This window comes from Clostridium luticellarii (assembly GCF_002995845.1).
Lineage (GTDB): Bacteria > Bacillota > Clostridia > Clostridiales > Clostridiaceae > Clostridium_B > Clostridium_B luticellarii.
The window spans coordinates 1-81,776 of sequence record NZ_PVXP01000009.1 but is presented as its reverse complement, the minus strand read 5'-3'; the positions used below and the strand labels follow the sequence as shown (position 1 = coordinate 81,776).

Sequence of the window (81,776 nt, the reverse complement as noted above, 5' to 3'; positions counted from 1 at the left end):
CAATATAATAATAAGCGTAAGTGATTTTTTCAGGTGCTTATATTGGAAGTGAGATGAGAAAATTTATGCTTTATAAGAATAAAATAATAATGTGTATTTTATCTTTAATATTAGTAGTTAACTTATTGTCCTGCGGCAGTAATAACCAAGTTGATGACAATAAAAAAATAAATATATATATAGGAGTAAAAGATAATAAATCTTTAAATGCAATAAAATATATGATAGATGAATATAAGAGAGAGAATCCAAAGGTTGAATTAGATGTAAATAATGCTATAGGGGAAAATATAGATAAAGACATAAATGACAATAGCAATATGGATGTTATATTTACTTCCAGAACAGATATGCTCACCCTGGCTAGGAAAGGTTTTCTATCGGATATAAGAAATATTTATAGGGAAAATAACATAAGTGATAGGTATTACAGTGTATCAAAATCCTATGGAAGATTTAATGACAGATATTACGGTATTGCTCTGTGTCCCTATACTATGGAGATATTATGTAATGAGGAAGCTTTTGCTAGATTGAACCTTAAAACTCCCGGTTCCATGGATGAATTTCTGGACAGCTTAAAATCTCTCAATTCTCTGCAGAAGAGAGTCCCTGTAGTTATAAACGAAGATATTGATATAAATACAGCTTTGTTTTCTATTTTATCCAATAATCTAGTTCCAATGAGAAAACTGGAAGGCATATATGACAGTGGTCCTTCAGCTTACAAATCACTGGGAGAAATACAGGGCTGCTTCAGCAGATTTAATGATATGATCAAAAATGGGTATATAAATAAGAATACTTTTGAGATGGGCAGTGAAAGTACTATTGAAAAATTTGACAGAAATAGTATACCTGTTGTAATAGCAGCGTCCTATTATGTAAATGATCTTAAAAATTCAAAAATAAAATGTCTGGAATACCATAGTCCAGGATCCAGCAATCTGAAGATTCCGGTTATGGCAGATGCCATAATGAGTATACCTACAAGCAGCAAAAATGCAGATGAGACCGATGAATTTGTAAAATTTGTACTGAGTGATGGTACTCAAAAAAAATTGTATAAAGAAGGTTTTACAACAGGAAATAAAAAGGCCAATGTGCCTAAAGGGAACATAAACAAAAGTGTGATTAACCATTTAAAATATGTTACGGAAGATAACATAGCCCTTATATATAATTTGCCTAAAAATTTCAGGTATAATATATCTGACAAAATAGATGATATATTTTCAGGAAAATATACGGGGAATGAGTGGAATGAAATAGTTGAAGAATCCTATTGACATGGAGAAAAATTGACAGCTGTTATAGATTATTGACAGCTGTCATCATTTTATTTAGTCTGTTAAATTTTTTTGACAGTCTTCACATATTCCATAAAAGTAGACCTGATTGCTTATCACTTTATAGTTCACAAAATCTTTAACTTTATCGTTTAAATCTTTGAAACAAATTCCCTCTATGTCATCCACTTTTCCGCAATTTAAACATTGAATATGAGAGTGTGGTTCAACGTTTCCATCATATCTGAAATTACCTTCTCCAACATTGATTTCCTGTATCAGGTTGACTTCAACCAGGGTTTTTAGAGCCTTGTATACGGTTGCTAAACTCATAGTGGGATAATCTGCCTGCAGGGTCTTGTATATTGTTTCGGCTGATGGATGTTCTTTAGTAGACTGTAGATATTTATATACTGCAATACGTTGTGGGGTAAGTTTTAATTTTTTATTTCTGAAAATACTAGCTAAGTTATCCATAGACACCATCCTTATCATATAATCAGTTATATTATATAATAAAAATTATTACTTGTCAAAAGTAATTTTATAGTAATTGTTCTGCTATATGGATAATAATCTGCATGGAGTACTCATTTTGATTTGTATATTTCATTTTAATGATATATAATAAAAACATTAATTGAGTAAAGGAATAATATAGTATGAATATTTATTTTGTAAGACATGGACAAACTAATGAAAATAATAAAGGGTATTATTATGGAAAAATGGATGTGTATTTAAATGAAAAGGGTTTAAGTCAGGCTAGAAAAGCGGCTGCTTTTTTGAGCCCTATAAAATTCGATGAGGTCTATGTAAGTGAAAGGAAGAGGACTACTGAAACTGCCCGTATAATTTTGCAGGATCATTCACAAAGAGTTAAACTCAATGTAGACAAGAGAATAAATGAAATGGATTTTGGCAGCTTTGAGGGTAAAAATTACAGGGATATAAAAAAGTTATATCCAAAGGAATGGGAAGTATGGTGCAGTGACTGGAAGAATCAGTCACCTCCCGGTGGAGAGAGTTATATACAATTTTATTCAAGAATACATGGATTTATGGATGACATTTTGAAATTGGATAGGGAAAATATCCTCATAGTTACCCATGGAGGGGTTGTAAGATCTGTATACTGCTATATATTGAATGGCAACCTGGATTTTTTCTGGAAATTTGCATCAAAAAATGGTGATGTAACTCTGATAAAATATGAATACAACAATTTGTATATAGACAGCATAACCCATGTTGACATTTAACGGATAAGTGTAAATTTAAAATTCTTAGGAGGGATTTATTTGGGGGAATTTTTTAATAATTTTTTGTTGATGATTCAATTTTTAACCAGGATTCCAGTAAACAAAAGTTTACCTTGCGGAAAAGAAAATTTTAGAAAAGCATCTATTTTCATGCCCGTCATAGGGCTTATAGTGGGAGGAATACAATGGGCCATATATAAATTGGCTGTATTTGTGTTGCCGGTGAATGTTTCTGTAGTCATTGCAATGCTGTTTGGGATAATACTGACTGGTGCACTGCATGTGGATGGATTGGGAGACATGTGTGATGGTTTTTTTGCGTTTAAGGGCAATGATAGAATAATAGAGATAATGAAGGACAGCAGAATAGGAAGTTATGCTTGTGTTACCGTAGTAATGGATTTACTTTTGAAATACAGTCTTCTTTGTTTTATATTACCTAAATTTTCACTTGCAATAGTAGCAGCACCTGTTGTAGGGAGATTTTCAATAGTTTTTATAGCTTTTATAGGCAAAACGGCTAAGAGTACGGGCTCGGGAAATCTGTTCATAGGCAATATAGGAAAGCTTCAGATGTTCATCACTGTCTGTGTAACTGCAGTTATTTTATTTTTCATAGCTAACATGAATGTTGTATACATGGCTATAGTTATGCTGGCTGCCTTTATAACAGCATCTGCATTTAATATGTATTGTAATAAAAAAATAGGAGGGCTTACAGGGGATTTATTTGGGGCAGATAATGAGATGGTTGAAATAATTACAATGCTCATAGCAGCTGTCCTGATTATGCATTGAATTGATAATTTATGATATATGTTTGGAGGTTTGGAGTATGGGTAAAATAGTTTTGATAACAGGAGGCAGCAGAAGCGGGAAAAGTACTTTTGCTGAAAAGCTTTTAAAAGATAAAGAAGAAGTCCTCTATATAGCTACGGCTGTAGCTACAGACGATGAGATGAAAAATAGAATAAAAAAACATAAATCCAGAAGAAATCCTAATTGGAAGACTTATGAAGGATACAGAGGATTGGGCGATGTAATAAAAAATGCTACATGTCAGTATGTAATGCTGGAATGCATAGGTACTATGATAACGAATATGATTTTTGAAAAAAAAATTGATATTGATAATATTACCGCTGATGAAATAAAAATACTGGAGGACAGCATCATGAAGGAGATAGAACATATAATTTCCTCGGTAAATTCAGGTGATAAGAATATCTTAATTGTTACTAATGAGGTTGGATTGAGTGTAATACCGGAGTATAAGCTGGGCAGGATATTTGTGGATATTTTAGGAAGAGCAAATCAATTTATAGCTCAGTCGAGTGATGAAGTTTATCTGGTAGTATGCGGTCTTTCATTAAAATTGAAGTAGTATTTGTTGACAACCTATACATATTAATTTAATATGATATCAAAATCCAGATTTTCACCAAAAGGAGTTAAGTGAAATGAAGTGCAGGGAAAAAAACACAGCTATCTTTTTAATTATAATTATGACAATGTGTATGGTTTTACTATCTTCATGTATGAATATAAGTGATGATTCGGAACCTATATCAAAAACAGAGTATATGCTGGGAACCATTTGCACAATTACTGTATATGACAGTGAGTCCGAAACAGCTATAGACAAAGCTTTCTCCAGAATTAAAGAAATTGAAAACAAAATGAGTGTTAACAAATCTGGAACAGAAGTGGATAAGGTGGCGGATGCTTCAGGTAAGGATTTTGTAAAGGTATCAGATGATACCTTTTACGTGATCAAAAAGGGAAAGTATTATTCCGGTAAATCAGGTGGTGTTTTTGATATAACTATTGGTCCGCTGGTAAAACTCTGGGGGATAGGTACAGATCGTGCCAGAGTTCCCTCCCAGCAGGAAATTGATGAGAAGAAATCGCTGATTAATTATAAGGATATTATACTGGATGAAAAAGATAAAAAGGTAATGCTCGCGAGATCTGGAATGTCTTTGGATCTGGGAGGCATTGCAAAAGGGTACTCGGCGGATGAGGCGGTAAAAATACTGAAAAATAACGGAGTTAAGCATGCTATTGTGAATCTGGGCGGGAATATTCTCACTATAAATGGAAATTTGGATGGGAAGCCATGGAACATAGGAATACAGAATCCTTTCAAAGCTAGAGGGAGTTCAGTTGGAACTGTAGGTGTGACCAATAAGACAGTTGTCACATCAGGCATATATGAAAGATATTTTGAAAAAGATGGTAAAAGATACCATCATATATTGAACCCCTTTACCGGATATCCTATGGACAGTGATTTGGCCAGTGTAACTTTGGTCACGGATATTTCTATAGATGCAGACGCCATGACAAAGAATATATTTTATCTTGGGCTGAATAAAGGTGCGGAATATGTAAAAAATATACCTGGATTAAATGCTATATTTATTACTAAAAATAAAGAGATTTATGTTACAGAAGGATTGAAAAATGATTTTCAAATCACTGATTCAGAATTCAAGCTGCTTCATGATATTAAATAAGTTTTTTGTAAATATTTTATATGTATAAAGCTTGATGTAAAATGATTTTAGTATTAAAATTATTTTATATTAGGATAATAATATATATAGGCATGCTGATTCAGCATGTGAATAAGGTGTAAAGTGAGGGATTGAATATGTCTAAAATAACCAAGGATATGACCATAGGCGAAATAATAAGATTAAATCCAAAGCATGCTGAAACACTTATGACATTTGGAATGGGATGCGTAGGTTGTGGTGCATCTCAAGGTGAAACTTTGGAAGAAGCGGCTGCAGTACATGGAATGAATATCGACAATCTTTTAAGAGCGTTAAACGCACTGTCGTAATTCAATTTTATTTTTATTAAAATTACTGCAGAGATATGGACTATATAATTCAAAAAAATGTAAGGAGAGGTTAATTTATGGCTAAGATTAGTAAGGATATGACTATAGGCGACGTATTGAAGGTAAACCCATCTTATGCTGAAATACTTATGGATTTTGGAATGGGATGCATAGGTTGTCCTGCATCATTGGCTGAAACGGTGGAAGAAGCAGCCATGGTACATGGAGTAAATGTAAAAAACTTGATTAAAGCATTAAATGAAGTAGAATAGAGATAATTGTTTTTAAATAGATAGGAATTTTTTATATTCCTATCTATTTCTGCATTTTGACTTGTTTGAAAGTCCGCAGTTTGAACAATTGTTGTCACAGGATTCCAGATGAATCATCACTTCTGTATTTTCAAGAGATTTGTTCATTTCATTTTCTATATTGTCACATATGTCATGGGCATTTTTCATGTGCATGTTTCCGGGAAATACAAGATGAAGATCCACGTATCTTTTGTCTCCAGATTTTCTTGTCCTCAATTTATGAAAACCGCAGTATCCAGAACTATATTTGGATATAGTGCTGGTTATGATTGAAATTTCACTATCGGATAATTTTACATCCACAAGTGGCTCAAAAGCTGTCTTTAAAAGATTAAGAGCTTCTTTTAAAATAAAAACAGCTATGAATATAGCTACCAGGGGATCCAAAAAATGAAGATTGGTAATCCATATCAAAAATAATCCCAGAGCAACTCCCAGAGAGGAATAGACATCGGTTCTGAGATGAAGGGCATCTGCCCTTAAAGCCATAGAATCATTTTTTTCCGCTACCTTGTACAATTTTCTGGATATAAAAAAATTTATAAATGCCGACAAAAACATAATTGAAAATCCCAAGACAGAGGAACCCAGTTCTTTTCCACTGATTAATCTTTTTGAAGCTTCTATTATTATAAATATAGAAGCTATGAAAATCAGCACTGCCTCTAGAACTCCAGATACATCTTCAAATTTTCCATGGCCATAGGGATGCTCTTTATCCGCAGGCTTGGATGATATTCTGACAGAAAAAAATGTTATTGTGGAGGCAATTAAATCCATTGTTGAATGTATAGCTTCAGATAGGATACTCACTGAACCGGTGAATATCCCAACCAGTAATTTCATGATTGTTAAACTGCTGTTGGAAATTATAGAAAGTCTGGCAGTTTTTACTCTTTCATCCATTTTTGAAACATCTCCTAAAATTCAATAATTATCAAATGATAAATAATTATATCTCTTATGATAGGCTAAAATATTAAATAAGTCAATAGAAATACGGGCTAATATATATTATCAATTGATAAAGAAAATCAATTTTAAAATTTCACATAAAAATTTATCCGCCCATTTAGTATATATGAAAATAATTAAATGTGATTGCGAAAAAATATAATATTTTTGAAATTTGTATGTATGAGAATCTTTATATTCCAAATAATAAATTGAAGAGGGTATACTTTCTGCCTTAAAATTTTAAAATGATTTGTTTTCTAAAATAAAGGTGGAGAGAATTTATAGAGCTGATCAGCTCTATGAATATTATACATATCTATCTATAAATAATAAAGGAGGATGACAAGTTTTATGGTTAAAAATATGAAGACTATGGATGGTAATCAGGCTGCGGCATATGCTTCTTATGCATTTACTGAGGTAGCGGCCATATATCCCATCACTCCATCTACTCCCATGGCTGAAGGTGTGGATGAATGGTCTGCTCATGGGAAAAAAAATATTTTCGGTCAGACTGTAAAAGTGGCTGAAATGCAGTCGGAGGCGGGGGCAGCAGGAGCTGTACATGGTTCTCTGGCAGCAGGAGCATTGACTACTACCTATACTGCGTCCCAGGGCCTTCTACTCATGATACCCAATATGTACAAAATAGCCGGAGAGCATTTACCGGGAGTATTTCATGTGAGCGCCAGGGCAGTTGCCGCCCATGCACTTTCCATTTTTGGAGATCACCAGGATGTAATGGCCTGCAGACAGACGGGTTTTGCCCTTCTCGCATCTTCCAATGTTCAGGAAGCAATGGATTTGGGATTTGTTGCTCATTTAAGTGCTATAGAATCCAAAGTACCATTTTTACATTTTTTTGATGGATTTAGGACCTCTCATGAATATCAAAAAATAGAGGTAATGGACTACGAAAATATAAAACCTCTGGTAAATTATAAGGCAATACAGGAATTCAGAGACAGGGCATTAAATCCAGAACACCCCTCAATTAAGGGAACAGCACAAAATCCGGATATATATTTTCAGAGCAGAGAGGTTTCAAATAAGTTTTACGAAAGAGTTCCTGATATTGTGGAAAAGTATATGGGAGAAATAAATAAGATAACCGGAAGAAAATATAAACCTTTTGATTATTACGGACATGAGAATGCCAAGTGTGTGATTGTAGCCATGGGTTCCGTATGTGACACCATTGATGAAACGGTGGATTATCTCATGGATAAGGGTAAGGAGGTGGGGTGTATAAAAGTTCATCTTTACAGGCCTTTTTCAAAGGAACATTTTCTAAATGTACTGCCTTCTACTGTTAAAAAAATTTCGGTTTTGGACCGAACTAAAGAGCCTGGTTCTGTTGGAGAACCGCTGTATCTGGATATATGCAAGGTGTTCTATGGAAGGCAGAATGCGCCTTTGATATTGGGGGGAAGGTATGGACTTGGCTCTAAAGACACTACCCCTTCACAGATATTATCTGTATTTGAAAATATGAGAGAAGCTGAACCGAAGGAAAGATTCACTATTGGTATAATAGATGACGTCACCAATACTTCATTGAAAGATTACGGCACAATAGAAACCACTCCCCCGGGAACTATCAGCTGTAAATTTTGGGGACTTGGTTCCGATGGCACTGTAGGGGCCAACAAATCTGCTGTAAAGATAATAGGTGATAATACAGAGCTTTATGCTCAGGCGTATTTTTCCTATGACAGCAAGAAATCCGGAGGAACCACGGTGTCCCATTTAAGATTTGGGAAAAAACTGATTAAATCGCCGTACCTTGTAAACAGTGCAGACTATATAGCCTGTCATAACAGATCTTTTATAAATAACTATGACATACTCAAAGGACTCAAGAAAGGTGGGACTTTTGTATTAAACTGTCCCTGGGATATGGAGGAACTGGATGAAAAACTCCCTGCATCCATGAAAAGATATATTTCACAAAATAATATAGAATTTTATATTGTGGATGCAGTTAAAATTGCCAGAGAAATCGGGCTGGGCGGAAGAATAAACATGGTTATGCAGTCAGTATTTTTTAAGCTGGCCAATGTTATACCGATTGAAAGTGCCATTTCATATTTAAAGGAATCTATAGAAAAAACCTATGGCCGCAAGGGGAAAAATATAGTTGAAATGAATTACAGAGCTGTAGATATGGGATTGGAATCGGTTCAAAAGGTGAATGTGCCTGAAAAGTGGAATGAGGCTGTGGAGGAAAAGGAGGTAATAAGAGATGAACCGGATTTTGTCAGAAACATTCAAAGACCAATGGCAAAAAATGAAGGAGATGATTTACCTGTAAGTGCTTTTTTGAATATGCCAGATGGAACTTACCCTGTTGGGACTACAGCCTATGAGAAGAGAGGCATAGCTGTTACCATACCGGAATGGCAGATTGACAAATGTATACAGTGTAATCAATGTGCTTTTGTATGTCCGCATGCTACCATAAGAGCTTTTCTCCTAAATAAAGATGAAATGGAAAATTCACCTGAAAGCTTTGAGAGCAAAAAAGCTGTGGGTAGAGGATTGGAGGGAATGAATTTTCGCATACAGGTAAGTCCCATGGATTGTACCGGTTGTGGAAATTGTGCGGATATATGTCCTGCACCGGGAAAAGCTCTTGTGATGAAACCTCTGGAAGAAAAGATTGAAGCTGAATCAAAAAATTGGGATTATGCTATGAGTGTAATTCCAAAGGAAGATATAATGAACAGGAATACCTTAAAAGGGAGTCAGTTTGTAAAACCGCTTCTAGAATTTAACGGAGCTTGTCCTGGGTGTGGTGAAACTCCTTATATAAGACTTCTGACACAGCTTTTTGGAGAGAGAATGATGATTGCAAATGCCACAGGCTGCTCGTCCATATGGGGTGCAAGTGCACCATCTATGGCCTATACTAAAAATTCAAATGGAAAAGGACCATCTTGGGGAAATTCACTTTTTGAGGATAATGCAGAATACGGTTATGGTATGTTTCTAGCAGTGAAGCAGATGAGAGAAAGACTTAAGAGCCTTATGACCTCCTATTTAAAGGACTGCAGGCATGATGATATTAAAGAGGCATTCAGTGAGTGGCTAAATACCATGGAAGATGGAAGCTTATCTAAGGTTTCCTCCGAAAAGGTGATAAAGTCAATTGAATCCTATGATTATACAAAAGAACCTGTATTAAAAGAAATAATGGATAAAAAGGATTATCTGGTAAAGAAGTCCCAATGGATGATAGGCGGTGATGGATGGGCATATGATATAGGCTTTGGAGGTGTAGATCATGTGCTGGCTTCCGGAGAAGATATAAATATGTTTGTAATGGATACAGAAGTGTATTCAAATACAGGGGGACAGTCCTCGAAGGCAACTCAAACTGGCGCTGTGGCAAAATTTGCAGCTTCGGGTAAGGTACTTAAAAAGAAAGATCTAGGACTGATGGCAATGAGCTATGGCTATGTGTATGTGGCACAGATTGCCATGGGCGCAAACATGAATCATGCTCTGAAAGTTATAACAGAGGCCGAAAATTACAGAGGTCCTTCTCTTATAATAGCTTATGCCCCATGTATAAATCACGGTATAAAAACTGGTATGGGAACCAGTATGGCTGAAGAAAAAAAGGCAGTGGAATCCGGCTATTGGCATTTATATAGATTTAATCCTCTATTGAAATTGGAGAATAAAAACCCATTTATTTTAGATTCTAAACCTCCTAAATTACCTTTCAGGGATTATATAGAAGGAGAAATAAGATTCTCATCTCTCAAAAACACATTTCCGGAAAGGGTGGATGAACTGTTTAAGTTGTCAGAAAAAAATGCCATGGACAGATATGACATATACAGTAAATTATCTAAAATACAGTATTAGATTAAAAAATTGTGGACTCCTCTTTTATGGAGATCCACAATTTTTTAATACTTGATAGAACTATTTATTTTTCATTGCTGTCTACCCATTCCTTGGAATTATCAATTTCATTTTGATTTGGAATAGGTACCCTGGAATCGGATTTGGTTTTGGTAATATTTGCCCAAGCTGCAGTTTTATGATTTTCTATGATTTTTTTAGCACCGTTTTTTTTATTCTTTGACATGGTTTAATATCACCTCATCTTTAGTATTTTCATAAAATCACGATATATAAGTGAGAAATTTTTCAATTAATAGTATTAATTGATTTTTTGAAAAAATCATCAGCCGCCCAGGGTTATATCCTGGTGATTATACCACTCCAGTGCCTGCATGAGGTGTTCATTTTTAAAATCTGGCCAATAATCGTCTATTATGTAAAAATCCGAATATACGGACTGAACGGGTAAAAAGCCGCTTAGCCTTCTCCTTCCGCCCCACCTTATTATCAGATCCACTCTGGATATGTCATGGGAGTTTAAGTTTGAAATAATGGAGGATCTGTTTGTGAAATGACAATCCACACTTTTTCCCAGATCCCACTCCCAACCGTAGTTTACTAAGAAATTAAGCTTCATTCCACCATTTCCCAATCTTTTTCTAACTGTATAGGGAAGGAGTTCTTTTGGAAACATGGGAGAGTTGGTGTTTCCAACTACTAAAAGAGAAGCATTTTCTTTAAAAAGCATTTTTACTGCCTTTACACAAGCTTTTGTAAAAGCTTTTCTCTGAATTGATGGCCTTTTGGTGTTGTCTGTAGTGAAACCATAATAAGTCAGTTCCTTTATTCCTAGTTTTTCACAGCATTTAAATAATTTTATACCTGAAATCAGGCCGAATTCATATCCTTTTTCTTTTTCCATGTTGTTTTTGCAGGCCCATCGTCTGTTTCCATCAGGAATTATACCTATATGATTTGGCAATTTCATGTTTATTCCCCCTTGTTGATACTAATTTAAATTATTGACAATAATCTGAATTAGTATTCTGAAATATGCAAAATAAATTAGGTTTCCCTTTTGGTTGACTATATTATGCTGTTAAATCCCTCTCCCAGAACTTCATTTATATCATTTACGGTTATGAAGGTTTTCTGGTTTAGACTTCTTATATAATCCTTCAATTTTAAAAATTGTTTTCTTTCCAGAATCGTGGTTATAACTTCTTTTTTGTCATTTTTATAGGCACCTTTGGCGTAGTAAATTGTGGCACTTCTGTCCAGTTCATTTACAATGTAATCCCTTATACTTTTACCATCGGCACTTATTATGGCCACTTGCTTGTAAGAATTCAGGCTGACTATAAATTTATCTATTATTGTAGAATTCATTATTACTCCCAGAATTGCATACATACCCTCGCTTACCCCCAGCACTATGGAAGCGGCAATGGTTACTATGATATCAGCTACCAATATGGATTTGCCTATGCTTATTTTTGTGTATTTGTTTATTATCTTTGCTATTATATCTGTACCTCCGGTAGAGGCATTTAAATTAAATACTATGGCCATTCCTATCCCACATATCAAAATACCAAGTATAAGTTGTACCAGCACATCACTGCTCAGGGGCTTTATGTTCGGCCATATTTTTTCAAGCAGCAGTATCTGTGCAGAGATAGAAAAGCTGCACAGTATGGTTTTGCCTCCAAATACAGGGCCAATTACTATGATTCCAATGGTAAATAATATGATTTCCATGCCTATCATCAGCAGGCCGATGGGAAGACTGGGGAATATGGTATTTATGATTATGGCAATACCACTTATTCCGCCAGCTGCTATATGATTTGGAGCCAAAAAGAAATAGGTCCCGAAAGCCACAAGAAATGTACCTGCAAACAACAGAAAGCCATTTTTTACATTTATCTTCATACAATCCCCTCCTTGACACCGGTTTATACATTCAAAAAAGCATATAAAATCCAAGGGCAGCTGTTCTCAGATTCTTATATGCTATCATACATACAAAATTGTAAATATTGTGTGTATGTCTTTTAAAACATCACCATGATATCATTATATGATTGCAAATATTCTCCTGTCAATATATTTTCAACTTCACTTCAATTCATAATATAAAAAAATTTTAATAGGCTATGGCAAAATATTAAATTTAAAAGTAGAATTATAAATATATCAGTTTGATTCTGAAATTTAAATTGGGGGGTAGGTAGTCAGTGTCCTTACAAAATTGTTTAAGTAAAAGACCGTATAATATATTTCAAATGTTTTTATCTTTGATATTTGCTCTATTTATTATTTTAATATCAATAAAATTCACACTTATGTTCAAGCCTCTGTATTATTTTGATGTTCAATATTTAAAAATTGAAAAAATCTCAGGCTTTAGTAGAACTGAGATAATAAATAATTATAACTATATAATAAATTATATATTGAACCCAGCACATGTAGAATTTGATCTTCCGTCAATGCACTATTCAAGGTATGGGCAAATTCATTTTGAAGAAGTAAAAAGGATATTTAATTATATAGATATTCTATTGATTCTAACAGGTATTATAAATGCTGTAGGTCTATATTTCAATATAAGAAATAGAAGCTTTAATTTTTTTAAAAGAACCTATCTAGTACTTTTGGCATTTATAACAATTCCTCTAATAGCTTTTATCATAAATTTTAACATCTCTTTTGTAGTATTTCACAAGATATTTTTTAAAAACAACTATTGGCTGTTTGATCCTAAATTAGATCCTATTATAAACATACTTCCTCAAGAGTTTTTTTATCATTCTGCATTATTGATATTGATATTTATAAGTATAAGTATATTAACTTTAAGAGTTATTTACAAAAAGTTGGCTTGAATTTTGCTGTACTTGCCCGGAACTTGGGTTGTATTATTCAATTAGTAATATTATAATAAAATAGTAATGAATTTTATGACTACACTATAGAAAATTTAGAATAGTAGGTGAATCATTTATGCAGGATGTAATTTTGACGGAAGCAGGAAAGAAAAAACTTGAACAGGAATTGGAATATTTAAAAACTGTAAAGAGGGTGGAGATAAAAGCCGCTTTAAAATCTGCCCGTGCCCAGGGAGATCTTAGTGAGAATGCTGATTATAGTGCGGCTAAAGACGATCAATCCATGACTGAAACTAGAATACAGGAACTGGAAAATCAACTTAAAAATGCTGTAATAATAGAGAGTTCAAAGGATGAAGATGTATTCGATATAAATAAAACGGCAGAAGTAAAATTTTGTGATGTGGATGAAGTTGAAAAGATTACTCTTGTGAGTTCCGTGGAATCAGATGTGAAGAATATGAAGATAAGTATAGAGTCACCCCTCGGGAAAACTTTGTTTAAAATGAAAGTAGGGGAGAAGGCAACGGTTGTATCGCCAGATGGCAACTATGATGTTGAGGTAGAAAAACTCTTGTAAGTATTTCGCTGGATAATTTTATCTGGCGGAATATTTTTATTTATAAAGATATGAGTTGACAAATAATCAATGTTTTGGTATCCTTTATTTAATTAAATATTAAAATTCTTATCGCGAGAGACTGAGGGACTGGCCCCATGATGTCCGGCAACCTAAAATTAGATTTTAAGGTGCTAATTCCAGCAGGTAATACCTGGAAGATAAGACATATGAGTATACAATCTTCTTATAGCTTATCTATGGGGAGATTTTTTTATATGAATGCTGCCAAATTTAATTTAAAGTACCACATCATGCTTGAACTTAAGAATTACTTAATTAAAAAATTGGAGGAATTGAAGATGAGTGTAGAAAGTGTAGTTAACTATTTTTTAGATAGGGGTATGGAGAATCCGGTGTTCAAACTTCAAGACAGCGGTGCCACCGTTCAACAGGCTGCAGAGACTATACATACGGAGCCTAAATATATAGCAAAGACCCTGGCATTTAAGCTTAAAGATGAAGATATAGTGATAGTCATGAGAGGTGATTTGAGAGTAAGTAATAAAAAGTTCAAAAAATTTTTTAAAACAAAGGCAAGGATGTTGGATCATGACGAGGTACTGGAGGTTACAGGGCATCCTGTAGGAGGATTGTGCCCTTTTGGATTGAAAAACCCCATTAAGGTATATCTGGATAAATCTATAAAGGATTTTCAGTATGTATATCCTGCTGCCGGTTCAAAGGAGTTTGCACTTAAAATAAAGCCGGAGATAATCAGCAACCTGGTCAATGGAGAGTGGATAGATGTTTGTGAAGATTGATTGCCTCATAATATACAATTGATGATGATTTTCGGTTAAAACCGAAAATTCATCAAAATTGAACTTTGAATAAGTCCCTATCTGGGGACTTTGTTTTTCTTTCTGATTGAATAGCCAAAATGACCAAGAGACTTTGAATTTAAGCCATAATACTCTCCATGGCTGTAACAGATAAGATTTGCTCTGTCAAAATGTATTTTATTATTGGAATCCAGCAGTTTTTTATCCACTTTTACATTTAAAACCTCAAGTAAAAATAGATCATGGGTTCCAAGAGGTACAATGGAGTTTACCTTACACTCCAGGGCTATGGGAGATTTTTCGAGAGAAGGAGTGGAAATGGACACACCTTTGTTGAGCTTCAGATTGAAATGCTTTAGCTTGTTCTCCTTTTTCCCGGAAACCACACCGCAGTAATCCACAATTCGAACCATATCTTTTGTAGGAAGATTTATGGCACATTCACCGCTTTCCCTTATATAGCTGTAAGAAAGTCTTTCAGGCCTTATTCCCATGGCCACAATTGGTTTCTTGGTACAAACGGTGCTGGTCCATCCAACTGTAAAAATATTTAATTTGTTCAGCTTATTTCTTGAAGTGACAAGAACTACTGGAGTTGGGTTTAACATTGCGCTTCCTTTAAAATTCAACTTATCCATATATGCCTCCTAATTGATTTGTCCTAAATAAAAAAGCCCCAGGAAACCATTTAGACGTATTTAATGGCAATAGGGCTTAAAACTCTGGTATCTATGCGATTTATCAATTTAATGGTGGGATTTTTTGCTTTTTGCCAGTTCTACAGAAACTCTTCTTCCCTGGAGCCTTTTGCCATTTGATTTCTTCAGTATGACATTTCCAACCCTTTCAGGAACACTTATAAAAGTAAATTTATTGAGTATATCTATATCACCTATTTCATAAGCCTCTATTGAAGAGGTTTCAGTTATGAATTTCAACAATTTTCTTGGAGTTATACTATCCATTCTTCCTATGGAAAAGAATAATCTCATGTTTTCTTCTTCCACATTTATGGAGTTTTCCTTGTAATTAAAGCTTAATTCCTTATCGAAAATTATCTTCATGAGAGCGGCAGCTACATCCACCAGATTATATTCCTCGTCCAGCTCTGTTGCCACTGGAACAAAGTTTTTGTAATTATCTTCAGATAGTACATCTTTTATCTTTTTTTCTATATTTTTATATTTAGCTTCAAATATATCATCTACTGTAGGAATTTCTTTTCTCTTTATTTTGCTCTTGGTGAATTTTTCTATTTGCTTCAGCAGTATATATTCTTTGGGAGTCACCAGAGAATATGCAATTCCCTCTTTATTGGCTCTTCCTGTTCTTCCAATTCTGTGTACATAGGATTCTGTATCCTGTGGAAGATCATAATTTATGACATGAGAAACATTTTCAACATCTATTCCCCTGGCAGCTACATCTGTGGCAACTAGGAAATCGAGGGAAGCATCTTTGAATTTCCTAAGTGTATTTAATCTCTGATTTTGTCCCATGTCTCCGTGCATGCCTTCTACATTGTATCCTCTGGACTGAAGTCCTTCCACAAGTTCATCAACGCCTCGCTTGGTTCTACAAAATATAATTGCACTGGAAGGTTCATCTACATCCAGAATTCTGCATAGGGATTCAAATCTGTCTTTGTTTTTTATTTCATAGTAATATTGCTTGGTCTTTTCAACAGTCAAAGTATTTTTTGCTATTTCTATATATGCTGCATCATTTTTCATATATTTTGAAGCTAATCTTTTTATCTGACTTGGCATGGTAGCGGAGAAGAGCAGTGTCTGTCTGTCTGAATTACAGGATTTTATTATATTTTCTATATCCTCTATGAAGCCCATGTCTAACATTTCATCTGCTTCATCTATTATCAAAAATTCTATGCCGCTTAAATCCAGAGTTCTTCTATGTAGGTGATCCAATATTCGTCCTGGTGTGCCCACTACCACATCTACGCCTCTTCTTAAAGATTTAATCTGTCTTTCTATGGGCTGGCCGCCGTATATTGGAAGCAGCGCTATTTTTCTAAATTTTGCAATTCGGGATAACTCATCATTTACCTGAATGGCAAGTTCACGGGTAGGTGTCACTATTATAGAAGAAATGTTTTTGCATCTCGGCTCAATCTTACTGAGCATTGGTGCTCCAAAAGCTAAAGTTTTTCCTGTACCTGTCTGTGCCTGACCTATCACATCTTTACCCTCTAGTATTACAGGAATTGATTCCGCCTGGATTTGTGATGGTTCTTCAAACCCCATGTTATCTATAGCCTGGAGGATTTTAGAGTGTAAACCTAAATCATTAAAACTAATATTTTTCATTAAAATTCCTCTTTCTTTTTTATATTACAAAACAAAACTTATCATATCATAGTATATACAGATTATCAAATTTTAATTTGATAATCTCTTTTTATTTATATTGATATAAACTATAATAGAATGTACTGATATATTTAAAGGAGAATTTTATATGTTTGATGCTAAGGAAAGTATCCTGCCTAATGGCATAAAACTTGTCTCTATAAAAAGAGACACCCAGATAGCAGCACTGCATGCAGGTGTTAAAGTTGGTGCCATATATGAAGATATACATGAAAAGGGTATATCTCATTTTATCGAGCATATGCTTTTTAAGGGCACACAGTTTAGAAATAATAAAAGACTTAATATGGATTTGGAAGCTTTAGGCGGGGAATACAATGCTTATACTGATAATGACGCTACGGTGTATAGTATTACATCATTATGGATAGAATTAGAAAGGTCTATGGATATTATTTCAGATATGCTCATGAATTCTGTATTTCCCGGTGAGGAAGTTGAGAAGGAAAGACAAGTGATAATTTCGGAAATAAGGAGCAATAGAGATGACATTGAGGAATACAGCTTCAGAAAAATAAATGAAGCGGCATTTAGAAAAGGACCTTTGAGATATGATATAACGGGAAATGAAGACAGGGTGGGCAAATTTCAGAGAGATGATTTGATTGAATTTTACAACAGGTATTATGTACCTAATAATTGTTTTATATCTGTGGTTTCCTCCTGTGAACATGAAGATATCTACAATCTGGTATTAAAATATTTTGGAAAATGGAAATTCAGGAAATTTGACAGGAACAAAGTGATAGTTGAAAAAAATCATCCCTGTAAAAAATTTTCCTATAAAAAAGATATAGAACAGAGTACAATAATATATTTGTTTACCTTCTATGGACTGGGTAAAAAAGAGGAATTGGCACTTAGAATATTAAATCATAAATTTGGAGAGAGCAGCAATTCTATTTTATTCAGAAAATTGAGAGAAGAAAAAGGACTTGCTTATGACGTGTACAGCGATTTGGATTTGTCGGATTGGGTGAAAACTTTGTATATATATACTTCTGTGAAAGAAGAAAACATAGAAGATGCCATCCGTGTTATTGAAGATTGTATAGACAGGTTAAAAAATAAAGAAATAGATTTTGATGATGATACAATGAGTTTGATGAAAAAAGTCTTGAGGACCGGAGTGATATTTACTCTGGAGGATCCTACGGATATAGGAAATTATGTGCTGCATCAATGTATAAAGGGAGACAGTATATATAAATTCATCTATGACATAGAAGAAATTGAGAGTATAAGGAAGGAAGACATATATAGAGTAGCTCAAGTTGTTTTTAAAGATCCTACCATTCATATATTGAAGAATAGATCCTGAGTTGTATGTCCATTCTCATGAATTATTTATGAGAAGACTCCACATGAACCGTGGAATTGCTTAAGGAAAAATTTAGGGAGGCAATTGTGGATAAACATCTGGTTACTAAAATAGAAATTCAAAAAAGAAATAAAGAAAGGGTCAATGTATATATAGACGGAGAATTTGGATTTGCCTGCAGCTTGGAACTTATATATACGTTTAATATATTTAAAGGGAAGGCTGTAGATGTAGAGTATCTAAAGAGTATAATAGATGAGAATAATTATATGAAATGCAAGAATTCTGCTCTTAAAATATTGGAGAGAAACTACAAGACGGAAAAGCAGATGAGGGATAAATTGTTTCAAAAGCAATATGATGGAAATACTGTAGCAAAGGTTATTGATTTCCTGAAAAAATATAAATTTGTAGATGATGATAAATTTGTGGAGATGTATATAAAAGAAAAGATCAATTCGCAGGGTAAAAACAAGATTAAATATGATCTTATAAAAAAGGGAATAGATAAAGAGCTTCTGGATGAAAAGCTGAGTTTGGTAGATAGTTCCTTTCAAGAGAATACTGCTTTTAATATTGCGCGAAAAAAATATGAAACAATAATAAAGTCGGAAAAAGACAGGAATAAAGTATATAGAAAATTAGGATCATATCTGCTTAGAAAAGGATACTCATGGGAGGATGTTAAAAAAGTTTTGAATAGGATTATGGAGAATTCATTTATTTGATTTAGAATATGTTACCTTTTGACTGTATTGAAAATATAACTTAAAATTTATTATATACAACTAATTTGTAATTAAAATTTCAGGGCTTTGCCGTTTAGAGGTGAATATGATTATGAATATAAATCCTATAACATTGATGATAGGATTGATATTTTTATATCCCCTTGTAAAGGGGTTTTTATTTAAATTTTCTTCCAATGCCTTAAAGTTAGATATAAATGACGTAGGCAGGAGTATTTCATTTATAATATCTTTAATAGCAGGTATATACCTAGGTAAAAAAATATTCATACAGCATGATGGGGGAATATACAGAAGAATATACGATTTACTGCCTGTGAATTTTTCACAATATTTTGAGAGCAACAGTTTTATAGTATATGCGGTTATAATTCCACTTTTTGTATTTATATGCTATAAAATTATGAAGCTACTTTTTGATTTGTTCAACTATTTTACTTTTTATCCTGTACTTGACGGCATAGACAGAGCTTTAAGGGCCAGAAGCAATACCTTTAAGAGAATACTTGGAATGGTGTTTCAGATTCCCAAGGCGATATGTTATGTGCTTTTGGTTACATTTATATTAAATATAATGTCCATGTTTAATATAAATTCAAAATTGAATAAATATATGGAGGTTTCAAAACCCTATAATTATATTTGCAAGGAGATAATAATACCTGTTACCAATTCAACTATTGCGAAACAATTACCCAATGTAATAGATAATTCCTTTAAGATAGTTATAAGGCAGCCCAATTCAAATGAAGTAAAGGATGTAAGTGAACTAAACAGGGTGAAGAACAACGGAAATACCATAGTATATTATAATGGAGTCACCCTGGATGAAGGAGTTAAATCAAATTCGGAAATTGACGGCTTTGCAAGGGACCTTGCTTCAGAAGGGAGCAATACCACGGAGAAGGCGGAGATGCTCTATAACTGGATAGGAACTAGTATAAACTATGATAATCAAAAGGCCAACAGGGTATTGAACAATGATTTTAATGTACAGTCAGGAGCTATTCCTACATTTTATTCTAAAAAAGGAATTTGTTTTGATTATTCCTGCTTGTACGTGGCCATGGCCAGGGCCAATAATATGAAGGTGAGACTGATAACCGGAGAGGGATTCAATGGAATAAGCTGGGTAAGTCATGCCTGGAATCAGGTCTATATTCCAGAGCAGAATAAATGGATAAATGTAGATACAACCTTTTACAAGGGAGGAAATTATTTTAACAGCAGAAGATTTCAGGTGGATCATAAAAATGCCCAGATAGTAGGGGAATGGTAGAAAAATCATAAATACCACTCTGATTTAAAGAGTGGTATTTATTTATTTTGATTTTGCTATGTAATTTTTAAGTATGGTATTTATGGCTTTTTCACAATCTGAGTCTTTATTATTTAAGCACCATGCGTTATTAAAGTAGATTAGGGCTTTCTTATTATCCTTCAACATGGTATAACAATATCCAAGATTAAAAAAATATTTACTTTCTCTCTTTAATTTAAGTGCTGAATTTAACAAATCGATTGCTTTTCTGTATTCTTTAAGTTTTATAAAACATACAGCTGAATTGTACAGTGAAGATGATTCATTATCTTTTATTTTAATTGCTTTTTCATACATATCAATAGCTCTTCTATAATTCCTGGAATTATAATACTCATTGGCTTTTTGAAAGTAATTCATTTTACTCCTCCTCAGATCATATGTTATTTGGTGTCTCATTAATAAATTTATATCCATTTTTTTAGAAAATATTCCAAAGTATTTCGTGACAATTTATTTTTATGGAAAAAGTTAAAATGCCATGACGGCATTTTAACAGGACTTTTAGTGAAACATAATTTTTCTCAGTTTCTTTTCAGCTATTGATACAGCTTCATACATTCCGTAAGCTAAAATAGAAAGAATTATTATGCTCAGCATGACTGTGTCAAGCTGGGATATCTGTCCACCATATATTATCAGGAATCCCAGACCTTCTTTTGCCACCAGGAACTCTCCCATTATGACTCCTACCCAGGAAAGTCCGACGTTTATCTTAAGGGAGGATACTAGAGTTGGTATGGAGGCCGGAATTATAAGATAGGTTAAAATTTGAAATTTTGATGCACCAAAAGTCTGGAGAAGCTTAATTTTATCATTATCCACTTCCTTGAATCCGCTTAATACAGTCAGTATGGTTACAATCACTGAAATCAATACAGTTACCAAAATGATAGCAGGCATTCCATTGCCTACCCAAAATATTATTATAGGTGCCAGGGCAACTTTTGGAAGAGCGTTCAATACCACCACATAGGGATCCAGTACATCTGAAATAAAGTCAGACCACCAGAGAAGTACAGCCACAAAGGTGCCTATAAGTGTACTGAGTAAAAAACCCAGTATTGTTTCAACACAAGTTATTCCGATATGTTTAAATAAATTTCCTTCCACATATAGTTTTATAAGGTTTTTCAGCATTCTGGAGGGGGTACTGGTGAGAAAAGGATCTATCCATCCCCAATCCCCGGCAATCTCCCATAGTGCAAAAAAAGCTATTAAAATCGTCACTCTGCTTATTATGACTTTTTTCTTCCTTACTATAACATTTTTTAAATATGATTCTCGTTCTTTTATATAATCCATAATTAATGATTCAACTCCTTCCAAATACTGTTGAAGTAAATTCTGAACTTGGGATCCTCCCTGGATTTTAGGGGTGAATCATGATGCTTTTCAAAATCTATGTTGTATATCTTTTTTAATTTTGCAGGCCTTTTTGAAAGAACTACCACTCTGTTTGACATTGATATGGCTTCTGAAATATCATGGGTCACCATTATGGCAGTTTTGCCCTCTTTTTTTATTATCCTAAATATTTCATCACTTATATTTAATCTGGTTTGATAATCCAGTGATGAAAAAGGCTCATCCAGTAATAGAAATTCTGGCTCCAGTGCCAGAGTTCTTATTAAAGCTACTTTTTGTCTCATACCTCCGGATAATTCTTCCGGGTAATGATGAATGAAATCCCATAGACCGTAATTTTTTAACATGGAAGTTATTTTATCTTTATATTTACCTACAGGCTTATGCTGTATTTTAATGCTGAGGAATACATTATCCCATACATTGAGCCACTGAAACAATTGATCTTTTTGGAACATATACCCCATTTTTGAAGAAAAAGAAGTTAATTTTTCATTGTCTATATATATTTCACCGGAAGAAGGTTTTACGATGCCTGATATTATATTTAGAAGAGTGGTTTTACCACATCCAGAGGGACCTACTATACTTAAAAATTCACCTTTATCTACAGTAAAACTTATGTTTTCCAATGCTTTAGTAGAGCTTTTAGGTGAATGATAATTCATGTAAATGTTATTTACCACTAATTTATTCAATATATCATCTCCCAACAACTGTGTTTTATTTGCATGGAGGAACTCCATTTAATCTAGATTCTACTTATTGAATAGGTATAAAAAATTTAATTATAATTTAGTATATGAATCAGTACAATATGGTGTTAAAAATCCATATTATTCACAACCTTGTTATAAGATCAAAAAGTGGAGAATATATTAGAATTGCAGATACATGTACATATGTTATAATATAGGTACATGTATCTGCAATCAAAGAGATATTATGTCATTTTAAAGTCTATGAATTTGGTCTAAATTATTAATTTTAAAAGGTGATCAATTATGAAAAATTTATTTCACGTAGGTCTTGATATAGGTTCAACTACAGTAAAAATAGTGATATCAGATATAAAAGACAGTATAATATATCAAAAGTATCAGAGGCATTTTTCTGATATAAAAAGTACTATAGCTAAAGTTATTAAAGATGCCTATGTAAAGCTAAAGGATTCAGATATCACTATAATGGTTACAGGGTCAGGAGGAATGTCCGTATCTAAATGGCTTGACATACCTTTTATACAGGAAGTTGTAGCCTGCACCAATACTATAGAGAGGTTTATTCCGGACACTGATGTTGCAATAGAATTAGGCGGTGAAGATGCCAAAATAACATTTTTTGACGGTGGAATTGATCAGAGAATGAACGGAACCTGCGCGGGAGGAACTGGAGCATTTATAGATCAGATGGCTTCTCTCCTTCAGACGGATGCCAGTGGATTAAATGAACTGGCTAAAAATTATAAGGTAATTTATCCCATAGCGGCTAGATGCGGTGTGTTTGCCAAAACTGATGTGCAGCCACTTCTAAATGAAGGGGCTGATAAGGCAGATATTGCGGTATCTGTATTTCAGTCAGTAGTAAATCAGACTATAAGTGGGCTTGCTTGTGGAAAATCTATAAAAGGAAATGTGGCGTTTTTAGGAGGACCATTGTATTTTTTATCTGAGCTCAGGAAGAGATTTATAGAGACTTTAAAGCTTACAGATGAGCAGGTGATTTTTCCGGAGAACTCTCAACTGTTTGTGGCGCTTGGTGCTGCTATTTCATCTAAGGATAAAGAGCCTATCTCTTTTAAAACTTTAATAGACAGGCTTCCTAATTTAAATAGGTCCTGCGGTGATGAGGTGGGAATACTGAGACCTCTTTTTAAAGATGAAAATGAATTGAGAGAATTTGAAAAAAGGCACAGTAAGAATTCAGTTAAAAAAGGGAATCTGGATGGTTTTAATGGAAACTGTTATTTGGGAATAGATGTAGGTTCTACTACTACTAAGGCAGCTTTGACTGATGAATATGGAAATTTATTGTACTCTTTTTATGGAAGCAACAAAGGGAATCCCTTAAAATCCACAGTGGAGATATTAAAAGATCTGTATAAGAAACTGCCTGAAGGTGTGAAAATATTAAATTCAACAGTTACAGGATATGGTGAAGGACTTGTAAAAGCAGCTTTGGGTGTAGATGTAGGTGAGGTTGAGACCATTGCTCACTATAAAGCAGCAGAATTCTTTCAACCAGGAGTAGATTTCATATTGGATATTGGCGGGCAGGATATGAAATGCCTTAAAATAAAAGATGGAGTAATTGACAGTATAATGCTTAATGAAGCTTGTTCATCCGGATGTGGGTCTTTTATAGAAACTTTTGCCAAATCCTTAAATATGAATGTAAAAGATTTTGCGAAGTCCGCGGAAACTTCTAAAAGACCTGTGGATTTGGGGTCCAGATGTACTGTATTTATGAATTCAAGGGTTAAGCAGGCTCAAAAAGAAGGGGCTTCTGTAGGGGATATTTCAGCGGGACTTTCCTATTCGGTCATAAAAAATGCACTATTTAAAGTAATAAAGATAAGGGATCCTGAGAAACTTGGCAAAAAAATAATAGTTCAGGGAGGTACATTTTACAACAATGCCATATTAAGAGCATTTGAACTCATATCCGGACGGGAAGTTGTAAGACCGGATATAGCAGGACTTATGGGAGCTTTTGGTGCTGCCATTATTTCCAGGGAAAGATTTGAACCACAGCATAAGACAACATTGCTTACGCTGGCTGAACTAGATAAATTTTCAACAGAGGTAACTAGGCGAAGATGTGGAAAATGTGCAAATAATTGTCTCATTACTATAAACAAATTTTCTGATGGAAAGGAATTTATATCGGGAAATAGGTGTGAAAGGGGAGCTGGACTGGAAAACAAGGTTTCAGATATTCCCAATCTCTTTGACTATAAATATAAAACAATATTTGATTATATACCTCTTAAAAAAGCCGAGGCAAAGAGAGGACAAGTAGGTATACCCAGGGTTTTAAATATATACGAAAATTATCCATTCTGGTTTACTTTCTTTACCAGACTGGGGTTTAGAGTGGAATTGTCGGCTCGATCTTCAAAACATATTTATGAGCTTGGCATAGAAACTATACCTTCTGAATCAGCTTGCTATCCGGCAAAAATAGTACATGGACATATAATGAATCTGATACAGAGGGGAATAAATTTTATATTTTATCCTTGTATACCTTATGAGCAGAAGGAGCAGGAAAAAGCAAACAATAATTACAACTGCCCAATGGTGACCTCTTATCCAGAAGTCATAAAAAATAATATGGATATAATAAGGGAAAAACATATCAATTTTAAAAATCCATTTTTGCCGCTTGATAATAAAGAGAGGCTTAAAAAACGGCTTGTAGAAGAATTAAAGGAATTTAACATACCTGAAAAAGAGATATTCAGTGCTGTAGACATGGCCTATGAAGAAGATAAAAAAGTGAAAAGGAAAATAAGGGCAAAAGGGGAGGAAGTATTAAAATATATTAAAGATACCGGGAAGAAAGGTATAGTATTGGCAGGAAGACCATATCACATTGATCCTGAGATAAATCATGGGATACCCAATATAATCACTTCCTATGGTATGGCAGTACTTACTGAAGATTCAGTAGCTCATTTGGGAGTGGTGGAAAGGCCGCTTCGTGTAGTGGACCAATGGGTATATCATTCCAGGCTGTATGCTGCGGCAAGTTTTGTGACTACCCAGGATAATCTAGAACTTATACAGTTGAATTCTTTTGGATGCGGACTGGATGCAGTTACTACGGATCAAGCCCAGGAAATACTCAACAAGTATGAAAAGATATATACAGTATTGAAAATTGATGAGGGAAGTAACCTGGGAGCGGTTAAGATAAGGATACGTTCCTTAAAAGCAGCCATTGAGGAGAGAGAAAAGGCAGGATTTAAAGCTCATAGAGTTAAGGATGAATATAAGAAGATAGTATTTACCAAAGAGATGAAAAAAAATCATACCATATTGTGTCCTCAAATGTCACCTATACATTTTCAATTTTTGCAGGAGGCATTTAGAAATTCAGGTTATAATTTGCAGGTGCTGCCTTCAGTAGATAAAAGAGCTGTTGACGAGGGTCTGAAATATGTGAACAACGATGCATGTTATCCTTCCATAATGGTGGTGGGACAGCTTATAGAAGCTCTTAAGTCCGGGAAATACGATTTGAACAATACCTCTGTAATAATGTCCCAGACCGGTGGGGGATGCAGGGCAACCAATTATATAGGTTTTTTGAGAAAGGCATTAAAAGAAGCAGGCATGAAAAATATACCGGTCATATCACTTAATGTGGTGGGGATGGAAAAAAATCCGGGATTTAAAATTACTGCAAAACTCATAAATAAATCCATGATGGCGCTTTTATATGGAGATTTATTTATGAGAGTGCTGTATAGAGTGCGACCTTATGAAAAGACAGCCGGCTCTGCAGATTTGCTCTATAAAAAATGGGTTGAAAAGTGTAAGAAAAATGTTGCCAATGGAATTCACAGAGAGTTTAAGGAAAATATCTACAACATAGTGAAGGATTTTGATAACCTGGAAATAACCGATGTACGAAAACCTAGAGTAGGGGTAGTTGGAGAGATACTGGTTAAATTTCATCCAACTGCCAACAACAATATTGTGGATACTCTGGAAAAAGAAGGAGTTGAGGCAGTAGTTCCTGATCTAACGGATTTCTTGCTTTATTGTGCTTATGATGCCAAATTTAAGTACAGATATTTATCCGGAAGTTATCTGGATACCATTATAAAAGGCGGGGCAATAAAATTTATTGAATATTTCAGACGCCACATGAAAAATGCTCTGAAAAACAGCAAGAGATTTTTGCCGCCATCTGGTATTGACGAATTGGCAGGAGATGCTTCCAAGGTACTGTCTATTGGAAATGAAACAGGAGAAGGCTGGCTTCTGACTGCTGAAATGATAGAGCTGATAAAAAATGGAGCCAAGAATATTGTATGCATGCAGCCTTTCGCGTGTCTGCCAAACCATGTGACAGGTAAAGGAATGATAAAAGAGTTAAAGAGAAGGTATCCAGGAAGCAATATTGCCACTATAGATTATGATCCAGGTGCAAGTGAAGTGAATCAGTTAAACAGGCTTAAACTTATGTTGTCCGTGGCGTTTAAATCCATGGAGGACGAAGTAACAGTAGAGAGCCGCAAAAATAAACTGATTCCCCAGGCAGTACTTGTGGAGGACGGAAACAAGTAATTGACAATTGACAGGTAATGAAGGTCTTCGGCATTCAACCGAGAACCTTCATTACTATATACTTTTTACTATTAATTTTTAATTGCAATGTATTGTGCTTAAAAAAAGCTTTAACATAATGTTAGTGTCAGTCATATTATGAATGGATATCAAAATTGGTTTTCGGAGGGTATATGATAAGAAAAAAATTTGGTGTCTATTCTATTTTACTGTGTTTTATATTTGTGATTACTATTTTTACAGCCTGTGGAAATGGTAAAAAAGATACTAGTTCTGTAGTTAATATAAAATTGAATGAGGTAGCAAGATCTGCATTTTATGCACCTATGTATGTGGCAATAAACAAGGGTATGTTCAAAGAACAGGGCATAAATATAGATCTTACTACAGGTCAGGGAGCGGATACAACCACTACAAAAACACAAACAAGAATAGCATTAATTACTACGCCTTTTTACAGTACCTTGAGGCAGTGGTTTATTGTTTGTTATTGGGTTTATCTCTATGGTTTCAGTGTTGCCATGCCACACAATATTTTTTACTAATGATTTTATCAAAACTCTTTTAGCTTCTATATCTACCAGTTTATAGAACTTTTTAAAGTTTGATAAAGCCTCTTTTACAATACCTACAAATTCCTCTCTTATTTCAAAAGATTCCATTGAAGTTGTCAATTCAGATATTTTGTTTTTTATTTCATCATTTTCTATATTCGTATTATCTATCTCAGTTTTCACTATTTGAATTAATTTGGTGTCTTCTCCTATTAAGGCAAATTTTCTCACCAGGCCTTTAATTATTTTATTATTCTTGTCAAGTTGCTTTTTCAATTTGGACAATTGATTCTTTACGGCGTTTTTGTTCAAGGCTCTTTTTTTATTACTTTTGTACATATGCAATAAAGTACTCATATCTAAATCTAATAAATAATTTTCCACGTATTCCTCTGCCTTATATGCGTTGAGCATTTTGTTCCTGCATCTATTGCTGGCTCTGTTTCTTAGATTACATCTATAATATCTCTCCATAAAATCTTTATTTTTATTGTAGTGTGACCAGGAAGACATGCCGGAACCGCATTCACCACACACTACCATTCCGGATAAAAGAAATTTATTTCCCGTTCCGGATCTAGGAGAAGACTTTGCTCTGTTTTCTCTTAATATATTCTGGCATTTTAGCCATGTGCTAGATGAAATGACTCCCTCGTGCTTACCAACTGCTACAATCCATTGATCTATAGGATTTGGCTTCTTACCGCCTTGATTTCTCTTGTTATATACCATAAGCCCATGCACTCCATCAGGGTTGCCACACGTCAAGGCACCTTCATCCTTAAACCAATTAAATATATTCTCATCACTTATGCAGTATACTGGGTTAATTATAATTTGCTCTACTGTAGCCCTTGAAAATTCTCCACCATTTTTACCTTTATATTTATTTTTGCATAAATAGGTTGCTACGGAAGCAAAGCCTCTTTTTTCTAAATAAAGTTTATAGATCAGCTTCACAGTTTCTATTTCTTCGGTAATTTGTGTCAGTTTGAACATCTTTTTGTCTTTGCCGTCCTGGTTAAAGTATTTTACTGCTTCGGATTTGTATCCAATTGGGGCAGTACCGCCAAGCCATCTTCCTGTTTTAGCAAGCTCTAACATATTGTCTCTTACACGTTCTGCAATGGTTTCACGCTCAAGCTGGGCAAATACCGCAGCTATATTCATCATGGCACGTCCCATGGGGGAACTTGTATCAAATTGCTCCTTTATACTTATAAAGTCTATACTGTGCCTCTGCAGCTCTTCTATTGTATTTGAGAAGTCAGCAACATTACGGGAAATTCTATCAAGCCTATAACATATAAGGACATTAAATTTATTCTTTTTAGCATCAGTAAGGAGCTTTTTAAATTCAGGCCTATTGATGTTCCCACCACTGAAACCTTCATCTTCATATACTTTTATTTCTTCGATATTTGTGTAATTTCTGTTCAAGTATTCTTTACACATCTCTATTTGATTTTCCACTGATTCTCCTTTTTCAGAGAACTTTGATTTTCTTGAATATATGGCTGCTTTCATGTGAATATTTCCCTCCTTATTACAAACTAATATTTCTTGATAAAGCAAAAATATATTATGATATTAAAATTTTTTCATTACTCCTAAATTTGGCTTAAAATACACTATATATGTATCTATTTCAAAGTAGAGCCCATATTTGATTTTATAATAATTAATAGCGTTTCTTAGAAATGTTTCTGATACATGTAAGTATTTTGCTAAGTCATATGTAGTTTTAATACCTAAGTTAAAGGCATTTATAATTTTTATTATTCCAGCATATTTTTCATACTGTAAATCTTTTAATTGTACAATATTTTTATAAGTCGCTATCACTTTATCCCCTCCGGTACAGAACACTAGTTCTATGTACGCCAAAAATATATAGGAGAATTAACTCCTATTAATAGTATTTTAAACTGGTTTACGTCTTAAAGTTCTTATCTCAGCTTCATGGGCACCGTACATTTCAAGCAGAGACTTATTTGTTTCATTCAAATCGAAGAAATTTTTATCCATTTTATCAGATAGATTTTTAACTGTACCTTGAATCTCTGCAACTTGATTATTCAGTTTGTCAACTTCGGCTTTATGTACTTCGGAACTATATTTAAGAGCTTTAAGTATTTGGGTGTTTTCTGATGTCTGAGACTCAAGAGTATCAAGTTTGGACTTAATTGGAGATAATTCCTCCTTTAATAGTTGTTTGATAGCAGATAAAGATTCTTTATCCATGAATATCATTCCTTCCTATAATTTAGTATAATCTGAATTTGGTGGATTTATACTATGGTTATTTTTTATAATCAGATAAAAATTCAAGCATTTTGGTTCCAAATTCAGATAGGATATATTCAGTTTCTACTTCTTTTTCTGAATTTAATTCTTCCCATTTAGATTTTTTAATGTAATTTTCATTTATAAGAAGTCCCATAGCTACAAGTTTATTTTTAGCAATTAATGTGCTACTCTTTAATTGTATATCTATGGGCTGAGGATTATCGCTATAACTTTGTAAGACTATGTATTCGAGATAGCTCATATTATTAAGCGTTTTTAGAAATACCTCATTTGTGTAGATATTGTTAGACAAATTTTTACAGGCATTTACCCATAATTTTATCTTTTTCACAGTTAGTTCTTTATTTACATTATCTGTGATATAATATAATTGTAATTTAAGTTCATCATTAGACTCAATCTTGTCTAATAGTTCTTTTATATCTTTTTCAGAAAAGTTTTTTTGAAAAAAATTCTTGATATTATTAGCAAAAGCTGTTAGCTCTTTAAAAGCAGAAGCTAGCTTGATTATAGAATTAAGATCGATTGAATTTGGATCTATAAAACTCATTTAAATACCTCCAAGGTGGTGATAATTTTGGTTATTCTTCTTATTATACTAATAATAATTGCATTAATTTCGTTATACGTAGGTTGGCGTGATCTTCAGTCCATTGTAATAATAAGACATCACGTCATTAATCTTATGAAAATGATGTATACCGAAGAAGAATTAATGAAACAAAGTAAACTCACATATGAAGAAATACTAAAAATTGATTCCAAACAAAACAGCTAGGAATACCTCCAAAGGTGGTGAAAATTTTGTATACACATATTTATACTTTTTTTATTATTCCTATTTTAATTATTCTTATATTTTTACTTCAAAGACGTTTAGAAAAACTTGAATTAATGGTTTTGTATTTAACATCTAAAGTTATTCCTAAAAATCAAATAGAAAAAGCCTTAAATGAAATGAGCATTAAGGATTTAAAAGGGCTTATAAAATAGGCTCTTTTATTTATTAAATTTATACTCAATTAGTTTCTTAGGAACTCCATAATAACAAGCTAATTGATCAACGCATATATTATCTAACAATAAAAATTCATCTAGCTCTTTTTCATCAATCAACAGTTCAGCAGCAAACTTATTGGCTTCATTTTCAGTTCTGCCTCTTGGGAATAATGTATATTCTCTTAGATAGCAAGTAGACTTGTGATAATGGAGCATAGCATGTCCTAGCTCATGCGCTAAAATAATTCTTATTTCGTCTTCATCTAGGTTGGAATTTACTACTATATATTTATTTGTGATTAAATTAATGTAAAACCCCTTAGTTTCCTCTCCTAAATCTTCATATAGTAAATTGATTCCCAAATAAGCAATGATTTTTGCTGGATTTCTTGTCCCATATTTTTGAATAAGGTGTTTTACTCTTGCATGAATATTTATCATAATAAAACACCTCTTATTATTTTTTCTTTTTTCTCCCAAATTTTTCTTTGTTTTTTGCTTTAGAATCCCAATATATTTTATTTATTACTGCAACTAATTTTTCCTTATCTTTTTCTCCAACCTTATCATCCATCATAAAAGCCTGTGCATGTTTTATTACTTCATCATGCTGTTTTATATCTCTTTTGGTCACTTTATATTTATCTGTATATTCCTGGGGAACATCTATGGGCTCTTTGATGTCGGTGTTGCCTAGTAAGTAATCTGCAGATACATTAAAATATTTGGCTAATTTTAATAACATTTCCGGATCAGGCATACTTCTTCCTTGCTCATAATATCCATAGCCGCTTTTAGATATCCCTATAGCCTTTGCAACATCTTCTTGTTTTACGTCTTTTTCATATCTTAATTCCTTTAAAATAGTGGAAATTTTTATATCCATATTTTTCACTCCTTATAGTTAATATACAATTAAAAGTTGTTTACAAAAAGACTAAACAACAAATTCAATACCGGTTTTTGAAAAAGTATTGACAAACAATCAATAGTTGTTTATACTATAAATATAGTTTGACAACTAAACGTTGTCTAAATAAAGAGAGGTGAACAGTTTGATAAAAAATAACTTAAAGAAATTAAGAGGCGATTTGAGCCAAAAAACAATTGCAGATTATGTAGGGATAACTCAACAGCAATATTCCAATATAGAACGTGGCGATAGGATTCCAAGTTTTGGAGTAGCCTTAAAGTTGTCCCACTTTTTTAAAAAACCCATAGAAGAAATTTTTTTTACCATCATAGACAACAAACAATTGTCTAGAACTAAGCGAAGGGAGGCAATATAATTCCATAATTTAATTCTACCAGTAAAGGAGGTCGTGTGATGGATGTAGAGGAACAGATTATAAAAGTATCTCGCTGTATGTCTTTTGAAGAAGCATTTGAAATTAAAAATAGCATACTAAAAGAAATTCAAAATGATGCAGAAGATAAAGAGCCTTATGAGGAAGCTTGTCACGAATTTTTTAAAATCTGTGATAAGTACAACATCAATAACATGATGTTGTTAAAATATTTGAATTTCTTTTATGTATCACATATAGCAAGAAACCTTGAATTTATAAAAGATAAATAATTAACATTGATTCCAATAATTTATAAAACTTTTAGCAGATACAGAAAGTACAATCTTTTGATCATTTTTATCAAATTCAGGTATTACTAATTGACCCTTGGACACATTTAAAAAACACATTGATACATTTTTGTTTTTATAGAAATCAGATAAAGTTGTCCACATTAAGTATGCAATTTCTTCAGCTCTTGTTTTATTGAGTATAATTTCTGCAGATGTCGTAGCTTCTTTAAAATATAGTTTTATTAAATAAAGTTTTTTGTCAATTACAAATCCTAGTTCAGGATTAACGTTTATTGATAATGTGTCATAATTCCAAAGATCTTTCTTAGGAGCAAAAAATGTAAAATCATCTTTCAAGTATTTTTTAAAAAATTTAATATATCCGTTTATAGCTTTAATATAATTAGATCTTTTTTTAGGATCTATCGTATTTGAAAGATTTTTTAAATGTTCTAAGCTGAGCTTATTTTTATTTATGTTTACAATTTCTTCTCGAAGTTGTTTCCAGTAGTCAGTAGCAGGAGTATAAGTGGATCTTGCACGATTTTTAATTTCTCTAACTTTATTTAATTTTCTACTATCGGTTGTTAGTGAAAAATCAGTGAAAGATGTCATAGATATTTTAATTTCAGAACTCATTAAAATCACCACCTAGTTAAATATCAATATCAATATTTTGAAAAACAGGTGATTTAAAAAATTCATATAGAGGAATTTCAATACCATAGCATATTTTCAATATTGTTTTAAGTTGAGGGTTCTTACTACCACCATTGACTATGCTGTTTACTGTTGATTGAGTAATTCCAGATAATGAAGCAAGCTTGTTTATACTTATATGTTTATCATTGCATAATTCAATAATTCTTTTAGCTGTAGCTTCAGATATATTCAATAATAACACCACCTGTTAACGAATTGCCGGTAAAAGTATAGCAAACATAGAGCAAGTGATAAAGATATCTCAGGCCCTAGAAGTACCAATAAACAAGTTAATTGAGCCAGAAGAAACAAATCAACAGGAAGTCGTGTAGCAATACAGCTTCAATCTGAATATTATAGTAAAAAAGTAAAAAGGGGTATGGGTATGGCAATAAAAGTTATAGCTAATTGGCCATGGGACGATCCAAAAGCAATGCAGCAATTAAGGGAAAGCCAGGCAAGAGCAACTCTCATAGTTCTTAAAAAAATGTTTGATGATGAAGGTTCAGGAGCTAGAGGGTTGGATGCCTTAATGCAAAAAATCGAAAACGAAAGATAACAGGCTGAAAAGCCTATTTAAAATTTCGTTTTCACCTAAAAAGCAAACACATTCTCAATATATGCTATGAACTTTTAATATTCTTGTTACTAAAATTCTACCATGAAATAAGAATTAATAGTTGGCAACTTAGCTCTACATTCAATACCAAAACACATAATTTAACTGAGAAAAGAGGTGGATTAAATGAGTAGAACACTGAGAAGTAATGGCAATATCTATATGAAAGCAAGACTGAAAGCAGCAAATTTTAATGACAAGCTTAAGAGTCGGGAAGGTGCCAGTGAAATATTGGGAGTAAGCCCAAGCTCACTTTTAAACTATGAGAAAGATGTATGCAAGCAAATACCGACAGATGTAGTTGTCAAAATGGCTGAGATTTATAACGCCCCGGAACTTATGAATTATTACTGCTGCAATGAGTGTCCAATAGGTAAAAATACTGTGCCACATCTTGAATTAACGGATATAGGCTATCTTGCAATTCAGATATCAGTTTCATTAAAAAATCCTGAATCTATGATAGATAGGTTAATGGAAATTGTACAGGATGGAATAATATCTAAAAATGAAAAACCAGAACTCAAAAGTATAGTTGGGAAATTAGATGGATTTTCTGAAAAGGTACAGTCATTGAAACTTTGGGCACAGAAGAACTTGAGATAGATAGGGAGGGATGAAGTTGAGTAACTTGATAAAAGTAAATTTTGAGAGGCAAACAACAAGTGCAAGACAATTATGGGAGTTTTTAGACAAACCACATGGAGAATTCATGAAATGGTTCCATAGATATTGCGGATATGGATTTACTGAAAATGCTGACTACGGAGTTATCGACAAATCCGTCGAAAACCCTCAAGGTGGTCGCCCGGCAACTGATTATGAAATAACAATTGATATGGCGAAAGAATTATGTATGCTGCAGAAAACCGAGAAAGGGAAAATAGCCAGAAAATATTTCCTTGACCTTGAGAAGAAATGGAACAGTCCAGAGGCGGTTATGGCCAGAGCTTTAAAGATGGCCGATATGAAAATACTTGAATATAAGAATACAGTTCTAAATCTTAACAATAAGCTGGAGCAGCAGGAACCAAAGGTATTATTTGCTGATAGTGTCCAGGCATCCACTACAACAATTCTGGTTGGGCAGCTTGCCAAAATACTTAAACAAAATGGGATAGATATAGGGCAAAACAGACTGTTTGAATGGCTTAGGGAAAACGGGTACTTAATCAATAGGAAAGGCACTGATTACAATATGCCAACACAAAAAATCCATGAATTTGGGACTGTTTAAGGTGAAGGAAACTTCAATTGGCCATAGTGACGGTCATGTAACTATATCTTCTACAGCAAAAGTAACAGGGAAAGGGCAAGTATATTTTATAAATAAATTCAAGAAATTATTTAGTAGGGAGGCGGCAATATGACTGAATATACACTAGCACAGGTAATTGACAAGATGGGAAGAAACCTAGGGTTGAAATTTCAATATATAGGGGAGGGAATTTTTGAAGCAGAATCCGGCAGTATTATTCACGTTGACACTACAGGAAGAGTTAGGAATGATGTGGGAGAATTGATGCTATCGAGTTTCACACTGAACAGCAAGTTCAGGCTGGTAAATGAACCCGTTAACTTTATGGAGGCTATCAAGGCTTTCGCTGAAGAAAAGATAATCTATTGTGAATTTGAAGGAGATAAGAGTAGGTATATACCTCTGGAAGATGATATTTCCCACCCGTTGTGGGATAAAAATCAGAACACGATTACGGCTGAAGAAATCCTACACGGCAAGTGGTTTATAGAGGGGGATGATTAAATGTTTGATACTGCCAAGATAAAAGGCTACAGTAAGCTAGCTGATACAGAGAAACAAGTCTTTGATAGTTTTTGCAAGAACTTCTACAGCATGTGGGAAGAACCAGAAAAGCATGCACCTATAAAAGTGCAAAGAGCTGATGGATATCTAAAAGTTGTACTGAATGACGGTGACTGGCTGCATGTGCTGGGGAATGGAGATTGGTACTAGGAGGGAGAAGCATGGAAGAGAATTGGTATGCGCTTTTTATAGCAACACAGGTTCCAGTTACAGTCGAGCAGGCATTTGTGGCATTACACAAAAGCAAGAGAACAAAGAAAAAGCGATATGTTCCAAATGATACTGAATTATTTGAAATGCAGGAATTAAGAGACGAAGGAATGTCATATGAAAAAATCGGTAGTATGTATGGAGTTTCAGCAGAAGCTATTCGTATGAGGCTTAGAAAATTCAGGAAGAAAAGGGAGATGAGAGTAGGAGCTTAATATGGAGGAATTAAAGAAAAAATTGAATGAGTGTGTTGCTTTATACGGTCTGCGGGATGAAAGAACACTAGAAATCAGCCAGAAACTTGATAAGCTGATAGTTCAGAAAATGAAGGAGGGAAACCATGACACATCTAGGAGCTGAGGTTTTAGGAGTTTATAGTTTATTAGCAATAATTGTATTAGCTATATACAACACAGTTAGATATAAAAGAGAAAATGATGTGGAAAATGAACTGACTATAGTTATTTTGATACCAGTTATTATATTTCTGGCAAATGTGATTTGAAAGGATGCAACAAAATGGAAATATTGTGTCAGGCATTGCAGGGGAAAAGAAAAAAGCTGTGTAATGTCCATAGATTTTATAAAGGGGCTATAGCGTTAATAAGCTATCCAGGAGATAGAAGCAATTATTATGCACCTCTTATTGTGAAAGAAAATGGAAAATACAAAAATGCTGAAAGTTTTCAAATTTTAAAGGAAGGTGAGTAAATGGAATCCATAAGAAAGAAGGCAGATAAGGTTGTTGAGCTTGTCCAGAGTGGAAATTTAGGAATCAAGGAGGCTATAGATAGGGTTAAGTATGATCTTGATGGTGATGAACTGTACGATGTGAAAACTGGGAAGACCATATGTGATATAGATACTGCTACTGATGAACAGGTAAGAATTTTATTACAGACAAAAAAAGACCCTTTGCAGAGGGCCTAAAAGCAAATTACATTAATTCCATTCTACTAAAGAATGGGAGAAAAATCAAATAGGGAGGTTAAGCCATGGAATTAAGACTTGATTTTAATAAGCCTTTTACGATACTTGCTAAAACTAAAGATATATCCGAGCTTGGCTGGCTTAAGAGCCGTCAAGCCGGCATTGGAGGCTCTGATGCAGGAGCAATTTTGGGAATAAACAGAAACAAGACACCATTTCAAGTATATATAGATAAAACACAGGAAATAACTGAGATAGGCGAACAGAGCGAAGCTGCTTACTGGGGAACTGAACTTGAGGATATGGTGGCAAAGGAATTCACTAAAAGAACAGGTAAAAGGGTTAGAAGGAGAAATGCAATACTTCAAAGCATTGAGCATCCATTTATGACTGCAAATCTGGACAGGAAAATAGTGGGCGAAAAAGCACTGCTTGAATGTAAGACAGCAAATACTTTCCTGTCGAGCAGTTGGGAGAGTGAAGAAATACCAGCAAGTTATCTTGCGCAGGTTATGCACTATCTGGCTGTTACAGGTGATAAAAAGGCATATATAGCCGTGCTCATAGGTGGACAGAAGTTTATATATAAAGAAATTGAGAGGGACCAGGAACTTATAAATATAATCGTAGCCAAAGAAAAAGACTTCTGGGAGAACAACGTACTTAAAAGAGTGCCGCCCAAGTTGGATGGATCTGATGCTGCAGAGAGGTATTTAAAGGAAAGATTCAAGGACTCAACTCCAGGGACGGTTGTAAATCTAAAATCTGAATACAAAGACAAAATTAAAGATTACTTCGAAATTAAAAACACTATAAAATCCTTGGAGCTTCAGGCCAAGGAAATTGAGAACAATATAAAGTTTGAAATGGGTGAGGCTGAAATAGGATATGCTCCTGATTACGAGATTAATTGGAAGAGCATAACCTCCAATAGGTTTGACAGCAAAAGGTTCAAGGCGGAGTATCCTGAGCTATTTAAACAGTATTTAAATGCAAGCTCATACAGAAAATTTAATATCAAGGAGGTAAAAGCGTAATGGCAAATCCGGCATTTACAGCACTTATAAATAGTTTTAATGCCCAGCTGGCAGCTATGAATAAAAATGACTTTAAAATGTATGATCCAGGTGACTGCGGGTATTTTATAGATTCAATTTATTATGACAATGATAAAGACAAAATAATGTGTAAATTTAAAGAAGATTTTGAAGGGGAGGATGAGTAATATGGCTACAAGTCAGAGCTTAAAAAAGGAACTTACAAAAAAGGAGCCAGGGAAACTACCCAAGGATCCATTCAAGGCACTTGTTTATTCTGCAAGTATAAAGAAAAGATTTGAGGACATGCTCGACAAACAGGCCAATGGATTTATAACCAGCTTACTTAACTTGAAACAGGAGAAATTAAAGGGTTGTGACAATATGACAGTTTTGGGGAGTGCCTTAAAGGCCGCCTCCTTGAAACTTCCCATAGATCCTAACTTGGGATTTGCATGGATAATACCATTTAAAAATCATGGAAAGCTGGAAGCACAGTTTCAAGTTGGATACAGGGGATTTATTCAGATGGCTCAGAGGTCAGCACAATATAAAAAGCTCAATGTAACAGAGATATATGAAGGACAGCTTAAAAGCTTCAACCCTCTCACAGAAGAATTGGAATTAGACTTGGATAATAAACAATCGGATGCAGTAATAGGATATGCAGCATACTTCAGGCTCTTAAATGGTTTTGAAAAGATGGTGTACTGGAGTAAAGAAAAAGTAACAGCGCATGCCAAGAGGTTCAGCAAGAGTTTTGGTAACGGACCATGGAAAACAGACTTTGATGCAATGGCAAGGAAAACAGTACTTAAAAATATGCTTTCAACCTGGGGAATTTTAAGTATTGACATGCAAGAAGCAATTACAAGTGACAGTAAAATAATTAAAACTAATGAGGACAACTATGAAGTATTTGACGAAGAAGCAGCGGATGAACCAGAAGTAAATGCGACAGACGTAGAATATATGGAAGCAGAGGATGAAGAAGAAAAAGGCAAGGATAGGGATCCGTATGAAGGCACACCGTTCGCTGAAAGTATGGATGATAAATAAGGTTAAGGAGTATTGTGCTATGGGAGAAGGAGATAGGAAATATGTATGTTATGACAGGCAAAATATTTTTTAAATGGGGGATGAGATCATGAAAGAGACATATTACTTCTCCCATGATTATAATGCCAGGAATGACCCAAAGATACTTGCCATGAGAAGTGAATATGGGGCAGAGGGTTACGGGTGGTATTGGATGATAATTGAAATATTGAGAGAACAGCCGGAATATAAGCTTGAAAACAATAAATACTTATGCATTACGTTAGCAATGCAACTGCAATGCGACAAAGATGCATTGCATGGGTATGTAGAAAAATGCATAAATGAGTATAAATTATTTGAGACTGACGGGACCTATATTTGGTCAAATAGTTTGATAAAAAGGATGTCCAAAAGGGATGCTAAATCTGAGAAAGCGAAAAGGGCTGCCAACGCCCGCTGGCACAAGGATTCAGACACGTCAAAAACTGATGAAACTAATACTAAAAAACATGCTAGTGATGCACAGGCAATGCGTAAGCAATGCGCTAGCAATGCCATAAAAGAAAAGAAAGGAAAAGAAAATAATAATATTACTACTACTGAAAAAGAAAATAAAGAAAAAGAGAATTGGGTAATAGCGCTAGAATATTTTTGCCAGAAATCAGGGAAAGCAGATGTGCAGCTAAGGCCTCGTGAACTGGAGGCTGCCCAGAAGATATGTGCAGAGGTGCCGTCCCTCGACATAGTCCTGAAGGGTATAGATAAAGCGTTTAGTGATTTTAAGCCAGATGCCGATTCGGATAAAATCAACAGCTTTAGGTACTGCACAGGCATTATAAGAGATCTTTGGAAGTGCGAGAATATCAAGAAAAAAGGGGGTAAAGGCAATGTTAAAAACTCAAAACAGACTACAGAATACGGAATCGATAGCTCCGGCATTGGTTTCCACTTCTAGGCCAACACTTGAAAACTGCCATGTTTGCGGTGAACCTACAGGAAAAATAATCAGGATGCTTGGGAAAAACTATATAGTTCCAAGAATGTGCAAATGCAAGAGAAAAGCTCTTGAACAAAGCGAGAGAATATCCAAGGCCAGAGAAAAGCAGACCAGGCTTAAGCAGATATTTAATAACAGCCTTATGACCAGGGAATTTAAGGAGTTTACCTTTGAAAATTGGGACCATACCTTGGGCAATGAGAAGATGTATGACCTAGGTATAAAATACGTAAGATCTTTCAAGAAAAAGGCTTTAAAAGAGAATTTAGGACTGCTTGTCTATGGTAATCCGGGAAATGGAAAGACGTTTTTATCAGGCTGTATTGCCAATGCACTTATAAAACAGTTTATCCCCGTGGTATGTGTTTCAGCTATCGGGATTTTAGAGAGAATAAAAAACAGTTTTGGAAGCTATGGTGATGAAGGAGTTCAGAGTATACTAAATTGCTTGGATAACGCAGACCTGGTGATCATTGACGATATGGGAGTTGAAAATAATACAGACTGGTCCAGAGCTACCATGTATCAGATATTGGATTCAAGATGCAGAAAAAAGAAGCCTCTCATGATTACCTCAAATCTGACAATGAGCCAGCTCAAGAGAAGATATGACAAAGACTGCGGTACAGATGTAGGCAGAACCGCAGATAGATTGATACATGAGATGTGCCAGCCAATTGAAAACACATTTTCAAGTATACGAATAAAAAAGGGCTTAGAGAAAACCAAAATGTTGAGAGAAATATTGAATGGTTGGACAACATGATGAAATATCAAAAATTAAGTCCAAAACAGGGTAAATTTTAATTTAAATAGCACAAGAGTATAAATACTTGTCCAGTAAATTAAAATTCGTTTAAGGGCATTGTATGAGTAATTTAGTGAATTAAGAAAGTAGGTGGATCAAAATGGGCGAAATTAGCAATAAAGAAAAATGCTTTGAGTATTTCAGTAAGTATGATGATAAAAGCAAAGATGATCTTGTATTTGGAGTAATGAAAGAGTTTGGAACAACTAAAAATACAGCTCAGATGTATTATTACAACTGGAAAAAAGAGTATTTAAAAGGTGACATAAAAGTGGTTAATCATAATCCAAGTGCCGGGTGCAAGCATGAAAATAAAAAGCCACTAACTGATGAAATGATAATTGATGAATTGAAAAGGCAAAAATTTAGCAGTCAGATAGGGATGGTGATGGATGAATTGGACAGAGGAAGAGTACGAAGCGTATCTCAAAAAGAGGGGTCAGAAAGTAGAGAAGTCAAAGGCAAAAAGAAGCAAGTATAATTCTAAAAAAACATGGGAATATGGAATATGTTGGGATAGCTTGAAAGAATTAAATTACTATAGAGATTTAAAAATGTTGCAAAGTAAAGGCTTAATATTAGGGTTTGCTAGACAATGCCAATTTATATTAAGTGAAGGAACAGATAGGAATAATAGATGCATATCATATCTTGCTGATTTTATTATATTTTATCCAGATAAAACTTTTAAAATAGTTGATGTTAAAGGCATGGAGACAGAGATATTTAAGCAAAAGTGCAAATTATTTAAAAATAAATATCCCAAATTGAAATTAGAAATTGAAAAATAGAAAAGGTGGTTTTATGGTTATTCACAAATGTGAATATTGTGGAAAAGAACGACAATACAAATATCCCAGTTTGGTTAGAAAATATTGTAGCTTATCATGTGCAAAAGCTGCATTAAGAGGGACAAAACCAGGGAAACGAATAAAACTTAAATGCCCTGTATGTGGAAAAGCATTTGAAGAATTAGAAAGCAAGATAAAATATAGAGAAATACATCAACACATTTTTAACCATTATTGCTCAGTAAAATGTGCTAAATTAGCACAAAGAAAGAGAATTGTGAAACATTGTGAAATGTGTGGAAAATCTTTTGAAGTTCAACGGAATAGCAAACAAAGATTTTGCTCTGTAAATTGTGTAAATAAGTACAAGAAAAAATCAGGAAAGTATAAGAAAAATGGATATTGGTATGAAAATGGATATAAGGTGTTATATGTTGAAGGAAATAAATGTATAAAAGAGCATATAAAAGTTATGGAAGAGCATATGGGAAGAAAATTAAAAAAGAATGAAGTTGTACATCATATCAATGGTAATAAATCAGATAATAGGTTGCAAAATTTAAAATTAATGACAAGGGAAGAACATTCTTCTTATCACAGAAAATTAGAATTAAAAAATGGTAAGAAATTATTTAAGCGTGTAGGGTAGACCATTGAAGGAGGTATGAAGATGCTTATGACTGAGTTCTATCGGCAGAGAATTGCAAAAGTGGAAAATGAAATTAGAATGGCGGAGCTGGAGAGGGATTTTAAAAAGGTTGCCAAGCTTCAGGCGGAAAAGGTTGATTGGGAGGAAAGGGCTAGGAGGGAAAGCATTGGAAGATTATAAATATTCCTTAGATATCATAAAGCAGGAATTAAATAGTAAATGGATTTGTTCAGAGATTAAATATGCTTTTAAGGTAAGTGTGGAAGCTTTGGAAAAACAGATACCTCAAAAGCCAACTCATTTGACAGCCGAAAATGATATTAAAATTGGAAGCTTTGTATTTCATAAAGGTGCCAAGATTTATAGCTGTAAATGTAAGGAATGGGTAGGATATAAGGATCTATTTTGTAAGCATTGTGGTCAAAAATTAAAGTGGGATTAGTTAGCAAAATTCCTACAAAAAGAAAACCAGGGAGAAAGCTCCCTGGCAAAAAATAATATAGAAACTGAATATAGGTATTTATAGTATGTGCGGATTTTAAGTTATTATACTAAAATCTAAATATTTTACAAAGAAAAAGACCAGGGAGGTTAAATCCCTGGTACAAGAGGTTTAATGCAACATAAGTTTAAAAACTAAGGCATCAATGCACCAAGAGACAAAACATCCCAATCCACATAAACTTCTTTCAAACTTCACATAAACTCTAACATTCTAAAATCTTGAGTACATTGATATCCTTATGTGAATAGGATGCGGAGAAATCAAATAATTATTCTGGTAATTTTAGGAGTGGTGTATATGGAGAAATTGACAGCAAAACAAAAAGCTGAAATGACATACAATATGCTGCAGAAACGTAAAATTAAAAAAGCCAAAGAGAAAGAAAATATGGTATTTGAAGTTGTGGGTGAGAGTGTTAAAAGATGCAATAAACGTCGTCGTATAAGGTGCAGGTGGTGAAATGAATAAGAGTACTAAAATCAGGGCAATGGGAATACCTTACTGGAATTTCAAGGAGAAAATCAGGATTACGAAAGAGTTCGAAAAATATTACCGCATTGAAGATTTTGGGCGGGATGGGTTGACCGGAATTTTGTATATGGAGAGAAAGAAGGGTGTAATAGTATGAAGGTTTTAACTATCAGGCAGCCTTGGGCTTCACTCATAGCTTTGGGAGAGAAACATATAGAGACTAGGTCATGGAGGACCAATTATCGGGGACCATTGTTGATACATGCAGGGAAAAATATAGATAAACAGGCTTTAAAAAATCCAATAATTAGAGAATCACTTAAAAGTATAAATATAAATGAAATGCCAATAGGAATGATTATTGCCAAGTGTAATTTAGTAGATTGCACTAAAGTTAAGTCATCAAAGAGTGATGTTATATATACTGATGTTCCCAGAGTTATAGTGGAAGGTAAAGAGTTAATTTTTGGAGATTATTCACCAGGGAGATATGCATGGATTTTAGATAATATTGAACCTTTAAGGAAACCAGTGCCAACTAAAGGACAGTTGAGTCTATGGGAATACAGGGAGTGATGCAGTGAGGGAATTAATGTGTTTTGTGGTTTTGTACCTTTTGTGCATAGGTATATTTGTTGGTGTGATGACAGCAGTGGTGTTGATATTTAGACATAAGCAATAAATAAGTAGGAGGGATAGCTGTTGGACAAGGAGACATTTAAAAAGACAGAAGGGAAGTTATATGGCTATTTTAGAGATCTTAAGGAAATGGAGCTGCTGGAGATTGACTGCAGGGAGCTTCAGGAGCAGGAGGAAAGTATCCAGTGGGATACAAAGCACTCAGAAGATACAAAGGAAATTAAGCAGCTTGAGGATGAATTGAAATGTGTAGATAAAAAGCTCCGTAAGAATATGGCCAGGATAAGACAGTTAAAAAGAAACATAGCTCCATTGAAAAAAGTGCTGACAGTCCCTCCGCTTTCACAGGAAATTATGAAGTTTATTACTTACAAGTATAAGTTAAACAAGAGTGTTGGATGGATTGCCAATGAAATGTATGGAGGGGTAAGAAGTACTGCTTACAGATGGCGGGAAGATATACTTGAGGATATCGTTAGATGGGGAAGAATGTATGGCAATAGTTGAAAAATGCTGTTGCCTTTTAAATAGCAAAAAATCGTGGGACAAATTTGGGACAAAAATAGGACAAAAGTGGGACAAAGTTGGGAAAAATCTTCGGAAGAATGATATATAATATAAATGAAATTTGAAGAATTCAATTTGGTAAAAGTAAAATATGTCCCTTTTTATGGTTTGGGTGAACTATATTCTTTTTTAGGAGAGTGATGTTTTGAAACCCGTTATAGATAAACAGCAGGTTAAAAATTTGTATAATGCAGGATTTACGGATTCTGAGATTGCCAGGAAATTAAATTGCAAAAAGGATACAGTTAAGAAATGTATCCAGAGAAATTTTGGATGTCTGAAAAGACAACATCAAACTGCCCTAACTCAAAGGCGTGAGATAATAAAAGCAGTAAATTATCAAGCCAATCGATATATGGGAGATAGCACGTTTGTAAAAAAGAACAGATCAATATATAAGACAAAGCCTAATGGAGATATAGTATTGAACAAGGAAGTTGCTCCGGTTGTTACCTGGGATACCCCAAGAAGATTGGCAAATGAATATAAAGATAGATTTTAATACCATCTTTAAATAAACCCGCAGCTCCAGGGTTAAATGGGGCTGCCAATGTGTTTATTCATAAATAGTTAATTAATACGACGCTAAGTTGCCACAAATACTATATATACTTATAAGTATTCTAAGGAATAACCTTTAGAAATAGATTTTTTATAAAATTTAATCTCCCTTAATTATATTTTATTAGATCTATAAAATAAGCATCCGTCATTTGGGGTGCTTATTTTGCATGACTCAAACTTTTTATTATATTTATTGATTTTTGTGTTGACTTAATCCAGAAGCTATTTTTTCGCATTCTACAAGACAATTAGTAATCTGAGTTAATTGATTGTTTATTTGCTTTTTAATATTAGAATTTTCAACCTCATTTGCAGCCATCTGGAGACAGTGCTGAGTACTTTTTAATGATTCCTTTACTTTATGAATGTTATCTCTTGCTTGTGAATTCATTAATTGAATCCTCCTTTACTACCGTGTTTAATTAATATTATTTACAATATGGTAAATATGATACTAGGATTTTTATGAATTGATTTATGAATCTCATTTTATAAATTAAATGAAAGTGAATCGGAAATAATGAATTGTTGGGAGGAAGTAGGCAATAGGTATGGAAAAAGAAAAGTCCAAGAAGAAAAAATTAAATAAGGATAAACTAAGGAGAGGCGAACACCTCTCCTTTTATGATATAGAAAAATTGATGCAGCATGACTCTTATAGGAGGGTTAAGGGTGCTATTAGGAGGGTGAGGTGAGAATAAATGAAATATTTTACCGTTGAAGAGTTAAAAAAAGCATGCTCGCTTTTTCATGTTAGATTAATAAAAATAAGCGAGCATTTCTCTAAAAGAAAGATTGACATTCATATAGCTGGAGACTATATAGAGTGCAATAAAATCAGAAAAATTATTGAGAATAATAAACCTATACATTTAAATGTAAATACTATTTTTTAAATACTTTTAAACCAGCAGTTACAGAAACTAATTCTTTCCCCAATTGTTGAATCTCATCAAGTTCTTTTTCACTTAGGTCAGAAGAAGTTTCGATACCTACAACACCAGGCGATAAAGGTGCATGTATTTTGAAATCTCCAAGTTGGGGGAAGGCTGTTTTGAATTTAAAACGTACTCCGGCAACAGTATTATCTGGATTTAGAGCTAATTCTTTTATATTGTCAGGAATTTCAGGTTTAGAAGGAATTTCATCAACTTCTAAATCTGAATAAGGTTTAAAATTAAATTCAGTACCAATTTCTTTTACACTTTCTAATTTAGGGATAACTTGTTTAGTAATATAATCACTGAATTTTCCTTCACGATCTCCAATATAAAAATTAGCAACCCATGGTTTAGATTTATCTTGCCATACTCTGACTTTAATATCTGGGAAATTGGTTTTAGAAAAGTTTTCATAAAATGTTCTTGTACCCATAGTAATCACCTCCTTTTAATCCAATATTCAACATAAAATATTAAATTCCTCTAAAATTTAGAAATAATATGAACAAAATGTGAAGGATATTGGGATCTTTTGTTGAAATATAAGGCGAGAGGTGGTAATATTGGACATTAAATGGATTTATAAATATTCTTTAAAACCTACTGAATTTAAGAATACAATAAAAAATATGTCAATCGAGTACGTAAAAATAAACATTGAACAGAGAAAAATTTTTAAGATTGCATTAAAGGACGCAGCTATTGATCTTGAAAAATTAGCATTGTTATCATTAATATTTGTTGTTTTACCAATAATCATCAATGGAATAGCTAACAAGATTAATAAAAAATTCCAAGAATATTCAAATTTTATTGATGGATATGATTTTCAAATTATAGTTGGATTTGTTGTGTATATAATAATGGCTAGATTTGTTATAAATAGTATTCGCCAATATAGAAAAATTAAATTATTTTTAGAAGTTATTGAACATGTAAATGATGGGAAAATTATAGTTTATAAAGATGGTAAAAAGCTTAAATAGAAGCTAAAGATATTTACATATCCAAAACAAAACGAACAGGCAGGTGGTGACAGTGTAGACATGCCGAGACAGAGAAGTCCGAACAGGGACAAAGCTAAACAGATGTATTTGAAATCCAATGGAAAAGTCAAATTGAAGGACATTGCAGCAGATTTAAATATATCTGATAGTCAAATAAGAAAATGGAAAAATCAAGATAAATGGGATGAGGCTTTAAAAGTAACGTTACCAAATAAAAATGATTTGAATAGTAACGTTACTAAACGAAAAAAGGGTGCCCAGCCTAAAAATAAGAATTCAAAAGGTCATGCGAGCAGTGTGCCGAAAGGTAACAAAAATGCTGAAACGCATGGCTTTTTTTCTAAAATTTTTCCGCCTGAAACAATAGATATAGTGGAGGATATTATGGTTAAAGATCCATTGGATATGCTGTGGGAGAACATAATAATTCAATACACGGCCATAGCAAGAGCGCAGAGAATAATGAATGTGAAGAGCCAGGATGATATGACTAAAGTACTAAAGCAAGAGAAGGAGTCCTCTGGAGAAACTTCTGACAGTTGGGAGAAAGAATATGAGCTGCAGTTTGCATGGGATAAGCAGGCTACATTTCTGCAGGCTCAAAGTAGAGCCATGAAAACCCTTGAGAGTATGATTAAACAGTATGATGAACTGTTGAAGAGTAATCTTGCTACTGAAGAGCAGAAACTTAGAATTGAAAAATTGAAGGTTGAAGTGGATAAGGTTAAGAATCATGATGAGGATAAATCCAATGATGGAGTACTAAAAGAGATGCTGGAAGGTTTAAAAAATGAGTTATGAATATTCTCCTAAACAAAAGGATATTATAAGAAAATTATTAAATAATCAAATGGGTTTTATTAATATTCTTGAAGGAAGTGTAAGAAGTGGCAAGACATTTATAACAAATTTAGCGTGGGTTTTATTTGTATTGAATTCTCCGTATGATAAGTTTCTTATGTCTGGTGAAAGCACAGATTCTCTCTATAGGAATGTTATAGGAGATATGATATACATTCTTGGCAGCGATAGGGCATCATATCAGGATAGTTCCAAAGGTGGAGCTCAACTTATAATTCATTATGATGGCAGGACTAAAGTATGTTACTGTAGAGGCGGATCCAAAGCAAATGATGAAGGGAAGATAAGAGGTATTACTATTGGAGGATGGATGGCTGATGAAATAACTCTTCATCATGAAAGTTTTGTTAAACAAGCGCTGTCAAGAATGAGTTTGGAAGGTGCAAAGGCTTTTTGGACAACAAACCCAGACAGCCCATATCATTATATAAAAACCGAATATATTGACAAATGCAAAGAAAATGGATATTGCCACTGGCATTTTGATTTAGATGATAATTTAACTCTAAGTGAAGAATATAAAGAAAATATAAAAAAGGCATATTCAGGGCTGTTTTATGACAGATTTATAAAAGGCTTATGGGTTATGGCTGATGGTGTTATATATCCTGGGTTTGATGAAAAGAAGCACTGTATATCAATAGATGATGTGCCTAAAGATAATTTAGTATTTTATATTCCGTGTGACTATGGGATAACAAATCCTCATGTATATTTAAAGGCTGCAATTAGATTGTATGAGCATGTGCCACATATATTTATTGTTGATGAATATTACAATAAAGGTGATAATGGCAGCCCTAAAACAGATAATTTATTTTTATATGATTATAAGAAATTTATCAGTGATATAAAACCGAGGAATGTAATAATAGACCCTTCAGCTACATCATTAATTAATTTGTTCAGGCAGAATGGCATATCAGTACTTGAAGCTGATAACACAGTAATAGATGGGATAAGCAATGTAACAACATGGCTTAATGACGGAAGAATTCATATAGTTAAGAATAGATGTCCAAACCTTATAAAAGAATTTGAATCTTATATATGGGATGATAAAGCACAAAAACGTGGAGAAGACAAGCCATTGAAAGAGAATGACCATGCCATGGATGCACTTAGATATTTAATTCAGACGTTATATCCATTGGAAAATGTAAATTTATCCTTACTGAAAGGAGGGAATGTATGGGGTTAAAATCTTTTATTAAGAACATGAAATTAAAACTGCTGAATCCAAAAGGAGAGCAGATGCGTATATCCGGAGGAACTGCAACAACTACCTATCAGCTGGACAGCTCTCAGGTGGATTATGAACTTGCTAGGCAGCTATATCAGAATAGCAATGACGATTATAAACTAGGCGCTCCATTTGTACGGCCTATAATAAATTCAACCGTAGGCTTCATGGGAGTACCTCATTTTGATTGTGAAGACGAATCAGCGCAGGAGATACTTGATGATTTTGCACTGGACAATACATCACAGATGCTCAAAACTCACACAGATGCCCTGAAGCTTGGTGACAGCTATGTGTGGATTACACGTGAGGAAATTCTAAATCCATTGTATCCGGATAAGCCCAACAGGCTGGTATATAATTTCATCCCTCCGGAGCAAATAAAGGACATACTGCTGGACCCGACAACGGGAGAACCAACAGCATATATTCTAAAAAGCCATCAGGAATGGCAGGACATAGACGGTAATAAGTACAAATGCGATATTACCCAGGCTATAACAGCCACCGAAAGGACAATACAGATAAATGGAGATATGCCAGAAGGGATACAAGCAGGTACAACACCAAATCCATGGGGATTTATACCTATAGTGCATTTTAAGAATGAACCTGATGAAACATTGAAGTATGGCCAATCAGATATTGAACCTATAGAGCCACTATTAAAAGCATATCATGATGTTATGCTTCATGCTCTCAAGGGAAGCAAGATGCACAGTACCCCAAAGCTGAAAATGAAGCTCAAGGATGTAGCTGGTTTTCTAAGAAATAATTTTGGAATAGAAGATCCAACTAAATTTGCTAAAGATGGTGGAACAATAAACTTAAATGGACACGAAGTTTTATTTATGGCGCCTGATGAGGATGCAGGATTTGTAGAGGTTAATAGTGCTACGGGAGATGCGCAGCCACTGTTGAACCTCTTATTTTATTGTATTGTTGATGTATCCGAGGTACCAGAGTTTGTATTTGGTGTACATACTCCAAGTGCATTAGCTTCAGTAAAAGAACAAATGCCTATCATGGCAAATAAGATAAGACGTAAGAGAGAACAATTTACTGAGCAGTGGCGTATGCTTGCCAGAATGGTTTTAATTATGTCAGCACAATCAGCAGGTGGCAATTTTAGTTCATATGACGTGACTCTTGGTTGGGATGAAGTAACTCCAAAGGATGACAAGGAGAGTGCTGAAACACTTAATTATGTTACAACAGCTCTTGAAACTGCAATTACTGGAGGATTTATTTCGATTGAATCTGCTTCAAACTTCCTGGCTGAATATGTGGATACCATGAATGACTATATATCCAGTGATGAAGGTGTTGCCGGTGAAAGAGAAAAGATAATCAAAGACAAGATGCTAAATTTCAGGATGGGAGACTCTGCAGGCCTCGATGATGAAAAAAAGAAACTTGATGATGAGATAAATAGTTCAACAAGTGGCCAAGATGGTGATGTAGATGAGTAAGGAAATAGATGATTTAAAGAAAAGTGCTGGTGATTATAAAACCTGGGCACTTCAGGCCAGAAAAAAGTATATAGATTTAAGGCTCAATAACGAAACTGAAATAAGAGCATTTTATATAAGACTTGTCAAGGACATATCCAATGAACTTAAAAAAGGTGGTACTTCTAAGATAAGAAAAGCACAGCTTCTAGTATTGATTGAAATGTTGAAGAAACAGCAGAATAAACTTGAGGGGCAGCTTACTGCGATATTTAAAGAGTATATAAAGGCAAATGCAGAAGCGGCTACAGAATATGCTAAATCTATAGACATTAAAGCAATTAAAGAAGCTGGGATTGCTAAGGTATCTACGTCTAAGGTTAAAACATTATATTTTAATGTAAACCAACGAGCAATTGAAACTTGCTGGGCAAGGGCTAACGAAGGATTGTATCTTTCCGATAGGATATGGACAAAATCCAAACGGTATAGAGAAAATATGACTGAGATAATCCAGGATGCAGTTGCAGAAGGCCAGGACTGTGTTAAAACTTCTAGGATGCTTGACAAATACGTTAAAACAGGCAGAAAAACGCTGGCTAAGCAATATCCAAATATGATGAAAAGAATGGGAAACAGGGTACCTGAAGATCTATGTTATGAATCTTTGAGGCTTGCCAGAACTGAAATGACTGCTGCATATGGTGAAGCTACCATTCAAAGTGCTATGGTAAGTCCTTCATGCAGTGGAGTCAAATTTATACTTTCTGGTTCTCATCCAAGACTTGATATATGCGACCACATATGTGGCGTTGATGACTATGGACTTGGGATTGGAGTATACCCGATTGACAAGGCTCCTGCATATCCCTTCCACCCGAACTGCTTGTGCATAACTCTTACAGTTAATGAGAATCCCAGTGATTTTGTTGACAGGCTTAAGAGATGGGATAGGAATCCAGGGAGTGAACCGGGACTTGAAGATTGGTATCAAAATGTTTATAAGAAATCGTCCATGTATATAAAAAATAATGGCAATAAAGTTAAACCCGATAAAGATTCGGATATAAAAACAGTAGAAGATGCAAAGAAAGCACTCACAAATGAAATAGGCTTTACAGAGGTTGAAGATAGTTTCATGGAAAATGTCGACCCAAAATTAATAATAAACAATACAAGACAATTAGAAAAATTAGAGAGTAAATATGGTGTAATTCATGATTCTGTAAATACTACTATATGCTCATCAAGCAGAGGTGGCAATGCAATTGCTTATGTAGCAAACGAAGCAACAAATCCGACCAGACAAAATCTATCTTTGTGTCCAGATGATTACAGTAATTTTAATAAATTAATAAAATATGAGAAAACAGCGACAGAGAAGGGTTATTTTATGCCAAGGGCACTAACTAATGAAGAATTATCTATAAGTACCGTTACACATGAATATGGGCATATGCTTCAAAATAAATTAATAGAGGATGAAATGAGGGCTAAAGGCTGGATACCTGACAAGCCTATGCAATTTATAAACACAAAGAGAAAGACTTCAAAAGCAGTGCTTAAATGGTATACCGATATTGAAATGAAAGTTAAGAAGCGTTGTTATGACGAGATAATTGATATTGCAAAGAAAAATAACCCTAAATTTGATTTTAATAGTAACATATCGAGATACGGCAAAGAAAGTTATGGAGAATTTTTTGCAGAAGTATTTATGAATGCAGAACTCTCAAAGCCTAATGAGCTAGGTTTAGCTATGAGAAAATGGCTAAAATCATTTAAAGGCATGAGAAATAAAACTATAGCAAAAGACAAAGGAGCAATAAGAGGGGCATTGACGGGTAAAAATGATCCTGATAATAAGTTAAGAGAAAAACACGCTGAACAATATTATAAATCAGTGAGAAATAGAGATAAAAATTTGGAAGTAGAAACAATATCTAAAAACACTGGAATTAGTGCCAAATCAATAGGAAAAGTTTATAATCATGTGTTTATAAATAAATATGATTTATACGGAGGATACAGAAATTTTGACGCTGATTATGATATGTCACAGTCATGGCAAAGGCTCAGGGAAGGCAAAAATATTCAAGAACATGACATAATAATGTTAAAACATGAAAGGCTTGAATATGAGCTGATGAACAGATATAATAAAAATTATAAGGAAGCCCATAAATTAGCTGAAAGCAAATATAACTACAGCAAGGCGCTAATTAAATACTTAAAGAAAAACAACTTAGATTAAGGAGGGGTGATATTTGGTAACTATAAGATTAATAGAATTGACAGATGATAGAGTGATATATGAGTATTTTCCGGAGGATAACCAAAAACATCCTGGGAAGGTAGCGTTAGATTTAAAAACCAAAGAAAGATTATTTCTAAAGGATTCAACAGAAGATTTTGGGAAAAGATATGCTGCACATGCTATTAAAAGAATTGAGGAATATGCTTCAAAAAAGGATTTTAAAGACAATGATCTTGTAGCGTGGTATTAAAAGGCACTTACTAAGTGAAAAAGGTAGGTGCTTTTATTATGCTCAAATTTAAGGAGGAATAAGGGTGAAAGATTATACAATCTGGCTTAAAGGCGGGAATAGCATAGGCGGTACTGCAAAGGAAGATGATTTAATAGGGCTCAAAGAATGTTTTAAAAAGGTTAAACATAGATCCTATTCAGGTTATGAATTTGAGGATACAGAAGGGATTGTTTGTGTATGTTTATCTGACGTTCAGGCAATAGCAATTACCGAGTGTACTGAAAATAAAGATATTGGATTTAATACTGATTCTCAAATTTCACCTGATGATGTAAAGAAATGTGCGAGAGAATTTTCAAAACGATTGAAGGACTCACTTCAAGAAATGAAAAGGTAGGTGATTAAAATGTTCCTATACAAACCTATAGGAGAAATGGCAGATGAAGTCTATGGAGAAATGGATTCATTAAGTGCAAGTATTTCACAGGTTAAACCCAGTGATATTCCATTAGCTCAGGGCGTAGATCTTGATTTAATGAAATCCATGGACAAGGACCCCCTGGAGGTCGCAGTTGAAATACCGGCCACCAAATCTAAGAGAGGGTGGAACTATAAGCCTGAAAGCCTGAAAAATATTGTGGACTATGTAAATACCAATACTCTAAATGGATTTTTAGGGCACCAGAAGGCTGAAGATGTAAGTACTCAATTTGTTCCTCCAGTAACTTCCTGGATTGGTGCAAAGATGCAGGGGAATAAGGCATATTTTAGGGGTTTGATCGATGCTGATGCCGCACAATTAAAAAGATGGGTTAGAACTGGAAGAATTAAAGAGGTTTCTATTTTTGGATATCCAAAACTCAAAAAGAATTCTGGTACCGGAGAAATGGATGTTACAGGATACAACCCATTAAGTATTGACTGGACACCACTTCACAGACCAGGTATGCCTACATCTATAGTAGGCATGGAAATGGATTCGACAATAAAAAATGATGATAACAAGGGAGGCAAAACAATGGATTTTAAGGAATTAATGCAGAATTTGAAAGGATTATTGCAGACAGGTTCAGTTACTTACAAGCAGGTGTTTGGTGAACTTGGCATAACCAAGGAACTTATAGCAGGTGAAATGGAGGATGTCAAGCAGGCAGTAGATGCCAAGGGTACTCTGGACAAGGTCAAAGAAGCACTTGCAGTTACCGGAGAAATGGATATAGTGGATGTGGCAAAAAAAGCTCATGAAGCTGTTGAAAATGCTGAAAAAGCAGGGTTTCAAAAGGTTGTAGATGATGTTGTCAAAGAGAAGGTTACTGGCGAGATGGCACAGAATCTTATTAAAAAGATGCTGAAGGTTGAAGATGGAGCTGCAAAGGAAGTTATTTCAGGTGAAATTGACAACATCCTGAAGGATGAGTTTGTCAAGAACCTAATATCACAAGAACATTTAGATATGCCGACAGGTACGGAAGTGCCAGGCACCCCTGCAGGTGGTAATATCGGCAGTGGTGTAAGTGTTAGAAAATCAAGAATATAAGGAGAGTGAGAAAACATGTCATATGCAGGACAACCAGTACCAAGTGAAGAACAGCAGGTTACAAGAGCAAAAATAAGTGATGGCAAAAGCGTCAAGGTTGTGGTGCCTGAAAATACCACTATAGAAGCACAACAGTTTTATCTTCTAGGAGGCTTCTTTGGGGTGGCAGCACAAGCAGTGACTACAGGAGAAGGACAGACTGATGAGGTTACCTTAACTATAGAACAGGCAGAATATGAAACTGACAATATTGTTACTACTGAAGCCTTTAATCAAGGGGATAAGATCTACTGGGATGATACAGCAAAGAAATTTACCATAACAGAAGGAACAAACAGACTTGTAGGCAGAGTTACACAGCCAAAGGACAGCAATAATGTAATTTGGTTTATACTGCTGCCACAATACGCATAGAAGGAGGAATTGAAGCATGGTTAAAATTATAAGCCAGGACACAATGCTAGATAAAAAAAGATCCATGACTATAGAAGAGGATGTACCTTTTGAGGTATATGGCAAAACTGATTATGCCAAGAAAAAGCTCGTAAATGGTGAGATGGAAACACTGATGCTTACGAAGCCACTCGGTGAAATGATGACCTTTGGTTCTACTGCGAACCTTAAGGAACTTTTGAGGAAAGTTACTCTGGATGTGGAACTTGGGAGGGAAGAAGTTCAGCTTTTATACAGCCCTATATACGATACAATTTCAGATCCTAATTTACCTCAGACACTGGATGCCAAATGGGCTCTCTATGGAAATTGTGTATTCTTGGAGCATATAGAAGGAGAAGAGGTTAAATTCGGTTCGCTGAGCGCTGAACATGGCCCTGTAGCAAGAATACAGACATATGCAACAGGCTTTGAATATACAAAGGAAATGGTGGACTTCAACCAGACTTTCAATGTCGAAATATTAAATAAGTCTATGGGGCAGGCATACAATGCACTTCTGAACCACATGCATTTGTATCCTATAATTGGTGCTCCTTATAAAGCTGGCAATAAAACAGCATTTCAGGGCAAGGCTGATGATCCTCTGTGGCTCGGAATATGGAGGACGTTGAACCAGGCTATAAAGGATACTGTAATTGCCAAAAGACCAGGCACAATACTTCTTGCTTCAAAGGCTGACCAGACAGACATAGAAATGGCAATAAGAGGAGGACATCAGCTTGAGGGTTCAATATATCCTTCTGTAGCTGGTATATCAACGATAATTTACTATGATGGTTGGAGCGTTAATGTTGGTAAAAAGAGCTATGAATATAAAGGAGTTACTCCGGGAACTGCATACCTAATAAGACCACAGAGAGGATTCAAGGAACTTGTCAAAAAGGATTTGACAACTGAAACTGGTAATCCTGATTTAAGCAGACTTGTGGAGGCACAGATAGTTGGATATTGTTACAGGGGTGTGTTCGCGGCCATTGATGAAAATGTGCAGCAGATAGCGTTGAAATAGCATTTACAGATGTAGGTGCTATTTTTTATGGAGGTGATATTGTGACACCAACTGAGAGTTTAAGAACAAAATTGAGAATGTTATTGAATGATAGAGACAGTAAGACTTTTGATGATGCTGAACTTGATTCTTTAATGTCTGATGCAGATTGTATTTATTGTGCTGCAAGTGAAGGGTGGATGATGAAAGCTACCATGCAGGAGGATCACACTGACGATCCTAATATATATCAGGTAGGACAAGAGAGATATCAATATTCTACTCTTACTGATATTGCCAACTTATGCTATAAAAATGCAGAGAAGTACAAAAATATGTGCACTGGAAGATCAAGCTTTATGATTGGCTCTGATACGGAGATAAGCCTATGATTACAGCAGAGAGAAGAAAAAAGGACATCAAGTGGAGCATAGATCAAAATCCTATAGAGATATCTTTTACTAAAACCATTAAAAAGCTTGTAAATGGACATCTTGAGGAAATAAAAGATGATGTAACTTTAACAGTCAGGATATTTCCACAAAAAACTTATGACAGCAGTATTAATGTATCTACCAGCACTATAGGGACTTCATATCAAAACACAGCTTATGGAATGTTAGCTGACAGTGAAGCAGATTTAAGCATTGATAGCAAGAGTTCCATAGAATTTGATTGCTCCTATGGTCATATGAAGATAAAAAATGTATATCCACAGATAGTAAATGGTGAGATATGTGGTTATGATTGTGGACTTGAGAAGGTGATGTAATGAGTTTTAGTGATAAAGCACTTGACCTTATAAATAGAAAAAATGCTAGATTATATGCACTGGCTGATAACTGGGCAAAAAGCTTAGAAAATGAAGCTAAAGCAGATGCACCATGGAAGGATAGAACTGCCCATGCAAGGCAGGGGATTCATTGTGATGCAACCATGAATAATAATCAAATTACTATTTCCCTAAGCCATGGAGTTGAGTATGGTGGAATCTTAGAAGATGGGTCAAAGCCACACATAATAAGACCCAAAGATAAGAAAGCTTTATACTGGAAAGGTGCAGATCACCCGGTTAAGCTTGTACATCATCCAGGTACCAAGAAATATTCAACTGTAGGACCAACAATGGAAAGAAATAAATATAAAATCAGGGATGATGTAATTAAATTATGGGAGGATTGATTATATATGGGAAAGTTGCCTAATGTTGAAGTATACTACGACTTTGATAATAAAGTTGCTAAAATATTAATAAACGGAGTTGATTATGTAGATAAGCTACCAATAATTACTGCTGGTTTAGATTTAGAATGTGGTAAAAATCCAAGAGTTAGGTTGGAATTTGAAGCTGAAAATGTAAAAATTATAGGAAAGGCTAGAAAAGAGGTTAAAAACAATGCGTGAGGGAATAAGGAACAAACTATTAGATAGTATTCCAGAGCTTACAGATTGCTATGAACCTACAGTACCTGACAAATCTACTCCTAAACCATATGCGGTAATTCTCCAGGGATCTGACGACAAACAGAACAATCCTACATCCTACAGCAGGGGTATTCAGATATGGCTTTATGACAAAAGGCTGACCTTTAATACCCTGGATTTTCTTATGGAGAAAGTTATATCGGCATTGGATTTGCAGACCATAGCTGAAGATACAGGAGAAAGCTATACATGTGTCTTTAATGGAACCGTTGGTGATGATGTTGTAGACGAGGAATGGGATGCCATAGCAAGGGGCTTAAAATTCAATGTCATAGCTTTACACGGGGATGATGAATCTCCAGTAGATCTATGGATTGAAGCTGTATCAAGCTATATAAACGGCCTTACGAATTTACCTGTATATCCAGACTACTGGAGAAAGAATTTTGCTGTACCTTCTGTACTTTGTAGAATACTAAAGGTTGAACCTGCCCCTGCAACGTTTGGCGCAAATAAAATATTAAAGACTATACGGTGTCACTTTGTAAGCAGAAACAAAGGCGAAACCAACAACTATATTTCTACTGTTGAAAATGAACTGATCCAGGATACAAAGATACCTCTGGATATTCAATATAGAAGATATCTGACTATAAGCAGCATAAGGGAGGATAGAGAAGCAGATCCACTTACTGTAGGACAACTCAGTGTGGATTTTTTTAGATTGGAAAGTATTAAAAAGAATGATGTTCCTGTTATGAATAAAATCTCTGGCAGAGGAACGATAAAGGAGTGATAAATTATGGCGGATGCAAATAAAACTGATCCAGAAGTTAAGAAGAACGATACATCCATCAAGAATACACCAGATTCGACTACAAAAAGCACGGATGCTAAAGCCAATACTACAATGGCATCAAGCAGCACAAAAACAAGTACGCCGATAGCACCGACGCCTGTGGTCAAAATGACCATACCTCAGGAAGTAAAATATCCTATAGGGGATTTAATTGAAAACAGCAAGGCACTTACTGGCCACAGCAAAGAGGCGGCAGTTGGTGCTTTATTTGGTTACAAAGAAAAGGAATTGACAAAAGCCGATTTTAAGAAGGTAATAGATGATTTTCTAAAAAGGAAGGTGAAGTAATATGGGTACAGGAACATGGAGCGAAACACAAAAACCAACCATACCTGGAATGTACAACAGGTTTATGTGGGCGGCAGAAAATACTCTGGCACAGGGCACTAACGGTATTGTTGCCATGCCGGTTAAAGCAGATTGGGGGCCTGTAAAAGAAGTCGTATCCGTTACAACCCTAACTGAACTTAAAAATAAATTTGGTTCCAATACAGATCTGACAGCGTACAGGCTTGGAAGATTGGCTTTATTGGGAAACCCAAAAGAACTATTATTGTACAGGCTGGCAGATAGCAATGCCAAGACTGCAAGCATAACTCTCAAGGACACTACTGCCGATACTCCGGTGGATGTTATAGAGCTTGAAACAATATACCCTACAACCAGGGATTTCAATGTTTCCATAAAAGCCGATATAATTTCCGAAACCGTAACTGACATAACTCTATATGAGGGAGCTGAACAGCTATACGTGTTTAAGGTATCCGGCACCATAGATGATATCGTAAATGCAATAAACTCAAATGAGGAGAATGTATGGCTCAAAGCTTCCAAGGTAGCTGACGGCACAGGTCTTGCAAGCATAGTAAATCAGCCACTTACAGGCGGGAACAATGGTACTGACAGCATAACCAATGAAGAGTATATGGATGCCATGTCTACTTTTGAAGGTTACAAGATAGACGGTTTTACCCTAGATGGTGTGAGTGATGCAGCACTTCAGGCAGCAGTACAGGCTTGGGTGGACAAGAATAAAACCAATGGTGCAAATATATTGTGCTTTATGGGAGCTGCAAAAGATACTGATATAGATATTGTAAATACCCAGTCCAAAGCATTTAATGATGAAGCAATAACTAATATAGGTGTAAGTGGTATCTATGAAGGAGTTGAATATTCTCCCGCAGAGGTAGCTTGTTATATAACAGGTCTTGCTGTAGGAAAGGGAATAAAGGATAGTATTGTAAATCAAGCTACTATATTTGAAGATGTAAGCCCTAAACTGACCAGGACACAGGTTGAAACGGCACTTGCTGCAGGAACGCTGGTGCTTGTAAATGAACAGCAAAGCGTAATAGTTGTAGATGATGTAAATACTCTTAAGAAATTTGCAGATGGGCAGAGTGAAGCATTGGGATATATAAGAGCTGTTAAGTTTTTGTATACTGTAGATGCAGATACAAGCGCAAAGAGAAGTGATTTTATAGGGCAGACCAACAATGATGATATAGGCCAGAAGGTTGTTATATCCGCACTTAAGAAGTACTTTGAGACACTTCAGGGCGCCGGCGTAATAAAAGATGATTTTACTGTTGAGATAGACAAAGAACTTCAGGCAAATGCCAAAAGTGATGAGTTCTATTGGAAATGGAGTGCCACTTATGTTAATGTTATGAAGAAAATATTCGGAACAGGATATGTTCAATAGGAGGGATAGATTATGAATGATGTTTTAGAACCAGGAAGGATAATACATGGCCGTTTTGGAGAAGTACTGGTTGATGGAGTTAAACAGACAAACCTCCAGGAGTGCACTGCAGATGTTGAAGCCGATATGAAGGACCTTAATCTTTTGGGGCAGGATTGGACTCAGTATAAAGCTGGCACGCTCAAAGGTTCAGGTACAATGAAGGGTTATAAAGTGACTTCTGATCTTATAAAGAGAGGATTCAAGAGGTTTGAAATAATAGTAAAACTTGACGATCCTGAAGCCTATGGGTATGAGTCTATAAGGTTAAAGAATTGCATGGCCACAAAGCTTAATTTGATAAACCTGAAAGCAAATGATTTAGTTGAAGAGGAAACACCTTTCAACTTTGTCGGCTATGAGCCCCTGGATTATATAGAAGCAGACTGATGTAATATAATTCCCCTTTTTAACAAAATATGCTATAATTTTATTAATAAAGTGTTAACAAGGGGGATGTTTGTGTTGAAAAAGGTAATTTTGGTTTTAGGAATAATGGTTACAATGATATTTGCTGTTGGACTTATGGGCTGCGCTCCTAAAGGAGATCCTTCGCAAGTATTGAATGATTATTATGATAATATAAAAAGTGGAGATGCTGAAGCTGCATATAATACTCTAGCTGATGCAAGCAAAAAGAACTTCAAAAAGGATGATTTTGTTAAATGGGTGAAAGCACAGGCTGAGTATGAAACGTTAAAAAGCGTAAAAATTCAAAAAAATGATGAATACAAAAACAAAGAGTTAGATGGCATTACTTATAAAAATGCTGTTAAATTTAATGTAACCGAGAATGAACATAGTAACTATGAGAATAAAGATACTCCAATAAAATATAAAAGATATGTTGTAAATGATAATGGTCAATGGAAAGTCTATAGAGAAAAGGAAAATGGTAAGGATATGCTTTCAGATGCAATAATTGATTTAGCTTCAATGTATGCAGAGGGTAAAGGGAAGGATAAAGACCTAAACCAGGCTGCGTCTATATTAAATGAATCAGTCAAAGCAAATTCTAGTTATGCACCGACTTATTATGCCCTAGCGTCTGTGTATTACAATTTAGAAAGATATGATGAATCAATTAGTGCTGCAAATAAATATTTAAGTAATACTAAAGATGAAAAAAATAGATCAGATGAGTATAATGTTTTAGGATTAGATTATAAAGGTAAAAAGGATTATACAAATGCCAAAAAATACTTTAACCAAGCTATACAACTAAATCCCAATAATCAATATGCTAAAACTAACTTGCAACAGTTAATTCAAGAAGAACAACTTGATAGTTTATTTCAAGACTAATTTTGTAATAAGGAAGAATCACTTAGGTGGTTCTTTTTTAGTGAAAAATATTCCAAATCCTCTTGACAGGTTAGCTGTTTAACTTTATAATAAGTTTAACAGCTTGAAAGGAGGGAATATTTTGACCGACGAGAAAAGAAAGACGTTCTCAACAACTATTTACCCAAGTATTTCACAAAATTTCAAAGTGGCTTGTGTAAAAAGAAATCAAGCTATGAATGAGATATTGGAAAAATTAATGATTCTATACACTAAGGGTGAAATTAATTTAGAAGAAAAATAAGAGAAAGCTACTACCCGCAAAAGTAAACTAGCTTTCTCTATCACCCCAACTAATGTTGGTAAATACATTATACCATCTTTGGTTGGGCAAATCAAAAGGAGGATGATGTATGAATAATTTAGTAAAATTAAAACCATTTGAGAAATCAGGAATAGGCAAAATAAGAATTGCATTATTAAATGATGAACCAATATTTAATCTATATGATGCTTGTTTGAATCTAGGATATGTAAGGATGAGAGAATCAAAAGGTAAAGAGTATGAGCAGATACGAAAAGATTTTATAACTAAATTATGCGAAAGCCTTGATATATCAGGGTTGACCACCAACGGGACAACTTTCAACATCACATATAAAAATAGATCTAAAATTGATTTTAAAAACACATGGATTGACGAACAAAGTTTTTATGACTTATGTTTAGAAAGCCATGCTAAAAATGCAAGACCTTTTAGAAGATGGGTGACAGGAGAAGTTCTCCCCTCCATAAGGAAAACAGGATTTTATTCAACAGAGAAGGCGGAACAACTTAAAGTTCAGGAGCCATATAAATTAGTCAAGAAATTCTACAATGGCAATCCAGTAATGGTGTTGAAGGACTTGGAATTTCTTATAGGAACTTCAGTGCATACCATTGGCTATATTCTTAAAAGCAATAATAATTTTGCTATTGGAACAGATTACTTTCTTTTAGAAGGTAGAGAACTTAAAAAGTTTAAGAAAGACAATAAGCTTTCTCCATGGATAGGTTCCTTAATTGTTATTCCCAAGCAGGGGGTTGATAAATTGCTGAATTTGCTATTACTTGAACCTTCAGGGAAATTAAAAGAGACATTTGAAGGATACTTTGAATTGGAGAGTCAAGTATCACAAAGTAAGGCACCAGTTTTGGAACAACTTCAGGCTTGCAAGTTTATTGCTGATGATTTGAAAGTTGGGGAGGCAATAAAAATGTCCATATATAAGATGATTTGTGAGAAGAATGGTATTGATACTGATATTGTGGGTAAAATGGAATATAACAGAAAGCTTGATAAGGAAATTATAAAAATAACTTTAAGGTTTGCCAAGATGCTTTTGGAAGATTATACAACTCAAGGAATAATAGCTTTGAAAGAGGAAATTATTGCTGAGGAGCCGATTATAGCTCAATCAAAAGTTGTTAAAAAGTATATGGTTGGTTTCTTTGACATTATGATTAAAATTTCAAAGGGAAATGAAAAAGCAGTTGTATAATTTATGATATAATAGTAAATATATGAGATATAAGGGAGTGGAGCTTGGTGGATAGAGAAGTGTTAGAATTATTGAAGTCAATGCAAAATGATATTAGAAGCATTAATGGCAAAATTAATAATTTATCTGAGGGGCAGAATAGCCTTAAAGGTGATGTTGGTGGTCTCAATGATAAAATAAATGTCTTATCGAAGGGGCAAGATGATCTTAAAAATAAAGTTGGCAGTTTAGAAAATGAAGTTCAAAAAAATTCAATTAAACTCGAGAGTGTTGAAAAGAAGATTGATACAATAGCAGAGGTTCAAAAGAATCATATGGACCAGAATGAGAAGGCGCATAAAGAAATCATTAAACCTCTGAACGAAAAAGTTGATGTAATAGGGTTAGCAGTTAAAAATACATCAAAAGATATGAAAGAATTGAAAGATAAATTTGATAAGGTTGAGAAAGTCACTATTCAAAACACATATGATGTAGCATATTTAAAATCAGCTAAATAAATTCAATATATAAATTAGCACTTACTTTTATAGTAGGTGCTTTTGTTATATCAAAAATAATGAGAAGGAGAGATAAAAATGGATATAGAAAAAATCAAGAAAATGGGTGAAGAAGATGTTATAGAGGCGCTTTTAGGTCAAATAGAGGTACCGACAAAAACTGTTGTCATACCGAGGTTAGGCATACCTATTAAACTTAAAGCTCTTACTGGGAAGCAGATAAGCAAAATAAGGAAAGACAATACTCATTCAGAGAAAATAAAGGGATCTAAACTTGAAAAAGATGTATTTGATGATGAAAATTTCAATGCTGAAATAATTGAGAGAGCTACTGTATCTCCTAATTGGAATAATCCAAAGTTAAAAGATGCTTTAAAAGTAAGCAATGGGAAAGAAGTTATAAAAAGAAGACTGCTGGCTGGGGAAATGGACAATTTGATAGAGCAGATTTTTGATTTGAGTGGATATAATGATGAAGCTGAAGAGATAGATGAAATAAAAAACTCATAAAGGCCAGATATAAGCTCAACCTTATGAATTTTCTGTGGGTAAGGCATAACTTAAGATTTAGAGAATTTCGTGATATGCCTGAATATGAACAGAAACTGTATCTGGCCAGTGCTGAACTTGAAATAGAGGCAGAGGAAAAATTAAAGAAAAAATGATAGTAATGATAACAGGGGAGGAGGCGATATAATTGGCTGAAAAAGAAATATATCACTTGGACTTGGTCATTGGCATTAAAGGTGATTCTGAAACAAAATCAAAACTTAGTGCTATGGACAGGTACTTTGAGCAGACTCATAAGAAAGCGAATATATTAAATAAAATGTCAGTATCACCCACTGCTAGAATAATTGACAAGGCCACAAGCAGAATTGAAAAGATAAATTCATCCTTGAATAAAATAAATAAAATGGTGGCTTCTCCTACTATTAAAATCAAGGATAAGATATCTGGTGGATTAAATATAATAAGAGGCAGTATAAGCAAGACAATAGCTGCAGCTACATCCCTTCAAGGTGTGCTTTTGGGAGTGGGTGGTACATGGGCAGGAATAGTTAAACCAATGCAGATAGCCGGAGATTTTGAGCAAACTCAGATGGCATTTACTACAATGCTGAAAAGTGCACAAAAGGCAAATTCGTTCTTATCGCAAGCTCAAAATATGGCCAATGCAACGCCTTTTGAATTTCCGCAACTTGCTGATGCAAGTAAAAAAATGCTTGCTTTTGGATGGAACGTTAAAAGTATACTCCCTGATCTAACAACAATAGGAGATGCTGCTTCTGGATTGGGATTGGGTGCTGAAGGAATAAATGAGATCACACTGGCTCTTGGACAAATGAAAGCAAAAGGAGTAGTCCAAGGAGATGAAATACTCCAATTGACTGAGGCAGGAATTCCTGCATCTAAAATACTTCAAGAGCAGCTTGGGTTGACTGCTGAACAAGTTGGAAATATAGGCAAGCAAGGACTTAGTGCAGATAAAGCTGTAAGGGCACTGCTTACTGGAATGGATAAAAGATTTGGTGGTATGATGCAGGATCAAGCTAAAACTGCACTTGGTCTGATGTCCACATTGAAAGATACATTTGAAAATAAATTGATGAATCCTTGGGGACAAGGATTATGGAGTGGAATAAAGCCTGGACTTACAAAAGTTACTGATTGGTTAGATAAAAATGATAAAAAGGTTAATGAATTAGGTAACTTGTTTAAGAAAGCGGGACAGACTGTAAGCACATCTATTGGTGGTGCTCTTGAAAAATCTCAGCAGAGGCTTGATAAACTTATGGACAGCAGCCAATGGAAAAGTGCTGATCTTGGAGGAAAAATTACGCTTGCATGGGACAAGGTAATTGCCGAACCATTTTCAAGTTGGTGGAATGGATCCGGCAGACCGAAGATAAACAAAGTTGCAGGAGAAATAGGATCTGCTATTGGCGGTACCATAGGTGGAGGAATTACCTCGTTTTTAGATGCCCTGGGTGGCAAAGATAGTAATAAGACCGGTGGTGCAGGCACTACAGCAGGTACGGCCTTTACCAATGGTTTTCTGCAGGCTTTCGATACCGGAAAAATAATTGATAAACTATTGAATACTTTCAAAAATGCCAACTTGAATTTTTTAAAAAATCCGACTGGTGATAATTTTGCCAAGGCCGGAATAATGGACTATATACTGTTTAGCTCATTAGGTGGTGCGGCATTGTTGAAAGGTGGATTTAAGCTTGGTAAAGGTGCATTTAAATTTGGAAAGTGGGCTTTTGGAAAGGAAGGGACTAAAACTGCTGAAGGAGCTGCCGAAAAAATGGCAGGAGCTGCAGGGAGTACTTCAGCAAAAGCATCAAGTGCTTCAAGTAAGGCGTCTAAAACTGCGAATGATTTAAGCGAAGCAGCGAAGAATTTCCGAAACGCCGCCAATGAAGCAAAGACAGCTGAAAAATTGAAGAAGTCCACCCAGAATGAATTAAATAAAGCTATAAAAGATTACAAAAATATTATGGATAAAATTGAAGGTATAAAAAGCAGCGGAGGTTCTGTTCCAAAGTCAGTATCAAAAAAAGCAGGTGAAGCTCAAACTCGGGTAAACAATGCCCGAGAAAGGGCTAAAAGTGCCGGACAAGATGCAAAGGCTAAGGGAACTAAAAGTGAAGCATATACCACTGCTAGAAATACATTTAAAGAAGCAAGACAAGTTAGTACTGAAAGCAGGGCATCAAGGTTTTTTAAGTTTGCAGGCAAAGGGATAAAAGGCATTCCTATTGTTGGAGGAGCGCTTACTCTTGCAGGAGCGGGGCTTGATATATTAACGTCTTCCGATAAGAAGAAAGGTGCTTTTGGCGCTGCTGGCAATATTGCTGGTGGATTGGCAGGAGCGAAGGCTGGAGCTACTATTGGATCTGCATTTGGTCCTGCAGGGATTGGAATCGGAGGAATAGCTGGAGGTATAGCAGGCTCAATTGGTGGAGAAAAGGCTCTTGACTGGATCTATGATAAAACGGGACCTGCTACTAAATATTTGCAAGACAAATTTGGTAATGCCAAGAAATCTATTGAGAGTAAATGGTCAGATACAAAATCATGGTTTGGTACTAAAGTTGGCACTCCTTTTAAAAATGGTGCCATAAATACAATGAACTTTGCTGTTGGAGCTTTTTCTTTGGGTAAAGATGCAGCCAAAAGAGCATGGGCTCCATACGGGCAATGGCTTGGTGCTAATGTTTTTCAACCTATAAAAAACAAAGCTTCTGATGTTGGCTCCTGGATTGGTCAGAAATTTGGTTCAGCTAAATCCTGGGCACAAACTCACTGGTCTAGCTTTTCAGGCTGGTGGGGTGCAAATGTGTCAACACCGGTCAAAGGGTTTGCTTCAGATGCTGGTTCGTGGATTGGTGAAAAGTTTAGTTCTGCTAAATCTACAGCCCATACTGCATGGGTAGGATTTTCTGGTTGGTGGAGTAAGAATATTGGAGAACCGACAAAGAGTGTTGCCACTGATGTGGGAAGTTGGATAGGAGATAAACTCAGTGGAGCAAGAACAACTGTAGAAAGTGCATGGGCTGATTTTTCGACTTGGTTTAAGGAACATATAGGTGGCCCTGCGTATGCACTTTTAGAAAAAATCATGGGGAAGGGGCAAGAAGAAACAGGATTGACACCTTCTAATGGTAGGAAAGGGAATGTGAGGGCTAATGGAGGCATTGTAACAGGACCAGAATTTAGCCTTATCGGCGAAGCGGGCACAGAGGCTGTAATTCCATTATCAAGTGCTAGAAGAAATAGAGGATTAAGCCTATGGCAGCAGGCAGGAAAAATGCTTGGTGTAAGAATGTTTGCCAATGGTGGCATTGTTAGAAATGGTTCTGCTGGTGGGGCTAAAGTTGCAAAGGCTACAGCAAATATATCGACATCCATTGCTCTTGGAGATGATGCATTATCTCAGTTTAAGCAATATGGCAACAAAGTAAACACCAACTTAAGCAGTGGAATATTGGAGAACAAAAAAGTATCGACCGATTCAGTAAACAAAGTTACAAATGAATCAGGTTCGGTACTTAATTTATTCTCAAAAACAGGTCATGTATATGGAATTGGAATGAACAACGATATTGCCGCAGGTATACAATCCACTATACCAAATGTTACAAGTATGGTAAAGACTTTAACTGACAAGGTAATAACTGAGTTCAAGAACGGATTTGGAATACATTCCCCTTCAAGAGTATTTTACAAATTGGCACAATTCATTCCACAGGGCTTTGTAAATGGATTGACTTCCAAGGACATGGGAGGATTCATAAAACATTGGATTGGAGATATTTCATCCATGGCAGGCGGTGCCATGAGTGGAAATGTATCCGGATGGTTAAGTGCTGCACTGGCAGTAACAGGCACCCCAGCAAGTTGGCTGCCTGGACTTTTGAGATTGGTTCAAGCTGAATCCGGAGGAAATCCTATAGCAGTAAATCCACAGGCTGTAGGAGGAGAACATGCCACTGGTTTATTGCAGACTTTGGGATCTACATTTAGGCAGTATGCAGTAAAAGGATTGGATAATATACTAAACCCTATTGCCAATGCTGCAGCAGCCATAAACTATATAAAAGCACGATATGGAAGTGTATTCAATACACCACTGTTTAAGGGTGGCTCCTATGTAGGCTATGCTTCAGGTACAGACAATGCAAAGCCTGGTCTTGCCAGAATAAATGAAAGAGGCTGGGAGTTTGTGGACTTTACAGGTGGAGAAAAGGTGTTGAATCATAATAAGTCCATTAATTTAATGGAGAGGGCTGCAAATTCCTTAAGCAGGGTAAGAAGTGTTGTATCCAATTTAGGTATAGGAAATATGGAAAGCAGAGATATCCCTGAAAGCTCAAATAATCCGGTATATTATACTTCACAGCCTCAAATGGCTACGGCCGGAGGTTATCAAGGTGACATAAATGTAGATGTGGAAAATAATTTTAATGGCAGTACTGATATTGATGATATAGTGATGCAAGCAACCAAGAAGTTTGCTACAGAGTTAAAGAAAACATTACAAAATATTAAGAGGTGATGGTAATGAGTAATGAAAATTCAAGAGATGAAATCAAAGCTTTAAATAAACGAATAGCAGAGCTTGAAGGGCGAGTCCAAGCTCTGCAGGATTCTAAAAAAAGAGAACAAGAGTTAAGCGTTGAAAAATCATGGTATTGCACAGCTAAACACTTTAAAAGTTTACTGGAAGATGCAAAGCATTGTCGTATTGCTGATTTTGGAAAGCCATGTCAAGATTGCAAATATAATTTTGGCCTTAATGGTAAATTAAGATGTGACATGGATTATGCATATGAAAGATTTCGTGTTCTGACAATAGCAACAGGTATACATTTTAGCCCTTGGCGTGAGAAAGAGGAATAAATTATTCCGGGTTTTCAGGTGCATCTTTTACGATAGGGCATACTTTTTCACTACAAGAATTTCGTGCTTTATAGCCACAATGATTAATTCCTTTTTTGTAGCCGTCTAGTCCTGTAGTGACAATATGATGATAAGTAACGTCTACTGAGTATTCACAATCTTGCTCAGGACAATATCCATAAACAGATACTATATATTCCATAGAATTATCACCTCCTCATAAGTGATAATTCTATGGCTATAATAAAAATTCCTTGAAAAGGGGTGATTTTTTGGATCTTAGTAATATAGCTGGTGTCACCAGCAAAATCATACAAGGTGTATCTGAATCTGTATTAACTGCACTCGACAGAGTGGCCAACACCAACTTTGATGTATACCTGACAAATACCAAGGATAATGATACTTTTCATTTTCCGGTAAATCCCCTAAGTCTTACGGTGAACCGTGAGAAGAAATACAACACTGTGGAGATAATCGACATTGGAGAAATAGATATAAATGATAAAGGCACCAAAATACATGAAATAAGCATAGAAACATTGATTCCAGATGTATATGAACCTTACTGCAGGTATACGGATATAGCAAGTTCCAAAGATACTATTGAGAAGCTTGAGAAGTGGCAGAACCAAGTGGAACCATTGAGGCTGATTATAACAGGTATAGGCTTTAATGATCTGGTCAATATAGGCACCATGAATGAGGAAGTAAGGCCGGAGGGATTGTATAATGGCAAGTACTTTACTTTTACATTTAGGACATACAAGGAATTAAAAATATCCCAGGTTGATTCCACTCTTCAGGACAACAGACAATCTTCCGCCGAAAGTGGTGGAGCGAAGTACTCACACCATGAGGGGGAGTGGATAATAATTACTGCGGATGTTCTAAATGTCAGAGATGGTCCTGCCACCAGTTATGGAATAAGGGGTACAGTTAAAAAAGATGAGTGTTATAAAATTGGAAGTGTCCAGGGTAATTGGGCAGATATCTATTGGAGCAACCACGGTGGTTGGATATGTACCGATTATGTAAAGTAAGCAGGTGATACTATGACAAGCATAATTGCAAAGGATGATTATAAGATTGAAAATTTAAACGAAGGTGTTTCTCTTCAAGAAACCATAGACTCCGTAGCTTATACAGCCACGGTCAAGCTCCTTGAAACTGAACAGCTTCAGAGCATACAGCTTGTTAAAGGCAATGCAATAGAAGTATGGGATACAGCTTTTAACAGCAGCAATGATGTAAGGGTGTTCAAAGGTATTGTCTGGGAAAAAGATAAGACTAGAAAGGATAAAACATTAAATCTTACCTGCAAAGAAAGGACGGTTTATCTGGAACAGTCTGAGGACGAATATCTGGTAGCTGAGGGGCAGACAGCTACCCAGAGGATAACGAGATACGCCAATGACTGGAATATACCTATAGGGACTTTTGCAGATACAGGCGTGGGACTTGCCAAGAATATCTACAGAGGAGGAGATAAAATTCTTGATATGATATTCAAGGATCTGAAAGAGACTGCCCAAAAGGGCGGCAAGCTCTACAAGGTTAGAATGTCAGAGGATAAACTGGATCTGTTTGAGATAGGCACAAACTCTACTGTATGGAAATTAGAATCCATGGCAACTGATATAGAGGAATTCAGCTCTCTTGAGGGCGCTGTTACCCAGGTAAAAGTTTTGGGAACACAGCCAGATGAAGGCCTAAGTCCTATTATTGGCATCTATGAAAAAGAAACTAAGGGTTATGGGACATTAAGAAAAATATTGCAGGATGATAAAGTAACGAATGCGGATGAAGCGAAGAAAAAAGCCGATTCCATTTTTAGCATCGGTGAGGATTATATAAATATTAGCTGTGCTAGGGATATAAATACCATAAGAGCCGGTGACAAAGTTTCTTTAGATGGTGTAGATATGTATGTGACAAGTGTAACCCACAACCTTGGAAGTATTGGAACCATGGATCTTACTATAGGAACCATGGATTATATAAGGAGGAAGTTTTATGCGGGAGATGGAGGATCTAGTTAGAACAATTAATGATACTACTAATAAAACTATAAATAATACTGTTTCAGGACTTGGAGTTGAGTTTGGGACTATAACGGAAACAGGATTGCAATTAGATAATTTTAAACATGAAATAACAGATTACAAGGTACTTGATTATCTTACAATGAATGAGGATTATTGCACTCAAACTGATACTGCTGGTGAAGATGGTCATTCACATAAGGTTATGACTCCGGATGGATTGAAACCACTAAAAGCTGGTGACAGAGTTCTGGCAGCACAAGTGGGAGCTGAATTTATAATATTGGGAAGGATGAGTTAAATGCCTAATCTATTTCCTGAAAATGATTATACAGATGATAGTACATCATTAAATATTAATAATAAAAATAATGAAGGGTATAAAGGTTCCTATAAGTTTGATTTTAATAAAGGTGAGTTTGTAAAGAATCCAGATGGGACCATAAAGAAATGTAATGATCTAGAGGCCTATGCCCAATGGTGTCAGATGGCGCTTTTAACAGATAGAGGGAAATATGTTTACAGCAATTTATTCGGCCAGGAGTTTTATAAGTTAACAGGTTCTGAATACTCCAAAGAGGCAGTTGAACTTGAAGTAAAAAGAATGACTCAAGAAGCACTTATGGTGCATCCAAGAACTAAAGATGTTACAAATTTTACTTTTACATGGCAGGACAGTGGAGAACTCTATTATGAATATACAGTAATTACTATGGATGGTGAGAGTGTTGGATTAAATAATTCCGTGAATGTGGGGTGATAATATGGCAGATGCAACGATACCTGAAATACCTGATTTTTTGAATGAAGATGTAGATACAATACACAAAAGAATGCTTGACAGAGCTCCTTCAGATATAAATATTATTGAAGGAGATCTTTTCTGGAGCCTTACAAGACCTGTAGCAGAGGAAGAATACAGGCACAGGCAGCTTATGGCCGCTTTTATAAAGCTTGTATATCTTCAGAGCAGTTACAGTGGGTATTTGGATCTTATAGGTGCTCAAATAGGAGTTATAAGGAAAGATGCTATAAAATCCAAGGATACAATAAAAATAAAAGGTAAGCAGGGAACTGTACTTGAAAGTGGGAAAATGGCTGCTACGGTTTCAAGTGAGAGCAACCAAAGCGTTGAATTCCAGTTCCTTGAGACAAAAACTATAGATGATACTGGGATAGCTGAAATCCAAGTGGAATGTACCCAATCTGGCACTATAGGAAATGTAAAGGCAAATACCATAACTATACTTACAACGCCCATAAATGGAGTACAGAGTGTAACCAATGATCATGATTTTACAAATGGCACTGACGTTGAAAGTGATGATGACTACAAGACCAGAATTCTGGAAAAATTGCAGACACCAGCAACAAGTGGAAATAAATATCAGTACAGAAACTGGGCAAAGGAGGTAACCGGGGTAGGAGATGCAAAACCATTTCCGCTTTGGGATGGCCCCGGTACTGTAAAAGTAGTAATAATAAATAGTAACAAAAGAGCTGCGGACGCCGAACTTGTGCAAAAAGTCAAAGACTATATAGATCCTCAACCAGAAGGACATGGAGAAGGACAGGCGCCAATTGGTGCAACTTTGACAGTCGTATCTGCTGTAGAAAAAGCTATAGATATAACTGCCAAAGTAGTACTTGCGAATGGTTATACAATACAACAAGTGCAGGATAATTTTAATACAAACATGCAAAAATATTTGAGTGATCAGGCCTTTAATTCCACCTATATAAGTTATGCCAAAGTTGGAGGTATTCTATTAAGCACAGATGGAGTTGTGGATTATAATAGTTTAACTTTAAATGGTGGAACTGTAAATGTGGCACTGGCGGATGAAGAAATACCAGTTGCCGGCACTATAAGTTTAGGGGTGTGATAAATGGCATATCCAGATAGTATTGATAAATTCATAGATAAACTGAATAAACTTGATAACAATACCTATGTAATTGAGGAAAAGGTCGAGGTTACAAATGGTGTATATGAAGGTGAGCTGGAACATGACAATATCAGCTTGCCTTCTATTAATGTATACACAGGTTCTAAGCTTACAGGAACTAAGATAGAAAATGTTATAGTGTCTACACCAAGCCTTACGCCATGGAAGAATACAATCAAGATATTTTCCACCGTATCTCCTGTTTATATATCTTACCAGACCCAGGGGGATACAGTAGAAGCTGAAGATATAAATAAAGTCCAGGACAGCGTTGTGAATACCCAGACTGAGGTTGACAGGTATAAAGATTCTAATGACAACAGGGTTACTGATGCCGAAAATAGGATTTCAACTGTGGAGAATAACAAAGCTGAAAAAACTTATGTGGATACCGAACTTAACAAGAGATACCTGAAATCTGAAACCTATACCAAGACTGAGACAGACCAGAGAATACAGCTGGTGGTTGATGCCGCACCTGAAGCGCTTGATACCTTGAAGGAAATTGCAGATTCTCTGAATAACGATCCTGATTTTGCTGCCACAATTACAACTGCACTTTCTAAAAAAGTAGACAAGGTAGATGGAAAACAGCTTTCTACAGAGGATTACACAAGCGAAGAAAAGGATAAGCTTGCAGGTATTGAGGACAATGCAAATAAATATGTTCATCCCACTACTCACCCGGGAAGCATGATAACCGAGGATAGTACTCACAGATGGACAACCGATACTGAAAAATCCAACTGGAATGATGCGAACAGCAAGAAACATACTCACAATAATCTTTCTATATTGCAGAGCATAACTCAAGCTTTAATAGATGCATGGAACAGTGCAGTAGATCATATAAGTGACACGGTAAAGCATATAACTTCTGCTGAGAGAACTTTGTGGAATACAGTTTCTAATAAGGTTAATAAATCAGGTGATACTATAACAGGCCAGTTAAAAATACAAGGTGCTGCCGCCGATAGACCATTAGTAATAAGAGGTATTTCTGGTGCAACCTCAGGTACAGATGATACTCCGGGTGAATTATATTTAAACTATGATTCTGATAAAGCAATCCATATTGGAACGACTATAAATATAGATCCTATAAATAAATCTATAAACGCTAAATCGGATGACAGTGGCAAATTAAATGGTCAGGATGCCTCTTATTATGCGCAAAAATCTCATACTCATGATGATAGATATTATACCGAATCCGAAAGCGACAACAAGTTTGCTACCAAAGATGAATTAGAAGGTGCTGGCTATGGTGATATGCTTAAATCTGTTTATGACAAAGATAATGACGGTGTAGTGGATAAAGCAGAAGATAGTAACACTGTTGGAGGGAAAAGTCCAGATGATTATTATGCAAGGCGTGGAGAACTTAGTCCATCAACGGATTTTAATACAATTTTGAAGCCTGGATGTTATAAAGTTCAGATGTCAAATTGGGATTCAGCAGTAAATTCTCCTAATTCAGCTTATGATGGTTTATATAGTTTTGGATTGTTAGTAGTACACAGGAGTTCTGTAACTGAAGAGGATAGAGTTCTACAGGTATATTATCCTCATAGAGCAAATCAAATACCTGTAAGAAGGATGCTAAATAGTGGCGGATGGCAATCATGGTCTAAAATAGTTAAAGGTTCTGTAACCTGGAATGACCTCAAGGGGGTGTAACTTATGTATGGTACAGAAAAATATGGTATAAATGGATATTCACAAAATGAACCAATATCAGATGACGATATACAGCCTTATATCCCTGACCTAATGAAGTATCTGCCACCGTGGTACAAAGACAGTGCGATTATGATCCAGCTTCAGGATACAATGGCAAAGGAGCTAGGGCTTTCATACTGGCATGAGGAAGATATATTAAACCAGTGTTTCGTAGATACTGCAACATGGGGACTTACATTTTGGGAGAAAGTGCTTAATATTGCAACTGATTTGAATAAATCCTATGAGGATAGGCGGGAAGTTGTAAAAGCAAAGTTGAGGGGCTCCGGCACTACTACAGTCCAGATGATAAAGAATACTGCTGAGGCTTTCTCAGGCGGTGAATGCAATGTGATTCAACATCCTGAGAGTTACAGTTTCACAGTGCAATTTGTAGGGATAAAGGGTATTCCCAAGAACATGGAAGCCTTTAAACAGATGCTGGAAGACATTAAGCCTGCGCATCTGGCATATGACTTCAAATACACTTACACAGTTTGGAACTTCTTAAAGGACAAAAATCTTACATGGGATCAGGCCAAGACTAACACATGGGATAATCTTAAAGTTTATGATGGATAGGAGGAAGATAAATGAAGACAACAGCAAATTACGGATTAAAAAAGCCGGAAGGTACAGATGTAGTAAATATAGATGATTTGAATACAAATGCCGATACTATAGATACTCAACTGAAGAAAATCAACGACAATGCCGGAGCACTATCAAGTTTGAACACTACAGCAAAAAATACTCTGGTGGCGGCAATAAATGAGGTTTTTCAATCTGGCGCTGATGTAAAGTCTGGCACAATTAGCGCCGTAAATAATAAAGGTGCCAGTTTAGATGATGATGCTACATGGGATGATATCGTAGCTGCCATAAATGCGATAGCCAGAGGACAGGGAAATGCTGTGGAAAGTCAGGTACTTAGTGGAATAAAATTTAGTAATTCTGATGGGCAGCTTAGAACAGGAACTATGCCTAACAAAGGAGCCATAACAATAACTCCTTCTGGTTCAGCACAAACTATACCCTCGGGATATCATAATGGGCAAGGAAAGGTAAGTGCTGTAACAGTTCCAGTGGCAAATGTTTTATCTGGAACAACTATTGCAGGACAGGCTGGAACTATGCCGAATAAAGGTGCTGTAACTATAATGCCGGGAACGGCAGATAAAGCAATAGAAAAAGGGTATCATAATGGAAGTGGAAAAGTTAAGGGGGAGCCTAATTTAACGTCTGATAACATTAAAGAAGGTGTTAGTGAGTTTGGTGTTGTGGGTACATTGAAAGAACTTAAATTTCTGGCAGGAAGCGATCTTATACTGTTTGAAGATCATGAGGTTCACCAAATGTTTCCTAATGCTTCAGGTTTTGTTGCTACAGGGCATCAAATAACTACTCAAGTTGGTGGTAGTATAACAATAACATTTAGTATTGCTACTCAAAGTAGTACTCGTGAAATTTATGGGAGAATATATAAAAATAATAATCCAGTAGGTCAACAATATACTAATACCTCTGGTTCTTATGTAGATTATACACAAGATTTAATTTGTCAAGAAGGAGATACTTTTCAATTATTTGTAAATTCGCAGTATTCTACTGATTCTGTTTTATCAAATAAATTTGTTGTTTCCATGTCTTTAGAGAAGTCAATAACTATTAATTAATCGAGGTGAATATATATGAATTATAAATTTGAATATAAAACAGATGAAGAAAAGACAAATATTTTAAATCAGAATAAGGATAAAGTTTTAATAGAAGAGCAAAATCTTTTTACAGGTAATTTTCTTATCTTTAGTGATGTCAAGCCATTGGAAAATCAGATTTCAGAATTACAGGACAATCAGCTTATACTTATGAATGCAATAGCAGATTTGTATGCCGCTTTGCCAACTTCAACGACATGATAGTTGATAAATTAAAATTAATAATAAATATTTTGAAAGGAGATATTAATATGGTAGATTTATATGTATGCTTAATAGTAAATAACAGAAGGAGTTTTGCACAAGTACCTACTAAGTTCCAAGATGCAGTTAGAACGGATTTGACAGCTATAGGGTTAGATGAAAATGGTAATCCAGTACAGACAACGCAATAAAATATGGGGCAAAAGAAGAGCTAGAGATAGCTTTTTTATTTTGCCTTTAATACTTGAAGTAGGAGGCTAGAGATGAGTGAATGCTATGATGCAAAATTGTGTGAGGAAAAGCATGAGCAAATAAAAGAGAAATTAGATTTGCATGATAAGAGGTTAAATAATCATTCTGATAGGCTGGATAGGCTCGAACAGAATGAAACTGAAAACAGAACTGAAATTAAAAATTTAATAAAGAAGATGGATGATTTTATATCCACGATAAAATGGGGACTTGGCATATTTGTCACAGTCTCTATTTTTGTTGTGGGAGTTTTATTAAAGGGATAAGGAGGTAAGATTTTATGTTAAAAGGCATAGATATAAACTCAAATAACTGGGTGTCAGACTGGCAAAAAGTAAAAGATTCTGGTATTCAGGTTGTTATAAACAAGGCTACGGAAGGGACTTACTATACAGATAAGTACCTGTCTTATAGGAGGGATATATGCAAGCAGCTGGGTATTTTATTTGGAGTCTATCATTTTGCAGGACACCAGGATGTCAGTTCTGAAGTAAATGCTTTTATTGGATATATATCTGGAATGGTATTTGATACAATTCATTGGCTGGATATAGAGCAACCGCCGGAAGGTTACAGCTGGAAATGGGATAAACAGACGGCTATAAATTTTGTCAATCAGTTTGTTTCATTGTTTGTATCCAGAACTGGCAAAGGAATTGGAATCTATACAAATAAGTGGTTCTATGAGAACTACCTTAAAAGCAACATAGACCCTAATATTAAACTGTGGATAGCTGAATATGGCGTAGACAGCAACCCCTATGCAAATACTTCCTGGCAGTATTCAGCAACAGGCTCTGTGCCGGGTATAAATGGAAATGTAGACTTGGATTTGTTTACGGATGATATTCTGGCAGGGGCAGAAGGATCTACACCACCTAGTCCCAGTGTAGATAAATTGAAAGAGCAGATTGAAGCTCTCCAATACAACTTGAATATAGATTATAACGCAGGCTTAGTGGTAGATGGAGTGGCAGGTTCAGCAACTATGGCCGCACTGAAAGGAATACAGAATATTATTATAAAAGGCCACAAAAGCCATGTGGTGCTGTGGATTCAACAAAAGCTTGTTATGTACGGGTATCTGAAAGCAGGAACCTATACGGAAATGGTTTATGATGAACCAACATTCCAGGCTGTAACCAATTTACAAAAGGCATGGGGCAGACCTACGGATGGGATTCTAAGAATAGAGACCTGGAGTATATTTTTAACAAATTAAAATAATTTAAATTCTCATTTTACTAAATAAAAAGTAAGGTGAGAATTTCACCGTATAAAGCTAGTAAAATAGCCAATTTATAAAATTATCAAATTTCAGGAGGAATGTATTATGACAAATTTAAATGTATTATTTATAGTTTTAGGACTAGCAGTAGGAGTGGGAGCCACAGTATTAATCCTATTACCTTTTTTAAAGAAAAAGGGTATTAACACAGCAGATGTTTTACAGAAGGTTGATGATGGCTTGCAAGAGGTTAAAAAATATACAGATGCAGCAAAGGCACTGGTGCCTGGAAATAAATTTTTAAATATCTTAAGCATTATAGAAAAATATGCAGAAATAGGAGTGGGACAGGCAGCACAACTCAATATATCTTCACAACTTCCGGCAGACCAGAGAAAACAGAGTGCAGAGGATTATGTTTATAATGTACTGAATAAGCTGGGTATAAATGTGGATGACAATATAAGGACAATAGTTTCCGGAGTGATTGAGAGCAAAGTATATGAACTCAAAAGTCCGGAAGAGAAAAAGTCAGCTCAGCAAACGGCGGTTCAAACTCAAATATCGCAGCTTCAAACTCAAAATTCACAGCTCCAAAGTGAAAGAACAAAATTACAACAAGAGAATGAAGAATTGAAAAAGAAGGTTGTTGATATGCAGAGTATTGTGGCTCCAGTGCAAAATACGACTAATACAGTAGCTCCAGCACAGCCAGTTCAGTAATTTTAGCCCTAGGTCATTGATTTGGCCTAGGGCTTTATTTTTCAGTTCATAATGTATATTATAGTATACAAAATTTTGTATGGAATATTGGACGTTTTACTTATTGAGTGTTTAAAATAATATACAATGTGATATAATATATTTAAAAGAAGCCGTTACGGTTTTATATGATTTTTTAAATGTTTTTACTGTTTAAAATGCGCTCAATGGGATGGGTGCATTTTAGTTTTTTGAATGATTATTTTCATCATCAACAGTGACGGAAATTTCATTATTATCCCTAAAGTTATTTTTATGTTTAAGTACAGCTTTTTCCTTTAAGTATGCCAATATAGCAAAAATTACTGTAGTGCCCAGAGCTATGCCCATTGTTGTTACGCATACTATGGAAACGATAATAACGTAAGCATTCATATATGTCACCCCCTCTGCTGTCAGATTAACCGCAACGACTCCCTGGGAGAGATAAAGCCCGGAGGGTGACTAGCTAAAAACACTTTATTCTCTTGATAATTATTATAGCATAAATTTTAACCAGTAATCTATATTTATAAAGCTTATCCATATTCTACCTTGAAACAGAACGAATGTTCTTATATAATAGTATTATCTGGAATATGGGAGGTAATGTATGAATAGTTTTATAGGCTGGATAGGTGGAAAGAAATTACTCAGGAAGGAGATAATCAAACGCTTTCCTGAAAAGTTCAATAGATACATAGAAGTGTTTGGAGGAGCAGCATGGGTTTTATTCTCAAAGGACAAGCTGGCCAACATGGAAGTCTACAATGATATAAACGGAGACCTGGTGAATTTATTCAGGTGCGTTAAATTCCATTGTGGAGAGTTGCAGAGGGAACTTTCATTCATGTTGAATTCAAGGGAATTATTTTATGATTTTGCCAGCCAGTACACCACTAGAGGAATGACAGACATTCAAAGGGCAGCTAGATTCTTTATGCTAATTAAGACAAGCTATGGAAGTGACCACAGATCCTACGGATGCGTAAAGAAAAATGTTAATGTCATGATTCAGTATCTTACGGATATTCAGGAGAGGCTTTCTGGTGTAGTGATTGAAAATAAGGATTTTAAGGACTTGATTATAGTCTATGATAAAGAGGATGCACTCATATATTTGGATCCACCATACTATGGCGCTGAAAGATATTATCAGGCCCAATTTTCAGAAGAGGATCATGTAAGGTTATGTGATTGCTTGAAGAAAGTAAAAGGGAAATTTATTCTTTCTTATAATGATTGTGAATTTGTTAGGAGCTTATATAATGATTTCAATATAGATGAGGTCCAGCGAAATCACAATCTTATGGGAAAGTATAGAGATAAAGAGCATAGGTATAGTGAGTTGATTATTAGAAATTATTGATTCTATATATATAGAAATAATTTTATATCTATTCAGATTATTCTTGATATATTATATTTTGTTAGAATAAAGAGGAATATTTGATATTTTGTAGAATAGGTAACTCAGGGTGTAATGACTTATTATAGATAATATATATTATGAGAGGAAGTTAGGAAATTGAAAATTAGCGATAACAACCCACCTTATGTTATATCTTTTATGAACATGAAAGGTGGAGTAGGAAAAACTACATTGTGTGTCAATTTAGCTGATGCATTATCCAAAATATCAGATAAGCATATTTTATTGATAGATTTTGACCCACAAGCAAATTCAACTCAGTATATATTAAAAGCAGAGCAATACAACCAGTTATTACAAAATGGAGATACAATATATAAAATTTATAAGAATTTAGTAGAGGATAAACAGAATTATAGCATTGTTGATGGAGATTTAGACAATGAAGAATATGAACAATGGGAACCACAAGAAATTATTTATAATGTAAATGATAAATTTTCTATAGTTCCAGGAGATCTAAATATGATTAAAATAAGCCAAAGTACAGATTCAACATTGGCTATGCAACTAGAACAATTTATCAAGAATATAAAATCAGCTTATGATTTTATATTTATAGATTGTCCACCAACTCAATCGATATATATTCAGTCGGCGTTGATGACATCAGATTATTATATATTACCGGTTAAGCCAGATTATTTATCTAGTTTAGGTATGGAATTATTTCAACATATGGTACTTAAAAATAATAGAACTTCTATAAATAAAGTGAAGTGTTTAGGCATAGTATTTACCATGGTCCAAAAATCTGATTATTATGCTGAGACTATGAAAAATATTAGAGAAAAAAAGAAATTTACTATCTTTACTAATATAATGAAGCATTCTTCAAATGTAGCTAAAAATTCAGAATTACATAAATTGTTTTTAGATACAAAAGGTAAAAAAACAGAAATTAAAAGATTGGCAAAAGAATTTTTAGATAGAATAAATAAAATGTAGGTGAAATTTATGGATGAATTAAAAAGTATTTTAGATAATCTTCAAAATTTAAAAAATAAGATAAATCAATCTTCTGACAAAAATAATAATAAACTAGTTATATTTATAGGAGTATTATTACAAGTGGTTGCATCTAAAAAGTTATTTAAAAGGAATAAAGATGTTGCTGAATTTTTAAATATAAATTTTAATCTGGAATTTGCTGAGTATTGTAAAAAATCTAGGCCTATAATGTTAGGAAAAACAGCTAAATATTTTCTTGAAAAAACGGATGATTATGACTTAAATGAAAGTTTAAATATCATATATAGTTTTATCGTAGAAAGCCTAAGCAATACAGTAGATGATGTCAATTGGTCAAATATAATAAAAAAAATTAAGTTGTAGGTGATTAACATGTTTCAAACGGTTGACGAAAAATATTTAATACCTAAAAAAAATGATTATAAGAAATTAATCAAATATTTGCAAGATTATTATACAAATAATATAAAAATAAATGAATCTTTTATTCGAATTATACATGATAACAGTTGGATGTTTATAACATGGATAAAAGAATTGAATAAAACGAATTTAAATAATAAATTTCTAAATGAGATTTTTGTAAATATTATAGCTACTATTCATAATATAGTTCATTGTGATATAAAAGTAGCTAATTTTTTATTGAGGAATTCAATAGAAAATTTTTTGAGATTTTTTAATATATTTACTGTCT

The 81,776-nt window shown here is 34.7% G+C and carries 109 protein-coding genes, 1 pseudogene and 1 riboswitch; of the genes and pseudogenes, 88 read left to right on the top strand and 22 right to left on the bottom strand.

Going from position 1 to position 81,776, the window contains the following annotated elements:
* Positions 1 to 53: 53 nt before the first annotated feature.
* Complete coding sequence (locus CLLU_RS05360) at positions 54 to 1,289, top strand: ABC transporter substrate-binding protein (protein WP_242977485.1); 1,236 nt, start codon at positions 54 to 56, stop codon at positions 1,287 to 1,289.
* A 54-nt stretch (positions 1,290 to 1,343) separates the two neighbouring features.
* On the opposite strand, the gene perR is transcribed toward CLLU_RS05360, so the two are convergent.
* Positions 1,344 to 1,766 carry a transcriptional regulator PerR gene (perR, locus tag CLLU_RS05355; protein WP_106008542.1) on the bottom strand — a complete coding sequence of 141 codons (423 nt, stop codon included), beginning with the start codon at positions 1,764 to 1,766 and terminating at the stop codon, positions 1,344 to 1,346.
* Positions 1,767 to 1,951: 185 nt separating this feature from the next.
* Between perR and cobC the strand changes: the two genes are divergently transcribed.
* The 6 genes from cobC to CLLU_RS05325 all read left to right on the top strand — a co-directional run bounded on the left by cobC (position 1,952) and on the right by CLLU_RS05325 (position 5,674).
* On the top strand, positions 1,952 to 2,551 hold the full coding sequence (cobC, locus tag CLLU_RS05350; RefSeq protein WP_106008541.1) for an alpha-ribazole phosphatase: 600 nt from the start codon (positions 1,952 to 1,954) through the stop codon (positions 2,549 to 2,551).
* 39 nt (positions 2,552 to 2,590) lie between these two features.
* A complete protein-coding gene (cobS, locus tag CLLU_RS05345; protein WP_106008540.1) occupies positions 2,591 to 3,349 on the top strand; it encodes an adenosylcobinamide-GDP ribazoletransferase in 759 nt (252 codons plus the stop codon).
* A gap of 37 nt (positions 3,350 to 3,386) precedes the next feature.
* On the top strand, positions 3,387 to 3,935 hold the full coding sequence (cobU, locus tag CLLU_RS05340) for a bifunctional adenosylcobinamide kinase/adenosylcobinamide-phosphate guanylyltransferase (protein ID WP_106008539.1): 549 nt from the start codon (positions 3,387 to 3,389) through the stop codon (positions 3,933 to 3,935).
* A gap of 121 nt (positions 3,936 to 4,056) precedes the next feature.
* On the top strand, positions 4,057 to 5,070 hold the full coding sequence (locus tag CLLU_RS05335) for an FAD:protein FMN transferase (protein WP_242977487.1): 1,014 nt from the start codon (positions 4,057 to 4,059) through the stop codon (positions 5,068 to 5,070).
* Positions 5,071 to 5,207: 137 nt separating this feature from the next.
* Positions 5,208 to 5,402 carry a DUF1858 domain-containing protein gene (locus CLLU_RS05330; RefSeq protein WP_106008537.1) on the top strand — a complete coding sequence of 65 codons (195 nt, stop codon included), beginning with the start codon at positions 5,208 to 5,210 and terminating at the stop codon, positions 5,400 to 5,402.
* 77 nt (positions 5,403 to 5,479) lie between these two features.
* Complete coding sequence (locus CLLU_RS05325; RefSeq protein ID WP_106008536.1) at positions 5,480 to 5,674, top strand: DUF1858 domain-containing protein; 195 nt, start codon at positions 5,480 to 5,482, stop codon at positions 5,672 to 5,674.
* A gap of 39 nt (positions 5,675 to 5,713) precedes the next feature.
* On the opposite strand, the gene CLLU_RS05320 is transcribed toward CLLU_RS05325, so the two are convergent.
* A complete protein-coding gene (locus tag CLLU_RS05320; protein WP_106008535.1) occupies positions 5,714 to 6,622 on the bottom strand; it encodes a cation diffusion facilitator family transporter in 909 nt (302 codons plus the stop codon).
* Positions 6,623 to 7,024: 402 nt separating this feature from the next.
* Between CLLU_RS05320 and nifJ the strand changes: the two genes are divergently transcribed.
* Positions 7,025 to 10,549, top strand: coding sequence for a pyruvate:ferredoxin (flavodoxin) oxidoreductase (gene nifJ, locus CLLU_RS05315; protein ID WP_106008534.1), 3,525 nt, complete (start codon positions 7,025 to 7,027; stop codon positions 10,547 to 10,549).
* A 64-nt stretch (positions 10,550 to 10,613) separates the two neighbouring features.
* On the opposite strand, the gene CLLU_RS05310 is transcribed toward nifJ, so the two are convergent.
* The 3 genes from CLLU_RS05310 to CLLU_RS05300 all read right to left on the bottom strand — a co-directional run bounded on the left by CLLU_RS05310 (position 10,614) and on the right by CLLU_RS05300 (position 12,466).
* Positions 10,614 to 10,775 carry a CDIF630_02480 family spore surface protein gene (locus CLLU_RS05310; RefSeq protein ID WP_106008533.1) on the bottom strand — a complete coding sequence of 54 codons (162 nt, stop codon included), beginning with the start codon at positions 10,773 to 10,775 and terminating at the stop codon, positions 10,614 to 10,616.
* Positions 10,776 to 10,874: 99 nt separating this feature from the next.
* A complete protein-coding gene (gene uppS / locus CLLU_RS05305; protein ID WP_106008532.1) occupies positions 10,875 to 11,519 on the bottom strand; it encodes a polyprenyl diphosphate synthase in 645 nt (214 codons plus the stop codon).
* Between the two features lie 98 nt (positions 11,520 to 11,617).
* Complete coding sequence (locus CLLU_RS05300) at positions 11,618 to 12,466, bottom strand: YitT family protein (protein ID WP_106008531.1); 849 nt, start codon at positions 12,464 to 12,466, stop codon at positions 11,618 to 11,620.
* 353 nt (positions 12,467 to 12,819) lie between these two features.
* On the opposite strand from CLLU_RS05300, the gene CLLU_RS05295 reads away from it, so the two are divergent.
* From CLLU_RS05295 to CLLU_RS05285, 3 genes are all read left to right on the top strand, one after another.
* A complete protein-coding gene (locus CLLU_RS05295; RefSeq protein ID WP_106008548.1) occupies positions 12,820 to 13,422 on the top strand; it encodes a TIGR01906 family membrane protein in 603 nt (200 codons plus the stop codon).
* A gap of 118 nt (positions 13,423 to 13,540) precedes the next feature.
* Positions 13,541 to 14,005 (top strand): transcription elongation factor GreA, encoded by a 465-nt coding sequence (gene greA / locus CLLU_RS05290; protein WP_106008530.1) that lies wholly within the window; start codon positions 13,541 to 13,543, stop codon positions 14,003 to 14,005.
* Between the two features lie 105 nt (positions 14,006 to 14,110).
* Positions 14,111 to 14,212: riboswitch (SAM riboswitch) on the top strand.
* A 134-nt stretch (positions 14,213 to 14,346) separates the two neighbouring features.
* Positions 14,347 to 14,808, top strand: coding sequence for a YbaK/EbsC family protein (locus tag CLLU_RS05285; protein ID WP_106008547.1), 462 nt, complete (start codon positions 14,347 to 14,349; stop codon positions 14,806 to 14,808).
* Positions 14,809 to 14,885: 77 nt separating this feature from the next.
* On the opposite strand, the gene CLLU_RS05280 is transcribed toward CLLU_RS05285, so the two are convergent.
* Together CLLU_RS05280 and CLLU_RS05275 are read right to left on the bottom strand one after the other, a co-directional pair.
* Positions 14,886 to 15,467, bottom strand: coding sequence for a flavin reductase family protein (locus CLLU_RS05280; protein ID WP_106008529.1), 582 nt, complete (start codon positions 15,465 to 15,467; stop codon positions 14,886 to 14,888).
* Positions 15,468 to 15,575: 108 nt separating this feature from the next.
* Complete coding sequence (locus CLLU_RS05275) at positions 15,576 to 17,156, bottom strand: DEAD/DEAH box helicase (RefSeq protein WP_106008528.1); 1,581 nt, start codon at positions 17,154 to 17,156, stop codon at positions 15,576 to 15,578.
* A 151-nt stretch (positions 17,157 to 17,307) separates the two neighbouring features.
* Here CLLU_RS05275 and CLLU_RS05270 point away from each other — a divergent pair, with 151 nt between their 5' ends.
* From CLLU_RS05270 to CLLU_RS05260, 3 genes are all read left to right on the top strand, one after another.
* Positions 17,308 to 18,540, top strand: coding sequence for a M16 family metallopeptidase (locus CLLU_RS05270; RefSeq protein WP_106008527.1), 1,233 nt, complete (start codon positions 17,308 to 17,310; stop codon positions 18,538 to 18,540).
* A gap of 86 nt (positions 18,541 to 18,626) precedes the next feature.
* Positions 18,627 to 19,268, top strand: coding sequence for a recombination regulator RecX (gene recX / locus CLLU_RS05265; protein WP_106008526.1), 642 nt, complete (start codon positions 18,627 to 18,629; stop codon positions 19,266 to 19,268).
* Between the two features lie 112 nt (positions 19,269 to 19,380).
* Positions 19,381 to 20,568, top strand: coding sequence for a transglutaminase-like domain-containing protein (locus CLLU_RS05260; protein WP_106008525.1), 1,188 nt, complete (start codon positions 19,381 to 19,383; stop codon positions 20,566 to 20,568).
* A 42-nt stretch (positions 20,569 to 20,610) separates the two neighbouring features.
* Here the strand turns inward: CLLU_RS05260 and CLLU_RS05255 are convergent, their stop codons facing one another.
* The 3 genes from CLLU_RS05255 to CLLU_RS05245 all read right to left on the bottom strand — a co-directional run bounded on the left by CLLU_RS05255 (position 20,611) and on the right by CLLU_RS05245 (position 22,676).
* The gene (locus tag CLLU_RS05255; protein ID WP_106008524.1) at positions 20,611 to 20,970 is read right to left on the bottom strand and encodes a tetratricopeptide repeat protein; all 360 of its coding nucleotides are present in this window, start codon (positions 20,968 to 20,970) and stop codon (positions 20,611 to 20,613) included.
* A 144-nt stretch (positions 20,971 to 21,114) separates the two neighbouring features.
* On the bottom strand, positions 21,115 to 21,918 hold the full coding sequence (locus CLLU_RS05250) for an ABC transporter permease (RefSeq protein ID WP_106008546.1): 804 nt from the start codon (positions 21,916 to 21,918) through the stop codon (positions 21,115 to 21,117).
* Positions 21,918 to 22,676 (bottom strand): ABC transporter ATP-binding protein, encoded by a 759-nt coding sequence (locus tag CLLU_RS05245; RefSeq protein WP_106008523.1) that lies wholly within the window; start codon positions 22,674 to 22,676, stop codon positions 21,918 to 21,920. Before CLLU_RS05245 ends, CLLU_RS05250 begins: the two co-directional genes overlap by 1 nt.
* A gap of 306 nt (positions 22,677 to 22,982) precedes the next feature.
* On the opposite strand from CLLU_RS05245, the gene CLLU_RS05240 reads away from it, so the two are divergent.
* Both CLLU_RS05240 and CLLU_RS05235 read left to right on the top strand, forming a co-directional pair.
* Positions 22,983 to 27,278: a 2-hydroxyacyl-CoA dehydratase gene (locus CLLU_RS05240; protein ID WP_106008522.1), complete on the top strand. Its 4,296-nt coding sequence runs from the start codon at positions 22,983 to 22,985 to the stop codon at positions 27,276 to 27,278.
* 173 nt (positions 27,279 to 27,451) lie between these two features.
* Positions 27,452 to 27,823, top strand: a complete 372-nt coding sequence (locus CLLU_RS05235) for a substrate-binding domain-containing protein (protein WP_146127592.1) — start codon at positions 27,452 to 27,454, stop codon at positions 27,821 to 27,823.
* Here CLLU_RS05235 and CLLU_RS05230 read toward each other — a convergent pair.
* From CLLU_RS05230 to CLLU_RS05215, 4 genes are all read right to left on the bottom strand, one after another.
* The gene (locus CLLU_RS05230) at positions 27,716 to 29,359 is read right to left on the bottom strand and encodes a recombinase family protein (protein ID WP_106008521.1); all 1,644 of its coding nucleotides are present in this window, start codon (positions 29,357 to 29,359) and stop codon (positions 27,716 to 27,718) included. The two genes, CLLU_RS05235 and CLLU_RS05230, sit on opposite strands and share 108 nt — an antisense overlap.
* A gap of 63 nt (positions 29,360 to 29,422) precedes the next feature.
* Complete coding sequence (locus CLLU_RS05225) at positions 29,423 to 29,677, bottom strand: hypothetical protein (RefSeq protein WP_106008520.1); 255 nt, start codon at positions 29,675 to 29,677, stop codon at positions 29,423 to 29,425.
* Between the two features lie 78 nt (positions 29,678 to 29,755).
* Positions 29,756 to 30,076, bottom strand: coding sequence for a hypothetical protein (locus CLLU_RS05220; protein ID WP_207655946.1), 321 nt, complete (start codon positions 30,074 to 30,076; stop codon positions 29,756 to 29,758).
* A gap of 58 nt (positions 30,077 to 30,134) precedes the next feature.
* Complete coding sequence (locus CLLU_RS05215) at positions 30,135 to 30,692, bottom strand: hypothetical protein (protein ID WP_106008519.1); 558 nt, start codon at positions 30,690 to 30,692, stop codon at positions 30,135 to 30,137.
* A gap of 254 nt (positions 30,693 to 30,946) precedes the next feature.
* Between CLLU_RS05215 and CLLU_RS05205 the strand changes: the two genes are divergently transcribed.
* A complete protein-coding gene (locus tag CLLU_RS05205) occupies positions 30,947 to 31,135 on the top strand; it encodes a hypothetical protein (protein ID WP_106008517.1) in 189 nt (62 codons plus the stop codon).
* A gap of 6 nt (positions 31,136 to 31,141) precedes the next feature.
* Here CLLU_RS05205 and CLLU_RS05200 read toward each other — a convergent pair whose 3' ends face one another.
* A complete protein-coding gene (locus CLLU_RS05200; protein ID WP_106008516.1) occupies positions 31,142 to 31,582 on the bottom strand; it encodes an ImmA/IrrE family metallo-endopeptidase in 441 nt (146 codons plus the stop codon).
* A 16-nt stretch (positions 31,583 to 31,598) separates the two neighbouring features.
* Positions 31,599 to 32,027 (bottom strand): helix-turn-helix domain-containing protein, encoded by a 429-nt coding sequence (locus CLLU_RS05195; RefSeq protein ID WP_106008515.1) that lies wholly within the window; start codon positions 32,025 to 32,027, stop codon positions 31,599 to 31,601.
* 160 nt (positions 32,028 to 32,187) lie between these two features.
* On the opposite strand from CLLU_RS05195, the gene CLLU_RS05190 reads away from it, so the two are divergent.
* A complete protein-coding gene (locus CLLU_RS05190; RefSeq protein WP_106008514.1) occupies positions 32,188 to 32,430 on the top strand; it encodes a helix-turn-helix transcriptional regulator in 243 nt (80 codons plus the stop codon).
* 38 nt (positions 32,431 to 32,468) lie between these two features.
* The gene (locus CLLU_RS05185) at positions 32,469 to 32,720 is read left to right on the top strand and encodes a hypothetical protein (protein WP_106008513.1); all 252 of its coding nucleotides are present in this window, start codon (positions 32,469 to 32,471) and stop codon (positions 32,718 to 32,720) included.
* On the opposite strand, the gene CLLU_RS05180 is transcribed toward CLLU_RS05185, so the two are convergent.
* Both CLLU_RS05180 and CLLU_RS05175 read right to left on the bottom strand, forming a co-directional pair.
* Complete coding sequence (locus CLLU_RS05180) at positions 32,721 to 33,362, bottom strand: hypothetical protein (RefSeq protein WP_106008512.1); 642 nt, start codon at positions 33,360 to 33,362, stop codon at positions 32,721 to 32,723.
* Between the two features lie 16 nt (positions 33,363 to 33,378).
* Entirely contained in the window at positions 33,379 to 33,618 is a 240-nt protein-coding gene (locus tag CLLU_RS05175; protein WP_106008511.1) for a helix-turn-helix domain-containing protein, read from the bottom strand.
* A 192-nt stretch (positions 33,619 to 33,810) separates the two neighbouring features.
* On the opposite strand from CLLU_RS05175, the gene CLLU_RS18675 reads away from it, so the two are divergent.
* From CLLU_RS18675 to CLLU_RS05070, 25 genes and pseudogenes are all read left to right on the top strand, one after another.
* Positions 33,811 to 33,984: a hypothetical protein gene (locus CLLU_RS18675; protein WP_158255879.1), complete on the top strand. Its 174-nt coding sequence runs from the start codon at positions 33,811 to 33,813 to the stop codon at positions 33,982 to 33,984.
* Positions 33,985 to 34,170: 186 nt separating this feature from the next.
* Complete coding sequence (locus CLLU_RS05170; protein WP_106008510.1) at positions 34,171 to 34,650, top strand: helix-turn-helix domain-containing protein; 480 nt, start codon at positions 34,171 to 34,173, stop codon at positions 34,648 to 34,650.
* Between the two features lie 16 nt (positions 34,651 to 34,666).
* Positions 34,667 to 35,414: pseudogene (locus tag CLLU_RS05165) on the top strand (phage antirepressor KilAC domain-containing protein).
* A complete protein-coding gene (locus tag CLLU_RS05160; RefSeq protein ID WP_106008509.1) occupies positions 35,411 to 35,806 on the top strand; it encodes a hypothetical protein in 396 nt (131 codons plus the stop codon). Before CLLU_RS05165 ends, CLLU_RS05160 begins: the two are co-directional and overlap by 4 nt.
* Entirely contained in the window at positions 35,807 to 36,016 is a 210-nt protein-coding gene (locus tag CLLU_RS05155; protein WP_106008508.1) for a hypothetical protein, read from the top strand. It abuts the gene before it with no gap.
* Between the two features lie 11 nt (positions 36,017 to 36,027).
* The gene (locus tag CLLU_RS05150; RefSeq protein WP_106008507.1) at positions 36,028 to 36,291 is read left to right on the top strand and encodes an RNA polymerase sigma factor sigma-70 region 4 domain-containing protein; all 264 of its coding nucleotides are present in this window, start codon (positions 36,028 to 36,030) and stop codon (positions 36,289 to 36,291) included.
* 1 nt (position 36,292) lies between these two features.
* Positions 36,293 to 36,436 (top strand): aspartyl-phosphate phosphatase Spo0E family protein, encoded by a 144-nt coding sequence (locus CLLU_RS05145; RefSeq protein ID WP_106008506.1) that lies wholly within the window; start codon positions 36,293 to 36,295, stop codon positions 36,434 to 36,436.
* Positions 36,417 to 36,581: a hypothetical protein gene (locus tag CLLU_RS18860; protein ID WP_170065734.1), complete on the top strand. Its 165-nt coding sequence runs from the start codon at positions 36,417 to 36,419 to the stop codon at positions 36,579 to 36,581. The genes CLLU_RS05145 and CLLU_RS18860 overlap by 20 nt, the downstream gene beginning before the upstream one ends.
* A 14-nt stretch (positions 36,582 to 36,595) precedes the next feature.
* The gene (locus CLLU_RS05140; protein ID WP_106008505.1) at positions 36,596 to 36,787 is read left to right on the top strand and encodes a hypothetical protein; all 192 of its coding nucleotides are present in this window, start codon (positions 36,596 to 36,598) and stop codon (positions 36,785 to 36,787) included.
* Positions 36,788 to 37,006, top strand: a complete 219-nt coding sequence (locus CLLU_RS05135; RefSeq protein WP_106008504.1) for a hypothetical protein — start codon at positions 36,788 to 36,790, stop codon at positions 37,004 to 37,006.
* Positions 37,007 to 37,071: 65 nt separating this feature from the next.
* Positions 37,072 to 38,043 (top strand): YqaJ viral recombinase family nuclease, encoded by a 972-nt coding sequence (locus tag CLLU_RS05130; RefSeq protein WP_106008503.1) that lies wholly within the window; start codon positions 37,072 to 37,074, stop codon positions 38,041 to 38,043.
* Complete coding sequence (locus CLLU_RS05125; protein WP_106008502.1) at positions 38,043 to 38,231, top strand: hypothetical protein; 189 nt, start codon at positions 38,043 to 38,045, stop codon at positions 38,229 to 38,231. Before CLLU_RS05130 ends, CLLU_RS05125 begins: the two co-directional genes overlap by 1 nt.
* 1 nt (position 38,232) lies before the next feature.
* The gene (locus tag CLLU_RS05120) at positions 38,233 to 39,102 is read left to right on the top strand and encodes a recombinase RecT (protein WP_106008501.1); all 870 of its coding nucleotides are present in this window, start codon (positions 38,233 to 38,235) and stop codon (positions 39,100 to 39,102) included.
* Positions 39,103 to 39,190: 88 nt separating this feature from the next.
* Positions 39,191 to 40,039: a DUF4373 domain-containing protein gene (locus CLLU_RS05115; RefSeq protein WP_158255878.1), complete on the top strand. Its 849-nt coding sequence runs from the start codon at positions 39,191 to 39,193 to the stop codon at positions 40,037 to 40,039.
* Positions 39,972 to 40,847 carry an ATP-binding protein gene (locus CLLU_RS05110; RefSeq protein ID WP_106008499.1) on the top strand — a complete coding sequence of 292 codons (876 nt, stop codon included), beginning with the start codon at positions 39,972 to 39,974 and terminating at the stop codon, positions 40,845 to 40,847. The genes CLLU_RS05115 and CLLU_RS05110 overlap by 68 nt, the downstream gene beginning before the upstream one ends.
* Before the next feature lie 142 nt (positions 40,848 to 40,989).
* Complete coding sequence (locus tag CLLU_RS05105; RefSeq protein WP_106008498.1) at positions 40,990 to 41,370, top strand: hypothetical protein; 381 nt, start codon at positions 40,990 to 40,992, stop codon at positions 41,368 to 41,370.
* Complete coding sequence (locus CLLU_RS05100; protein ID WP_106008497.1) at positions 41,282 to 41,680, top strand: DUF1064 domain-containing protein; 399 nt, start codon at positions 41,282 to 41,284, stop codon at positions 41,678 to 41,680. The genes CLLU_RS05105 and CLLU_RS05100 overlap by 89 nt, the downstream gene beginning before the upstream one ends.
* Positions 41,681 to 41,693: 13 nt before the next feature.
* Positions 41,694 to 42,329 carry an HNH endonuclease signature motif containing protein gene (locus tag CLLU_RS05095; protein ID WP_106008496.1) on the top strand — a complete coding sequence of 212 codons (636 nt, stop codon included), beginning with the start codon at positions 41,694 to 41,696 and terminating at the stop codon, positions 42,327 to 42,329.
* Between the two features lie 21 nt (positions 42,330 to 42,350).
* On the top strand, positions 42,351 to 42,509 hold the full coding sequence (locus CLLU_RS18855; RefSeq protein WP_170065733.1) for a hypothetical protein: 159 nt from the start codon (positions 42,351 to 42,353) through the stop codon (positions 42,507 to 42,509).
* Positions 42,496 to 42,771, top strand: a complete 276-nt coding sequence (locus CLLU_RS05090) for a hypothetical protein (protein WP_106008495.1) — start codon at positions 42,496 to 42,498, stop codon at positions 42,769 to 42,771. Before CLLU_RS18855 ends, CLLU_RS05090 begins: the two co-directional genes overlap by 14 nt.
* Positions 42,772 to 43,131: 360 nt before the next feature.
* The gene (locus CLLU_RS18670) at positions 43,132 to 43,293 is read left to right on the top strand and encodes a hypothetical protein (protein WP_158255877.1); all 162 of its coding nucleotides are present in this window, start codon (positions 43,132 to 43,134) and stop codon (positions 43,291 to 43,293) included.
* A gap of 1 nt (position 43,294) precedes the next feature.
* On the top strand, positions 43,295 to 43,462 hold the full coding sequence (locus CLLU_RS05085; protein ID WP_106008494.1) for a flavoprotein: 168 nt from the start codon (positions 43,295 to 43,297) through the stop codon (positions 43,460 to 43,462).
* The gene (locus CLLU_RS05080; RefSeq protein ID WP_106008493.1) at positions 43,459 to 43,881 is read left to right on the top strand and encodes an ASCH domain-containing protein; all 423 of its coding nucleotides are present in this window, start codon (positions 43,459 to 43,461) and stop codon (positions 43,879 to 43,881) included. Before CLLU_RS05085 ends, CLLU_RS05080 begins: the two co-directional genes overlap by 4 nt.
* A gap of 126 nt (positions 43,882 to 44,007) precedes the next feature.
* The gene (locus tag CLLU_RS05075; protein ID WP_242977484.1) at positions 44,008 to 44,451 is read left to right on the top strand and encodes a transcriptional regulator; all 444 of its coding nucleotides are present in this window, start codon (positions 44,008 to 44,010) and stop codon (positions 44,449 to 44,451) included.
* 205 nt (positions 44,452 to 44,656) lie between these two features.
* Positions 44,657 to 45,013 carry a helix-turn-helix domain containing protein gene (locus tag CLLU_RS05070; protein WP_106008491.1) on the top strand — a complete coding sequence of 119 codons (357 nt, stop codon included), beginning with the start codon at positions 44,657 to 44,659 and terminating at the stop codon, positions 45,011 to 45,013.
* 252 nt (positions 45,014 to 45,265) lie between these two features.
* On the opposite strand, the gene CLLU_RS05065 is transcribed toward CLLU_RS05070, so the two are convergent.
* Positions 45,266 to 45,466 carry a hypothetical protein gene (locus CLLU_RS05065; RefSeq protein ID WP_106008490.1) on the bottom strand — a complete coding sequence of 67 codons (201 nt, stop codon included), beginning with the start codon at positions 45,464 to 45,466 and terminating at the stop codon, positions 45,266 to 45,268.
* Positions 45,467 to 45,626: 160 nt separating this feature from the next.
* Here CLLU_RS05065 and CLLU_RS18850 point away from each other — a divergent pair, with 160 nt between their 5' ends.
* On the top strand, positions 45,627 to 45,770 hold the full coding sequence (locus tag CLLU_RS18850) for a hypothetical protein (protein WP_170065732.1): 144 nt from the start codon (positions 45,627 to 45,629) through the stop codon (positions 45,768 to 45,770).
* Between the two features lie 190 nt (positions 45,771 to 45,960).
* Here the strand turns inward: CLLU_RS18850 and CLLU_RS05055 are convergent, their stop codons facing one another.
* On the bottom strand, positions 45,961 to 46,449 hold the full coding sequence (locus CLLU_RS05055) for a hypothetical protein (RefSeq protein WP_106008488.1): 489 nt from the start codon (positions 46,447 to 46,449) through the stop codon (positions 45,961 to 45,963).
* Positions 46,450 to 46,579: 130 nt separating this feature from the next.
* Here CLLU_RS05055 and CLLU_RS05050 point away from each other — a divergent pair, with 130 nt between their 5' ends.
* The 26 genes from CLLU_RS05050 (at position 46,580) to CLLU_RS04935 (ending at position 68,816) form a co-directional block, all read left to right on the top strand.
* A complete protein-coding gene (locus CLLU_RS05050; protein ID WP_106008487.1) occupies positions 46,580 to 47,002 on the top strand; it encodes a hypothetical protein in 423 nt (140 codons plus the stop codon).
* A gap of 60 nt (positions 47,003 to 47,062) precedes the next feature.
* Positions 47,063 to 47,824, top strand: coding sequence for a phage terminase small subunit (terS, locus tag CLLU_RS05045; RefSeq protein WP_106008486.1), 762 nt, complete (start codon positions 47,063 to 47,065; stop codon positions 47,822 to 47,824).
* On the top strand, positions 47,814 to 49,085 hold the full coding sequence (locus CLLU_RS05040; RefSeq protein ID WP_106008485.1) for a PBSX family phage terminase large subunit: 1,272 nt from the start codon (positions 47,814 to 47,816) through the stop codon (positions 49,083 to 49,085). The genes terS and CLLU_RS05040 overlap by 11 nt, the downstream gene beginning before the upstream one ends.
* The gene (locus CLLU_RS05035) at positions 49,076 to 50,599 is read left to right on the top strand and encodes a phage portal protein (protein ID WP_106008484.1); all 1,524 of its coding nucleotides are present in this window, start codon (positions 49,076 to 49,078) and stop codon (positions 50,597 to 50,599) included. The genes CLLU_RS05040 and CLLU_RS05035 overlap by 10 nt, the downstream gene beginning before the upstream one ends.
* Positions 50,592 to 52,832, top strand: coding sequence for a hypothetical protein (locus CLLU_RS19050; RefSeq protein WP_242977483.1), 2,241 nt, complete (start codon positions 50,592 to 50,594; stop codon positions 52,830 to 52,832). Before CLLU_RS05035 ends, CLLU_RS19050 begins: the two co-directional genes overlap by 8 nt.
* A 13-nt stretch (positions 52,833 to 52,845) precedes the next feature.
* Complete coding sequence (locus CLLU_RS05025) at positions 52,846 to 53,085, top strand: hypothetical protein (protein WP_106008483.1); 240 nt, start codon at positions 52,846 to 52,848, stop codon at positions 53,083 to 53,085.
* 64 nt (positions 53,086 to 53,149) lie between these two features.
* Positions 53,150 to 53,464, top strand: a complete 315-nt coding sequence (locus CLLU_RS05020) for a hypothetical protein (protein WP_106008482.1) — start codon at positions 53,150 to 53,152, stop codon at positions 53,462 to 53,464.
* Positions 53,465 to 53,473: 9 nt separating this feature from the next.
* The gene (locus CLLU_RS05015; protein WP_106008481.1) at positions 53,474 to 54,604 is read left to right on the top strand and encodes a hypothetical protein; all 1,131 of its coding nucleotides are present in this window, start codon (positions 53,474 to 53,476) and stop codon (positions 54,602 to 54,604) included.
* A 15-nt stretch (positions 54,605 to 54,619) separates the two neighbouring features.
* Positions 54,620 to 55,018, top strand: a complete 399-nt coding sequence (locus CLLU_RS05010; protein WP_106008480.1) for a DUF2190 family protein — start codon at positions 54,620 to 54,622, stop codon at positions 55,016 to 55,018.
* 16 nt (positions 55,019 to 55,034) lie between these two features.
* Positions 55,035 to 56,069 (top strand): phage major capsid protein, encoded by a 1,035-nt coding sequence (locus CLLU_RS05005; protein WP_106008479.1) that lies wholly within the window; start codon positions 55,035 to 55,037, stop codon positions 56,067 to 56,069.
* Between the two features lie 41 nt (positions 56,070 to 56,110).
* The gene (locus CLLU_RS05000; protein ID WP_106008478.1) at positions 56,111 to 56,440 is read left to right on the top strand and encodes a hypothetical protein; all 330 of its coding nucleotides are present in this window, start codon (positions 56,111 to 56,113) and stop codon (positions 56,438 to 56,440) included.
* Positions 56,437 to 56,820: a hypothetical protein gene (locus tag CLLU_RS04995; RefSeq protein ID WP_106008477.1), complete on the top strand. Its 384-nt coding sequence runs from the start codon at positions 56,437 to 56,439 to the stop codon at positions 56,818 to 56,820. Before CLLU_RS05000 ends, CLLU_RS04995 begins: the two co-directional genes overlap by 4 nt.
* A complete protein-coding gene (locus CLLU_RS04990; protein WP_106008476.1) occupies positions 56,820 to 57,230 on the top strand; it encodes a hypothetical protein in 411 nt (136 codons plus the stop codon). Before CLLU_RS04995 ends, CLLU_RS04990 begins: the two co-directional genes overlap by 1 nt.
* Positions 57,231 to 57,236: 6 nt before the next feature.
* Positions 57,237 to 57,452, top strand: coding sequence for a hypothetical protein (locus CLLU_RS04985; RefSeq protein WP_106008475.1), 216 nt, complete (start codon positions 57,237 to 57,239; stop codon positions 57,450 to 57,452).
* Positions 57,445 to 58,269: a hypothetical protein gene (locus CLLU_RS04980; RefSeq protein WP_106008474.1), complete on the top strand. Its 825-nt coding sequence runs from the start codon at positions 57,445 to 57,447 to the stop codon at positions 58,267 to 58,269. Before CLLU_RS04985 ends, CLLU_RS04980 begins: the two co-directional genes overlap by 8 nt.
* 6 nt (positions 58,270 to 58,275) lie before the next feature.
* Positions 58,276 to 58,620, top strand: coding sequence for a YqzN/YkzM domain-containing protein (locus CLLU_RS19045; RefSeq protein WP_242977482.1), 345 nt, complete (start codon positions 58,276 to 58,278; stop codon positions 58,618 to 58,620).
* A 1-nt stretch (position 58,621) separates the two neighbouring features.
* A complete protein-coding gene (locus CLLU_RS04970; RefSeq protein WP_106008473.1) occupies positions 58,622 to 60,040 on the top strand; it encodes a phage tail sheath family protein in 1,419 nt (472 codons plus the stop codon).
* A 12-nt stretch (positions 60,041 to 60,052) separates the two neighbouring features.
* Positions 60,053 to 60,469, top strand: coding sequence for a phage tail tube protein (locus CLLU_RS04965; RefSeq protein ID WP_106008472.1), 417 nt, complete (start codon positions 60,053 to 60,055; stop codon positions 60,467 to 60,469).
* 66 nt (positions 60,470 to 60,535) lie between these two features.
* The gene (locus CLLU_RS04960; RefSeq protein ID WP_242977481.1) at positions 60,536 to 61,384 is read left to right on the top strand and encodes a tetratricopeptide repeat protein; all 849 of its coding nucleotides are present in this window, start codon (positions 60,536 to 60,538) and stop codon (positions 61,382 to 61,384) included.
* 121 nt (positions 61,385 to 61,505) lie between these two features.
* Entirely contained in the window at positions 61,506 to 61,667 is a 162-nt protein-coding gene (locus CLLU_RS18665) for a hypothetical protein (RefSeq protein ID WP_158255876.1), read from the top strand.
* A 109-nt stretch (positions 61,668 to 61,776) separates the two neighbouring features.
* Complete coding sequence (locus tag CLLU_RS04955) at positions 61,777 to 62,904, top strand: BRO-N domain-containing protein (RefSeq protein ID WP_106008470.1); 1,128 nt, start codon at positions 61,777 to 61,779, stop codon at positions 62,902 to 62,904.
* A gap of 47 nt (positions 62,905 to 62,951) precedes the next feature.
* Complete coding sequence (locus CLLU_RS04950; protein WP_242977480.1) at positions 62,952 to 63,404, top strand: hypothetical protein; 453 nt, start codon at positions 62,952 to 62,954, stop codon at positions 63,402 to 63,404.
* Between the two features lie 78 nt (positions 63,405 to 63,482).
* Complete coding sequence (locus tag CLLU_RS04945; protein ID WP_106008469.1) at positions 63,483 to 63,914, top strand: phage tail assembly chaperone; 432 nt, start codon at positions 63,483 to 63,485, stop codon at positions 63,912 to 63,914.
* Between the two features lie 23 nt (positions 63,915 to 63,937).
* Positions 63,938 to 64,069 carry a hypothetical protein gene (locus CLLU_RS19295; RefSeq protein ID WP_276329473.1) on the top strand — a complete coding sequence of 44 codons (132 nt, stop codon included), beginning with the start codon at positions 63,938 to 63,940 and terminating at the stop codon, positions 64,067 to 64,069.
* A gap of 32 nt (positions 64,070 to 64,101) precedes the next feature.
* The gene (locus tag CLLU_RS04940) at positions 64,102 to 68,472 is read left to right on the top strand and encodes a tape measure protein (protein WP_106008468.1); all 4,371 of its coding nucleotides are present in this window, start codon (positions 64,102 to 64,104) and stop codon (positions 68,470 to 68,472) included.
* Positions 68,473 to 68,477: 5 nt separating this feature from the next.
* Positions 68,478 to 68,816: a hypothetical protein gene (locus tag CLLU_RS04935; RefSeq protein ID WP_106008467.1), complete on the top strand. Its 339-nt coding sequence runs from the start codon at positions 68,478 to 68,480 to the stop codon at positions 68,814 to 68,816.
* A gap of 1 nt (position 68,817) precedes the next feature.
* Here the strand turns inward: CLLU_RS04935 and CLLU_RS04930 are convergent, their stop codons facing one another.
* A complete protein-coding gene (locus CLLU_RS04930; RefSeq protein WP_106008466.1) occupies positions 68,818 to 69,018 on the bottom strand; it encodes a hypothetical protein in 201 nt (66 codons plus the stop codon).
* A 70-nt stretch (positions 69,019 to 69,088) separates the two neighbouring features.
* Between CLLU_RS04930 and CLLU_RS04925 the strand changes: the two genes are divergently transcribed.
* The 13 genes from CLLU_RS04925 (at position 69,089) to CLLU_RS04865 (ending at position 78,657) form a co-directional block, all read left to right on the top strand.
* Positions 69,089 to 69,859: an SH3 domain-containing protein gene (locus CLLU_RS04925; protein ID WP_242977479.1), complete on the top strand. Its 771-nt coding sequence runs from the start codon at positions 69,089 to 69,091 to the stop codon at positions 69,857 to 69,859.
* Between the two features lie 12 nt (positions 69,860 to 69,871).
* Positions 69,872 to 70,858, top strand: coding sequence for an XkdQ/YqbQ family protein (locus CLLU_RS04920; protein WP_106008465.1), 987 nt, complete (start codon positions 69,872 to 69,874; stop codon positions 70,856 to 70,858).
* A complete protein-coding gene (locus tag CLLU_RS04915; protein ID WP_106008464.1) occupies positions 70,833 to 71,162 on the top strand; it encodes a hypothetical protein in 330 nt (109 codons plus the stop codon). Before CLLU_RS04920 ends, CLLU_RS04915 begins: the two co-directional genes overlap by 26 nt.
* A complete protein-coding gene (locus CLLU_RS04910; protein WP_106008463.1) occupies positions 71,163 to 71,621 on the top strand; it encodes a DUF2634 domain-containing protein in 459 nt (152 codons plus the stop codon).
* 4 nt (positions 71,622 to 71,625) lie between these two features.
* Positions 71,626 to 72,747 carry a baseplate J/gp47 family protein gene (locus tag CLLU_RS04905; RefSeq protein WP_106008462.1) on the top strand — a complete coding sequence of 374 codons (1,122 nt, stop codon included), beginning with the start codon at positions 71,626 to 71,628 and terminating at the stop codon, positions 72,745 to 72,747.
* 3 nt (positions 72,748 to 72,750) lie between these two features.
* Positions 72,751 to 74,490, top strand: a complete 1,740-nt coding sequence (locus CLLU_RS19040; protein WP_242977478.1) for a pyocin knob domain-containing protein — start codon at positions 72,751 to 72,753, stop codon at positions 74,488 to 74,490.
* A 3-nt stretch (positions 74,491 to 74,493) separates the two neighbouring features.
* Positions 74,494 to 75,114: a YmfQ family protein gene (locus CLLU_RS04895; protein WP_106008461.1), complete on the top strand. Its 621-nt coding sequence runs from the start codon at positions 74,494 to 74,496 to the stop codon at positions 75,112 to 75,114.
* Positions 75,115 to 75,125: 11 nt separating this feature from the next.
* Positions 75,126 to 76,208 carry a hypothetical protein gene (locus tag CLLU_RS04890; RefSeq protein ID WP_242977477.1) on the top strand — a complete coding sequence of 361 codons (1,083 nt, stop codon included), beginning with the start codon at positions 75,126 to 75,128 and terminating at the stop codon, positions 76,206 to 76,208.
* Positions 76,209 to 76,223: 15 nt separating this feature from the next.
* Positions 76,224 to 76,451 (top strand): hypothetical protein, encoded by a 228-nt coding sequence (locus tag CLLU_RS04885; RefSeq protein ID WP_106008460.1) that lies wholly within the window; start codon positions 76,224 to 76,226, stop codon positions 76,449 to 76,451.
* Positions 76,452 to 76,501: 50 nt separating this feature from the next.
* The gene (locus CLLU_RS04880) at positions 76,502 to 76,645 is read left to right on the top strand and encodes a CD1375 family protein (protein WP_207655945.1); all 144 of its coding nucleotides are present in this window, start codon (positions 76,502 to 76,504) and stop codon (positions 76,643 to 76,645) included.
* A gap of 72 nt (positions 76,646 to 76,717) precedes the next feature.
* Positions 76,718 to 76,972, top strand: a complete 255-nt coding sequence (locus CLLU_RS04875; protein WP_106008458.1) for a hemolysin XhlA family protein — start codon at positions 76,718 to 76,720, stop codon at positions 76,970 to 76,972.
* A gap of 14 nt (positions 76,973 to 76,986) precedes the next feature.
* Complete coding sequence (locus CLLU_RS04870) at positions 76,987 to 77,928, top strand: GH25 family lysozyme (RefSeq protein ID WP_106008457.1); 942 nt, start codon at positions 76,987 to 76,989, stop codon at positions 77,926 to 77,928.
* 111 nt (positions 77,929 to 78,039) lie between these two features.
* Positions 78,040 to 78,657, top strand: coding sequence for a hypothetical protein (locus CLLU_RS04865; RefSeq protein ID WP_106008456.1), 618 nt, complete (start codon positions 78,040 to 78,042; stop codon positions 78,655 to 78,657).
* 222 nt (positions 78,658 to 78,879) lie between these two features.
* Here the strand turns inward: CLLU_RS04865 and CLLU_RS04860 are convergent, their stop codons facing one another.
* Positions 78,880 to 79,071 (bottom strand): hypothetical protein, encoded by a 192-nt coding sequence (locus CLLU_RS04860; RefSeq protein ID WP_106008455.1) that lies wholly within the window; start codon positions 79,069 to 79,071, stop codon positions 78,880 to 78,882.
* Between the two features lie 217 nt (positions 79,072 to 79,288).
* Here CLLU_RS04860 and CLLU_RS04855 point away from each other — a divergent pair, with 217 nt between their 5' ends.
* The 4 genes from CLLU_RS04855 to CLLU_RS18935 form a co-directional block, all read left to right on the top strand.
* Complete coding sequence (locus CLLU_RS04855; RefSeq protein ID WP_106008454.1) at positions 79,289 to 80,044, top strand: DNA adenine methylase; 756 nt, start codon at positions 79,289 to 79,291, stop codon at positions 80,042 to 80,044.
* Positions 80,045 to 80,203: 159 nt separating this feature from the next.
* Positions 80,204 to 81,055: a ParA family protein gene (locus CLLU_RS04850; RefSeq protein ID WP_106008453.1), complete on the top strand. Its 852-nt coding sequence runs from the start codon at positions 80,204 to 80,206 to the stop codon at positions 81,053 to 81,055.
* A gap of 9 nt (positions 81,056 to 81,064) precedes the next feature.
* Positions 81,065 to 81,442: a hypothetical protein gene (locus CLLU_RS04845; protein ID WP_106008452.1), complete on the top strand. Its 378-nt coding sequence runs from the start codon at positions 81,065 to 81,067 to the stop codon at positions 81,440 to 81,442.
* A gap of 9 nt (positions 81,443 to 81,451) precedes the next feature.
* On the top strand, positions 81,452 to 81,776 hold a 325-nt coding region (locus tag CLLU_RS18935; protein WP_207655944.1), incomplete at its 3' end, for a hypothetical protein.

What these genes read in the sequence shown, in the direction of transcription:
- CLLU_RS04960 (WP_242977481.1), top strand. Translation starts at nt 60,536, where the DNA reads ATGTTTGTGTTGAAAAAGGTAATTTTGGTTTTAGGAATAATGGTTACA.
- CLLU_RS05110 (WP_106008499.1), top strand. Translation starts at nt 39,972, where the DNA reads ATGTTAAAAACTCAAAACAGACTACAGAATACGGAATCGATAGCTCCG.
- CLLU_RS04990 (WP_106008476.1), top strand. Translation starts at nt 56,820, where the DNA reads ATGAGTTTTAGTGATAAAGCACTTGACCTTATAAATAGAAAAAATGCT.
- CLLU_RS05220 (WP_207655946.1), bottom strand. Translation starts at nt 30,076, where the DNA reads ATGGATAAAGAATCTTTATCTGCTATCAAACAACTATTAAAGGAGGAA.
- CLLU_RS04930 (WP_106008466.1), bottom strand. Translation starts at nt 69,018, where the DNA reads ATGGAATATATAGTATCTGTTTATGGATATTGTCCTGAGCAAGATTGT.
- CLLU_RS18670 (WP_158255877.1), top strand. Translation starts at nt 43,132, where the DNA reads ATGGAGAAATTGACAGCAAAACAAAAAGCTGAAATGACATACAATATG.
- CLLU_RS05270 (WP_106008527.1), top strand. Translation starts at nt 17,308, where the DNA reads ATGTTTGATGCTAAGGAAAGTATCCTGCCTAATGGCATAAAACTTGTC.
- CLLU_RS05055 (WP_106008488.1), bottom strand. Translation starts at nt 46,449, where the DNA reads ATGGGTACAAGAACATTTTATGAAAACTTTTCTAAAACCAATTTCCCA.
- uppS (WP_106008532.1), bottom strand. Translation starts at nt 11,519, where the DNA reads ATGAAATTGCCAAATCATATAGGTATAATTCCTGATGGAAACAGACGA.
- CLLU_RS05300 (WP_106008531.1), bottom strand. Translation starts at nt 12,466, where the DNA reads ATGAAGATAAATGTAAAAAATGGCTTTCTGTTGTTTGCAGGTACATTT.
- CLLU_RS05105 (WP_106008498.1), top strand. Translation starts at nt 40,990, where the DNA reads ATGGGCGAAATTAGCAATAAAGAAAAATGCTTTGAGTATTTCAGTAAG.
- CLLU_RS05040 (WP_106008485.1), top strand. Translation starts at nt 47,814, where the DNA reads ATGAGTTATGAATATTCTCCTAAACAAAAGGATATTATAAGAAAATTA.
- CLLU_RS04970 (WP_106008473.1), top strand. Translation starts at nt 58,622, where the DNA reads ATGGGTACAGGAACATGGAGCGAAACACAAAAACCAACCATACCTGGA.
- CLLU_RS05145 (WP_106008506.1), top strand. Translation starts at nt 36,293, where the DNA reads ATGGAGGAATTAAAGAAAAAATTGAATGAGTGTGTTGCTTTATACGGT.
- CLLU_RS05185 (WP_106008513.1), top strand. Translation starts at nt 32,469, where the DNA reads ATGGATGTAGAGGAACAGATTATAAAAGTATCTCGCTGTATGTCTTTT.
- CLLU_RS04870 (WP_106008457.1), top strand. Translation starts at nt 76,987, where the DNA reads ATGTTAAAAGGCATAGATATAAACTCAAATAACTGGGTGTCAGACTGG.
- cobU (WP_106008539.1), top strand. Translation starts at nt 3,387, where the DNA reads ATGGGTAAAATAGTTTTGATAACAGGAGGCAGCAGAAGCGGGAAAAGT.
- CLLU_RS04875 (WP_106008458.1), top strand. Translation starts at nt 76,718, where the DNA reads ATGAGTGAATGCTATGATGCAAAATTGTGTGAGGAAAAGCATGAGCAA.
- CLLU_RS05140 (WP_106008505.1), top strand. Translation starts at nt 36,596, where the DNA reads ATGGAAATATTGTGTCAGGCATTGCAGGGGAAAAGAAAAAAGCTGTGT.
- CLLU_RS05035 (WP_106008484.1), top strand. Translation starts at nt 49,076, where the DNA reads ATGGGGTTAAAATCTTTTATTAAGAACATGAAATTAAAACTGCTGAAT.
- CLLU_RS05195 (WP_106008515.1), bottom strand. Translation starts at nt 32,027, where the DNA reads ATGGATATAAAAATTTCCACTATTTTAAAGGAATTAAGATATGAAAAA.
- CLLU_RS19050 (WP_242977483.1), top strand. Translation starts at nt 50,592, where the DNA reads ATGAGTAAGGAAATAGATGATTTAAAGAAAAGTGCTGGTGATTATAAA.
- CLLU_RS05085 (WP_106008494.1), top strand. Translation starts at nt 43,295, where the DNA reads ATGAATAAGAGTACTAAAATCAGGGCAATGGGAATACCTTACTGGAAT.
- CLLU_RS05335 (WP_242977487.1), top strand. Translation starts at nt 4,057, where the DNA reads ATGACAATGTGTATGGTTTTACTATCTTCATGTATGAATATAAGTGAT.
- CLLU_RS19045 (WP_242977482.1), top strand. Translation starts at nt 58,276, where the DNA reads ATGGCGGATGCAAATAAAACTGATCCAGAAGTTAAGAAGAACGATACA.
- cobC (WP_106008541.1), top strand. Translation starts at nt 1,952, where the DNA reads ATGAATATTTATTTTGTAAGACATGGACAAACTAATGAAAATAATAAA.
- CLLU_RS04860 (WP_106008455.1), bottom strand. Translation starts at nt 79,071, where the DNA reads ATGAATGCTTACGTTATTATCGTTTCCATAGTATGCGTAACAACAATG.
- nifJ (WP_106008534.1), top strand. Translation starts at nt 7,025, where the DNA reads ATGGTTAAAAATATGAAGACTATGGATGGTAATCAGGCTGCGGCATAT.
- CLLU_RS05135 (WP_106008504.1), top strand. Translation starts at nt 36,788, where the DNA reads ATGGAATCCATAAGAAAGAAGGCAGATAAGGTTGTTGAGCTTGTCCAG.
- CLLU_RS04955 (WP_106008470.1), top strand. Translation starts at nt 61,777, where the DNA reads ATGAATAATTTAGTAAAATTAAAACCATTTGAGAAATCAGGAATAGGC.
- CLLU_RS05005 (WP_106008479.1), top strand. Translation starts at nt 55,035, where the DNA reads ATGGTTAAAATTATAAGCCAGGACACAATGCTAGATAAAAAAAGATCC.
- CLLU_RS19040 (WP_242977478.1), top strand. Translation starts at nt 72,751, where the DNA reads ATGGCATATCCAGATAGTATTGATAAATTCATAGATAAACTGAATAAA.
- CLLU_RS05280 (WP_106008529.1), bottom strand. Translation starts at nt 15,467, where the DNA reads ATGGATAAGTTGAATTTTAAAGGAAGCGCAATGTTAAACCCAACTCCA.
- perR (WP_106008542.1), bottom strand. Translation starts at nt 1,766, where the DNA reads ATGGATAACTTAGCTAGTATTTTCAGAAATAAAAAATTAAAACTTACC.
- CLLU_RS18855 (WP_170065733.1), top strand. Translation starts at nt 42,351, where the DNA reads ATGCTTATGACTGAGTTCTATCGGCAGAGAATTGCAAAAGTGGAAAAT.
- CLLU_RS05215 (WP_106008519.1), bottom strand. Translation starts at nt 30,692, where the DNA reads ATGAGTTTTATAGATCCAAATTCAATCGATCTTAATTCTATAATCAAG.
- CLLU_RS18675 (WP_158255879.1), top strand. Translation starts at nt 33,811, where the DNA reads ATGGCAATAAAAGTTATAGCTAATTGGCCATGGGACGATCCAAAAGCA.
- CLLU_RS04865 (WP_106008456.1), top strand. Translation starts at nt 78,040, where the DNA reads ATGACAAATTTAAATGTATTATTTATAGTTTTAGGACTAGCAGTAGGA.
- CLLU_RS05325 (WP_106008536.1), top strand. Translation starts at nt 5,480, where the DNA reads ATGGCTAAGATTAGTAAGGATATGACTATAGGCGACGTATTGAAGGTA.
- CLLU_RS05275 (WP_106008528.1), bottom strand. Translation starts at nt 17,156, where the DNA reads ATGAAAAATATTAGTTTTAATGATTTAGGTTTACACTCTAAAATCCTC.
- CLLU_RS18860 (WP_170065734.1), top strand. Translation starts at nt 36,417, where the DNA reads ATGACACATCTAGGAGCTGAGGTTTTAGGAGTTTATAGTTTATTAGCA.
- CLLU_RS05015 (WP_106008481.1), top strand. Translation starts at nt 53,474, where the DNA reads ATGTTCCTATACAAACCTATAGGAGAAATGGCAGATGAAGTCTATGGA.
- CLLU_RS04845 (WP_106008452.1), top strand. Translation starts at nt 81,065, where the DNA reads ATGGATGAATTAAAAAGTATTTTAGATAATCTTCAAAATTTAAAAAAT.
- CLLU_RS05260 (WP_106008525.1), top strand. Translation starts at nt 19,381, where the DNA reads ATGAATATAAATCCTATAACATTGATGATAGGATTGATATTTTTATAT.
- CLLU_RS05160 (WP_106008509.1), top strand. Translation starts at nt 35,411, where the DNA reads ATGACTGAATATACACTAGCACAGGTAATTGACAAGATGGGAAGAAAC.
- CLLU_RS04920 (WP_106008465.1), top strand. Translation starts at nt 69,872, where the DNA reads ATGACAAGCATAATTGCAAAGGATGATTATAAGATTGAAAATTTAAAC.
- CLLU_RS04945 (WP_106008469.1), top strand. Translation starts at nt 63,483, where the DNA reads ATGGATATAGAAAAAATCAAGAAAATGGGTGAAGAAGATGTTATAGAG.
- CLLU_RS05330 (WP_106008537.1), top strand. Translation starts at nt 5,208, where the DNA reads ATGTCTAAAATAACCAAGGATATGACCATAGGCGAAATAATAAGATTA.
- CLLU_RS05360 (WP_242977485.1), top strand. Translation starts at nt 54, where the DNA reads ATGAGAAAATTTATGCTTTATAAGAATAAAATAATAATGTGTATTTTA.
- CLLU_RS05180 (WP_106008512.1), bottom strand. Translation starts at nt 33,362, where the DNA reads ATGAGTTCTGAAATTAAAATATCTATGACATCTTTCACTGATTTTTCA.
- CLLU_RS04905 (WP_106008462.1), top strand. Translation starts at nt 71,626, where the DNA reads ATGGCAGATGCAACGATACCTGAAATACCTGATTTTTTGAATGAAGAT.
- CLLU_RS05310 (WP_106008533.1), bottom strand. Translation starts at nt 10,775, where the DNA reads ATGTCAAAGAATAAAAAAAACGGTGCTAAAAAAATCATAGAAAATCAT.
- CLLU_RS04880 (WP_207655945.1), top strand. Translation starts at nt 76,502, where the DNA reads ATGGTAGATTTATATGTATGCTTAATAGTAAATAACAGAAGGAGTTTT.
- CLLU_RS04985 (WP_106008475.1), top strand. Translation starts at nt 57,237, where the DNA reads ATGGGAAAGTTGCCTAATGTTGAAGTATACTACGACTTTGATAATAAA.
- CLLU_RS04885 (WP_106008460.1), top strand. Translation starts at nt 76,224, where the DNA reads ATGAATTATAAATTTGAATATAAAACAGATGAAGAAAAGACAAATATT.
- CLLU_RS05170 (WP_106008510.1), top strand. Translation starts at nt 34,171, where the DNA reads ATGAGTAGAACACTGAGAAGTAATGGCAATATCTATATGAAAGCAAGA.
- CLLU_RS05120 (WP_106008501.1), top strand. Translation starts at nt 38,233, where the DNA reads ATGGCTACAAGTCAGAGCTTAAAAAAGGAACTTACAAAAAAGGAGCCA.
- CLLU_RS05255 (WP_106008524.1), bottom strand. Translation starts at nt 20,970, where the DNA reads ATGAATTACTTTCAAAAAGCCAATGAGTATTATAATTCCAGGAATTAT.
- CLLU_RS05130 (WP_106008503.1), top strand. Translation starts at nt 37,072, where the DNA reads ATGGAATTAAGACTTGATTTTAATAAGCCTTTTACGATACTTGCTAAA.
- CLLU_RS04965 (WP_106008472.1), top strand. Translation starts at nt 60,053, where the DNA reads ATGAATGATGTTTTAGAACCAGGAAGGATAATACATGGCCGTTTTGGA.
- CLLU_RS05125 (WP_106008502.1), top strand. Translation starts at nt 38,043, where the DNA reads ATGGCAAATCCGGCATTTACAGCACTTATAAATAGTTTTAATGCCCAG.
- CLLU_RS05100 (WP_106008497.1), top strand. Translation starts at nt 41,282, where the DNA reads ATGAATTGGACAGAGGAAGAGTACGAAGCGTATCTCAAAAAGAGGGGT.
- CLLU_RS05285 (WP_106008547.1), top strand. Translation starts at nt 14,347, where the DNA reads ATGAGTGTAGAAAGTGTAGTTAACTATTTTTTAGATAGGGGTATGGAG.
- CLLU_RS05240 (WP_106008522.1), top strand. Translation starts at nt 22,983, where the DNA reads ATGAAAAATTTATTTCACGTAGGTCTTGATATAGGTTCAACTACAGTA.
- CLLU_RS05235 (WP_146127592.1), top strand. Translation starts at nt 27,452, where the DNA reads ATGATAAGAAAAAAATTTGGTGTCTATTCTATTTTACTGTGTTTTATA.
- CLLU_RS04895 (WP_106008461.1), top strand. Translation starts at nt 74,494, where the DNA reads ATGTATGGTACAGAAAAATATGGTATAAATGGATATTCACAAAATGAA.
- CLLU_RS05295 (WP_106008548.1), top strand. Translation starts at nt 12,820, where the DNA reads ATGTTTTTATCTTTGATATTTGCTCTATTTATTATTTTAATATCAATA.
- CLLU_RS05095 (WP_106008496.1), top strand. Translation starts at nt 41,694, where the DNA reads ATGGTTATTCACAAATGTGAATATTGTGGAAAAGAACGACAATACAAA.
- CLLU_RS18850 (WP_170065732.1), top strand. Translation starts at nt 45,627, where the DNA reads ATGGAAAAAGAAAAGTCCAAGAAGAAAAAATTAAATAAGGATAAACTA.
- CLLU_RS05080 (WP_106008493.1), top strand. Translation starts at nt 43,459, where the DNA reads ATGAAGGTTTTAACTATCAGGCAGCCTTGGGCTTCACTCATAGCTTTG.
- CLLU_RS04915 (WP_106008464.1), top strand. Translation starts at nt 70,833, where the DNA reads ATGCGGGAGATGGAGGATCTAGTTAGAACAATTAATGATACTACTAAT.
- CLLU_RS05200 (WP_106008516.1), bottom strand. Translation starts at nt 31,582, where the DNA reads ATGATAAATATTCATGCAAGAGTAAAACACCTTATTCAAAAATATGGG.
- CLLU_RS19295 (WP_276329473.1), top strand. Translation starts at nt 63,938, where the DNA reads ATGAATTTTCTGTGGGTAAGGCATAACTTAAGATTTAGAGAATTTCGT.
- CLLU_RS05230 (WP_106008521.1), bottom strand. Translation starts at nt 29,359, where the DNA reads ATGAAAGCAGCCATATATTCAAGAAAATCAAAGTTCTCTGAAAAAGGA.
- CLLU_RS05150 (WP_106008507.1), top strand. Translation starts at nt 36,028, where the DNA reads ATGGAAGAGAATTGGTATGCGCTTTTTATAGCAACACAGGTTCCAGTT.
- CLLU_RS05010 (WP_106008480.1), top strand. Translation starts at nt 54,620, where the DNA reads ATGTCATATGCAGGACAACCAGTACCAAGTGAAGAACAGCAGGTTACA.
- CLLU_RS04980 (WP_106008474.1), top strand. Translation starts at nt 57,445, where the DNA reads ATGCGTGAGGGAATAAGGAACAAACTATTAGATAGTATTCCAGAGCTT.
- CLLU_RS04935 (WP_106008467.1), top strand. Translation starts at nt 68,478, where the DNA reads ATGAGTAATGAAAATTCAAGAGATGAAATCAAAGCTTTAAATAAACGA.
- CLLU_RS04855 (WP_106008454.1), top strand. Translation starts at nt 79,289, where the DNA reads ATGAATAGTTTTATAGGCTGGATAGGTGGAAAGAAATTACTCAGGAAG.
- greA (WP_106008530.1), top strand. Translation starts at nt 13,541, where the DNA reads ATGCAGGATGTAATTTTGACGGAAGCAGGAAAGAAAAAACTTGAACAG.
- CLLU_RS04890 (WP_242977477.1), top strand. Translation starts at nt 75,126, where the DNA reads ATGAAGACAACAGCAAATTACGGATTAAAAAAGCCGGAAGGTACAGAT.
- CLLU_RS04995 (WP_106008477.1), top strand. Translation starts at nt 56,437, where the DNA reads ATGATTACAGCAGAGAGAAGAAAAAAGGACATCAAGTGGAGCATAGAT.
- CLLU_RS04910 (WP_106008463.1), top strand. Translation starts at nt 71,163, where the DNA reads ATGCCTAATCTATTTCCTGAAAATGATTATACAGATGATAGTACATCA.
- CLLU_RS05320 (WP_106008535.1), bottom strand. Translation starts at nt 6,622, where the DNA reads ATGGATGAAAGAGTAAAAACTGCCAGACTTTCTATAATTTCCAACAGC.
- CLLU_RS05115 (WP_158255878.1), top strand. Translation starts at nt 39,191, where the DNA reads ATGAAAGAGACATATTACTTCTCCCATGATTATAATGCCAGGAATGAC.
- terS (WP_106008486.1), top strand. Translation starts at nt 47,063, where the DNA reads ATGCCGAGACAGAGAAGTCCGAACAGGGACAAAGCTAAACAGATGTAT.
- CLLU_RS05065 (WP_106008490.1), bottom strand. Translation starts at nt 45,466, where the DNA reads ATGAATTCACAAGCAAGAGATAACATTCATAAAGTAAAGGAATCATTA.
- CLLU_RS05155 (WP_106008508.1), top strand. Translation starts at nt 35,807, where the DNA reads ATGTTTGATACTGCCAAGATAAAAGGCTACAGTAAGCTAGCTGATACA.